The organism is Nocardia sputorum (assembly GCF_027924405.1).
In the GTDB taxonomy this organism is placed as follows: domain Bacteria; phylum Actinomycetota; class Actinomycetes; order Mycobacteriales; family Mycobacteriaceae; genus Nocardia; species Nocardia sputorum.
Window position 1 is genome coordinate 6974938 of sequence record NZ_AP026978.1, and the last position, 115343, is coordinate 7090280.

The 115343-nt window shown below is 67.7% G+C and carries 85 protein-coding genes and 4 tRNA genes (2 of these 89 only partly in view); 46 read left to right on the forward strand and 43 right to left on the reverse strand.

Annotated features, from left to right (window positions below; translation table 11 throughout):
- Positions 1-238: the 5' portion of a ribonuclease P protein component gene (gene rnpA / locus QMG86_RS31495; RefSeq protein WP_281876509.1), read on the reverse strand. 194 nt of this gene lie to the left of the window's left edge; 238 of the gene's 432 nt are visible here — the first part of the coding sequence; its start codon is at positions 236-238; its stop codon lies beyond the left edge, outside the window.
- A 21-nt stretch (positions 239-259) separates the two neighbouring features.
- Positions 260-403 (reverse strand): 50S ribosomal protein L34, encoded by a 144-nt coding sequence (gene rpmH / locus QMG86_RS31500; RefSeq protein WP_006550910.1) that lies wholly within the window; start codon positions 401-403, stop codon positions 260-262.
- A gap of 637 nt (positions 404-1040) precedes the next feature.
- Between rpmH and dnaA the strand changes: the two genes are divergently transcribed.
- The 9 genes from dnaA (at position 1041) to QMG86_RS31545 (ending at position 15061) form a co-directional block, all read left to right on the forward strand.
- On the forward strand, positions 1041-2978 hold the full coding sequence (gene dnaA, locus QMG86_RS31505) for a chromosomal replication initiator protein DnaA (protein ID WP_281876511.1): 1938 nt from the start codon (positions 1041-1043) through the stop codon (positions 2976-2978).
- An 875-nt stretch (positions 2979-3853) separates the two neighbouring features.
- Positions 3854-5029, forward strand: a complete 1176-nt coding sequence (gene dnaN / locus QMG86_RS31510) for a DNA polymerase III subunit beta (protein ID WP_281876512.1) — start codon at positions 3854-3856, stop codon at positions 5027-5029.
- A 243-nt stretch (positions 5030-5272) separates the two neighbouring features.
- Positions 5273-6553, forward strand: coding sequence for a DNA replication/repair protein RecF (gene recF, locus QMG86_RS31515; protein WP_281876513.1), 1281 nt, complete (start codon positions 5273-5275; stop codon positions 6551-6553).
- A gap of 358 nt (positions 6554-6911) precedes the next feature.
- Positions 6912-7472, forward strand: a complete 561-nt coding sequence (locus tag QMG86_RS31520) for a DUF721 family protein (protein ID WP_281876514.1) — start codon at positions 6912-6914, stop codon at positions 7470-7472.
- Positions 7473-7607: 135 nt separating this feature from the next.
- Positions 7608-8552: an alpha/beta fold hydrolase gene (locus QMG86_RS31525; protein WP_281876515.1), complete on the forward strand. Its 945-nt coding sequence runs from the start codon at positions 7608-7610 to the stop codon at positions 8550-8552.
- A gap of 272 nt (positions 8553-8824) precedes the next feature.
- Positions 8825-10870: a DNA topoisomerase (ATP-hydrolyzing) subunit B gene (gene gyrB / locus QMG86_RS31530; RefSeq protein ID WP_281876516.1), complete on the forward strand. Its 2046-nt coding sequence runs from the start codon at positions 8825-8827 to the stop codon at positions 10868-10870.
- Positions 10871-10944: 74 nt separating this feature from the next.
- Entirely contained in the window at positions 10945-13452 is a 2508-nt protein-coding gene (gyrA, locus tag QMG86_RS31535) for a DNA gyrase subunit A (RefSeq protein ID WP_281876517.1), read from the forward strand.
- 45 nt (positions 13453-13497) lie between these two features.
- A complete protein-coding gene (locus QMG86_RS31540; protein WP_281876518.1) occupies positions 13498-14763 on the forward strand; it encodes a DUF3566 domain-containing protein in 1266 nt (421 codons plus the stop codon).
- 221 nt (positions 14764-14984) lie between these two features.
- Positions 14985-15061: transfer RNA gene (locus tag QMG86_RS31545), tRNA-Ile, on the forward strand.
- Between the two features lie 789 nt (positions 15062-15850).
- On the opposite strand, the gene QMG86_RS31550 is transcribed toward QMG86_RS31545, so the two are convergent.
- Together QMG86_RS31550 and QMG86_RS31555 are read right to left on the reverse strand one after the other, a co-directional pair.
- Positions 15851-16423, reverse strand: a complete 573-nt coding sequence (locus QMG86_RS31550; protein ID WP_281876519.1) for a hypothetical protein — start codon at positions 16421-16423, stop codon at positions 15851-15853.
- 11 nt (positions 16424-16434) lie between these two features.
- On the reverse strand, positions 16435-17586 hold the full coding sequence (locus QMG86_RS31555) for a zinc-dependent alcohol dehydrogenase (RefSeq protein WP_281876521.1): 1152 nt from the start codon (positions 17584-17586) through the stop codon (positions 16435-16437).
- A 200-nt stretch (positions 17587-17786) separates the two neighbouring features.
- Between QMG86_RS31555 and QMG86_RS31560 the strand changes: the two genes are divergently transcribed.
- Both QMG86_RS31560 and QMG86_RS31565 read left to right on the forward strand, forming a co-directional pair.
- A complete protein-coding gene (locus QMG86_RS31560; protein ID WP_281876522.1) occupies positions 17787-18593 on the forward strand; it encodes an MBL fold metallo-hydrolase in 807 nt (268 codons plus the stop codon).
- Between the two features lie 112 nt (positions 18594-18705).
- A complete protein-coding gene (locus tag QMG86_RS31565; RefSeq protein ID WP_281876523.1) occupies positions 18706-19254 on the forward strand; it encodes a DUF2231 domain-containing protein in 549 nt (182 codons plus the stop codon).
- 168 nt (positions 19255-19422) lie between these two features.
- Here the strand turns inward: QMG86_RS31565 and QMG86_RS31570 are convergent, their stop codons facing one another.
- Together QMG86_RS31570 and QMG86_RS31575 are read right to left on the reverse strand one after the other, a co-directional pair.
- Positions 19423-20931: a PP2C family protein-serine/threonine phosphatase gene (locus QMG86_RS31570; protein WP_281876524.1), complete on the reverse strand. Its 1509-nt coding sequence runs from the start codon at positions 20929-20931 to the stop codon at positions 19423-19425.
- Between the two features lie 53 nt (positions 20932-20984).
- The gene (locus QMG86_RS31575; RefSeq protein WP_281876525.1) at positions 20985-21755 is read right to left on the reverse strand and encodes a GAF and ANTAR domain-containing protein; all 771 of its coding nucleotides are present in this window, start codon (positions 21753-21755) and stop codon (positions 20985-20987) included.
- A gap of 342 nt (positions 21756-22097) precedes the next feature.
- Between QMG86_RS31575 and istA the strand changes: the two genes are divergently transcribed.
- The 6 genes from istA to ctaD all read left to right on the forward strand — a co-directional run bounded on the left by istA (position 22098) and on the right by ctaD (position 29031).
- Complete coding sequence (istA, locus tag QMG86_RS31580; RefSeq protein ID WP_434086196.1) at positions 22098-23321, forward strand: IS21 family transposase; 1224 nt, start codon at positions 22098-22100, stop codon at positions 23319-23321.
- Entirely contained in the window at positions 23321-24109 is a 789-nt protein-coding gene (gene istB, locus QMG86_RS31585; RefSeq protein WP_281873984.1) for an IS21-like element helper ATPase IstB, read from the forward strand. The genes istA and istB overlap by 1 nt, the downstream gene beginning before the upstream one ends.
- A 257-nt stretch (positions 24110-24366) precedes the next feature.
- Positions 24367-25257: a manganese catalase family protein gene (locus QMG86_RS31590; RefSeq protein WP_281876526.1), complete on the forward strand. Its 891-nt coding sequence runs from the start codon at positions 24367-24369 to the stop codon at positions 25255-25257.
- 44 nt (positions 25258-25301) lie between these two features.
- Positions 25302-25886, forward strand: coding sequence for a hemerythrin domain-containing protein (locus QMG86_RS31595; RefSeq protein ID WP_281876527.1), 585 nt, complete (start codon positions 25302-25304; stop codon positions 25884-25886).
- 217 nt (positions 25887-26103) lie between these two features.
- Entirely contained in the window at positions 26104-26631 is a 528-nt protein-coding gene (locus tag QMG86_RS31600) for a DUF4142 domain-containing protein (RefSeq protein WP_281876528.1), read from the forward strand.
- 645 nt (positions 26632-27276) lie between these two features.
- A complete protein-coding gene (ctaD, locus tag QMG86_RS31605) occupies positions 27277-29031 on the forward strand; it encodes an aa3-type cytochrome oxidase subunit I (RefSeq protein WP_281876529.1) in 1755 nt (584 codons plus the stop codon).
- Positions 29032-29381: 350 nt separating this feature from the next.
- Here the strand turns inward: ctaD and QMG86_RS31610 are convergent, their stop codons facing one another.
- Positions 29382-29633: a WGxxGxxG family protein gene (locus QMG86_RS31610; RefSeq protein ID WP_281876531.1), complete on the reverse strand. Its 252-nt coding sequence runs from the start codon at positions 29631-29633 to the stop codon at positions 29382-29384.
- On the opposite strand from QMG86_RS31610, the gene QMG86_RS31615 reads away from it, so the two are divergent.
- A complete protein-coding gene (locus QMG86_RS31615; protein ID WP_281876532.1) occupies positions 29620-30051 on the forward strand; it encodes a hypothetical protein in 432 nt (143 codons plus the stop codon). The genes QMG86_RS31610 and QMG86_RS31615 overlap by 14 nt on opposite strands.
- A 364-nt stretch (positions 30052-30415) precedes the next feature.
- Here QMG86_RS31615 and QMG86_RS31620 read toward each other — a convergent pair.
- Both QMG86_RS31620 and QMG86_RS31625 read right to left on the reverse strand, forming a co-directional pair.
- Positions 30416-30488, reverse strand: a tRNA-Ala gene (locus QMG86_RS31620).
- A 129-nt stretch (positions 30489-30617) separates the two neighbouring features.
- The gene (locus tag QMG86_RS31625; RefSeq protein ID WP_281876533.1) at positions 30618-31283 is read right to left on the reverse strand and encodes a TetR/AcrR family transcriptional regulator; all 666 of its coding nucleotides are present in this window, start codon (positions 31281-31283) and stop codon (positions 30618-30620) included.
- Positions 31284-31417: 134 nt separating this feature from the next.
- Between QMG86_RS31625 and QMG86_RS31630 the strand changes: the two genes are divergently transcribed.
- The 8 genes from QMG86_RS31630 (at position 31418) to QMG86_RS31665 (ending at position 39983) form a co-directional block, all read left to right on the forward strand.
- On the forward strand, positions 31418-32551 hold the full coding sequence (locus QMG86_RS31630; RefSeq protein WP_281876534.1) for a VOC family protein: 1134 nt from the start codon (positions 31418-31420) through the stop codon (positions 32549-32551).
- Entirely contained in the window at positions 32548-33483 is a 936-nt protein-coding gene (locus QMG86_RS31635) for a fumarylacetoacetate hydrolase family protein (RefSeq protein ID WP_281876535.1), read from the forward strand. The genes QMG86_RS31630 and QMG86_RS31635 overlap by 4 nt, the downstream gene beginning before the upstream one ends.
- Positions 33480-35369, forward strand: a complete 1890-nt coding sequence (locus tag QMG86_RS31640; RefSeq protein ID WP_281876536.1) for an acyl-CoA synthetase — start codon at positions 33480-33482, stop codon at positions 35367-35369. The genes QMG86_RS31635 and QMG86_RS31640 overlap by 4 nt, the downstream gene beginning before the upstream one ends.
- Positions 35366-36949, forward strand: coding sequence for a bifunctional 3-(3-hydroxy-phenyl)propionate/3-hydroxycinnamic acid hydroxylase MhpA (gene mhpA / locus QMG86_RS31645; protein ID WP_281876537.1), 1584 nt, complete (start codon positions 35366-35368; stop codon positions 36947-36949). Before QMG86_RS31640 ends, mhpA begins: the two co-directional genes overlap by 4 nt.
- A 110-nt stretch (positions 36950-37059) precedes the next feature.
- A tRNA-Ala gene (locus QMG86_RS31650) sits at positions 37060-37132 on the forward strand.
- 159 nt (positions 37133-37291) lie between these two features.
- Positions 37292-38017, forward strand: coding sequence for a ParA family protein (locus QMG86_RS31655; protein ID WP_281876538.1), 726 nt, complete (start codon positions 37292-37294; stop codon positions 38015-38017).
- The gene (locus QMG86_RS31660; protein ID WP_281876539.1) at positions 38017-38808 is read left to right on the forward strand and encodes a hypothetical protein; all 792 of its coding nucleotides are present in this window, start codon (positions 38017-38019) and stop codon (positions 38806-38808) included. Before QMG86_RS31655 ends, QMG86_RS31660 begins: the two co-directional genes overlap by 1 nt.
- Positions 38809-39461: 653 nt before the next feature.
- Positions 39462-39983 (forward strand): C40 family peptidase, encoded by a 522-nt coding sequence (locus QMG86_RS31665; RefSeq protein WP_434085639.1) that lies wholly within the window; start codon positions 39462-39464, stop codon positions 39981-39983.
- A 34-nt stretch (positions 39984-40017) separates the two neighbouring features.
- On the opposite strand, the gene QMG86_RS31670 is transcribed toward QMG86_RS31665, so the two are convergent.
- Positions 40018-41193, reverse strand: a complete 1176-nt coding sequence (locus QMG86_RS31670; protein WP_281876540.1) for a DUF1444 domain-containing protein — start codon at positions 41191-41193, stop codon at positions 40018-40020.
- 44 nt (positions 41194-41237) lie between these two features.
- Entirely contained in the window at positions 41238-41942 is a 705-nt protein-coding gene (locus tag QMG86_RS31675) for a YoaK family protein (protein ID WP_281876541.1), read from the reverse strand.
- A 242-nt stretch (positions 41943-42184) separates the two neighbouring features.
- Here QMG86_RS31675 and QMG86_RS31680 point away from each other — a divergent pair, with 242 nt between their 5' ends.
- The 3 genes from QMG86_RS31680 (at position 42185) to QMG86_RS31690 (ending at position 45789) form a co-directional block, all read left to right on the forward strand.
- Positions 42185-43114 carry an acyl-CoA dehydrogenase family protein gene (locus QMG86_RS31680; RefSeq protein WP_281876543.1) on the forward strand — a complete coding sequence of 310 codons (930 nt, stop codon included), beginning with the start codon at positions 42185-42187 and terminating at the stop codon, positions 43112-43114.
- Positions 43115-43939: 825 nt separating this feature from the next.
- Positions 43940-44944: an ATP-binding cassette domain-containing protein gene (locus tag QMG86_RS31685; protein ID WP_281876544.1), complete on the forward strand. Its 1005-nt coding sequence runs from the start codon at positions 43940-43942 to the stop codon at positions 44942-44944.
- Positions 44941-45789 carry an ABC transporter permease gene (locus QMG86_RS31690; RefSeq protein ID WP_159840942.1) on the forward strand — a complete coding sequence of 283 codons (849 nt, stop codon included), beginning with the start codon at positions 44941-44943 and terminating at the stop codon, positions 45787-45789. Before QMG86_RS31685 ends, QMG86_RS31690 begins: the two co-directional genes overlap by 4 nt.
- 15 nt (positions 45790-45804) lie before the next feature.
- Here QMG86_RS31690 and QMG86_RS31695 read toward each other — a convergent pair whose 3' ends face one another.
- Positions 45805-46011, reverse strand: coding sequence for a hypothetical protein (locus QMG86_RS31695; RefSeq protein ID WP_281876546.1), 207 nt, complete (start codon positions 46009-46011; stop codon positions 45805-45807).
- Positions 46012-46117: 106 nt separating this feature from the next.
- Here QMG86_RS31695 and QMG86_RS31700 point away from each other — a divergent pair, with 106 nt between their 5' ends.
- On the forward strand, positions 46118-46645 hold the full coding sequence (locus tag QMG86_RS31700) for a peptidylprolyl isomerase (protein WP_281876547.1): 528 nt from the start codon (positions 46118-46120) through the stop codon (positions 46643-46645).
- 4 nt (positions 46646-46649) lie between these two features.
- Positions 46650-47519, forward strand: coding sequence for a rhomboid family intramembrane serine protease (locus tag QMG86_RS31705; protein WP_281876548.1), 870 nt, complete (start codon positions 46650-46652; stop codon positions 47517-47519).
- Positions 47520-47573: 54 nt separating this feature from the next.
- On the opposite strand, the gene QMG86_RS31710 is transcribed toward QMG86_RS31705, so the two are convergent.
- A complete protein-coding gene (locus QMG86_RS31710) occupies positions 47574-48059 on the reverse strand; it encodes a PH domain-containing protein (protein WP_281876549.1) in 486 nt (161 codons plus the stop codon).
- 91 nt (positions 48060-48150) lie between these two features.
- Entirely contained in the window at positions 48151-48414 is a 264-nt protein-coding gene (gene crgA / locus QMG86_RS31715; RefSeq protein WP_040871406.1) for a cell division protein CrgA, read from the reverse strand.
- 96 nt (positions 48415-48510) lie between these two features.
- On the opposite strand from crgA, the gene QMG86_RS31720 reads away from it, so the two are divergent.
- Together QMG86_RS31720 and QMG86_RS31725 are read left to right on the forward strand one after the other, a co-directional pair.
- Entirely contained in the window at positions 48511-49155 is a 645-nt protein-coding gene (locus QMG86_RS31720) for an aminodeoxychorismate/anthranilate synthase component II (RefSeq protein WP_281876551.1), read from the forward strand.
- A complete protein-coding gene (locus QMG86_RS31725) occupies positions 49152-49832 on the forward strand; it encodes a RibD family protein (RefSeq protein WP_281876553.1) in 681 nt (226 codons plus the stop codon). Before QMG86_RS31720 ends, QMG86_RS31725 begins: the two co-directional genes overlap by 4 nt.
- A gap of 171 nt (positions 49833-50003) precedes the next feature.
- Here the strand turns inward: QMG86_RS31725 and QMG86_RS31730 are convergent, their stop codons facing one another.
- The 8 genes from QMG86_RS31730 to QMG86_RS31765 form a co-directional block, all read right to left on the reverse strand.
- Entirely contained in the window at positions 50004-50423 is a 420-nt protein-coding gene (locus tag QMG86_RS31730; protein ID WP_195085121.1) for a CBS domain-containing protein, read from the reverse strand.
- Positions 50424-50529: 106 nt separating this feature from the next.
- Entirely contained in the window at positions 50530-52431 is a 1902-nt protein-coding gene (gene pknB / locus QMG86_RS31735) for a Stk1 family PASTA domain-containing Ser/Thr kinase (protein ID WP_281876555.1), read from the reverse strand.
- The gene (locus QMG86_RS31740) at positions 52428-53948 is read right to left on the reverse strand and encodes a protein kinase domain-containing protein (RefSeq protein WP_281876556.1); all 1521 of its coding nucleotides are present in this window, start codon (positions 53946-53948) and stop codon (positions 52428-52430) included. Before QMG86_RS31740 ends, pknB begins: the two co-directional genes overlap by 4 nt.
- Before the next feature lie 37 nt (positions 53949-53985).
- Entirely contained in the window at positions 53986-55452 is a 1467-nt protein-coding gene (locus QMG86_RS31745) for a peptidoglycan D,D-transpeptidase FtsI family protein (RefSeq protein ID WP_159840922.1), read from the reverse strand.
- Positions 55449-56933, reverse strand: coding sequence for an FtsW/RodA/SpoVE family cell cycle protein (locus QMG86_RS31750; RefSeq protein WP_159840920.1), 1485 nt, complete (start codon positions 56931-56933; stop codon positions 55449-55451). The genes QMG86_RS31745 and QMG86_RS31750 overlap by 4 nt, the downstream gene beginning before the upstream one ends.
- Entirely contained in the window at positions 56933-58426 is a 1494-nt protein-coding gene (locus QMG86_RS31755; RefSeq protein ID WP_281876557.1) for a PP2C family protein-serine/threonine phosphatase, read from the reverse strand. The genes QMG86_RS31750 and QMG86_RS31755 overlap by 1 nt, the downstream gene beginning before the upstream one ends.
- Entirely contained in the window at positions 58423-58890 is a 468-nt protein-coding gene (locus tag QMG86_RS31760; RefSeq protein ID WP_063017079.1) for an FHA domain-containing protein FhaB/FipA, read from the reverse strand. The genes QMG86_RS31755 and QMG86_RS31760 overlap by 4 nt, the downstream gene beginning before the upstream one ends.
- Positions 58891-59095: 205 nt before the next feature.
- Positions 59096-60490, reverse strand: a complete 1395-nt coding sequence (locus QMG86_RS31765; protein ID WP_281876560.1) for an FHA domain-containing protein — start codon at positions 60488-60490, stop codon at positions 59096-59098.
- Between the two features lie 225 nt (positions 60491-60715).
- On the opposite strand from QMG86_RS31765, the gene QMG86_RS31770 reads away from it, so the two are divergent.
- Positions 60716-60798, forward strand: a tRNA-Leu gene (locus tag QMG86_RS31770).
- Positions 60799-60888: 90 nt separating this feature from the next.
- Here the strand turns inward: QMG86_RS31770 and QMG86_RS31775 are convergent.
- The 6 genes from QMG86_RS31775 to QMG86_RS31800 all read right to left on the reverse strand — a co-directional run bounded on the left by QMG86_RS31775 (position 60889) and on the right by QMG86_RS31800 (position 80687).
- Positions 60889-61317: an ester cyclase gene (locus QMG86_RS31775; RefSeq protein WP_281876561.1), complete on the reverse strand. Its 429-nt coding sequence runs from the start codon at positions 61315-61317 to the stop codon at positions 60889-60891.
- A gap of 121 nt (positions 61318-61438) precedes the next feature.
- The gene (locus QMG86_RS31780) at positions 61439-62830 is read right to left on the reverse strand and encodes a hypothetical protein (protein WP_281876563.1); all 1392 of its coding nucleotides are present in this window, start codon (positions 62828-62830) and stop codon (positions 61439-61441) included.
- A 74-nt stretch (positions 62831-62904) separates the two neighbouring features.
- Positions 62905-77589 (reverse strand): LuxR C-terminal-related transcriptional regulator, encoded by a 14685-nt coding sequence (locus QMG86_RS31785; protein WP_281876565.1) that lies wholly within the window; start codon positions 77587-77589, stop codon positions 62905-62907.
- Positions 77589-79310 (reverse strand): hypothetical protein, encoded by a 1722-nt coding sequence (locus QMG86_RS31790; RefSeq protein WP_281876566.1) that lies wholly within the window; start codon positions 79308-79310, stop codon positions 77589-77591. Before QMG86_RS31790 ends, QMG86_RS31785 begins: the two co-directional genes overlap by 1 nt.
- A gap of 191 nt (positions 79311-79501) precedes the next feature.
- Positions 79502-80110, reverse strand: a complete 609-nt coding sequence (locus tag QMG86_RS31795) for a hypothetical protein (RefSeq protein WP_281876567.1) — start codon at positions 80108-80110, stop codon at positions 79502-79504.
- A 247-nt stretch (positions 80111-80357) separates the two neighbouring features.
- The gene (locus tag QMG86_RS31800; protein WP_281876568.1) at positions 80358-80687 is read right to left on the reverse strand and encodes a hypothetical protein; all 330 of its coding nucleotides are present in this window, start codon (positions 80685-80687) and stop codon (positions 80358-80360) included.
- Between the two features lie 642 nt (positions 80688-81329).
- Between QMG86_RS31800 and QMG86_RS31805 the strand changes: the two genes are divergently transcribed.
- From QMG86_RS31805 to QMG86_RS31820, 4 genes are read left to right on the forward strand one after another with little or no spacing between them, the layout of a single operon-like run.
- On the forward strand, positions 81330-82379 hold the full coding sequence (locus tag QMG86_RS31805; RefSeq protein WP_281876569.1) for a helix-turn-helix transcriptional regulator: 1050 nt from the start codon (positions 81330-81332) through the stop codon (positions 82377-82379).
- A complete protein-coding gene (locus QMG86_RS31810; RefSeq protein ID WP_281876570.1) occupies positions 82376-83815 on the forward strand; it encodes a pyridoxal phosphate-dependent aminotransferase in 1440 nt (479 codons plus the stop codon). The genes QMG86_RS31805 and QMG86_RS31810 overlap by 4 nt, the downstream gene beginning before the upstream one ends.
- 41 nt (positions 83816-83856) lie before the next feature.
- Entirely contained in the window at positions 83857-84807 is a 951-nt protein-coding gene (locus tag QMG86_RS31815; protein ID WP_281876572.1) for a Rossmann-fold NAD(P)-binding domain-containing protein, read from the forward strand.
- Positions 84808-84815: 8 nt separating this feature from the next.
- On the forward strand, positions 84816-85583 hold the full coding sequence (locus QMG86_RS31820) for an SDR family NAD(P)-dependent oxidoreductase (protein ID WP_281876573.1): 768 nt from the start codon (positions 84816-84818) through the stop codon (positions 85581-85583).
- Here the strand turns inward: QMG86_RS31820 and QMG86_RS31825 are convergent, their stop codons facing one another.
- Positions 85584-86222, reverse strand: a complete 639-nt coding sequence (locus tag QMG86_RS31825) for a class I SAM-dependent methyltransferase (protein WP_281876574.1) — start codon at positions 86220-86222, stop codon at positions 85584-85586.
- A 109-nt stretch (positions 86223-86331) separates the two neighbouring features.
- Here QMG86_RS31825 and QMG86_RS31830 point away from each other — a divergent pair, with 109 nt between their 5' ends.
- Positions 86332-87747: a hypothetical protein gene (locus QMG86_RS31830; RefSeq protein ID WP_281876575.1), complete on the forward strand. Its 1416-nt coding sequence runs from the start codon at positions 86332-86334 to the stop codon at positions 87745-87747.
- A gap of 797 nt (positions 87748-88544) precedes the next feature.
- Here QMG86_RS31830 and QMG86_RS31835 read toward each other — a convergent pair.
- Complete coding sequence (locus QMG86_RS31835) at positions 88545-89570, reverse strand: stage II sporulation protein M (protein ID WP_281876576.1); 1026 nt, start codon at positions 89568-89570, stop codon at positions 88545-88547.
- A gap of 43 nt (positions 89571-89613) precedes the next feature.
- On the opposite strand from QMG86_RS31835, the gene QMG86_RS31840 reads away from it, so the two are divergent.
- Complete coding sequence (locus QMG86_RS31840) at positions 89614-90414, forward strand: RDD family protein (RefSeq protein ID WP_281876577.1); 801 nt, start codon at positions 89614-89616, stop codon at positions 90412-90414.
- Here the strand turns inward: QMG86_RS31840 and add are convergent.
- From add to QMG86_RS31870, 6 genes are all read right to left on the reverse strand, one after another.
- Complete coding sequence (add, locus tag QMG86_RS31845; protein WP_281876579.1) at positions 90393-91412, reverse strand: adenosine deaminase; 1020 nt, start codon at positions 91410-91412, stop codon at positions 90393-90395. The two genes, QMG86_RS31840 and add, sit on opposite strands and share 22 nt — an antisense overlap.
- Before the next feature lie 62 nt (positions 91413-91474).
- The gene (locus QMG86_RS31850; RefSeq protein WP_281876580.1) at positions 91475-92770 is read right to left on the reverse strand and encodes a DUF58 domain-containing protein; all 1296 of its coding nucleotides are present in this window, start codon (positions 92768-92770) and stop codon (positions 91475-91477) included.
- Between the two features lie 3 nt (positions 92771-92773).
- On the reverse strand, positions 92774-93751 hold the full coding sequence (locus QMG86_RS31855) for an AAA family ATPase (protein ID WP_281876581.1): 978 nt from the start codon (positions 93749-93751) through the stop codon (positions 92774-92776).
- Positions 93752-93818: 67 nt separating this feature from the next.
- Positions 93819-94910: a DUF4129 domain-containing protein gene (locus tag QMG86_RS31860; RefSeq protein ID WP_281876582.1), complete on the reverse strand. Its 1092-nt coding sequence runs from the start codon at positions 94908-94910 to the stop codon at positions 93819-93821.
- Positions 94907-95704 carry a hypothetical protein gene (locus QMG86_RS31865; protein ID WP_281876583.1) on the reverse strand — a complete coding sequence of 266 codons (798 nt, stop codon included), beginning with the start codon at positions 95702-95704 and terminating at the stop codon, positions 94907-94909. Before QMG86_RS31865 ends, QMG86_RS31860 begins: the two co-directional genes overlap by 4 nt.
- Positions 95705-95795: 91 nt before the next feature.
- Positions 95796-96335: a TetR/AcrR family transcriptional regulator gene (locus tag QMG86_RS31870; RefSeq protein ID WP_281876584.1), complete on the reverse strand. Its 540-nt coding sequence runs from the start codon at positions 96333-96335 to the stop codon at positions 95796-95798.
- An 82-nt stretch (positions 96336-96417) separates the two neighbouring features.
- Between QMG86_RS31870 and QMG86_RS31875 the strand changes: the two genes are divergently transcribed.
- Positions 96418-97944, forward strand: coding sequence for an MFS transporter (locus tag QMG86_RS31875; protein ID WP_281876585.1), 1527 nt, complete (start codon positions 96418-96420; stop codon positions 97942-97944).
- Between the two features lie 499 nt (positions 97945-98443).
- Here QMG86_RS31875 and QMG86_RS31880 read toward each other — a convergent pair whose 3' ends face one another.
- Together QMG86_RS31880 and QMG86_RS31885 are read right to left on the reverse strand one after the other, a co-directional pair.
- On the reverse strand, positions 98444-99994 hold the full coding sequence (locus QMG86_RS31880; protein WP_281876587.1) for an adenylate/guanylate cyclase domain-containing protein: 1551 nt from the start codon (positions 99992-99994) through the stop codon (positions 98444-98446).
- Between the two features lie 511 nt (positions 99995-100505).
- Positions 100506-102203, reverse strand: a complete 1698-nt coding sequence (locus tag QMG86_RS31885; protein ID WP_281876588.1) for a DUF4407 domain-containing protein — start codon at positions 102201-102203, stop codon at positions 100506-100508.
- 225 nt (positions 102204-102428) lie between these two features.
- On the opposite strand from QMG86_RS31885, the gene QMG86_RS31890 reads away from it, so the two are divergent.
- The 4 genes from QMG86_RS31890 (at position 102429) to QMG86_RS31905 (ending at position 111099) form a co-directional block, all read left to right on the forward strand.
- Positions 102429-103004, forward strand: coding sequence for a chorismate mutase (locus QMG86_RS31890; protein ID WP_281876589.1), 576 nt, complete (start codon positions 102429-102431; stop codon positions 103002-103004).
- Between the two features lie 741 nt (positions 103005-103745).
- Positions 103746-108398 (forward strand): glutamate synthase large subunit, encoded by a 4653-nt coding sequence (gene gltB, locus QMG86_RS31895; RefSeq protein ID WP_281876590.1) that lies wholly within the window; start codon positions 103746-103748, stop codon positions 108396-108398.
- Positions 108391-109860: a glutamate synthase subunit beta gene (locus QMG86_RS31900; protein WP_281876591.1), complete on the forward strand. Its 1470-nt coding sequence runs from the start codon at positions 108391-108393 to the stop codon at positions 109858-109860. Before gltB ends, QMG86_RS31900 begins: the two co-directional genes overlap by 8 nt.
- Before the next feature lie 339 nt (positions 109861-110199).
- Positions 110200-111099, forward strand: a complete 900-nt coding sequence (locus QMG86_RS31905; RefSeq protein WP_281881226.1) for a cutinase family protein — start codon at positions 110200-110202, stop codon at positions 111097-111099.
- Between the two features lie 66 nt (positions 111100-111165).
- Here the strand turns inward: QMG86_RS31905 and QMG86_RS31910 are convergent, their stop codons facing one another.
- The 3 genes from QMG86_RS31910 to QMG86_RS31920 all read right to left on the reverse strand — a co-directional run bounded on the left by QMG86_RS31910 (position 111166) and on the right by QMG86_RS31920 (position 112826).
- Entirely contained in the window at positions 111166-111489 is a 324-nt protein-coding gene (locus tag QMG86_RS31910) for a hypothetical protein (RefSeq protein ID WP_281876593.1), read from the reverse strand.
- Between the two features lie 249 nt (positions 111490-111738).
- Positions 111739-112098, reverse strand: coding sequence for a hypothetical protein (locus QMG86_RS31915; protein ID WP_281876594.1), 360 nt, complete (start codon positions 112096-112098; stop codon positions 111739-111741).
- A gap of 113 nt (positions 112099-112211) precedes the next feature.
- Positions 112212-112826 (reverse strand): histidine phosphatase family protein, encoded by a 615-nt coding sequence (locus QMG86_RS31920; protein WP_281876595.1) that lies wholly within the window; start codon positions 112824-112826, stop codon positions 112212-112214.
- 91 nt (positions 112827-112917) lie between these two features.
- On the opposite strand from QMG86_RS31920, the gene QMG86_RS31925 reads away from it, so the two are divergent.
- Positions 112918-113496: a Uma2 family endonuclease gene (locus QMG86_RS31925; protein WP_281876596.1), complete on the forward strand. Its 579-nt coding sequence runs from the start codon at positions 112918-112920 to the stop codon at positions 113494-113496.
- A 172-nt stretch (positions 113497-113668) separates the two neighbouring features.
- Here the strand turns inward: QMG86_RS31925 and QMG86_RS31930 are convergent, their stop codons facing one another.
- A complete protein-coding gene (locus tag QMG86_RS31930) occupies positions 113669-113881 on the reverse strand; it encodes a hypothetical protein (RefSeq protein WP_062967019.1) in 213 nt (70 codons plus the stop codon).
- A gap of 99 nt (positions 113882-113980) precedes the next feature.
- On the reverse strand, positions 113981-115343 hold the 3' portion of the coding sequence (gene lysX, locus QMG86_RS31935) for a bifunctional lysylphosphatidylglycerol synthetase/lysine--tRNA ligase LysX (protein WP_434086134.1). It continues 1961 nt past the right edge of the window; only the last 1363 of its 3324 coding nucleotides appear in the window; the start codon falls outside the window, past its right edge — the gene reads right to left on this strand; its stop codon occupies positions 113981-113983.

The following is a 115343-nucleotide window of genomic DNA, read 5'->3' on the forward strand; positions in this document are numbered from 1 at the left end:
GATGTCGAATCACCGCGTTGCCCACCGCCTTGCTGACGATCAACCCGAAGCGGGGTCCGCCTACCCGGACCAGCGCATCGTCGGGGATCTGATCGTGTCGTCCATTCGCGCCCACGCTTCCGTCATACCCGTGTGCGAGCGCATGCACGACCAGATCACGCCTCCCGATTCGCTGGCCGCGGCGCACCGTCCGGGAGAAGTCGGCACGATGATGCAACCGATACGGCTCAGGCAACACCCGAGCGTCCGAGAGCGAGGGTCAGGCAGTGAGGGAAGCGCGGCCCTTACGGCGACGCGCCGAGACGATGGCGCGACCCGCACGGGTGCGCATCCGGAGGCGGAAGCCGTGAACCCGCGCCCGACGACGGTTGTTCGGCTGGAACGTCCGCTTGCCCTTGGCCACGGTCAACACTCCTCGAGTAGGCGGGCACCAGGTAGTGCCCGAAGCTTGTCGGTGATACGTGTATTGCGCGAATGAATCGCAGGTCTGGTCATCATCGGCGCGCGTCGGTCCTGGCGCACAGTCGGTCGATCACGACCTAAACGCGGTCAGCACAAGACCGCCACCGCACCAAGGGGTGACTGTACGAGGGTACTGATCGTCCAGGGACGGGTCAAACTCGCCCCCCTGTACGCCCCGGGCGCGGCGACCAGGCAGAATCGGCTTCCTCGAGTCAGTCGTTCTGGCAATGACCGTGAGTTCGTCCACACCCCTAGCCAGCACCCGTCCCGGGCCGCTAGGGTACGTAGCCAGTCGATTGCTGCAGAACCGCAGGTCGCAGCCTCGCCCTTCCCGCGCGTGCGCGCGTTCCACAGCTCCCCAGGGTTCTCCACATCTGTGGATAATTGTGTGGAAAGACCCCTGGAGTGGCATATTCGTAGGGCCGACGGTGCCACGCCGCTGTCCAGATGGGGGACCCGGACAGCGTCCGAACCGGTTACGGACGTACGCAGCGGATCACGGGCCCACCCCCGAGCAGCACACTCCACGCGTGCCCCGGCCGTCTGCTCCTATCGACCTACTCCGGGGAGGAAGCTGCATGGACGACGAGCAGAACGTGCTGGCCACAGTGTGGCCCGAGGTTGTCACCGAGCTCACCACCGGGTCACCGGACGGCGCTATCCCTCCGGTCACCCGAGCACAGCAGGCCTGGCTGAAGCTGGTCAAGCCGCTGACGGTCGCACAGGGGTTCGCCCTGCTCTCCGTACCTTCGTCGCTGGCACAGGAGGCCATCGAACGCGACCTGCGCGAACCCATCCTCCGGTCCCTCGGCCGCAGGCTCGGTCCCCAAGTGGAAGGACTCGGCGTCCGCATCGCCGCCCCGACCACCCCGACCGTCGACCGGCAGAGCAATACCCCCCGGCACGCGCGTATGACGAGCAGGCCAGAGCGGACCCGAGAGGGCCGGGCTCCCGCGGCATACCCCGGCTCGGAGTTCCCCGGCCGCGACGCCTACCCCGGACCGCGTTATGCACAGCCGGCCGAATTCCCGGCAGCGTCTCCGTACAACGACGGCTCCGACTACCCGGGGGCGGAATACGGGCAGGACTTCGCCCCGCCGGAGGAGTACCGCCAACCGGAGTACGCCCACGCCGACTATCCACCGCGCGGCGAGTATTCCGCGACGGGCGAACTGCCCATGGTGCCCGGGGCGGACGTCGCACCCCGTCGCGAACCCGGGCTTCCGCCCCGCAGGGAACCGGCCATCCCGCCGGGGCAGGAGTCCCTGTTCAATCCGGAACCGTCGCCGGGCGGCGTGCGCGGCCCGCTCCGTGCTCCGCTGCGCGAGACCGCCGACGACGACACCGGCCTGGCGCACGATCCGGTCCGGGAACCGGTCGGCGAGCACCCGCGCGGCGACCACGACGACGAGCCCGTGGTGAACGTCCGCAACTCCTGGCCCACCTACTTCGCCAAGTCGCAGGAATCGCCCGCGCCGGCGACGTCCTCGGCCAGCCTGAACGCGAAGTACACCTTCGAAACGTTCGTCATCGGCGCGTCCAACCGCTTCGCGCACGCCGCGGCGGTCGCCATCGCCGAAGCCCCGGCTCGTGCCTACAACCCGTTGTTCGTCTGGGGAGCTTCCGGCTTGGGCAAGACCCACCTGCTGCACGCGGCGGGTCATTACGCACAGCGTCTCTTCCCGGGCATGCGGGTCAAGTACGTGTCGACCGAAGAGTTCACCAACGACTTCATCAACAGCCTGCGCGACGACCGCAAGGTCGCGTTCAAGCGCCGCTACCGCGAGACCGACATCTTGCTGGTCGACGACATCCAGTTCATCGAGGGCAAGGAAGGCATCCAGGAGGAGTTCTTCCACACCTTCAACACCCTGCACAACGCGAACAAACAGATCGTCGTCTCCTCGGATCGCCCGCCCAAGCAACTGGCCACGCTGGAGGAGCGGCTGCGCACCCGATTCGAATGGGGTCTGATCACCGACGTGCAGCCGCCGGAGCTGGAGACGCGCATCGCCATCCTGCGCAAAAAGGCGCGGATGGACCGGCTCGACGTGCCCCACGATGTGCTGGAGCTGATCGCCAGCCGGGTGGAGCGCAACATCCGGGAGCTGGAGGGCGCGCTGATCCGCGTGACCGCTTTCGCGTCGCTGAACGGCCAGCCGCTGGATCTTCCGCTGGCCGAGGTGGTGCTGCGAGATCTGATGCCGGACACCACGGCGCTGGAGATCAACGCGGCCACGATCATGGCCGTCACGGCGGAGTACTTCAACACCACGCTGGAAGAACTCACCGGTCCCGGCAAAGCGCGACCGTTGGCTCAGGCCAGGCAGATCGCCATGTATCTGTGCCGTGAGCTGACCGACCTGTCCCTGCCGAAGATCGGGCAGGCGTTCGGCCGCGACCACACCACGGTGATGTACGCGGAGAAGAAGGTACGCAAAGAGATGACCGAGCGACGCCGCGTCTACGACCAGGTGCAGGAACTCACAGCCCGGATCAAGCAACGCTCGCGCTGAGCGGCATCCACACCCGAGCACCGCCCCTGACCTGGGGCGGTGCTTTTTTGTGGGCTGTGGATTCCTCGAGGAATCCTTGTGGAGTCCTCGAGGAATCCCCCGGTTTGTCCACCGATCTGTGCACAGGTCGGGGTAGCAGCCTCCGCGAGTTCCCTCACAGGGCGAATTACACAGTTTCCCCAGGCAGGTTTGCGCACAGCCGTTGACCAGGGCAGTGTCCGGATCAGGCCTTGTGGAATCCTCGAGGAGTCCGTGTGGAGTCCTCGAGGATTCCTCGAGCTGTCCACGATTTCGTGCACATGTGTGAACAACCGGGTGAATCCGGTGGAACAACTCGAGGAGCGCTCGAGGATGAATCGGGGACAACCTGAGAACCTCCACAGCCGCCGGATGTTCATCCTCGAGACACCCCCTGGCCATCCCCACGGCACCACGCCCCCTGAACAGCGGATTCGGCCGCAGTCCACAGAATCCACAGCGCCTACTACTACTTCAGTTCTTCTCATTAGAGATCTCTCTTCAAAACAGGGTGTGTGGAAAGTCGGCACGGCAGCGTCTCCTGCGCAGCCCCTCCCGGTTCACAGCAAGGACGACAGAGGGATCCCGGTCCCCCTCTCGAATCGGCGTAAGCAGTCCGCGCCCGCGGTACGCCCCGGCTCATCCCGCACCGCCGGCCCCATCCGTGCTCCCTTCCGAGGGGCGGTCGTCTGCGGTGCCGGAGGGTCGGGCTAGGTGCATGTCCCCTCCGCGGGTACGGTTCTATGTCGGTCGCCTGTGCCAGACTGCGAAGGCGGCCGATTCGGCAGGACCCTTTCGAGCACCGACACTGACGAGCCGACAACAGATCACGGAACCGGGAGAGGACAGATCGGGCGATGGAGCTTGCAAGCATGAAGTTTCGGGTCGCCCGCGAGGATTTCGCCGAGTCCGTCGCCTGGGTGGCGCGCAGTCTTCCCTCCCGGCCGCCGGTACCGGTGCTCGGCGGCGTGCTGCTGGTCGCCGACGAGGACGGGCTGACCGTCTCCGGCTTCGACTACGAGGTCTCCGCGCAGGTGCGGGTCGCGGCCGAGGTCGCGGGGCCCGGCCAGGTGCTCGTCTCCGGTCGTCTGCTGGCCGATATCACCAAGGCGCTGTCCAACAAGCCGGTCGACGTCTCGGTGGACGGCACGCGCGTGTTGATCACCTGCGGCAGCGCGAAGTTCTCCCTGCCGACCATGCCGGTCGAGGACTATCCCCAGCTGCCCGAGGTGCCGCAGCAGACCGGTGAACTGAGTGTGGATGTCTTCGCGGAGGCCGTCGGCCAGGTCGCCGTCGCGGCGGGCCGCGACGACACGCTGCCCATGCTCACCGGTATCCGGGTGGAGATCGAGGGATCCCAGGTCGTGCTCGCGGCGACCGACCGGTTCCGCCTTGCCGTGCGGCACATCGAATGGCAGCCCGCGCGCGCCGATATCGAGACTTCGGTGCTCATCCCGGCCAGGACGCTGTCGGAGGCCGCCAAGACGCTCGGCCCCTCCGACGCGCCCGTGCAGCTGTCCCTGGGCTCCGGTGCCGGATCGGACGGCCTGCTCGGCATCGTGAACGCTGGTCGCCGGACCACCACTCGCCTGCTCGACGCGGAATTCCCCAAGTTCCGTCAATTGCTCCCCAAGGAGCACACCTCGATCGCCACCCTCGCCGTCGCCGCGCTGACCGACGCCATCAAGCGCGTCGCGCTGGTCGCCGAACGTGGCGCGCAGGTGCGGCTGGAGTTCTCCGCGGACGGCCTGCTGCTGTCCGCGGGCGGCGACGACGCGGGCCGCGCCGAGGAGTGGCTGGAGGCCGATTTCCGCGGCGAATCGCTCACCATCGCGTTCAACCCCGGATATCTCATCGACGGCTTGTCCGCCCTGCACGCCGACCGGGTCACTTTCGGCTTCACCACACCGAGCAGGCCCGCCGTGCTGCTGCCTGCGTCCGCGGAGGAGCCCGAAGTGCTGGACTCCGGGACGTTCGCCGCACTGTCGAGCCCGTACATCTATCTGCTGATGCCGGTCCGGCTCCCGGGCTGATCGCCTGTGCATGACCTGATGTCGAACGGATCCGCGCCGCGGGATCCAGCGCGGCCGAGCGGTGCCGCTGCTGGAAACTCCCCAGCGACGTCGGAGAAACCGGTGCTCCCGCAGCCAGAGCACCGGTTTATCCACAGGTCTTCCACAGGAGTGCGGCGCACTGCACGAGGTCCGTTCGCCGCGGCCATGAGTTGCCGATCGGCGGGAATGTCGGCTTCGGCCCAGGCAGGGGCACGATAGCGGATGTTCGTCCGTGCTCTGTCGCTGCGCGACTTCCGCTCGTGGGAGCATGCGGAAGTCGAATTATCCCCAGGTCGCACCGTTTTCTTGGGATCGAACGGCAACGGCAAGACAAACCTGCTGGAAGCGATCGGCTACTTGGCCACGCTCGGGTCGCATCGGGTCGCCACGGACGCTCCGTTGATCCGGACCGGTACCGAGCGCGCCCGGATCGGCGCCACCGTGGTCAACACCGGGCGCGAGTTGCGCATCGATGTCGAGCTGAATCAGGGCAGCGCGAATCGCGCCCAGATCAACCGCTCACCGGTCCGACGACCCCGGGAGATCCTCGGGATCCTGCAGACGGTGTTGTTCGCCCCGGAGGATCTCGCGCTGGTGCGCGGCGATCCCGGGGAGCGCCGCCGCTTCATGGACGAGTTGTGCACAACTCGCCTCCCCAGACTGGCCGCCGTCCGCAGCGACTATGACCGGGTGCTGCGCCAGCGCTCGGCGCTGCTGAAAACCGCCGGGCGGCAAGGCAGGTCGAAGGCCGACCTGAGCACCCTCGACGTGTGGGACGGACACCTCGCCGCGCACGCGTCCGTCCTGCTCGCCCAGCGGCTGCGTTTGGTGCACGATCTCGCGCCGTATCTGGCGCGGTCCTACGCGTCGATCGCCCCGGAATCGCGGCCCGCGTCGATCGTCTATCGCAGCTCCGCGCTGCCCCTGGAGTTCCTGGATCCGGCCAGACCGCCGCGCCCGGAGGACGCGGCGGAACTGGAGGCGATCTTGCTGACCGAACTCGCTGCCGCCCGGCCGAAGGAACTCGAGCGCGGCGTGTGCCTGGTCGGTCCGCACCGCGACGAACTGGACCTCGTGCTGGGAGATTCGCCCGCCAAGGGCTTCGCCAGCCACGGCGAGTCGTGGTCGTTCGCATTGGCTTTGCGGTTGGGTGCGTTCGAACTGCTGCGCACCACCGGCGCCGAACCGGTGCTGCTGCTCGACGACGTGTTCGCCGAACTCGACCGTCGCCGCCGCGCCGCGCTGGCGGCCGTCGCCGCGGACGCGGAGCAAGTGCTGATCACCGCGGCCGTGCCGGAGGACGTGCCCGCCGAACTCGCCGCCGTGCCGCTGCGAGTGGAAACCGCGGGCGGCCCCGACGGCCGCGTTTCCCGGATCGCCGCCGAGGATCGGTCCGACAGTGGCAGTTTCGGCGGTGAACGGCTGAACGACGACGCCACCCACTCGGCGCCCGAGGGTGAACGTGACCCGGTCGCCGGTTCGACGGAGTCGCGGACGCCCTAGCCATCCACAGGTGGAGTGGACCGGAGATCCGGCCTCGCCATCAGCCGCCCCGGTCCACTACAGTGACCAGTCGTCGGGAACGCCGATCGAGTCCTCAACAGCCGGAACCGATTCCCTAACACCTGTGGAAAACTCGCTCGGACATCGGTGACCGCTTCCGCGAAACGCGCAACAGCAACAGTCGAGCAAGCGGCCACCCTGCCTGACAATCCGGCGTTTTGGGCGGGGAACAGCGTGTTCTATCGGCCGCCTGGGTGTGCGGCATGCGCGATTCCTGGCGCTGGCAACCGTGGGCGGAGGCTGGGGACAACTTGATCGAAACTGGGGACAGACCACGGGACGCGGAGGGAGAAGGGCGATGAGCGATCGGCCCACCGAGCCCGAATCCGCAGGAGCGGAACCCGAATTGCGAGGGATAGATCTGGCCCGGCGAGCCTTGGAGGAAGCGCGCGCCGCGGCACGTGCGAGCGGCAAGTCCGTCGGTCAGGGGCGTTCCTCGCCCCAGCGCAGGCTGCGGACCGGAGGGCGCAGGCGCACCGGATGGTCGGGCGCGGGCCCGGACGATCGCGATCCACAGCTGTTGTCGAAGTTGGCCGGCTCCCTCGCCAAGAGCCGCGGGTGGTCGGGCAAGGTGGCCGAGGGCATGGTCTTCGGCCGTTGGGCGGGAGTGGTCGGCGAGGACATCGCCGCGCACGCCACGCCGGTCACCTTGAAGGACGGCGTGCTGAGCATCTCCGCGGAGTCGACCGCCTGGGCTACCCAGTTGCGGATGCTGCAAGGCCAGATCCTCGCGAAGATCAATGCCGCGGTCGGCCAGGGGGTGGTGACCTCGCTGAAGATTTCCGGACCTGCCGCACCGAGCTGGCGCAAGGGCGAGCGGCATATCAAAGGTCGCGGACCGCGCGACACGTACGGATGACCGCGCCGGGCAGTATGTGATACTTGGTGTTACGTTTACCCTGAAGCGGCGTTTCACGTGGAACGCCCCGGTTCGACGTCCGCACCGGAAGCCCTGCGACGTCGGATCGGAACCGTCTGGGCAGAAGGAACCTCGATGACGATCACCACGGCCGTGGGTCCGTTTCCGGCGACCGCGACCCGGACGGTTCGCCGGGACGGCGTCGAACTCGCGGTCTACGAATGCGGCAACCCCGAGGGCGTGCCGGTGCTGCTCATCCACGGGTGGCCCGATACCCATCTGCTGTGGAGCCGGGTGGCGGCCCTGCTCGGCGGCCGCCATCGTGTGATCGCCTTCGACAACCGGGGGGCGGGCAGCAGTTCCGCGCCGGCCGCAGTCGAGGCCTATCGGATCGAGGAGCTCGCGGCCGACGTCCGCGCGGTCATCGCCGCGGTCTCGCCCGGCGAACGGGTGCACGTCCTCGGGCACGACTGGGGGTCGGTAATCGGATGGGAGGCCGTCGCGGCCGAGGACGCCGCATCGGTGATCGCGTCCTTCACGTCGGTGTCCGGCCCGAACTTGGACTTCCTCGGCGCCTATCTGCGTGGGCCGCTCACCCCGGCGAGGCTGCGGGGTGCGCTGGCCCAGGGCGTCGCCTCGGCCTATACCGTCGCCTTCCAGATCCCCAAGTTGCCGAATCCGGTGTTGCGGATTCTCTCCGGCCGGTGGCCGCGATTCCTCGCCTTCTTCGACGGACTCGACCCCGCATTGGTGGAGACGGCGCCGACACTGCGCACCGATATGCTGAACAACCTGAAGCTCTACCGCGCGAACATTCGCACCCACCTGCGTCATCCGCGGCCCCGTCCGATCGAGGTGCCCGTTCAGCTGATCGTCGCCACGCGGGACCGCGCCGTGCGGCCTGTGGTGAACGCCGAGGCAGATCGGTGGGTGCCGCGCTTGACCCGGGTGGAGATCCCGGCGCGGCACTGGTCGCCGATCTCACACCCGGCGGAGCTGGCGCGTCATACCGCCGCCTTCGTCGCCCGGATCGATGCCGCTGCCGAAGCGTGCGAGCGCGATCCGGCGACGCATCTCTGAGCCCACTTCTGCTGGATCAAAACCGCCGCAAGGCGCAACGGAGTCGGCGGTATTCGATTTCTCGCATCCACGGCGCTGTGAGGGGTGTCGGAGGTGGGTTGTAAGTTGGGTGTACCAGTAGGATGGTTACGTAACTAGCGGCGATACCTTCGGCGCGTTCCACACAGTCCACGCCCGGACCCGGATTCTCGAGCCAGACATGAACCAGGGCCTCACGTGTGCTGTCCGATCGCTCTATGCCGGGATCAGCAAGTAAGGAGAGCTACCGACCAGTGGCTGCCAAAGACTCCAACGCATCGGGTTCGACCAAGGCGACCGGGAAGCAGGACTACGGTGCCTCCTCCATCACGGTTCTCGAGGGACTCGAGGCGGTTCGCAAGCGTCCGGGCATGTACATCGGCTCCACCGGTGAGCGCGGTCTGCACCACCTGATCTGGGAGGTCGTCGACAACTCCGTCGATGAGGCGATGGCCGGATACGCGACGAAGGTCGAGGTCACCCTGCTGGGCGACGGCGGCGTCGAAGTAATCGACGACGGTCGGGGCATCCCGGTGGAGATGCACGCGCAGGGCATCCCGACCATCGAGGTCGTCATGACCCAGTTGCACGCGGGCGGCAAGTTCGACTCCGAGTCCTATGCGGTGTCCGGTGGTCTGCACGGCGTCGGCATCTCCGTGGTCAACGCGCTGTCGACGCGGCTGGAGGCCGAGATCGACACCGGCGGCCATCACTGGACCCAGGAGTACAAGGACGCGAAGCCCGGCAAGCTCATCCAGGGCGACCCGACGAAGCGGACGGGTACCACCATCCGGTTCTGGCCGGATCCGGATATCTTCGAGACCACAACCTTCAACTTCGAGACCGTCGCGCGCCGGTTGCAGGAGATGGCGTTCCTGAACAAGGGCCTCACCATCGTCCTCAACGACGAGCGCGTCAGCGACACCGAGATCACCGACGAGGTGGTCAGCGAGACTGCCGAGGCGCCCAAGCACGCCGAAGAGGGCGCCGCGCAGGCCGAGCACAAGGTGAAGTCGCGGACCTACCACTACCCCGGTGGCCTGGAAGATTTCGTCCGCCACATCAACCGGACCAAGCAGCCGATCCACAACTCGGTCGTCGCGTTCACGGGCAAGGGCACCGGCCACGAACTAGAGGTCGCGATGCAGTGGAACTCCGGCTACTCGGAGTCGGTGCACACCTTCGCCAACACCATCAACACCCATGAGGGCGGCACCCACGAAGAGGGCTTCCGCGCGGCGCTGACCACGGTGGTCAACAAGTACGCGAAGGATAAGAAGCTCATCAAGGAGAAGGACGGCAACCTCACCGGTGACGACATCCGGGAGGGCTTGGCCGCCATCGTGAGCGTCAAGGTCGGCGAGCCGCAGTTCGAGGGCCAGACCAAGACCAAGCTCGGCAACACCGAGGTGAAGTCGTTCGTGCAGCGCACCTGCAACGAGCACCTCACCCACTGGTTCGAGGCCAACCCGGCCGACGCGAAGACCATCGTCAACAAGGCGGTCTCCTCGGCGCAGGCCCGTGTCGCCGCGCGCAAGGCCCGCGAGCTGGTACGGCGCAAGTCCGCCACCGACCTGGGCGGCCTGCCGGGCAAGCTCGCCGACTGCCGATCCAAGGATCCGAGCAAGTCCGAGATCTACATCGTCGAGGGCGACTCCGCCGGCGGCTCCGCCAAGTCCGGGCGGGACTCGATGTACCAGGCGATCCTTCCGCTGCGCGGCAAGATCATCAACGTCGAGAAGGCGCGCATCGACAAGGTCCTCAAGAACAACGAGGTCCAGTCGATCATCACCGCGTTCGGCACCGGCATCCACGACGAGTTCGACATCAGCAAGCTGCGCTACCACAAGATCGTGCTGATGGCCGACGCCGACGTCGACGGCCAGCACATCTCCACGCTGCTGCTGACCTTGCTGTTCCGGTTCATGCGCCCGCTGGTCGAGCACGGGCACGTCTACCTGGCGCAGCCGCCGCTGTACAAGCTGAAGTGGCAGCGCAGCGAGCCGGAGTTCGCCTACTCCGATCGGGAACGCGACGGCCTGCTCGAGCGTGGCCTGGCCGCGGGCAAGAAGATCAACAAGGACGACGGCATCCAGCGCTACAAGGGTCTGGGCGAGATGAATCCCAAGGAACTGTGGGAGACCACGATGGATCCCAGCGTCCGGGTGCTTCGTCAAGTGACGCTGGACGACGCGGCCGCGGCCGACGAGTTGTTCAGCGTGCTGATGGGCGAGGACGTGGAGGCCCGCCGCAGCTTCATCACCCGCAACGCCAAGGACGTCCGCTTCCTCGACGTGTGATCCGCCCGCGGCGCCGCCGGTTCGCGGTGGCGCCCGGCAGTCTGCGCACGTCAGCCCGTTAAGGAGACTTCTTCATGACCGACATCACCCTGCCGCCGGACGGTGCGGGCGACCGCGTCGAACCGGTCGACATCCAGCTGGAGATGCAGAACAGCTACATCGATTACGCCATGAGCGTGATCGTCGGCCGCGCGCTGCCCGAAGTGCGCGACGGCCTCAAGCCGGTGCATCGCCGCATCCTCTACGCCATGTACGACAACGGGTACCGGCCCGATCGCGGCTATGTGAAGTCCGCGCGCCCGGTGTCGGACACGATGGGCAACTACCACCCGCACGGCGACTCGGCGATCTACGACACGTTGGTGCGCATGGCCCAGCCGTGGGCGATGCGCTACCCGCTGGTAGACGGCCAGGGCAACTTCGGCAGCCGCGGTAACGACGGCGCCGCGGCCATGCGCTACACCGAGTGCCGCCTCACGCCGCTGGCGATGGAGATGCTGCGCGAGATCGACCACGAGACGGTCGATTTCATCCCCAACTACGACGGCAAGACGCAGGAACCGGTGGTCCTGCCGAGCCGCGTGCCGAACATGCTGATGAACGGCAGCAACGGCATCGCGGTCGGGATGGCGACCAACATCCCGCCGCACAACCTGACCGAGCTGGCGAACGCGATCTACTGGGCGCTGGACAACCACGACGCCGACGAGGAGACCACCCTCGCCGCGTGCATGGAGCGGATCAAGGGCCCGGACTTCCCGACCGCGGGTCTGATCGTCGGCACCCAGGGCATCCACGACGCGTACACCACCGGCCGCGGGTCCATCAAGATGCGCGGCGTCGTCGAGATCGAAGAGGACAATCGCGGCCGCACCACGATCGTCATCACCGAGCTGCCCTACCAGGTCAACACCGACAACTTCATCAACGCGATCGCCGAGCAGGTCAAGGACGGCAAGATCGCGGGCATCGCCGACATCCACGACGAGTCCTCCGACCGCGTCGGCCTGCGCATCGTCGTGACGGTCAAGCGGGACGCCGTGGCCAAGGTCGTGCTGAACAACCTGTACAAGCACACCCAGCTGCAGACCAGCTTCGGCGCCAACATGCTGTCCATCGTCGACGGCGTGCCGCGCACGCTGCGGCTGGACCAGATGATCCGGTTCTACGTCAACCACCAGTTGGACGTGATCATCCGGCGCACCAGGTACCTGCTGCGCAAGGCCGAGGAGCGGGCCCACATCCTGCGCGGCCTGGTCAAGGCGCTCGACGCGCTCGACGAGGTCATCGCGCTGATCCGCCGCTCGGCCAACACCGACACCGCGCGCACCGGCCTGATGCAGTTGCTCGACATCGACGAGATCCAGGCGACCGCGATCCTGGACATGCAGCTGCGCCGGCTCTCGGCGCTGGAGCGACAGAAGATCATCGACGATCTGGCCAAGATCGAAGCCGAGATCGCCGACTACAAGGACATTCTCGACAAGCCGGAGCGTCAGCGCGCGATCGTGCGCGACGAGCTGGCCGAGATCGTGGACAAGTACGGCGACGACCGGCGCACCCAGATCATCTCCGCCGACGGCGACGTGGCCGACGAGGATCTGATCGCCCGCGAGGACGTGGTCGTCACGATCACCGAGACCGGCTACGCCAAGCGCACCAAGACCGACCTCTACCGCAGCCAGAAGCGCGGCGGCAAGGGCGTGCAGGGCGCGGGTCTCAAGCAGGACGACATCGTCAAGCACTTCTTCATCACCTCGACGCACGACTGGCTGCTGTTCTTCACGAACAAGGGCCGGGTCTACCGGGCCAAGGCCTACGAGCTGCCCGAGGCCAACCGCACCGCGCGCGGCCAGCACGTGGCGAACCTGCTGGCCTTCCAGCCGGACGAGAAGATCGCCCAGATCATCCAGATCAAGTCCTACGACGACGCGCCGTACCTGGTGCTCGCCACCAAGAACGGCCTGGTGAAGAAGTCGAAACTGACCGATTTCGACTCCAACCGCAGCGGCGGCATCGTCGCGGTGAATCTGCGCGACGAGGACGAATTGGTCGGCGCCGTGCTCTGCTCGGCCGACGACGACCTGCTGTTGGTCTCCGCGCTCGGCCAGTCGATTCGCTTCTCGGCCACCGACGAGGCGCTGCGTCCGATGGGGCGCGCCACCTCCGGCGTGCAGGGCATGCGGTTCAACGACAGCGATGAACTGCTGTCCCTCAATGTGGTTCGCGCCGGCACATATCTGCTGGTCGCCACGTCCGGCGGCTACGCCAAGCGCACCGCGATCGAGGAGTACACCCCGCAGGGCCGCGGGGGTAAAGGCGTATTGACCATCCAGTTCGACGCGAAACGTGGCACCCTGGTCGGGGCGCTCATCGTCGACGACGACGACGAGTTGTACGCGATCACCTCCGGTGGCGGCGTCATCCGGACGGCGGCGAAGCAGGTTCGCAAGGCCGGCCGACAGACCAAGGGTGTGCGATTGATGAACCTCGCGGAGGGCGATACTTTGCTTGCGATCGCGCGCAACGCCGACGAGCCCGATCCCGATCAGGTCTCCGGTGGCGGCGACACCGGCTCCTAGCAGTAATCCAACAGCGGCGGCAACGAACGGACCCAAGGATTCCCATTGACCACTCCGAATCAGCCGAATGACGAGCGGCACCAGACGAACGGCGTGACCGAGCGGATCGCACCGTCACCGATCCCGCCGCGGCCGATCCCACGGCCGGTCGCCTCGGCCGAGAACGGTCAGCCCGGCGGCGGCCAGCAAAGCGGCGGTCAGCCGGGCGGTCACCCTGGCGGCGGTCACCCTGGTGGCGCGCAGCCGGGTGGTCACCAGGGCCAGCCGAACGGGCCGCAGTCCGGCGGACATCCGAACGGGCCGCAGTCCGGCGGACATCCGAACGGGCCGCAATCCGGCGGACATCCGGGTGGGCCGCAGGCCAACCCGCCCGGCGGCAACCAGCCGAATGCTCAGCCGCACGAGATCCGCGACCAGCAGGGCGATTTCGCTCCGCAGCAGGGCGCGCCGGATCAAGCGCCCGGCGGCGACGGCCAGGACCGTTTCGATCAGAAGACGACGCGGATCAACAACCAGGCCCCGCAGTCCGCGCCCGAGAGCGAGGACAAGCAACCGGTCGGGGCCGCCGCCAACGGCGGTCCGCAGTCGCCGTACCAGGACGGGTGGGCGCAGCTGCCGCAGCGGGAGCCGCAGTCCAACCTGTACCGCCCCGGGCAGGCGCCGGTCACCGGACGCCCGTCCTCGGGCGGTGGCGGCGGTCTCGGCGGCGGCACGTCCAACGCCCGTACCACCGCCGACCTGGCGGCCAAGGCGGCGCGTAAGGAAGCCGCCATGGTGAAGTCGGTCGGCATCGACGGGCCCACCCGCAGTATCGCGCGGCCGGAGCTGATCAAGGACATGCCCGACCTGTCCGAGATCCGGCATCCGCTGCCGGCCACCGAAGCCGCCGCCCCGCAGTCCGGGCCGGTGTCGCCCGCGGTCCCGGTCGCGGTAGCGGCGGTGGCCTCCGGAGAGCCGCTGCGGGCCACCGTGCAGATCCGTCGCATCGATCCGTGGTCGACGCTGAAGATCTCGCTGGTGATCAGCGTGGCGATGTTCTTCGTGTGGATGCTCGCGGTCGGTCTGCTGTACATCGTGCTCGAGGGCATGGGTGTGTGGGAGCGGTTGAACAACACGTTCACCGACATGGTGTCGCAGGACAGCGGCTCGGTGGGCTTGATCGACGCGGGCACCGTGTTCGGCTACGCGGGCGTGATCGGCCTGATCAACGTCGTGCTGTTCACCGCGCTCGGCACGGTCGGCACGTTCATCTACAACCAGTGCTGCGACCTCGTCGGTGGCATCCAGGTCACCCTGGCCGACCCCGACTAGTCATCCAGCGTTCCGAACGGCCGGTACTCGCCACCGCAGGGTGGGGGGTACCGGCCGTTTGCGTTGGTGCTACCGGGATTGGAGGGCGGGTCACGCTGTCGGTACGGATGTCGCTCTCGTCGTGAAAGAGGCTCCGTAGCGCCTCTACCAGCCGTTTTGGTTCAGTAGATGAGTGTTGTGTAGTCTCTACACGTTGTTGTTACCGCGAACAACACGACTACGGGCCTATAGCTCAGGCGGTTAGAGCGCTTCGCTGATAACGAAGAGGTCGGAGGTTCAAGTCCTCCTAGGCCCACCATTCCAGTCTGCTATAACACCAGGTGAGAGGCTGTTTTCGCCTATTTGATGTCCCTTTAGTCCGCTTTTGGTGATGACACAGTCATCGCTAATTGATGACATGAGGGCGCTTGCCACTCCACGTACCGGCGCTGGCCTCGGCTTTTATTGTGTGCGCTATGAGGATTCGATCCTCCGACCCCCGGTTACGGCAGCGCATCCGCACTCGGATTAGCGGGGTACGGACCCTCAGCGCATCGGAATCGCTTCGATCCGGAGACCCAGTGCGCCGCCGCCTGTTGTGCCGTTACTCCACCGCTGACGGCGAGGTCGCCTTGATGGCCAGCCCCTTCTTCGCGGGCCCATTCGCCACTGCGCTGGTGTGGGTGGCTTAAACAAGGCTCGGCCGCGATCGCGGCGGGCCACCAACGCCGCTGCGGTGCTGGCCACCCGTAATCCCGCCGATGCCGCCCGCCTGGCCGGCCAAGACGACACCATGAACGAACTGCACCGCACCCTGCCGGCCGCCGTGCTCGAAGAAACCGGCGGTAATCCATCGCAACCGCGGTGGAGCTTGTCCTGGCGGGCCGCTACTACAAACGTTTGGGCCGACACACCGTGCACATCGCCCAGCGCACCCAAGTCTGACCACCGGCCGACATCCAGCCTCGGCATCACCCTCGTCGAGCGAGCAGGCCGACCGGTGAACCCACTCGTCCTAAGGGGCATGTGCAGGCGATCGCGATGAGCCCCTCGGGTTGGTTAGCATGAGTACCCAGTGGTAAGCCGCACGCCCCGGCGCGCGGCGCGTCTACCGAGTTCGGCGGCGCTGCAGCGCCCTCCATGCCGCGGCACCGGCTATTCCCGACGCTATCCAGGGGGCGGCGACGAGGAGCGGGTCCATCCACATGTGGGTGCGATCGACGCGGCTGCCGGTGATGCGGCTTCGCAGTCCGTGGTGGGTGAATTCGGCTTTGATACCGGTTTCGGTGATCAGGTTGTCCGGCTTTCCGGCCAGTAGTGACCGGACGCGGTTCTCTGCTACATCGACCCGGTCGCCGACGATCAACAGCAACCAGTGGGCGGTGCGGGCTTCGCTGTATTTTTTGTAGGCGAAGCGGCGGATCACTCCGGACAGACCTTGCAGCGGCGTCGACGTACCGAACACCGGCGTCAGGAACTTGTGCTCGATCGAGCGTTCGCGCGGCACGTTCTCCAGTTGCCGGTCCGGAAACTCCCAGTGAGCGCCGGTGGCACCGGGATCGTAGACGAGTTTGGGAACCGACGGCCGATCCTTCGGATCCAGATCGACACCCCATCCGGGGATCCGGGCTCGCAGCTCGTCGGCAGCGGGAACCGGCGGGTGTTGTTTGGTGTAAGGCATCCGAACTCCTGTCACGCGTTCTGAGGAAGGACGATCACCGGCTTGATGCACTCGTCGAGTTTGCCGGAGAAGATGTGATAGCCCTCGGCGATGTGCTCCAACGGAATACGATGGGTGACAATGTCACTCGGCTTCAGATAGCCGTTCTCGATATGCGACAGCAGGCGCGGCCATTGGCGTTTCACGGGGCACTGATTCATGTTGAGTGTCAGGCCCTTGTTCATCGCGTCGCCGAATTTCACCGCGCTGAACAAGGGTCCGTAGGCGCCGACGACCGACACCGTGCCCCCTTTCCGGACGGAGTCGATAGCCCAGTTGAGCGCGATCGGTGAGCCGCCTTGGAGTTTGAACTTGGCCGCGGTGACGTGCTGGATCAGGTTGCCGTCGGCCTCGGCGCCGACCGCATCGATGGCGACGTCGGCGCCGAGGTAGTCGGTGGCTCGTTTCATTTCGACGACGATGTCGGCGCAGTCGGCCATGTTGATCGTTTCGGCGTGGGCGAAGCTGCGGGCCTTCTCCAGCCGGTACTCCAGATGGTCGATCACGATGACTCGCGCCGCCCCCATCAGCCACGCCGACTTCGCGGCGAACAGACCAACCGGCCCCGCGCCGAACACGACGACCACATCACCCTCGGTGATGTCACCCAATTGCGCACCGAAATACCCGGTGGCCAGGGCATCGGTGCACATCAGCGCGTCTTCGTCATCGAGCCCGTCCGGGATCTTGGCGGGACCCACGTCGGCGAACGGCACTCGAACGTACTCGGCTTGGCCTCCGTCGTAGCCACCGCAGGTGTGTGAGTAGCCGTAGATGCCGCCCACAGCGGTGGCGTTCGGGTTCACGTTGTGACAGTTGGAATAAAGTCCGCGAGCGCAGAAGTAGCACGAGCCGCAGTAGATATTGAACGGCACCATGACCCGGTCACCCAGCCGCAGGTTCTCTACGGATCCGCCGACCTGCTCCACCACGCCGACGAACTCGTGCCCGAACGTCATTCCCACCCGGGTGTCGGGCATGAGCCCGTGATAGAGATGCAGATCCGAACCACAGATCGCCGCGCGCTGAACCCGGACGATGGCGTCATTCGGATGCTCGATCGAAGGGATGTCCTTTTCTTCGACGCGCACTTTGTACGGCCCGCGATAGACCATCGCTCGCATACCGTCTCCTCTCTCCGGGTCCTGTCGTCCTACCCCCACTCGAGCGGGCAAAACGAAACCACCCCGTCCACGACCGGCGCCTGAGCTCACCCGGATAGCGGACGTCGACCACACCACAAGGGGCGGTAGTGGTCGATTGCATACCCTGCGGCAGGTGGGGCAGTCCGAGGAGGACCGTCCGGTCCGGAACGGAGGCAGGAATGGATCTGTCCGTCACATTCATCGGGAACGCGACGACACTGATCGGCTTCGGTGAGCTGATGCTGATGACCGATCCGAACTTCCTGCACCGAGGCCAGCACGCGTACCTCGGATACGGCCTGGTCTCCAAGCGCCTGCGCGAACCGGCCCTGCGCATCGATGAATTGCCAGCCCTGGACGCCATCGTGCTCTCGCACATGCACGGCGATCACTGGGACCGCACCGCGCAACGCGACCTCGATCACGCCCTGCCGATCCTCACCACACCGCACGCCGCCACGCGTCTGCACCGGCGCGGTTTTTCCGCGGCCACACCACTGCGCACCTGGGAGGATAAGGAGATCGTCAAAGGCTCCGCGAAGGTACGCGTGACCTCGCTGCCTGGCCGGCACGCACCAGCGTTCACCTGGCGCTTCCTGCCGCCTGTCATGGGCACCATGCTGGAATTCGGGCCTGCCGACGGCCCGCCGCAGCGGCGGCTCTACGTCTCCGGCGACACATTGCTCGTGCAGGAACTGCATCAGATCCCGGCACGATTCGACACGATCGACGCAGGCATACTGCACCTCGGCGGCACCAGACTGCCGGCGGGCCCGCGACTTCCTTTCGGGCTGACTGTCACCATGGACGGCCGGCAAGGCACCGGGCTGGTCGACCTACTCGACCTGCCCCGCGCGATTCCGGTGCACTACGACGACTACACCGTCTTCGCCTCGCCGCTCAGCGAGTTCCACGCCCACATGCGGCGGCGCGGCTGGGGCGACCGCGTCGTCGAGCTTCCCCGCGGTCACACCGTGGTGCTGTAGCGCGAGCGGCTGTGACGGCGGCCGGTGAGGCTTTATCGCGCTTGGTCGGTCCGCCCACCCGATCACCGCGGATGCCGGGTTCACCCCACAGCGCGGCGGGTATCGCGACGTCATGAATATTCCTCGGATGCTGCGGACGGTCGAGGCGGCCGACCGGCTCGACCAACCCGCCGAGAGGCTCGCCACGTCGATACGCCGGGTTTTCGGACAAGGCCGTGTCGCCGACTGGGTACGCGGCTCCCAGCTGGGCCACCCTGTTCACCCGATCCTGGTCACCCTGCCGATCGGCGCTTGGTCCAGCGCCGCCGCGCTGCGCATCGCCGGACAGAACGACGCGGCGCGCAGACTCGTGTTGATCGGCCTGCTGGCCACCCCTGCGACAGTCGCCGCCGGACTGGCGGACTTCCGCGACCTCGACATCTACCAGCGGCGCGTCGGCCTCGTGCATGCTGCGGCGAATGGTGTTGCGGCCCTGTTGTTCTCCGCCGCCTATTTGACCAGGGGCGAGTTCACGGCCACTGTCTTCGGCGCGGCGGGCCTGGCGGCGATGGGTGCCGGTGGTGCGCTCGGCGGTCACCTGTCCTACGCGCTCGGTGCCGGGGTCCACCGATGGCAGGATGAGCCCGCACCGCTCGAAGTCTCCCCGGCCTCCGTTTCCTGACCAGACATCAGACGTGCCGAGTCAGGGCGATCAGCTCGACAGGATGCGCTTCCGTGCTCGCCCGATGCTGTATCCGATGTGATCGCATAAGGGGTCGCGCCGGTGCACGTGCTCGACACCGAAGCCGGAGCCGTCACTGGGCGTCAGACACGCGTCGATGCCGGATCCTCACGGGGTGAGCTTGCCGGGGCTGGTCCAGCGGGCGAGGAGGACGGTGGCGTCGTCCTGCAGGGTTCCGTGTTGATGGGTGAGGACGGCGTTGATCAGTCGGCGTGCGGTCTCGGGTGGTGGGTAACCGGCTGCGGCTTCGCGGTGCAGGAAGTCGGTGAGGCGTTCTTCGCCGAAGAACGCGCCTTCGGAGTCGCGGGCCTCGGTGATGCCGTCGGTGTAGAGGATGAGCCAGTCCTCTGGTTGCAGTACTTCTTCGGCGACGGTGAGCTCACCGTCGCCGAGGCCCAGCGGTAGTCGGTGTCCGCCGGTGAGGGGTTTGACGATTCTGCCGCCGCGCATGATCATCGGTTCGGGGTGGCCGGCGTTGATGTAGCGCAGTCGGCCGGTGGGCATGTGCAGTTCGGCAAGGACCGCGGTGGCGAACTTCCCGTGTCCGAATTGGTCGGCGATGGTCTGGTCGATGACGCGGGCTTGTTCGAACAATCCGTGGCCGGCGTGGCGCGCGCTGCGGTAGGCGGCCAGCGCCGTCGCCGCGATGAGGCCGCTGGCCGGGTCGTGGCCGACCGCGTCGAGAACGATGAGTTGCGCGGTGGTGTCGGACAGCGCGTAGTCGAAGGCGTCGCCGTTGAGGTCGTGACGTGGCTCCACGACGCCGCTGATCACGAAGTTGTCCACGCCGCCGGTCAACGGAGGCAGCATCGACCAGATCAACTCGGCGTTGGGCGTGCGGGGCGTGGTCAACCGGACTCGGTCCAGAGCGTCCCCGAACCCGGTCATCGCCGTGACCAAGTGACCGAGCAGCCGTGACATCCAGCGGCATTGCACCCGAAGTCCGGGGTCATACAGGTCCTCGGGGTCATCGACCTGGACGTCGAGGACGCCGAGGCGTTCGCTTCCATCGAGCAACGGCACCCACAATCGGGGCCGGTCGGCTACGTGCGAAGGTAGTGTCTGCACGAGGCGGAATGCGCGGCCCGGCAGAGTCGTATCGACATCCAGGGCCTCGTCCGGGGCTGCGTGCTCCCACACACGGGACGGCGAACGGATGGGATGCAGATAACTCTCCTCGTAGTCGACCAGGTACATGGCGATACGCACGCCGAGGGCGTCGCCGGCGGCTGCCGCGATGGCAGGTAGCCGCTCGGGCGCCGCATTGTGGGCGCCGTCGAGAAGGGCCACCAGTCCCGCCAAGGGAGCGCTGCTGGCTTCGGTGTCCCGGATGGTGCGGCTGTAGGTGGCGCGTTTGGTCCAGGCGAGTTGGTCGAGGCGTTCGTTGACGGCATGGGCGAGGATGTCGCGGTCGCGTGTGGGAAGTTCGCCGAGCCCGTGCACATAGGCGTCGATCTCGAGGCAGCCGGCGTCTCCGCCCATGGTGAAGTAGCTCATCCACAGTTCTTCGAGGTTCAGCTCGGCGCCCTTCAAGGCGAGGACCAGGCTGCGCTGCTGTTCGTGGGAGCGGTCACTGCCGTGTTCTGTGCCTTGTTGGGTGGCGGACTCGTCGTTCATAGCGACCACCATGTCTGGGAGACGGTGTCAGCTGTCGGCACAGCGGTTGCCGATCAGCGCCGATGACGGACGGTGGACATGGCCAGGCGTTCGGCGACGCGCCGCACGGTGCTGCCTTGCCGACGAGCGGTGTGCGCGAGGATCAGGAACGCCGCCCGCTCATCGACCCCGTCACGGGCCATGATGATGCCCTTGGCCAGCGTAGTCACCTCACGGCCACGCAGGCTGTCCGCGATCCGCCCGGTGACCCGCTCCGCGTCCTCCGCGGCTCGCATTCCGGCCAGCAGCATCGCCGCCTGGGACGAGAACATCGAGAGCAGATGCTCCTCCCGCTCGGTATAGGCGCCGGGTTGCGCGGCGTAAACCTTGATCGCGCCCAGCGCCCTCGTGCCCGCGACCAGAGGCGCACTCAACGACGAGAGCAACCCCAACTCCGTCGCTGGCCCCGACCACATGGGCCAACGCTCGTCGGACGCCAGATCGTCGACGCGCACCACCACTCGATCCGCCCACGCGGTCAGACAAGGTCCCGCGCCCAGCTGGTACTGGATATCGTCGGCCCGCTCGACCACCGCGTCGGTAGCCGCCGTGGTGGTGCGATGACCTTCGCTGTTCAACAAGGTGATCCCGGCACCCACGGTATGGGGAACCATCTCCACCGACAGAGAAGTAACCATCTCCAGTGCCGTGCTCACCGTCTCCGCAGACAAGAACAGACCCGACATACGCGCGAACGCTGCAACGATCCGATCCGCGGCGACATCCGGGTCCACAACGTCCTCGACGGACGAGGCATCAGCAGACGAGGGAACATCAGACGACATTCGTCGACACCTCCTACCCCTCCGCATCAGCCCCAGCGCGCCGCACCGCTTCGACATCACTGGATCACGCGATGATTCGACGTGCGGCAACCGTTGTCGCTGTTTCGAGTCAGCCTCACCATTGCGGCAACCTGAGTCCGATCCGAAGGCACTGCAACGTGTGCGACAACTAGTCGACCATCATCGACTGATGGTGACCAGGTCCGAATTGTCGCCAGCACAGCATCTATGACAACGCTTCGATCGCCACCGGCGCTCGTGTTTGTCAGCGCTCTTCGAAAATCCGGCCACCGGCGCTCTTTGAAAATCGGCCACCCATCCACGATCGGAAGGGTGATCTCAGTGCAGGAATGGGCGCAGATCAGGTATCTCCATGCGAGTGAGGGCCTGTCGATGCGGGCGATCGCGTCCCGGTTGGGCATCTCGCGGGACACGGTGTCGAGGGCGATTGCCTCGGAGTCGCCGCCGCGATACCAGCGGGTGTCGGGTCCCTCGGCGTTCGACGAGTTCGAGCCGCTGGTGCGGGAGCTGCTGGCGCAGTTCCCGGCGATGCCGGCGTCGGTGATCGCCGAGCGGGTGGGCTGGGCGGGGTCACCGTCGTGGTTCCGTAAGAAAGTCGCGGCCCTGCGGCCGCAGTACGCACCGAAGGATCCGGCGGACCGGCTGGAGTATCGGCCCGGGGATCAGGCGCAGTGCGATCTGTGGTTCCCACCGACACCGATCCCGTTGGGCGCCGGGCAGGTCGGGACACCCCCGGTGCTGGTGATGGTGGCTTCGTTCTCGAGGTTCATCACTGCGATGATGATTCCGACCCGGACCACCGCGGATCTGCTGGCCGGGATGTGGTCGCTGCTGTCGGGGCAGTTGGGGAAAGTCCCGCGCAGGCTGTTGTGGGACAACGAATCAGGGATCGGCAAGGGCGGACACCTGGCCGTTGGGGTGGTGGCGTTCACCGGGATGCTGGCCACCCGCATCGTCCAGTGCAAGCCGTTCGACCCGGAGTCCAAGGGCATCGTCGAACGCGTGAACGGCTATCTCGAGACCTCGTTCCTGCCCGGCCGGTCGTTCAGTTCACCAGGAGATTTCAACACCCAGCTCGCCGAGTGGCTGCCGATCGCCAACGCTCGACACGTCCGGCGCATCGCGGGTTCCCCAGCGGAGCTGGTCGGCATCGACCGGGCCGCGATGACGACACTGCCGCCGATCGCCCCGGCGGTCGGGTTCACCAGCCGCGCGAGGCTGCCGCGTGACTACTACCTGCGTGTCTTGGGCAACGACTACTCGATCGACCCGACGGTGATCGGACGGTTTATCGACATTCGTGCCGATCTGGATACCGTCACCGCCCGCTGCGACGGGCTGCTGGTGGCCACCCACCGCAGAGCCTGGTCGAAAGCGGTCACCATCACCGACCCCACCCATGTCCACACCGCTGCGCAATTGCGGGAAGCATTCGGACACAAACAATCTCGGACCGTCAGCGTCGATGACGGCGGGTTGGTGCGTAACCTCGCGGACTACGACACCTGTTTCGGCGTCGACTTCGGCGGCGAGGGTGTCGCGTGATGGCCGCACCCGCCGATACCGCCAAGCAGATCGAGTACTACGCCAACGCGTTGAAGGCCCCCCGCATCCGCGACAGCGCCGCCCGCCTGGCCGACCAAGCCCGCGACGCCGGCTGGACGCATGAGGAATACCTCGCCGCGGTCCTGTCCCGCGAAGTGGCATCCCGAGAGTCCTCCGGCGCCGAAATCCGGATCCGCGCAGCAGGATTCCCCGCCCGCAAAGCGATCGAGGAATTCAACTTCGACCACCAGCCCGCCCTCAAGCGCGACACCATCGCACATCTGGGCACCGGCCAGTTCATCACCAAAGCCCAGAACGTGGTGCTACTCGGGCCACCGGGAACCGGCAAAACCCACCTGTCGATCGGGCTGGGTATCGCCGCCGCCCACCACGGCCACCGCGTCCTGTTCGCCACCGCCGTCGAATGGGTCACCCGCCTACAAACCGCCCACCAGCACGGCCGCCTCGCCGCCGAACTGGCCAAACTCCGCCGCTACGGACTACTGATCGTCGACGAGGTCGGATACATCCCCTTCGAACAAGACGCAGCGAACCTGTTCTTCCAACTGGTCTCCAGCCGCTACGAACACGCCTCGCTGATCCTGACCTCGAACCTGCCGTTCTCCCGCTGGGGCGACGTGTTCTCCGACCACGTCGTTGCCGCGGCGATGATCGACCGAATCGTCCACCACGCCGACGTCCTGACCTTGAAAGGAAACAGCTACCGACTCCGCAACACCGAAATCGACACACTCCCGTCCATGCGGACAGACAACACGGCAGACTAAACAACCACCAAGTGGCCGATCTTCAACGAGCGCCACCGGCCTACATTTCGAAGAGCGTCGACAGTGTTCATGCCGATCGGTCTCCTATCCGGCATCTCGATCATAGTGCACCTATCGGAATTTGCCGTGTGTTCGCCGGGAGGCTGGGGTGCTGTCGCAGCACCGGCAGGGCGCGCGTTCTCTCAGTGATGTTTCCAGTCGATGAACCCGGGTAGCCGCCACCAATCGGAGTGCGACGACGACCATCGAGGAGTGGGATGTTCATTCACAACAAGGACCTGCAGTTCGAGGTACGGGTGGACCGGCCGGATCCGCGGTTCGCGACCCTGCTGCAAGAGCAGTTCGGCGGAGCCAACGGCGAGCTCAAGGCCGCGATGCAGTACTTCACTCAGGCGTTCGTGCTGCGCCGCAAGAATCCGAAGATGTACGACTTGTTCATGGACATCGCCACCGAGGAGCTCAGTCACCTCGAGATCGTCGGCTCCATGATCACGATGCTGCTGGACGGGCTCAACGACGATCTGAAGCAGGCCAACCAGCGGTGTGACTGGATGCCGCTGGTCGGCAACTCGGCCGGCCGCGAGCAAGTCATCCACCAAGTCGCGGTGAACCCGTTGTATTTCGCCCTGACCGGCGGCGGCCCGGACGTCAAGGATTCGGCGGGCGTGCCGTGGCAGGGCTCGTTCGTCAATGCCAACGGTGAGCCCTCGGTGGATCTGCGCAGTAATCTCGCGGCGGAGTCGCGAGCGAAGATCGTCTACGAATACCTCAAGCAGTTCACCGACGACCCGGGCGTGCAGGACACACTGTCGTTCTTGATGACTCGCGAGGTCGCGCATTTCCAGCAGTTCACCGCGGCGCTCAACGAGCTGCCGGTCAACTTCCCGCCCGGAACGCTGCCCGGTGACGATCGGTTCCAGAACGTCGCGTTCAACATGTCCAATGGTGCGGCCAGCGCCCGCGGCCCCTGGAACGAAGGGCAAGGGCCTTGGCCGGAGGGCATGCAGTGGCGTTATGTCGACAACCCGGTCACCGATTGGCTCGGCTCCGACGAGCGAGCCAACCACGGCGCCGAGGAGAATCCGCAGGGCGAACCCGCGGTGCAGGGCACCAAGCCGTTCACCCACGAACAGCACATGCCCGGCTGACCATCGCCGGTGTCTTCCAGGCAACTCACACCGGAGGTGTACCGATGGATGCCTTGACCTTGCTGCGCAACGATCACGAGAGCGTGCTGGGAATGATCGAACAGTTCGAACGCGGGCGCGGTGATGGTGCGGCCGAGACTCGGGCGCGTTCGGATCTCGCGACGAGCCTGGTGATCGCCGCATCGCAGCACGAAGCGGTGGAAGAGCAATTCTTCTGGCCGGCGGTGCGGCAGGCGCTTCCCGACGGTGACGAGCTGGCCGATCGGGCTCTACAGCAGGAAGACCGCGCCAAGCGTCTGCTACAGCAGATCGAGGCTTCCGAAGCCGGATCAAGCGAGTTCGAGCAGGCACTCAGCGAGTTCATCGTCGTGGTCCGCGAGCACATCGAGTTCGAGCAGGATCAGGTGTGGCCCCTGTTCCGGCAGGCGTCCGACCGGGACACGATGGAGGAACTCGGGCAGAAGATGGCCACGGCGAAGAAGGTGGCCCCGACCCGACCACATCCGGATACGCCGTCGACTCCAGGTGCGCAAAAGACCGGCGGCTTGGTAGCAGCACTGACCGACAAAGCGCGTGACCTGCTCACCGGCAGGAGGTCACATCAGCCACCGGACCCACCGCCCACCTGAGCGCACACGTCGCTACATCGCTCGAGTGGCACACGCGGCGGACGGGAACTATTCCGGCGGTGGCGGGCCGTATCAGCTGCTCGCCACCGCCTTACGTGAAGGCGGCTGCCGTCGTGGTCATCGTGTGCGCACCTTCGACCGATCGCACCTGGGTGGCGTACTGCGTGCGCGATTGGGCACCCGGGCGGTGAATGACCACCGACCGTAGGAGACGGAAATGCGATCACTACGACGTCTGCTGGTGTCTGCGGCTTTGGCTACCGGGTTGGGATTGTGCGGTGCTCCCGGGAGCGGATATGCGGCGCCGGTCGCGCTGGCCGGACAGGACAGCACATATCTGATGGTGTCGCATCAGTCGCATATGGCGGAAATCCTCTCCGCTGCGCGCGCTGCACCGATGGGGGTATGTCCCCAGGTGCGGGAGATCGGCGCGATGCTGGTGTCCGATCACACGCGGCTGGACGCGATGGGGGCGGCGATCGCCCTGCCGAACGGGGTGATGCTGCCGCTGACCCCGGATCCTGATCAAACCCAGCAGCTGCTGAGCACCGGAATGAAAATGGGCCGAGACTTCGACCTCGCCTGGCTGACCATGCAGGAGAACTTCCACATCCAGGCACTGCAGGCCGGCGCACTGCAACAAGCGGCCGGTAGCTCCGAACAGGTGACGACCCTGGCTCGCGACGCCGAGCCGATCATCGAACACCACCTGATGATGGTCCGCGACGCCCTCACCCGATGCTGACCGCCCGAGCAATCCGGACGCGAACAACCGGTGCAGCCTGAGCGCGCACCGACGGTGTTCCGACCGGCTGCTCGTCCATCCAGAAGGGAGCCGATCGCCATGGCGTATCGCATCGAACCACCGGCAGCGGTGGAGGTTACCGACCGCAGTCCCGCCCGGCTCTCGCCTGGCGTTGGCTTGGCGCGCGCCCACGGTGTGTTCAATGTCGTCGGCGGGTTGTGGCCCTTGTTGCATCGACGGAGTTTCGAGGCAGTCTTCGGGCCCAAGAACGATCATTGGCTGCAATACACCGTCGCGGGGCTGCTTGCCGGTAACGGCGTCGCGCAGATTCTGGCCACATTTTCCCCCGCAGGTGTCGTCCACGCGCGCCGCGTTGGAATCATTACCGCGGCATGGCTGCTGGCGATCGATCTGAAGTATGTACCGGAGGGCGACATACCGAAGACCTACCTGCTCGACGCCGCGATGGAAGTAGGCTGGCTAATGGCGTGGACCGTCCGAACCTGCGAGCTCGTATGCCGGGTTGAGCCTCCATTCCCGGCCTATCGGGCACTGTCGGATAACCCGTCATCATTCGGTTTCGGCTCTCACTGCTCGGGTGCTGCGGGGACGTTCGGACGAGGAAGAAGGTGCACGATGGCTGCGATGGCGCGTGAAATTCCACCTGTCGAGGCGACGCGGCCGTATCCAGCGCGAGTCGGGCCGAAAGGCTCGTTCCTGTGGAAAATGGTCACCACCACCGACCCCAAAGTGCTCGGGATCCTCTATTTGACCTCCGCGACGGGATTCTTCCTCATCGGCGGCCTGATGGCATTGCTGATGCGCGGTGAGCTCGCCAGGCCGGGTCTGCAGTTCCTTTCGCCGGAGCAGTACAACCAGTTGTTCACCATGCACGGCACCATCATGCTGCTGTTCTACGCGACGCCCGTGGTATTCGGTTTCGCCAACGCGATACTGCCGTTGCAGATCGGAGCGCCGGACGTCGCCTTTCCTCGGCTCAACGCCTTCAGTTACTGGCTGTATCTGTTCGGGGCCACCATCGCCACCGCCGGGTTCCTCACTCCGGGCGGGGCCGCCGATTTCGGTTGGACCGGCTACACCCCGCTCAGTCTGGCCGAGCACTCGCCCGGCCCCGGCCCCGACCTATGGATCATGGGCTTGGCCGTCTCCGGTCTCGGCACCATCCTGGGCGCGGTCAACATGACGACCACGGTGATCTGCTTGCGTGCGCCGGGGATGACGATGTTCCGGATGCCCATTTTCACCTGGAACATCCTGGTCACCAGCATCCTGGTGCTGCTGGCCTTCCCGATCCTCACCGCGGCGTTGATGGCGCTGGCCTATGACCGGCATCTGGGTGGCCACATCTACGACCCGGCTACCGGCGGCACGATCCTGTGGCAGCACCTGTTCTGGTTCTTCGGCCATCCCGAGGTGTACATCATCGCGTTGCCGTTCTTCGGCATCGTCACCGAGGTGATCCCGGTGTTCAGCCGCAAACCTATCTTCGGCTATACCGCCCTGGTCTACGCCACCCTGGCCATCGGCGCTTTGTCGGTGGCGGTGTGGGCGCACCACATGTACGCCACCGGCGCGGTCCTGTTGCCGTACTTCTCGCTGATGACCTTCTTGATCGCCGTACCAACCGGGGTGAAATTCTTCAACTGGATCGGCACCATGTGGCGGGGCCAGTTGACCTTCGAGACACCGATGCTGTTCTCGGTCGGGTTCATCGTGACATTCCTGCTCGGCGGCCTGTCCGGCGTCATCCTGGCCAGCCCGCCACTGGACTTCCACGTACACGACACCTATTTCGTCGTCGCCCACTTCCACTACGTGCTGTTCGGCACCATCGTGTTCGCCACCTTCGCGGGCATCTACTTCTGGTTCCCCAAACTCACCGGCCGCTTCCTCGACGAGAGGCTCGGCAAGATCCACTTCTGGACCACCCTGATCGGATTCCACCTCACGTTCCTGATCCAGCACTGGCTCGGCAACATGGGAATGCCCCGCCGCTACGCCGACTATCTGCCGACCGACAATTTCACGCTGCTGAACACGATCTCGACGATCGGGTCCTTCCTGCTCGGCGTCTCCATGCTCACCTTCGTATGGAACGTGTTCAAAAGCTGGCGATACGGCGAGGTCGTGACCGTCGACGACCCATGGGGCCAAGGCAACTCCCTGGAATGGGCGACCACCTCACCACCACCGCGGCACAACTTCTACGAACTGCCCCGCATCCGCTCGGAGCGGCCCGCGTTCGAACTGCACTACCCGCACATGTCCGAACGCATGCGCACCGAAGCCCACGCAGGCCGCACCACCCACGTCGCCCACGCTCTGGTCGCAGCAGATGACCAAGCCGCCGCTGACCCGGAACCAACCTCCGGCGAATGATCGATCTCCGGTGGGCTGCTCCATGCGGCCGAGTCGCTATTGTCGGTCGGCGAGTGCGCGTGTCCTTTGGCAGTCCCTGCGTCGCCTCCCGCGCCCACGAGCGCACGGCCATCACCCGCATAGGGCAAACGGGCGCGACGCAGTCGTGTGCACGGTTCCGGCCCCACAAGGTCTCCTAAGAGCAGCGCTGCCCAGGGCGTGTAACCGAATGGGTCATGAAGCGTAGGTGGGAGCGTGCATCCGTGCGGAGCCGCAGAGACGGACTCGAAAGTCCGCTGGCTCATTGCGCTAGCAGGTGATCCGGCCAAGGACCCCTATCGCGTGACAGGGGCCCTTGGCTGCTTATTGCCTCAGGGCTGGCGGGGGCGGGTTGCGGTGGTGGGGCTTGTGCGGTTATCTCTGCGGCGAGCGAGTCCAGCGAGGCCGGCGAGGCCGAGGAGGCCGAGGAGGCCCCACAGGCCGGTCTTGTCACTGTGGTCGTCGTCGACGCGGGTTTCTTGGGCTGTCTGTGTGGTCGCAGCAGCAGGGGTCGCTTCGACTGTTCCGACTCCGCCGAATGTGAGGATCAGGGCTGTCAAGGGGATCGCGATGGTCTTGCGCATAGTGCATCACTCCCTTTCGCTCGATGACCCCACGGCGGTACCCGGCGGGAAAGATCGGAAACACGACACGATCGTTTGCGGGGCAGGCATGGAAAACAAGCGGACAAGTTGGCGGGTGGAACTCCTTATGCCCGAGCACGTCATCAAGCGCGAGCTGACCGCGACAGCGCTCGAGCCCGCTCGACTGATCGATCCAAAAGCGGTCTGGCACCTGATCGCGCGGCAGCTGGGGGTAGTGCCATCCGTGAGTGGGGACCATGTCATCGGAGACCAGGGGCATATATCGAGTGTCTCCACGGGGCGGACATCGGTGATGACGCCGTCATCGCCGGGGGTCTATCCCGCGCTGATTTTGGTGATGACCGCGTCATCACCAAAGCTGGTATGGTCTGTCGTGAAATGTAGTGACGCGTCGTGAAACGGCAGTTGAGCGGCAGTGTTGCGCAAGGGGCAGCTCGCTGACCTGGTAAAACGACGGGTGTGCGGACGAGTCCTCCTAGGCCCACTCTCTTCACCTCATTCGGTCGCCGACCATTCGAATCCCTGGCACTGCTGATCCAGCGGTCGCGGTTGTTCTCGGCGGAAAGCGGAACTCTCGGTCGTTGCGGGACGTTCGCTGTGCGAACATTGACCTCGTGGAGCTGCCGCGGCACCTACCGGGCAATGCCCACCCAACTCCGAGCACGAGGTCCGGGGCGAAGCCCGCCGGGCGGGTTCGCATGCCACAGAACCCGCGAAACGACAAAGGCTCATGCTCCCTATGAGCATGAGCCTCCGAGGAGTGGAGCCTAGGGGAATCGAACCCCTAACCCCTGCCTTGCAAAGGCAGTGCTCTGCCAATTGAGCTAAGGCCCCGTCGTGCGCGTACAGACGCCTGGAAAACGGTACCTTCTCGCCGTTGACACGGTCAAAACGGCAGGTTGTCGTCGAGAAATCCGAGCGCCGTCGGCAGCGCGAGCGGGTGACGCCCTCGGACCGGCGCGATCAGGCGGCGTCGCCGCGCTCGAGCACGTCGTCGAGGGACGGCAGGGGGCGCGAGCAGATGTCGCGCGCCTCGTCGGCGGGAAGTCCGAACATCCGCAGCAGATCCTCGGTGATCTGATCGGTGGCGGCCGCGTCGTCGCGGTCGGGGTGATCGTGCAGCAGCTGGCCCAGGCACAGGGCGGCGCCGGCCACGATGGTCATGGAGAGTTCCGCATCGCTCGTCCGGAACCGGCCCGCGCGAGCGGCGGCCTCGATATCGCGACGAGCGCGCGGGGCGAGTCCTTTCTCGGATCCGGTCAAGATCAGCCCGTTGTTCAGCAGCACCTTGCTGGAGGTGGGGATTCTCCGGTGCAGACGGCCGGTCAATCGGAAACTCTGCGCGAAGACTTCGGCGGGGTCCTCGATGCCTTCGGACAAGGTGTCGAGCACGGCGCCGTGCATCTCGAGCGCTTCTTCCACTGCCGCCCGGAGTAGGTCCTCCCGGCTCTGGAAGTGGTTGTAGAACGACCCCATGCCCACGTCGGCGGCCTGGGTGATCTCCAGGATCGGTGCGTTCGATCTGCCGGTCGCGATGAACGCCTGGGCCGCGGTTATCAGGGCGGCGCGGGTACGGGCCTTGCGGCGCTCCAAGCGGTTGGGCTCCGCCGTCCCGGTTCGATCGGTCATGCCCGCTCCTCTCTGTCGGGTGCATCGACCATCGTAGCCGCCAGCGCTCAGTTATGACGAATTCATCAGGAGAAGTCTTGACTGAATATTGCGTCGTATGTGACGATATCGTCAGCAAATGGAGGGAGTGGCCGATGTCCGACCAGCACGACCCGCACACCGGACTGCACAGCGAGTACGGCGCGCAGGCGGGCGAGCATCCGGGACGGGCGCGCGATCCGATCGTGAAGGTGCACGATCTGGCGTGGCTGGAGTTCGAGAAGCCGGACCTCGAGCGCGCCGAGGTCTTCGCGCACGCTTTCGGCTTCGCCACCGCGTTGCGCACGGCCGACGAGCTGCACTTGCGGGGCACCGACCCGCAGTCGCCCTGCGTGCTGATCCGTCGAGGCATGCGTTCGCGATTCGCCGGACCGGCCTTCCGCGCGGCGGACACTGCGGACTTGCTCCGGCTGGCCGACGCCGCAGGAAGCACGGTGGCTGCCCTGCCCGACACTTTGGGCGGATCCACCGTCGATCTGACCGACCCCAGTGGATTACGGGTGCGGGTGGTAGCCGACACCGACCAACTCCCGGCTCTGCCGGCGCAGCCGCCGCACACGCTCAACTTCGGGCACGAAGTCGCGCGCGTGAACCGGACGCAGCGGCCGCCTCGCTCGCCTGCGCTGGTTCAGCGGCTGGGGCATGTGGTGGTGCAGACCACCAAGTACCGTCGCACGCTCGATTGGTATCTCCGGAACTTGGGGCTGATCGTCAGCGACTTCCTCTACTACCCGGGGCAACGCGAACGCGGTCCGGTGATGAGCTTCATCCGCTGTGATCGCGGCCGGACACCCGCCGACCATCACACACTGGCGCTGGTGCTCGGCCCGGCCAACCGCTACGTGCACTCTGCCTACCAAGTCGCCGACCTGGATGCCCTGGCCGCGGGCGGAGAGTACCTGCGCGATCACGGTTATCACCGGTCGTGGGGGATCGGCAGGCATGTCCAGGGCAGCCAGATCTTCGACTACTGGCGCGACCCGGACGGATTCCTCGTCGAACACTTCAGCGACGGCGACATGTTCGACTGCACGCTCGAACCCGGCTGGGCGCCGTTCACCGCCTCCGGGCTGGCGCAGTGGGGGCCGCCTGCCAGCAAAGACTTCCTCGGCCTCAAACCGGGCCGGGAATCCCTCCGCGAGCTGCGCGCGATGGCCGACGCGCTGCGCGAGGACAACGAATTCGATCTCCGTCGCCTGCGCGGCCTGTTGAAAGTAGCTGCTTCATGAGTGTTTCCGTGCTCCGTACCGCCGACGCTTGGTGGGTGATCACACCCGCGGGCGCGGCCAGAGTCGATACCGCCGCGACCACCACCGGGCAATTGCTGGGGGATCGGCAGGCCATCCGCGCGGCGTCGGCGAGCAGTGCAGTCGTGCCGGTCGAGAGCCTGTCGCCGGTCTCCCCGGTGACCGCGCCGTGCCGGGTGGTCGCCCAGATGACGAACTTCGCCTCGCACGTGAAGGATTCCGGCGGTGATCCGGCGACGGTGCCGCTGACGTTCTTCCGCAAGGCATCGGGGTCGATCAGCGGCCCGCACGACGACGTCGTCCGGCCCCCGCACGTGCGGTTGCTGGATTACGAGGTGGAGATCGGCCTGGTGTTCGGTCGCGATATGCCGGTCGGATCGGAGATCACGAGCGACAACCTCGCCGACTACATCGCCGGTCTGGTCGCCACCAACGACATCTCCGCCCGCGACATCCAATTGCCGAAAACTCAGTTCTACGAAGCGAAGTCCTATCCGACCTTCACCCCGGTCGGGCCCGTGCTGGTGCTGCTGGAGGACGACGAGCTGAAACGGTTCACCGACCTGCGGCTGCGGTTGTGGGTCAACGGCGAACCGCGCCAGGACATGACCGTCGCGGACATGATCTACCAGCCGGCGGAGACCCTGCGTGCATTGACCGGTTTCCAGCGCATGGACGCCGGTGACCTGCTGCTCACCGGAACTCCGGTCGGCACCGCGATCAGCGCCCCGCCCAAGCCGGTCGAGATCATCGGCTCGCTGCTCCCGCCCGCGGTGAAGTGGAAACTGTTCTTCAAAGGCCAGGCCAAGAACCCGAAGTACCTGCGCGACGGTGACGTCGTCGAGGCGGCGGTCGCCACCGACGACGGCGCCATCGACCTGGGCCGCCAGCGCACCACGGTGAGGTACCGGTGACCGAGGACCTGCTCTGGCCGCGCTACGCGGACCCGGCCGATCTACTCGACATCGAATCCGTGCCACTGGCCGAGCGTGGCCTGCCGGAATCGACCTACGCCCTGCTGACGCGGGCGGCGCGATCGTGGCCGGAACGCACCGCGGTGACCGTGCTGCCGGAAGCGGCGCGTTGGCGGGAACCGTTGCGGCGCAACAGCAGTGAGCTGCTCGCGGACGTACACCGCTACGCGAACCTGCTGTACGACATCGGCGTGCGCCGGGACGACGCGGTGGCGTTGCTCGCCCCCAACTGCGCCGAGCTCATCCCGGTGACCATGGCCGCCCAGCTCGCCGGGGTCGCCGCCCCGATCAACGGCGGGTTGTCCGAGCGGCACATCGCCGAACTGCTGCGGCGCACCGGAGCACGCGTGCTCGTCACGGCCGGACCCGAGTTGTCAGCGGCCATCTGGGAATCCACCCGGGCATTGGCCGCCGACGGCATGGTGGACGCGGTGCTCGTGCTGCGGCCGACCGCCGCGGCGGGCGAGCCGGCGCCGCTGCCGCCCATCGACGGCGTGCGCGTCGATTACCTCGACCAGGCGGCCGCAGCGCACGACGCGGGCGCCTTCGCGGGCGTGCCGCCGAACGCGGAGGACCTCGCCGCGTTGTTCCACACCGGTGGCACCACCGGCGTGCCGAAACTGGCGGCGCACACCCATGCCAACGAGGTCGCGAACGCGTGGATGATCGCCGCGAACTCGCTGCTCACCGACGACGCCGTGGTCTTCGCGGCCTTGCCGTTGTTCCATGTCAACGCGCTGGTCGTGACGCTGCTCGCGCCCTTGTTCAAGGGACAGCCGGTGGTGTGGGCCGGACCGCTCGGTTACCGGGACCTCGCGATCTACGGCGAGTTCTGGAAGATAGTCGAGCACTATCGGATCGCCGCGATGAGCGCCGTACCGACCGTGTACGCGGTACTCGCGCAGTGCCCGGTCGACGCCGACATCAGCAGTCTGCGCTACGCGATGGTCGGCGCGTCGCCGTTGCCTCCCGTGGTGCGGGAGAATTTCGAGAAGCACACCGGCATCACCTTGGTCGAGGGCTACGGACTCACCGAGGCGACTTGCGCCAGCGCACGCAGCTTCCCGGAGCGGCCGCGACCGGGCGCGGTCGGGCAGCGCATGCCCTATCAGCGGGTGCGGGTGGTGCGCATCGGCGCCGACGGTACGTGGACGGAACTGCCCGCCGGGGAGACCGGCGTGCTGAGCATCGGCGGTCCCACGGTCTTCGCCGGGTACGTGACCACCCGCGATGCGCACGGGTTCGCGCTCGACGGCATGGGCAAACTGGCCGACGGCTGGCTCGACACCGGCGACCTCGCCCACCTCGACGCCGACGGTTTCATCCATCTGCACGGTCGCGCCAAGGATTTGATCATTCGCGGCGGGCACAACATCGACCCCGCGCTCATCGAGGACGCGCTGCTGGCACACCCGCAGGTGACGGCGGCGGGCGCGGTCGGCCGCCCCGACGTCCATGCGGGCGAGGTGCCGGTCGCCTACGTCACCCTCGCGCCCGGCGCCGACGTCGGCACGGCCGCACTGCTCGAATGGGCGGGCAGCCGGGTTCCCGAGCGAGCCGCCGTCCCGAAGACGGTCACCGTGCTCGACGCGCTGCCGGTCACCGACGTGGGCAAGCCGTACAAACTCGGGCTGCGCGCCGACGCCACACGTCGCGAACTGCTCGACGCGCTCGCCGGGACCGAGGGAGTGCGCGATATCGCCGCCGCTGTCCAGGACGGTGCGATCGTGGCCACCGTCGAACTCGACCACACCGGTGACGAGAGCGTGGTCGCGGCGATCCTGGGCCGGTACGCGATCGAATGGAAGATCGAGGCGCGCCGATGAATGCCCCGGTGGTGATCGTCGGCGCGGGTCCGACCGGTCTCACCGCGGCGTTGCTGCTGGCCCGCTACGGTGTCCAGTCGCTGGTCCTGGAGCGATGGGAAGGCGTCTACCCGCAACCGCGCGCGGTGCACATGGACGGTGAGATCCGCCGGATCGTGGCGAGGCTGGGCATCGGCGACGAATTCGACGCCATCTCCCGCCCCGCGCTCGGCCTGCGCTTGCTCGACCGGGATCTGCGGACACTCGCCGAATTCCAGCGCGACCCGGCGGGCGGCCGCAACGGGCACCCGGACGCGAATATGTTCGACCAGCCGGAGTTGGAAGGGATCCTGCGTGCCGCGGTGCGACGCCAGGCGCGAGTGACGCTGCGCGGGGACGCCGAAGTCACCGCGGTGGTCCAGGAAGCCGGTGGCGCCAGGGTCGACTTCACCGATCGGACCTCCGGCGCCACCGAGTCGGTCCGTGCGCCGTACGTGCTCGGCTGCGACGGCGCGAACAGCGTGGTTCGCACCGCCATCGGCGCCAGGATGCGTGAGCTGAACTTCGAGCAGCGTTGGCTGGTCGTCGACGTGGATACGACGGCGGAACTAGGGGAGTGGGAGGGCGTGCATCAGGTTTGCGACCCCGTCCGCGCCGCGACCTACATGCGCATCGGGAAATCACGGCACCGATGGGAATTCCGGCTCGATCCCGGTGAGGCAGCAGCCGACTACGACGACATCAGCCGGGTGTATCGACTGATCAGCCCGTGGACCGGCGACGTCGCGGTCGAGGACATCCGGTTGCTGCGGGTGGCCGAATACACTTTCCGCGCCCAGCTCGCCGACCGCTGGCGGGCGGGCCGGGTCTTCCTGCTGGGCGACGCGGCGCATCTCACGCCGCCGTTCATCGGTCAGGGTATGGGCGCCGGCCTGCGCGATGCGGCCAACCTCACCTGGAAGCTGGCCGGCGTGCTCGCCGGAGACCTGCCCGAGCGGGTCCTGGACTCCTACGAGGTCGAGCGAAAGCCACACGCGCGGACCATGATTCGGCTGGCGAAGCTCACCGGGATGGCGATGACCGAGGGCGGTGAGCTTGGCGATCTGTTGCGCGGCCGGCTCGCTCCCCACCTGGGTCGGCTGCCCGGCTTCCACGCGCTGGTCACCAGTGGCGAGACACCGCCCTTGCGTCGGTCCGAGCTGGTCATGCGGTCGCGCCTCGGTGGCGGTCGCGCGGGTCGTCTGGTTCCCAACGTCCTCCTGGACGAGGGCCGTCGTTACGACGACGTCGTCGCGGGCCGGTACGCCATCGTCACCACGATCGAGCCCGCCGCCGCGGAGCACACCCGGATCCGCGAGCGCGGGGCAGTGCTCGTGACGGCAGCTCCCGGGAGCGAACTGCGGCGCTGGCTGGTCCGGCGCGGCGCCCGCGCCGCCCTGGTCCGGCCCGATGGCGTCGTCCAGTGCACCGCGCGGGACCTGCCGCGGCTGTGCGCGGCGATGCCCCGGTTCCTGGCCGGTCAGGAGGCAGGTCATGCCGGTTCACCGGACTCGGGTAGTCCTGGGCGGCGTCCCGGCGGCGCAGTAGGGTGGAAGCCATGAAACTCCTCTGCACCGCCGGTGTCGTCGTCCTGGTTCTCTTCGGCATCTCCAAGCTGCGCCGGCGCAGCGAGTCGGACATGTGGCACGAGGTCACCAGCCGCTGATCTCCGGGGGCCTTAGCTCAATTGGCAGAGCACTGCCTTTGCAAGGCAGGGGTTAGGGGTTCGATTCCCCTAGGCTCCACAAAATAAGCACCTCGTACACCGTCGTGCTGTGTCCAATTGGACACAGCGGCGGTAGCGGCACAGCCGGAACCAGGCGTCGCAATCAGACGGTATTCGCGCGTACTGTGCCAGACTGGCCACGCACAGTAATGCACTCCTCATCCTCGGAGGACCGTCTATGACGAATTCTGTTGCGCCACTCGAATTGCCCGAACCTCTGGTCATCACGCTGGGGAATCTCAAGGGCGGTGTCGGCAAGACGACATCGGCGTTCTTCTTGGCGAGCTACTTCGCTTCGGTTCACGAACTGCGGGTGCTGGTGATCGACGCCGACCCGCTCAGCCAGACCGGATACTCCTGGTACCGGCGGCTGGTCAAGGGGGGCATCGACGTGCCGTTCGAGCTGGTCGCTTTCCCGTCGCGGCATGTCGGTGACTGCATCACCGACAATTCCGCCGATTTCGACGTCATCATCGTGGACGCCGGGGGCGAGTCGGCCGACATCTTCAAGGCCGCTGTTCCCGAGAGCGACGAGCTCCTGCTGTTGACCAGTGTGAGTCCGTCGGAAGTCAAGCGCGTGCCGAGTACCTTCAAAGCCGCCGAGGAGGCGGCGGCCGACACCGACCGGGAAATCCGGGTGCGGGTGCTGATGACCAAAGTGCCGGTGATCATGAAGAAAGGCGTGAACATCTCGACCGAATACCGTGCGCAGCGCGGCCATTTGGAAAGCGCGGGCTACGACGTATTCGATTCCTATCTGAGTGCCTGGAAATGGTACCGAGAGGCGGCCGACGGGGAGGTCGGGGAGGGCGCCGAGAACCCGATCGAGGATTTGGGGGAGTACCGCCGGGTAGGCGACGAACTGGTGAACTCGTACCGGGCCCTGATGGAGGTGCCCGCCTGATGCCTCCGCAACGCAGGAAGGGTTCCATCGGTGGCGGCAATCCGCTATCCGACGGCGCCGAACACACACCGCCGGTGTCACCGCTGCGCGATGCCGAGTGGCGGCGGCCGAAGCCGGCCGTGAGCCCGAATGTCTTGACCATGCCGGTGCCGGATGCCGGCGACGGCCCGCTGAGCGATCGGGAGCGGGCGCAGTTGACCGCGTGCGAGTCATCGATCGACACGCTGCGCATCGCGTTCTGGGCGGCCGGGCGCGCCCTGCAGATCGTCCGGGACGGCCGGCTCTACCGCGACAGCCATGAGACCTTCGACGAGTACGTGGAGCAGCGGTGGGACATGCAACGGTCCTACGCGCACAAGCTCATTCGGGCGTGGCCGCTCGCCGCGCGGCTGCACCCGATGGCCCCCGCGATCAACGAGGGCCAGGTGCGTGAACTGCTGCCGGTGGTGGCCGAATACGGCGAAGACGCCGCGATCACGGTGTACACCACCGTGGCGGCGGGCGCGGGAGTGAAGGTGACCGCGGGGAAACTCCGGCAAGCGGTGGCGCTGCTGCCCGAACGCTATGACGAGGAAGTGGTGGTCGAGCGTCTGCAGGCGTGGCTGCGCGGAGAACTGCCGGACGACCCGAACGATCGCGCCGCCGACATCTTCACCGCCATGGAGTCCCGGCTCGCCGCGCTGACGAAACGCGTGGTCAAGGGTTCGAACGACGACCCGCGCGCGGCCCGCGAATTCGCGGCGAAGCTCCGGACGATCGCGAAACAGATCGAAGAACAGATCACCGCGTGAAGCAAGGCCCCGGCATTGCGCCCCGCAGCGGAAACTTTTCCCTGCGGGGTGCTTTGTGTCCTGGCAGATTGCATTTCGTGGCGCGAAATACACATTGCCGCCCCCAGCACAGAACGAGTTATTGTTTTGTTACGTAAATAAACGCGTGTTGTGCTTTACCTCGTGCACGCTATGCCGAAAGGTGAACGCTCGGATCGGATCCGCTGGACTGACGAAGCACCGTGATGGTTTTCGAATCAATTCGAGGTCTCAGGTGAGGTCCCTCGCGCCATGAACTACGGCGGATGGCCCACCGAAGGCCGGCGATATGAGCATCGGAGGACCGCATCATGGCATCATCGACCGACGTCCGATATATCCGCTACCTGCGACGTGCGCTGCTGTGGGCGTTCGCCGCCGGAGCGGCCGCCCTCCTGGGCATGTGGTGCAACGCCGGGGAGGCATCGGCCCAGCCGGTGACCATCCCGGGCGTGGGAACGTTCGAGATCTCCGACGATATTCCGCTTCCCGACTCGCCGGAGAAGCTTTTCCGGAACAACGCCATACTTCCCGTCACCGAGACACCCGTCGCCGGTGAATTCGCGGAAATCGAGGACATCGCGGGAGCCTCGGTGCCGCAAATCGAAATCGCGCCGGCCACGCTCGGCCCGGCGATCGAGTTCCCGATTTCGGTGGCCGTCCCCGTGATCGAGCTGCCGGTGCCGACGATCGTTCCGGCCATCGACATCCCGCTGCTCGGCCTGCTTCCCGAGATCGAGCTCCCCTTCCTCGGCGACATCCCGCAGATCATGCCGCGGGCGCCCACCCCGCCCGCGGCGGTGATACCGCAGAAGACCGCAGGCGAAATGGCGGTCGACGCGGCCCGGACCAAGATCGGATCCGATTACAGCTACGGCGCGGTCGGCCCCGACACCTTCGATTGCTCCGGACTGGTGCAGTGGTCCTACGAGCAGGCCGGCATCGAACTGCCGCGCACCAGCTACGACCAGCTCGCCGCCGGAACGCCGATACCGCTCGACGATCTGCGCCCAGGCGACATGGTGTCGTTCTACGGCGGAAGTCACTCCGCCCTCTACGCGGGCGATGGCAAAGTCATCCATGCCTCGACATACGGCACGGGAGTCACCACGTCCCCGCTCTCTTCGATGCCGGTGACCGGCGCCCGCCGCTTCTGACTCCCGCCGCGAAATCCGCGCCGACCGTTTCCGGTCAGAGCGCGACCGCCGCCGCTTCCAACCTCGCCAGCGTCTCGGTATCCGGCCAGTGGCGAATCTCGTAGCGGCGAGGTGCGAGATCAGCGACCGGGTCGATGCCGGTCAGCGCGACGACAGCCTCGAACGGAACCTCGAACAGACGCTCCAGCTCACCTCGGTCGTCACGGCAGAAGGCGACGTAGTCGGCCTCCGGCAAGAGATAGTCGACACCCTCGCCCCAGACGGTGATCGTGTAGGGACCGTTGTCGCCATGGCCGTACATGACCGAACCGACGTAGGCGGGCTCGATGGCGTAGGGCGTGAACTCCATATCGCTCTCGACGATCTCGTTGAGAATCTGCGCCTGCGCCTCGTATTCGGTGACCGCCAGACCACATCGGGCGCGCTGCACGGCGGGCAGGTGGCGGTGCGCGGGCGAACGATCGAGCGGTATCACCGCTCCGCTGTCGTCCACGAGGTAACCCTGCGGCGAGATCGGGCGAGGCGCGTCACGGTACTGCTCTTCCACGGCCTCGAAAATGGGGTCGAGATCGGTGACGCCGGAGGCGACGATCAGTGTGTCGACGTCGGGCATGAACGCGACGGATGATGTCCCGGAACCGGCGAGCCGGCCGGGGAGCAGCGGCCAGGAGGAGCAGTAGCCGTTGCCGTCGTCGACGAAATGCAGGATTCCGTCTTCTTCGATACCGGTGAAACCCATGATCTCGCCGAGATTCTCGCGCGCGACGGCGAAGACGTCGTCCGCGCTCACGCCCCACTCCCGCAACGACGCGTAGGTGACGATCGATCGGGTATGGGGCATGTCGATGGCGACCATCTCGTCCACGAACGGAAAGGCGGGGCGCGCGACCGGTCGCGACTCGGGTTCGATGCCTACGCCGAAGCTGTTGGGACGCAACACAGGTCGCAGCATCGACCGAACCGACGGCCAATCCGGGGCCGGAGCACGTAGCTCGCGCAGGGCATCGCAGTGTTGTGCCACGCGGTCCTCGCGTTCCGCCGGATCGAGGTTACGGGTTTCGTGAAAGATGTTGTGCAGGTCGATAATCAGATCCCCCGTGCGTATCGCGAACTCGTCGGGCTGGTATTCGACGTCGGTCTCGCCCAGCGTGGACAGCTGTCGCATCACGAGCGCGGCGAACGCGGTGGCTTCGTCTTCGATGTTCTGCACGCGGCCACCGTAGTCGTGATCCCCGACCGACGTCCGGCGGCGGCTTACTCGCTCAGGGGACCGTGCCGGTCCAGGTGTAGGTAGGTGAATCCGGTGACGAGCAGGCACACCACGGTCGCGGTGATCAGCATCGCCCAGCCCGCGACCAGCAGACTCAGCAGTCCGCCGAGCAGCGCGCCGAGCCCGAAACCGGCGTAGAGCAGGAAATATCCGAGCCAGTCCGCGTAATCGCCGCCGCTGAGATGGCGCTCGATGCCCTGACCCATCTTGACCAGCGTCCCGGTGACGTAGCTGAGCGGCACCGACACCTCGCCGTTCTGCACGAACGACGTGTTCAACGCGCCGACGCCGAAGGCGACGAACATGATCGGCAGCAGGCCGATCGGCTCGTCGGAGGCTTGGTACTCGAGGACGTCGACGGCCGAGGCCACGGCCAGGCAGACGGTGGTGAGCAGGGTGGGTCCGTGCGGATGTCCGGACCAGTAGCGCCTGCGGCACCACGAGGCCACGACCACCCCCGACAGGAACGACGCGAGCAATCCGGCGGCGGCCAAACCCATGTCCGGCTCGTCGTGGAAGTAACCGAGGACGGCTCGTTCGGTATTGCCCGTCATGAATGTGACGAAATAGCCGGCCGTATGCATGAACGCCGCCGCGCCGATAAGCCCGGCGAGCGCGGCCAGCACCCAGGACAATCTGGCCTCGCTGTCGAAAAGCGCCTTCTTGCGACTTTCTTCCAGCTCCGGCACTGACCGAACTCCTTCCGGTACGAGGCGACACCCCAGTGAAGCAGGCTTCTCAGTGGATTTCGCCCACGCAGCACCGACGATTGCCATTAGATCGCCAGCGCTGCAAGGAGCGCCTGGTTCCTGCGCTTGGATCGGTGGCGCTTCCAGGGGACCCGAGGCATGGATTCGCGTCGTCGGAACCGGCAGGCCCCCGCAGGGCGTAGCGAGCCGTCCGCGAGTCGCCGCTCGGTTACCGTGCTGAGGTGGATACTCTGCTCGACTTCCTGCTGACCGAACCGGTGGCGGCCGCGCCGCTGGACGATGTCGCCGCGGCGTGGACGCGACACCGGGTGGCGGCGAACCGATTCGACCAACCGGTCGAGATCGCGATCGCAGGCGGCTTCGGCGCCGACCGGCTGGGGTTCGCCTTCCTGTCCGGTTATCAGGAGGCGCTGCGGACGCTGATTCCGGATCTGCCGGACGACGAGTTGGTCGCGATGTGCGCCACCGAGGAGGGCGGCGGTCACCCCTCCGCGATCCGCACCGGGCTCACCGAACGAGAGGGGGTCTGGCGGGTCGACGGTGTCAAGTCGTTCGCGACCATGGGCTCCTTCGCGCGGCAACTGGTCGTGATCGCCAGCGCAGGCACGGCCGCGGACGGACGGAATCGACTGCGCGCCTGCCTGGTCGAGGCCGGCGATGCCGGGGTCCGCCTGACCGATCATCCCCCGCTCGTGTTCGCGCCCGAGGTTCCACACGCCTCGGTTGTGCTGACCGATGTGCCCGCGCTGGTGCTCCCGGGTGACGGATATCTGGACTACCTGAAGCCGTTCCGGACGATCGAGGACATTCACGTGCTGGCCGCCACGCTCGGCTGGCTGGTGCGGGTGGCGCGGGCGTCGGCCTGGCCGCGCGAGAGCCTGCAACGGCTGCTGACCTTGGTGGCGGCCGTGCGCGGCCTGGACATCGATGCGCCGACTTCTCCGGGCGTGCACGTCGCCCTCGGCGGCGTCTTCGCGTCCTTCGCCGCGTTGGCGACCGAGCTGGAGCCATTGTGGCAGACCGCGGACCCGGCGACCCGGCAGCGGTGGGAGCGGGACCGTCCGTTGCTCGCCACCGCCGGGCGGGTGCGCGAGCAGCGGCTCGTCGCGGCGTGGCGAGCGGTGGAAGCAGGAGAGGACCGGGCGGAATAGGCGCTCGACCTGTCCCGGAAATGGGGAGCGGGCCTCGGCGAAGGGGGGGAGTTAGCCGAGGCCCGCGTAGGGTCGGCCCGGGGGGGAGGGGCCGACGAGAACGATGCTACTCGATGATCTGCGATTGTGTGTGCGTGGGGACCGCCACGTTCCAAGTTTTTTCGGGTTGGCTTACTTATGGCCGACCCCCGACGGTCGCGGTGAGCCGATCGGTGGTCCGCGCTGCGGCGGACCGTTGGCCTGTTGTTAGCCAAAAGTCTTGTCGAACAAGCTCTTCCGTGTAGCACTGTCGCTTTGACCTGCCGAAGTGCGGGGCGGTGTGGAACATGCCGACCAGTCGCCGCGCCACGAATCGGCAATGCGTCCGGGCGTGTCGGCACGCCGGTCACGGTTGCACCACGTGTCGCCCGTCTCCGGGCGACGCCCGAACTGTGTCGTACCCCGATGCGAACATGCGTTCGTGTCCACCGACTCGATCGTCCGCACGAAGCGCATCCGCGCGTCGCGAGAGCCCGCGTTCGAATCGTCGCGATCCGAGTACGGGCTCTGCTCGATTCAGGTAGTGCGCTACCCGCGCTCCGATGCCCGGCCCACGAGATCATCGAACCGGTCGCATTCCGATCCGGTACCCCCGAGCACCACTGGATCGGAATGCGGCCTTCTCGCGTGGCTCGGGCCGCCCGGTCGTGGCGGAGACAATTCGGATGAATTTGTCGGCGACCCGGACAATACTGACTCGGTATCGGCCGGTCACCCGATCCAGCGCATCGATCGGCGCTCGGCGGCGCACGGAAGCGCATCGAACTCAACAACCTCAGGAGAATCATGCCCGACGCAATAGTCGCCGAGGGGCTGGTCAAAAGATACGGCCAGCTGGTGGCCCTCGACGGACTCGACCTGCGAGTCCCGGAAGGCACCGTCACCGCCCTGCTCGGACCCAACGGCGCAGGTAAGACCACCACCGTCCGGGTGCTCACGACCCTGCTCGTGCCGGATGCCGGGCACGCGACGGTCGCGGGAATCGACGTGCTGCGCGATCCGCAGACACTGCGGTCCCGCATCGGGGCGTCGGGGCAATATGCCGCGGTCGACGAATATCTCACCGGTTTCGAGAATTTGGAAATGGTGGGACGTCTTTATCACATGGGCGTGCAGCGGAGTAAGGAACGCGCGCGCGAATTGCTCGACCGATTCCGGCTCACCGAAGCCGCGGACCGGCCGGTCAAGGGCTACTCCGGCGGTATGCGCCGTCGCCTCGACCTGGCGGGTGCGCTGGTCGCCAATCCACCCGTCCTGTTCCTCGACGAGCCGACCACCGGGCTGGATCCCCGTGCCCGCCTCGACCTCTGGGACGTCATCGAGGAACTGGTCGCGAGCGGGACCACGTTGCTGCTGACCACGCAGTACATGGAGGAGGCGGATCGGCTCGCCGATTCGATCGCGGTGATCGACCGCGGCAAGGTGATCGCCAAGGGCACCGCGGACGAACTCAAGACCATGGTCGGCGGTGATCGCATCGAGTTGACCGTCGACCGCGCCGACAATCTCGCGACGGCCGAAGCCGCCCTGAAGAGCCTGGCCGATGGCGAGATCCACCTCGAACCGGGGTTGCGCCGGATCATCGTTCCGGTCGCCGACGGATCGCAGGCATTGGTGGAGGCGGTCGGGCGGCTGGCCGAGCACAGCGTGCAGATCCACGATGTCGGTCTGCGCCGCCCGTCCCTGGACGATGTCTTCCTCACCCTCACCGGCCACGAGGCGGAGACGATCGCCGACGGCGGCACGACGACGCACGCCCAGTTGGAAGCTACGGAAGGAACGACCCGATGACCGCGACGGCTTCGGTCCCGGCACGGCCCTCGCTGGGCGCGCGACTGTCCATAGTGGTCAGCGACAGCGTGACCATCGCGAAACGCAACGTCATCAAGATCAAACGGGTGCCCGACGTGCTGATCTTCTCCACGTTGTCGCCGATCATGTTCGTGTTGCTGTTCGCCTACGTCTTCGGCGCGGCCATCGATGTGCCCGGTCTGTCCGGTGGTTACCGCGAGTTCCTCATCGCGGGCATCTTCGCGCAGACCGTGGTGTTCGGCGCGACCTTCACCGGTGCGGGGCTGGCCGAGGACATGCAGAAGGGCATCATCGACCGATTCCGCTCCCTGCCGATGGCCTCCTCGGCGGTATTGGTCGGTCGCACGGTCAGCGATGTGGTGATCAACGTGGTCAGCCTGACGGTCATGTCGCTGACCGGTCTGCTCGTCGGCTGGCGGATTCGCGGCTCGTTCCTGGACGCGGTGCTGGCCTACATCCTGTTGCTGCTGTTCGCCTACGCGGTGTCCTGGATCATGGCCGTGGTGGGCTTGCTGGTGCGGGCGCCGGAGGTGTTCAACAACGCGAGCTTCATGGTGATCTTCCCGCTCACCTTCATCGCCAACACCTTCGTCCCCAGTGACAAGCTGCCCACCGCTCTGCGCGTGATCGCGGAATGGAACCCCGTCTCCGCGCTCACTCAGGCGACGCGTGACCTGTTCGGCAACACCAGTCCGCTCGCGCCGACGTCGGACGCCTGGTCGCTGCGGCATCCGGTGATCACCTCCCTGGCCTGGGTGGTGGTGATCCTGGTGGTATTCGTGCCGCTGGCCCTGCGTCAGTACAAGAAGACCGTCAGTCGCTGACCCGCGGCGCGCGTGTCAGTGCTCCGCGCCGGCTCCCGCCACCGGGGTCGGTGCGGAGCCGTTGCGGGAGTATCCGATGCGCGGCGGCGCGGGTGCGGGTTCCGGCTGCTGCGGCCGCCGGGTGCGAACCAGATAGGCCACGCCACCCGCCAGCGCGACGGCGGCCGCGAGGATGAGCCGGTTACGTGAACGCGAAGAGACATGCAGGCGCCCCGAGGTCATGGGACCACTGTATGCACACCCCGGCGATTCGCGCAGGAGGCCCAGCTCACAAGCCGGTCCGGCCCAGTTCCGCGGCCTTGTCGCCGACCGTGGCACGATGGGCGGCGTGACCTCACCGAATCAGACATCCGTGGCAACGCTGCACACGAATCACGGCGATATCAAGCTTTCGCTCTTCGGTAACCACGCGCCCAAGACGGTCCGCAATTTCCTAGGTCTCGCCGACGGTTCGGCGCCGTACACCACCGCGAACGCGAGTGGAGGCAGCACCGGCCCGTTCTACGACGGCGCCCTGTTCCATCGCGTGATGGCCGGCTTCATGATCCAGGGCGGCGATCCCACCGGCACCGGGCGCGGCGGCCCCGGCTATGAATTCGGCGACGAGTTCCACCCCGAGCTGCGGTTCGATCGGGGCTACCTGCTGGCGATGGCGAACGCGGGGCCGGGCACCAACGGCTCGCAGTTCTTCATCACCGTCGGCCCGCAGCCCCATCTCAACCGCAAGCACACGATCTTCGGCGAAGTGGTGGACCCGGATTCCCGGAAGGTCGTCGACACGATCGCGGCCACCAGGACCGATCGCAACGACCGGCCGCTGGAGCCCGTCGTCATCACCAAGATCACGATCGAATGAGACTATGAACCCCCAGCCGCCCGCACCCACGTGCGTCCGCCATCCGAATCGCCCTACCGGCCTGGCCTGCACCCGGTGCGGGCGGCCGTCCTGTGCGGAGTGCCTGCGCCCAGCAGCCGTCGGCCAGCACTGTGTCGACTGTCTGCGCGCGGATCAGCGTAGCGCCGCGCCGGTGCGGACGGTCTCGGGCGCAGCGGCTCGAACGTCCGCTCCCTATGTGACCTACGCGCTGATCGCGATCAACGTCGTGATCTACGCGATCACCGCCGCCCAGGCCAAGAGCTTGATGGACAACCAGCTGGGCTCCGCGCTGTTCATCGACTGGGTCTTGTACGCACCGGCGGTCGCGGACGGCGAATGGTGGCGGGTGCTCGGTTCGGGTTTCCTGCACTACGGCCCGATCCATCTGCTGCTCAACATGTTCGCCCTGTACGTGGTGGGCCGGGATGCCGAGCTGGTGCTCGGCCGGTCGCGCTATCTGGCGGTGTACCTGGTCTCGCTGCTCGGCGGGTCCGCCGGGGTCATGCTGTTCGCGCAGCACAGCCTCACAGCGGGTGCGTCCGGAGCGGTGTACGGCATGTTCGGTGCGATCACGGTCATCCTGATCCGGCTGCGGCAGAATCCGAATCAGATGCTCATCATCATCGGCATCAATGTGTTCATCAGCCTGTCGCTGCCCGGCATCTCGCTCTGGGGTCATCTGGGCGGACTGGCCGCGGGCACGCTCGCGACCCTCGGCATCCTGTTCCTGCCCGGCTGGCTGCGCGTGCGGACTCCGCAAGCGGCGCGGACTGTCGGCTGGGTGGCAGTGGCTCTGGTCGCATTCGCGGCTCTGGCCGCGGTGACTGTGAGCGCGGTCACTTCTGCTGTCTGACAGCGGGATTCGCTTCACGTGAAACATTTCGTCGGCAGCGGGACGAATGTCTCGTCAGCGGGTCTTGTCCTCGGTGAGCCGCAGCGCTCCCACCAGGTCTTGGTAGACGAACTCCGGGTTGGCGCCCAGATCCCAGCGGCCGAAGATCAGCAGCCGCTCCGCGCCATCGTGCAGGACGTCGAGTTCCAGCATCGGCATCTTGCGCCCGAGACGCCGATAGCTCACCACCCGGGCGCGAACGATCTGGTCCGGGGCGTACTCGTCCGGTCCCGTCAGCGTGCGGACCACCATGCGTGGTCGCTCGCCGGTTACCACGGACAGCCGGGGGCGTTGCCGGAATCCGAGCCCGGCGAGCCCGAGCAGGCCGACGGCTGCGAGCCCGACGAGCAGGCGGCTCGCCGCCTCGGTGGTCACCACCGCGGCGACGGCCAAGGCGATGCCGCCGACGGCGACCGCGACGAGCGCGGGCGTCGGCGTGCTCCAGGTCAGGTTCGGCTCGTCACGGTCCGGTGGGCCGGGGACGGAGCGCTCCGGACTCACGACACTCCCCAATCGCTCCTCGAGTTGTCCACAGGCTCATCCACAGGTGTGCATGAATGACACGTCTGTAATCCGGGCCGATGTCGCCGACTCAGCGCCAGCGCATCGTCATGATCAAGCCCACCACCATCAGGCCGAAGCCGATCAGGAAGTTCCAGGCGTTGAGGTCGTTCATCCAGCTGATCTGCTCGGCCGCCAAGTAGTAGACGAGCAGCCACACCAGCCCGGCGAGCATGAACCCGAGCATGATGGCGACATACCAGACCGGAGAGGGGCCGGCCTTCACCTTCACCGGGGTCCGGCTGGCGGGGTTGATCGTGTAGTCGGTCTTCTTACGGACCTTCGACTTGGGCATGACGTCCTCGTATTCGGCGGCAGGTCGTGGTCTCTAGGCTATCCCAACAGGTAATGGATGCGACGCGGTGCCGTGCGGGGACGTAATCTCGATGCCATGCGTGTTCTGGTCGTCGACAACTACGACAGCTTCGTCTTCAACCTGGTGCAATACCTCGGCCAGCTCGGTGTCGACGCTGTCGTGTGGCGTAACGACGATCCGAATCTGGCCGACGTCGGCGCGGTCGTCCGCGACTTCGACGGCATTCTGATCAGCCCCGGCCCCGGCACCCCGGACCGTGCGGGCGCCAGCATCCCGCTCGTGCGCGCCTGCGCGGAGCAGAGCGTCCCCCTGCTCGGCGTGTGCCTCGGGCACCAGGCGATCGGCGAGGCGTTCGGCGCCACCGTCACCAGGGCTCCCGAGTTGTTGCACGGGAAGACCAGCGAGGTCTTCCACATCGGCGCAGGCGTGCTGGCCGGTCTGCCCGACCCGTTCACCGCCACCCGGTACCACTCGCTCACCGTGCTCGAGGAGACCCTTCCGGAGGAGGTCGAGGTGCTCGGACGCACCGAGAGCGGGATCGTGATGGCCATGCGTCATCGGACCCTGCCTATCCACGGTGTGCAGTTCCATCCGGAGTCGGTGCTGACCCAGGGTGGGCATCGGATGCTGGCGAACTGGCTCGGTGTGTGTGGGAAACGTCCCGCGGAGGGCTTGGTGCAGGCGCTGGAGGCGGAGGTCGCCGCGCTGGTATTGCAGTGACGCGTCCGCATGTGCTGCTGTCGGTCGCGGTGAGCGTCGACGGGTATATCGATGACGCGAGCCCCGAGCGGCTGCGCCTGTCCGGCGCCGCGGACTTCGACCGGGTCGACCAGGTCCGCGCGGACTCCGACGCCATCCTGGTCGGCGCGCAGACCTTGCGCAGCGACAATCCGCGGTTGCTCGTCGACAGCGCCGACCGCAGGGCGGCACGCGTCGCGGCGGGCAAATCGGAGTACCCGTTGAAGGTCACGCTCTCGGCGAGCGGCGAACTGGATCCCGGTCTGCGATTCTGGCACCACGGCGGCGACAAGCTCGTCTACACCACCACGGCGGGCGCGCCGAAACTCACCGCCCGGCTGGCGGGACTGGCCGAGGTCGTGGATCTGGGTGCCGACCTCGACTTCGGTGCGCTGTTGGACGACCTCGGCCGACGCGGTGTCGACCGCCTCATGGTGGAGGGCGGAACCCGCATCCACACCGCGTTTCTCGCTGCCGACTTGGCCGACGAACTGCACCTGGCGATCGCCCCCATTCTGGTCGGCGACGCCGCCGCGCCGCGTTTCGTCGATCCAGCCGACTTTCCCGGGGCGCCACACCGAAGGATGCGCTTGGCGGGCGTGACGCAAGTCGGCGATGTCGCCGTCTTGCGTTATCTACCGAAGGCCGAGCCGATCTGACGCCGCTGCCGCGCGTCGATCTTCGTACGCCACGCGGGCGCGTGAAACCGCGGACGACGGGCAGGCCGTCCGCGGTTCGCGCCTGAATCGCCATTCGACCGACCGCCGGATCCCGGGACCGAGCGGAATTCAGCCCCAAGGCGGCACGGCAACTCGGTGCGCTTCCGGGGCCTAGGGACGCCCGTAGACGGCGGTTACGAACTCGCCGAGCTGGTTGTCGTCCAGGTGCCTGGCCAGATCCGCCTCGCTGATCATGCCGACCAGCCGCTTGTTCTCGATCACCGGCATGCGCTTGACCCGGTTGCTCTCCATCTCATCGAGAACCTCCTCGATGTCGGCGTTGGCGTCGACCCACCGCGGCGTCGCTTCGCACAGTTCGTCGACGCGGCAATCCGCCGGTGCCTTGCCCTGGGCGATGCACTTCACCACGATGTCGCGGTCGGTCACGATGCCGCACATCCGCTCGTTCTCGTCCGAGATGATCAAGGACCCGACGTTGAGCTCGGCCATGGTGCGCGCGGCCTGCTGGATGGTCGTGTCCTTCGAAATCCACTGAACGCCCGGTTTCATGATGTCCCTGGCAGTGGTCATGAGCTACCTCCTCGTGCTCAGCTGCGCTGATTGGGATGGAGCAGCATCATTCTCCCGCAATTCACACCGGATGGTCTCGTTTTCTGGATACCAGCGGCGACGCCGATCACGGCGGGCCGAGCACCCCCACACCGACCAGGATGGCGCTGTTCTTCTGGATGGAACTGCCCGCCGACGGTTGCTGGCTGAGGATGCGCCCGACGTTGCCCGCGTCGAAGGTGCCCTGCGGCGACTGGCTGATCTGGCTGGTGCTGCCCGACCAGCCTTCCGCGCGCAGCTTCTCCACCGCCTGCGAGACGGTGAGGCCGATCAGTGACGGCATCCTGAGGTCACCCGCGGACACCTGGACGGTGACCGTGGAACCCTTCTCCGCGTTGCTGCCGCCGGCCGGACTGGAGGCGACCACCTCGCCCTTGGGCTTGGACGACTGCACCTCTTGGACGACGACCTTGAAGCCGTTGCCCTCGATGTTCGGCTGGGCCACGTCGATCGACTGGCCGACGACATAGGGCACCCGCACGGATTCCGGACCGGTGCCGACCGTGACGACGACTTCCCAGTCGACGTCCACCTTCGAACCCGGCGACGGGTTCTGCTCGATCACCTGGTCCTTCTCGGCGGTGCTCGACGGTTTGCGCTCGATGTTCGGGTTGATCCGCAGCCCCTTGGAGTTCAGCACCTGCTCGGCCTGCTCCTGGGTCAGCCCCGTCAGCTTCGGCACCTGGACCTGCGCGGGACCGGAGGACACCTGGACGGTGACCGTGCTGCCCTCGTCGATCCGCGAGCCGCCGAGGGGCTGGGTCGCGATGACGTTGCCCGTCGCGACTTTGCTGTCGGGCTTCTGCTGGACCGCCACCGAGAAGCCGAGCTTCTGCAACGCGTCCTGCGCTTGCTGGGAGGACTTGTTCGACAGATCGGGAACGGCTACTTGATCCGGGCGGCTACCCGGGCCGAGCAGCACCCAGAACAGCGCGAACGCCACGGCGACAGCCGCGGCGACGCCGAGCGCGATATAGGTGCTCCGACGCCGGCCATTCGGCTCGGCCGGATCCTGTTCGGCGGTGTCGTCGTGCCGCTCGACCGTGCGGTAGGTGCGCGGCGCGGGCTCGTCCTGGCCCATGATGGTGGTGCGATCCTCGTCGGTCATCACCATGGGAGCGCTGGGCTTCTGGCCGCCGAGCACCCGGATCAGGTCGGCGCGCATCTCGGCGGCGGTCTGGTACCGGTTGGCCGGGTTCTTGCTCATCGCCTTGAGCACGACCGAGTCCAGCTCGCGCGGGACGCCCGAGTACACGTGCGAGGGTAGCCGCGGATCCTCCCGGACGTGCTGGTAGGCGACCGCGACCGGTGAGTCACCCGTGAAAGGCGGCTCGCCGGTGAGGATCTCGAACAGCACACAGCCGACGGAGTAGACGTCCGAGCGCGCGTCCACCGTTTCGCCGCGGGCCTGTTCCGGCGAGAGGTACTGCGCGGTGCCGATCACCGCCGCGGTCTGGGTCATCGGGTTGGAGCTGTCGGCGATCGCGCGCGCGATGCCGAAGTCCATCACCTTCACCGCGCCGGCTCGGTTGATCATGATGTTCGCGGGTTTCATGTCGCGGTGCACGATCCCGGCCTTGTGGCTGAAATCCAAGGCGGCGCAGACGTCCGCGATGATCTCCATCGCGCGGCGCGGCGGGAGCGGTCCTTTGCCGCGCACGATGTCGCGCAGCGTGTCGCCGTCGACGTACTCCATCACGATGTAGGGCAGCGGGCCGCCGTCCACCTCGGCCTCGCCGGTGTCGTAGACCGCCACGATGGCCGGATGGTTGAGCGCGGCGGCGTTCTGCGCTTCGCGCTTGAACCGCAGGTAGAACGTGGGGTCGCGGGCCAGGTCCGCCCGCAGCACCTTGATCGCCACGTCCCGGCTCAGCCGGACGTCGCGCGCCTTGTGCACCTCGGACATACCGCCGAACCCGATGATCTCGCCCAGCTCGTAGCGAGACGAGAGATTCTTCGGGGTCGTCATGGCAGTCCTTGCGGAGGAGTAGCGGTTCCGTTACGGGTGGCCGATGGCCCCCGGGCACCGGGAATCTCGGGGAATGGTAGGTCGAGGGTGGGGACGCGCGGCCGGGTGATCGTGGTGGTCGGCGCGGTGGTGGTCGGCTTGGTGGTGCTCGGTGCCGTGGTGGTGGTCGGCGGGGTGGTCGTCGTCGGCTCCGGTGTCGTGGTCTTCGGCTCGGTGGTGGTCGGCTCGTAGGTCTCGGTGTCCACCGGCGCGGGCGCGGGCTTGGGGGTGGTCGTGGTGGCCACCGGCGGCGCGGGCTTGGGGTTCGGCGCGAACGTGGTGGTGGGCGACGGTGTGGAATCCGGGTTGGTGTCGCCGCCGAACAGCAAGAAGGTCGTGAGCGCGCCGAGCAGCACGGCGCCGATGCCCAGACCCGCCAACCATTTCTGGGTCGAGGTGAACCGCTTGTCGTCGCCGGGCGGCGGACCGCCCGCCGCGCCACGGCTGAGCACGGTGGCCGGGGCGGCGACCGTGCCCGCGCGATTCGCCGCGTTCACCGCGCCTGCCGCGGGCGTCGAGTAGCGCACCGTCGCACCGTCGAAGTCGGCGGGGCTGGAGGGGATCACGGCGGTCGGGCCGGGCGGGAGAACTCGCGTGGCGCCGGTCAGGGGAGCGGCCGGGTGGGCGCCGCTCGGCGGCGGCGGACGTCGGCCCGCGCGCACCGCGGCGACCGCGTCGGCGAACTCACCGCCACTGGCGTAGCGGCGCCCCGGATCCTTCTCCATCGTGATCTCGATCAGCTCGCGCACGTTGCCGGGCAGATCGGCCGGCATCGGCGGCGGCGTCTCGCGCACGTGCTTCATCGCGACGGTGAGCGCGCCGTCGCCGGTGAACGGCCGCTGTCCGGACAGCGCCTCGTAGCCGACCACGGCGAGCGAATACACGTCGCTGGCCGCGGAGGCGTCCTCGCCGACCGCCTGTTCCGGTGCGATGTACTGCGCGGTGCCCATCACCATGCCGGTCTTGGTCACCGGGGACGCGTCCACCGCCTTGGCGATGCCGAAGTCGGTGATCTTCGCCTGTCCGGTCGGGGTGACCAGGATGTTGCCCGGCTTCACGTCGCGATGCACCACGCCCGCGCGGTGCGCCACCTCCAGCGCGCGTCCGGTTTGCTCGAGCAGGTCGAGGCCCTGGGCGACCGACAGCCTGCCCAGGCGGTTGAGCACCGTGTTCAGTGGTTCGCCCTGGACGAATTCCATGACCAGGTAGGCGATCTCGCTGCCCTGCGGGTCGATCGTCTCGCCGTAGTCGTAGATTCCCGCGATACCGGGGTGATTCAGCTGGGCGGTGGTCTTCGCCTCGGTGCGGAATCGATGCCGGAACGTCGGGTCGGCCGAGAACTCCGATTTCAGCACCTTGACCGCGACCCTGCGGTCCAACCTGGTGTCCAGCGCTTCCCAGACCTGACCCATGCCGCCGGTCGCGATCAGTCGCTGCAGCCGGTACCGGTCGGCGATCATCGCACCGTTGTTCAGCATCGAGGTCCCCGTACCTTCACTCGCACATCCATATCGTTCAGCCCCCTCGAAGACCGGCGTCGAGAACCGCGCGAGCCACCGGCGCGGCGACCGACCCACCGGTCGCGGCAAGCGCCCGGTCCCCACCGTTCTCCACGATCACCGCGATGGCGATCTTCGGGTTCTGCGCGGGGGCGAACGCGATGTACCAAGCATGCGGCGGCGTGTTGCGCGGGTTGGTCCCGTGCTCCGCGGTGCCGGTCTTGGACGCGATCTGATAAGGGGTCTGGTTACCTCCAGCCGTGTTGCCCTCCGACGCGATCATCAGGTTGGTCACGGTCGACGCTACATCGGCGCTGACGGCTTGGCCGACCGAGACCGGCTTGGTCTTCGACAGCTCGCTCAGATCCGGGCCCTGCAGCTGATCGACCAGGTAGGGCTCCATCCGGACACCGCCGTTGGCGATGGTCGCCGCGACGACGGCGTTCTGCAGCGGGGTCAAGGCCACGTCGCGCTGCCCGATGCTGCTCTGGGCCAGGGCGGCGTCGTCGGAGATCGGGCCGACGGTGCTCTCCGCCACCGGCATCGGGATACCCCGGTGCGGGCCGACACCGAACGCGGCCGCTTCGTCCTTGAGGGTCGAAGCGCCCACCTTGATGCCGAGTTCGGCGAAAGCCGTGTTGCACGAGCGCCGGAACGCCTCGAGCAGCGAAGCGGTCGGGTTCGGACCGCACGTGGTGCCGTTGTAGTTCTCCATCGGGGTGCTGGTGCCGGGCGGGGTGAAGGTCGGCGCGGCGGTGAACTGGTCGTCGGGAGTCGCGACGCCGTTGGCCAGCGCAGCGGCGGTGACCACGACCTTGAATGTGGACCCGGGCGGATAGGTCTGCGAGATGGCGCGATTCAACATGGGATGGTTCGGATCCGCGCTCAGCGTTTCCCACGCCTGGGTGCCGCGCGCGCCGTCGTGCCCGGACAGCAGGTTCGGGTCGTAGCTCGGCGTGGACACCATGGTGAGGATCTTGCCGGTGCTCGGCTCGATCGCCACCACCGAGCCGGTGTAGCCCTTGCGGGTCATCTGGTCGTAGGCGACCTGCTGCATCAGCGGATTGAGCGTGGTGAGCACGTTGCCGCCGCGCGGGTCCCGGCCGGAGATGAGGTCGACGAGGCGGCTGCCGAACAGCTGACTGTCGGAGCCGTTGAGTACCGAGTCCTCGGATCGTTCCAATCCGGTGCTGCCGTACTGCATCGAGTAGAAACCGGTGGCGGGGGCATACGCCTCCGGCTCGGTCGGGTAGGCGCGCAGGTACTTGTAGCGGTCGTCGGTGGCGATGGAACTGGCCAGCACGGTGCCGCCCGCCGAGATCTGCCCGCGCTGGCGGGCGTACTCGTCCAGCAGCACCCGGGAGTTGCGCGGATCGGAGCGCAGGTCGTCGGCCTTGATCACCTGTACGTAGGTGGCGTTGGCCAGCAGCGCGACGACCATCACCATCACCGCGATCGCGACTCGGCGTAGTGGAGTGTTCATGTCAGCTGCCCCGCCTCCGGTCGTCCGCCGTCGCGCCGCAGCAGCTCCGTCTGCGCGTCGGCGATCGGCGCCGGTTCTTTCTTGCGTACCGGGGCGGGTGCGCGGGCGGCATCGGAGACCTTGATCAGCAACGCCAGCAATGCGTAATTGGCCAGCAGCGAAGAGCCGCCGTAGGACATGAAGGGGGTGGTGAGACCGGTCAGCGGAATCAGCTTGGTCACACCCCCGACCACGACGAACAGCTGAACCGCGATGGTGAACGCGAGTCCGGCGGCGAGCAGCTTGCCGAAGCTGTCGCGCACCGCGAGGGCGGTGCGCAGGCCGCGCACCACGAAGACGAGGAACAGCACCAGTACCGCGGCGAGCCCGATCAACCCGAGCTCCTCGCCGATGGTGGTGACGATGAAGTCGGTCTTGGCGAAGGGCACCTGGCTGGGTCTGCCGCTGCCCAAGCCGGTTCCGGCGAGTCCGCCGGTGGCCAGACCGAACAGCGACTGGGAGATCTGGTAGCCGGTGTTGTTGTAATCGTCGAACGGGTGCAGCCAGGTCTCCACCCGGACCCGCACGTGGCCGAACAGCTGGTAGGCGAAAACGAAACCGAGGGCAAGCAGCCCGCCGCCGATGACCAGCCAGCCGACCCGCTCGGTGGCGATGTAGAGCATGACGAGCACCGTGCTGAAGATCAGCAACGAGGTGCCGAGGTCCTTCTCGAACACCAGCACGCCGATGCAGACGATCCAGACGGCCAGGATCGGACCGAGGTCGCGGCCGCGCGGGAACTCCATGCCCAGCACGTGGCGCCCGGCGGCGGTGAAGAGTTCGCGCTTGGCGACCAGCACCGAGGCGAAGAAGATGATCAGCAGGATCTTCGCGAACTCGCCCGGCTGGACGCTGAACCCGGGCAGCCGGATCCAGATCTTCGCGCCGTTGGTCTCGGAGAACTTGCTGGGCAGCAGTGCCGGGATGGCGAGGGCGACCAGACCGACCAGGCCCAGCGTGTAGCTGTAGCGCGCCAGGGTGCGGTAGTCGCGCAGCGCGATCAGGAGGGTGATGAACACGAGCGTGCCCAGCGCGGTCCACAGGATCTGCTGCGTGGCGTCGGGTGACGGGGTCGCCCACGAGTTGTATGCGGCGGTCTGCTGGTCGGCCAGATCGAGCCGATGGATCAGCACGAGACCGAGTCCGTTGAGCAACGCGACGATCGGCAGCAGCAGCGGATCGGCGAAGGGAGCGAACCGCCGCACCGCCAGGTGCGCGACCGCGAACAGCGCCAGGTAGGCCAGGCCGTACTTGGCGATATCCCAGGTGAGCGACTGTTCTTGACTGGCCTCGACCAGGAAGAGGGACACAGTGGTGATCACCGCCGCCGCCGCGAGCAGCAACAGTTCGACGTTTCGTCTGGTGCTCGGCGGTGGCGCGGGAGCGAAGCCGCCCGGGGGACTGGGAAAAGCTCCAGCCGACGGCGGTGCCGGCGCGGACATCAGTCCGTCACCCGGCAGTTCTCCCCCGCGGTCTGGGGATTGGGTGACGTGCTCGACGGCGCGGCCGGAGCCTCCGACTTCGTCGGTGTCTTGATTTCGGTGCCCCTGGCGTCACCCTGTTCCGGCGCCGGGGCCGGCGCGGCGGTGGCAGGTGCGGGCGGAGCGCCGTTCGGTGCGGGCGGTGCGGTCTCGACCGGCGGGACGACTCCCGGCTGCGGCGCCGCTTCCTTGACCGGGCACGGCGGCAGCAGTTCTCGCTGGGCGAGGTAGGTCATCGAGTCCCTGGCCTTGTCCAGCGAACCCGGCGGCAATCCCTTGTCCACCTGATCGCGGCCGGTCTGCTTCAGATCGCTGACCTTCAGCGGCTTGCACGCGGAAGGGACGTCCGCGCCGGGCTCGGTCAGGGTGAGCTCGCCGTTGCGGGTGACGCACCCGACCAGGTTCACGTCGTGGATCGAGTAGCCGAGGATCGACCCCGGCAGCCCGCGCAGGATCACCACCGAGCCGTCGTCGGCGCCCACGTAGTAGTTGCTGCGGATCATCTTGTAGCCGACCACGAGCCCCACGCAGACGGCGACGACGAGCGCCAGCGCGAGCACGATCCAGCGCAGCCGGTGCGACTTCTTCGCGGGCGGCTCGGGCGCGGCGGCGGCCCGGCGCGGAGCGGCGCGCGGCGGGCGCAAGGCGGAGGCCCGGCCCGCGGCGGTGTTCGGCGGAGGAGTGTCCTCGTCGACGCCGGACGCGGCGCCCGCCACGATCGGGTGGCTCTGGCCGTAGTCCAGATCGATGACGTCGGCCACGACGACGGTGACGTTGTCCGGGCCTCCGCTGCGCAACGCCAGCTCGATGAGCCGGTCGGCGCACTCGTCGGTGCTGCCCTCGCGCATCGTGTTCGCGATGGTCTCGTCGCTGACCACGTCGGAGAGGCCGTCGGAACACAGCAGGTAGCGGTCACCGGCACGCGATTCGCGCATGATCAGCGTCGGCTCGATCTCGTTGCCGGTGAGCGCGCGCATGATCAGCGAACGCTGCGGGTGTGTGTGCGCCTGCTCCGGCGTGATCCTGCCCTCGTCGACCAGCGACTGCACGAACGTGTCGTCGCGGGTGATCTGGGTGAGCTCGCCGCCGCGCAACAGGTAGGCGCGCGAGTCGCCGATGTGCACGAGGCCGAGTTTCCTGCCCGCGAAGAGGATTGCGGTGAGCGTGGTGCCCATGCCGTCGAGCTCGGGCTCCTCCTCGACCTGATCGGCGATGGCCGCGTTACCTTCCCGGGTCGCCGCGTCGAGCTTGCCGAGCAGATCGTCGCCGGGTTCGTCGTCATCGAGATGGGCGAGCGCGGCGATCATCAACTGGGACGCGACTTCTCCCGCGGCATGGCCGCCCATGCCGTCGGCGAGTGCGAGCAGCCGGGCGCCCGCGTACACGGAGTCTTCGTTGTTGCCTCGGACGAGACCGCGGTCGCTGCGCGCTGCGTAGCGGAGAACAAGTGTCACGATCGCAGCTCGATCACTGTCTTGCCGACACGGACGGGCGTGCCGAGTGGAACACGGACGGCGGTGGTGACTTTCGCGCGATCGAGGTAGGTGCCGTTCGTCGAGCCGAGGTCTTCCACGTACCAGTCGTCACCACGCGGAGACAGTCGCGCATGCCTGGTCGAGGCGTAATCATCGGTGAGCACCAGCGTGGAATCGTCCGCACGCCCGATCAGCACCGGTTGGGTGCCGAGCGAGATGCGGGTGCCGGCGAGTGAACCCTGAGTCACCACAAGAAATTTGGCGCCCTTCTGGCCCCGGCTGAAAGACGGCAGCACCGCGGCACCGCGTGGGGCCTTGGGCTGGATCCGAATGCCGGATGCCGCGTAGATGTCGCTGCGCAACGTGCGCAGCACAGCCCACACGAACAACCACAACAGCAGCAGGAACCCCGCACGGGTCAGTTGCAGGATCAGTCCCTGCACGGCGCTCCACCTCCTGTTCGACCGTGTACGTCGGTGCCGTAGGTGCGGTTCGACCACCCCCACCAGCCTGCTGGTCTTGCCGGCCCCGGTGTCGGCGCCGCGCGTGTGTTGGCAGCATCATAGGGCCGTCGGTCGATTTCGATCACGATACGACCGACGAATCCCTCGAGAGCCATCTCGTGACCTGCACCGCGAGCTTACGGGATCAGACGATGCGGATCAGGATCTCGGAGTGCCCGGCACGGATGACGTCGCCGTCGGCGAGCTGCCAATCCTGCACGGGGGAACCGTTCACCAGGGTGCCGTTGGTGGAGCCGAGGTCGGACAACATCGCGGTCTGGCCGTCCCAGCGCACCTCGATGTGCCTGCGCGAGACGCCCGTGTCGGGCAGGCGGAAGTGCGCGTCCTGGCCGCGGCCGATGATGTTGCTGCCTTCCCGCAGCTGGTAAGTCCGGCCGCTGCCGTCGTCCAGCTGGAGGGTCGCCGAATAGCCCGAACCTGCCTGCGGCGCGGCGCCGTAGCCTGCTCCGCCCGCGTAGCCCTGCGGCGCGCCGTACCCCGGTTGCTGGGAGTATGCCTGGCCGTAGCCGCCCTGCTCTTCCTGGCCGTAGCCGCCCTGGTCGGCGTAGTTCTGATCGCCGTAGCCCGGGTCGGTGTATCCGGACTGGCCGTACCCGGGCTGACCGTAGCCCTGCTGGCCGTAACCCTGGTCGGCGTAGCCCTGCTGGCCGTAGCCGGATTCGCTGTAGCCCGGCTGGCCGTAGCCTTGGTCGGCATAGCCCTGCTGGCCGTAACCCGGCTCGCCGTAGCCTGGCTGGCCGTAACCCGGCTCGCCGTAGCCTTGCTGGCCGTAGCCGCGGTCGGTGTAGCCGCCCTGCTGGCCGTAGCCGGACTCGCCGTAGCCGCCCTGCTGGCCGTATCCCTGGCCACCCTGCGGGTAGTCGTAGCCGTTCTGGTAGTCGCCGTAACCCTGCTGCGCGTCCGGAGCCTGGTAATCCGCCCCGTACGCGCCGCCGCGGCCGTAGTCGTCGCGGTACGCGCCGTTCTGCGGACCGCCGCGACCGGCAGGCGGTGGAGCGTACCCGCGGTTGCGTGGATCGGACTCCGCGGGCTCACGGCTCGGGTCGTAGCCTGAGTTCTGCGTCATGGGGCCAGCTCCTGGTTGCGGGTTTGCAGGTCGTTGTGGCGGTGATTCGGGGCCGCGAGCCGCGCTGGCTCTGTGTCCGACGTCGGGATCGACGCGGCCACTCGCCCTGAACTGTCCGGTGTGCAGCGTAGGTGATGCCTCGAACGCCACGTGTACTTCGCCGTAGGTCTGCCAGCCTTGGTCGCGGATGTAGTCCTGGAGGTGTTTGGCGAACGCGCGGGTGGTGAGGTCGTGGTCGGCATCCAACTGCTGGTGATCGGAGGAGTTGATCGTGATCACATAGCTGTTGGGCGCAAGCAGATGCCCGCCGCCCAGGTCCTGGACGTGGTCGGCGGCCTCGCGTTGCAGCGCCGCCTCCACCTCCTGGGGTACGACACTGCCGCCGAACACTCGGGCGAACACGTCACCGACGGCGCCTTGCAGGCGACGCTCGAATCGCGAAACGATGCCCATCTCGGCCTCCCTTCGGTGCGCGTCTCTTCCTGATTCGTAACAACGACACGCGTGTATGGCGTGTCGCTAATCGACCACGTTCATTGCATGATATCCACGATCGTCCACACCTGTAACTCTTGGCGACGGCCCCAGGTTCCCGGGCCCGTTCAGCCCCCCAGTCAGGCCTCTGAAATGGCGATTTCGTATCCGGCGCGGGGCCGTGATACTGTCTCCCAGTCGCTCGGGCGAGTGGCGGAATGGCAGACGCGCTGGCTTCAGGTGCCAGTGTCCTTCGGGACGTGGGGGTTCAAGTCCCCCTTCGCCCACAGACGGGAAGCCGTGTTTCAGGTTCATTCTGATACGCGGCTTTCCCTATTTCTGTGTTTCGAATCGCTGGTGACCCATGTCCGGGCGCGTCAGTGTCCTCCCACAGCGGGCAGTACGCCCAGTTGCTGCAAAAATCCGAGCACGTCCTTGTCGGACCACTTCTCCGCGATCTTGCCGTCCGCGATCCGGTGGATCGCCGTGCCGGTCATCGTCAATTCGTTCCCGGTCGCCGGTATCCCCGGCAGGTCGCCGGTGTGCCGGCCGTACGCGGTGAGCCGGGTGACGACCCGGTCGCCTTCCGCGAGCTGATCCTCGATCACGTGCCGTCCTGGAGTGGCGTCCCAGAACATGCGGAACGCCTGTTTGAGGCCCTCCCGACCCGGGGCGAGGCCGGGAAAGGGCGGCGGCGAGTGATCGATGTAATCCTCCGCGACGATTTCGTCCATGGCGTCGACGTTCCCCGCGTCGATTTCCTGATAGAACCGGCGGACCAGCGCCTTGTTGGCTTCCAGCGACATGATCGACCTTCCTCCTCGGGGTGCCGGGCGGCGAGCGGCCATTCACCCGAGTGTCGCACCGCGCGTGCGGCAACCTCCGACAACACTGCTCAGAAATCGGATACAGCTTGGTAGCGAACCATCAGTTCACCGGGCCGTGGCGGTCGAGGAAGCGCTGTTCGAACGCGGCGATGAAGCGCGCCTGATCGACGGCCGAGGACGAGTGCGCGAACTCGCCGTCGTCGGCGATATAGAAGATCGCCCGGTCCGACCGCGGGTTCTCGCGCGCGGGCACGTGCACCATCCAGCCGAAGCGGAAGCGCTCGGCGGTCAGCCGCGACAGCGGATACCCGGTGGTGTCCAGCTGCCGTCCGGTGACGTAGTCCCGGACCCGGCTGATCGCCGCTTCGGCGGGCATCGGCTCGGGCACCGTGGACTGCAGCCCGGCCACCGAGAACTGATAGAGCGCGCCATCGATGTCGAAGCGGCCGTCGTCGCCGAAGACGGCGGCCAGCGTGGCTCGTGTCACCCTTCCCATCTCGGCGGCGGACAACAACGCTCCTATCGCCTCCATCGCGTCCGCGCCCGGACGGTCCCCGAGCACCCCGGCCACGACCTTCATCGCCGTTTCGCGCGTCCAGACGCCCGGCACCGCGGGCGCGCACTCCTGGGCCGACGGCGACTGCCCGCGGTACCACCGCCCGGCTTCCCACCAGTAGCAGAATGACAGCAGGCCGGAAGCGGCCCGCGGATTCAAGACGGGGTCGGCCACCCAGTCCGGCGCGCCGCCGTACAGCTCGGGCATCGGTGCGCCGGCGTTGTACACAGCGTCGAGTGTCGGCGCGTTCCAGACGCCACCGGACAACACGGCGCGTCCGGCCGGAAGCGCGTGCAACGTGGAGCCGCCGCGCGCAGTGCCTTCGAACACCCCGACCCAGGGCAGCATGCGCGGACCCCATTCCGACTTCGCCGCCACAAAAGCCGCTGCGATCGTGGTCCATCGGGCCCACATCTGCGGGAATGGGGGGAACTCGTTCTCCGCGAGTACCGCCCACACCTGCTGCGCCCGGTCGGCACGGGCCTGGGCGGCGGCCTGCTGTGGAGTGCGCCGCTGCCGGTCGCCATGCCCGATGTAGGCGGCCAGCCACACCGGCACCTTTTCGCGCGGATACGCCTCGAGATCGGCGCGATACGCCTCGGGCACGAACAGCTGACCGTCCGGGAAGGGTTCGTCGCCGTAGTCGTAGGCGACCTCGATCCGGCCGGAACTCGTCATCGCGATCATCATCCGCCACCACGGGTCCGCCCCGGAGCAGGCCGCGATCGCACGGTGCTCCCGGACGATGGCGAGCACCGGCTCCGGCGGGTCTACCGACACCGCCTGCCGGCCGACGGAATACACGAGTTGGGCGATCTCACCCACCACCGTGACCGCGAACACCGCGTCCACCCGCTCCCACCCGGTCGGCGCGTGCGTCGCCAGCGCACGAGCGAGTGGGTGTTCTCTGGTCAGCCCACCGGGGGCGTCTACCACGTCGTCCTCCGTATCGATATCCAGTCACTGATCTCGCCGCACACCGCGGAGTGAGCAGTGCCGGCTGCGGTCTTTCACGGTCGCCATGACCGGAGAATTTCGAGTTCCGCCCGTGGCGGCAGCAGATCGGTGTGACCGGATAGCTGACGCACCTGGATCACGGCCTCGCTGAATTCGGTGTCGATGAATTCGATCAGTTGCGGGGTGAGTTGTCCGGCGGCAGCCAGCGGCGCCAGTTTGACGGTGTCGTTCATGACCCGCTTGAACTTCTCGAGCCGGGCGAATTTGACCATGTCGGGGCCGCCGAGTTCACGAGGCACCTCGATCCCTGGAATGAGATGGCCCAGCCGGGCCCAGTCGTAGGCGCTCGGACCGTTGACGGCGAGTTCCCAGTCGAGCAGGGTCACGCGTAGCTCGTTACTGATGAGGAAGTTTCCCTCGTTCGGGTCGGCATGCAGGATGTGGTGGCGGGACTCCCGCATCGATCGAGCCTCATCGATCAGCGGTTCGAAAGGATTGCCGTGGAGCAGGCCGAACTCCTCGAACAGGTGACCGAAGCGATCGAGGTGCCGCCGATAGAAATTCTCGGTGTACCAATCGATATGATTCAGGTACCACCCGCCGGTGTCGCCCTTGGCGACGCCTGGTGGGGTCAGTTGATCCAGCAGCGGATGGTCCTCCGGCATCGCGCGCAGCTGCTCGTGGATGCTCGCGAAGGTCCGCAGTATCAGACCCTGATGGGACCGGATCGTTCGCCGGTCGGCTCGCCGGAATGTCTCGGCGAGATTCTGTCCCCGCGCGAGCCTTTCGATCAGAATCGGCGCCGATTCGTCGATGACGCGCCCGTCCGGCATGCGGCCGGTGAGAACTTTCAGTAGTTGAGGTGCGTTCCGCACGTATCGGGAGATGACCGGGAGGGTTCTGTGCTCAGGTCCGAAACGTGGATCGTAGCTGTCGGTATCAGGTCGACCGATGCGCAGGACTAAACCGAGGTCTTCGAGGAGGACGGTCGTGTTGTAGGTTCCCGTCAGGGCGTCCTGGAGCAGTGGTTGTGCTGCTCGGTACACCGTCAGGCCCTCGTCGTGAGTCATGGCGTATCCCCGGCTGCCCTCGAGGGGGCGGTATTCGTGCGCGGAGAGCAGCTGAGCGAGATCGCGGACGGTCGTGGGCGTCTCGATCAGCGGAGCGGCTGAGCGGCTTTCGGCGTCGGGTGCGGATTCGATATCGGCGCCGCGTCCGACCATGATCAGCCCGATGGTGTTCGGATCGCCGTTCCGGTCGCGGTGGGGATTGAGCGTGTACACATGCTCGGTGCCGATATCGAGCTGACTGGCGGTGGGTAGCCGGTCGTCGGCCGAACCAGGAGCGAGAACGATCTGGTCCACAGCTCGATCGAGCCACAAGGTATTAGCGGCCGCGCGCAGCACACCGATACCGTCGCCGTGCCCGATCGCGGTGGATAGCCGTACCATTCGCGACCAACTCTCGTCGCGGCTGTCGAGGGCCAATTCGCGGGTTGCGTCGTAGGTCATGAGTTCTCTCGCCACGATCTCCCCGGCTACGTCTCGGGCTTCGATGACGTTGTCCATCGGCATGGTGTCCGGCCCTGCGGCGTGCGTAGGTGCACCGCTCCCACCCGGTAAGCCGACGGTGAACATGATCGCTACGCGGGCGTCGGGGGGCGCATGCCGCTGCGCTTCCTCGTACTGCCGGCAGGCGATATCCGACCAGTTCGACGGACCGGTGATGAGCGTGTCGGTTCCGGTGACGTTGAACGCCATGAAGGATGCGCTGTCGGCTTCGCCGATCGAGATGACAGCTCTGCCGGTGCCGCCTTCGGCGATGGGATCGTAGGAGGTCAGCAGCACTGGTGCCGGACCGGAGCCGGGGCTGCGGAGCCCGAAGGCGCGGTGTCTGACCTCTGCCAGTTGCTCGCGCAGCGCGGCGAGCTGATGCCGGATTTCGGGGGCGAGCCCGGGGGATTCGAGATCGCGGGCGAGCGATAGCCGATTCGCCAGATCCCGCGCCCGGTATTCGATGCCTGCGGCGGCTCCGATGATGTGGGGATACTGTCTCAGCACCGCCAACTGCATCTGCGACACCGAGAAGTCCGTGGCTCCCGCCAGCAGGGAACCGATCGTTGTGTGCCCGCCGGTCCATCTTCCCAGCTTCATCCACCAACGCATGTTCTTCGAGACGCTGTCGAAGGTGTCCTCGAACAGATCCGGGGAATCGCTGTGGCGTAGCAATGACGAGATGCCGACCTCCGGTCCCCAGAGGCTGTGCAGCAAGTCCGCTGCGGTTGCGACGAGGGCACGCTCGTCATCGGTGATATCCCAGTCCCACGGCAGGACGGGGTCCAGCCGGTGCTCCCGAGTCGCGTATTCGATCCCCGGATGCTGACTACCCAGTCCCCACAGCGCCCGCACTGCCCAATGAAATGTCCGGTGTAGGTGCGGCTCCGATCCGATGCCGAAGAAGTCCGATAGCGCGTCGTGAATGCGCCGCGCCCGCACCTCGTGCGATCGGCGGGAGTCCGCGGCGATGATTTCTTCGTAGAGCCTGTGTATGTCGTCGGCGGCTTCCTGGAGCGAGTAGATGGCAATGTGGTTCGCGAAGCGAGTGGTGGCCTCGTTCAGCAGGTCGTCGATCTGACGCAGGTAGTCCAGTCCCAAGGCGGAGTTGCTGGTGGGGAGCAGGTAGAACGCCGCATCGAGCAGATGCGGCAGAGCAGTCGCTGCCGTCGCTGCGAACAGCCGGTCGGAGCCGGTTCGCGCCCGATCGAGCGCAAGGGCGTGGATGGGCAGCGACTCGAAGATCGTGGCGTACCTCGGCGAGAAGTCCTCGCTGGATCGCAACCGTAGCAGCGTGTCCATGACATCGGCCCACCGCGCGACCATCTGAGCCATCGTCGGGGTGCGCACGTCGTCCAGCACGACGGACTGCACAAGCCGCACATGTTCCGCATCGAGGGCGCCATCCGGCGGGAATGCATCCTCCTCAGACCAGATGCGGTGCCGCCCGGCTTCTTCGATATGGCGTGCTACCTCCTGGACATGCGCCGGGACCGTGTGATGCATGGCATCCACCGACCAGCGGTGCCCTGCGGCCGTACGGCTTACCGCGAACGCGGCGTCGAGCACGGCGGTCATGCCGGCGTGCAGGTCGGCGACGGTGCTTCGGTTCGCCCGCAGCCAGGACCCGAGCGCGAGCAAATCCCGGTAGGTGGTCGGCGTGTTGGTAGGAACGCTGTCGCCGAAGCGGCGGGCCGCTTCCGCCACGATCGCGCCCAGTAAGCGTGCCGGGTTGGTCACGCGGTCGGTCACCGATGGCGGTTTGCCGCGATGAATGGCCGACAGCTGTCCGGCGACCCGGTCGGTGAAGCCGGTCAGCAGGTGGTGGAGGGAGTCATCGGAGAGGCGTGCGGCCCAATTCCACAGGTTGTCGAATGTGGCCTCGACCCGAAAGGTCGACAGCGCAGCGCTGGCGATTCGCTCGGCTTCTCTTCGTCCACCGCCGAGGGCGCCGTGCGTGTCGTCCGCATTCGCGGCATGGGCCACCACGCCCTCGGGCAATCCCCGCGGCACGCCGCCGAGGTGATTCGCCACCGCCTGCGGCGGATCGAAGCCGAGTCCATCGAGACCACGGGCACGGTGCGGCGGAACATCCAGCGCGACAGCCGGATCGAACGCGGCCTGCGGATAGGCGCCCGGACGGACTGCTTGCGCTCGCCCGACGGTGCTCGGGCCGTGCACCCCATCTCGCGGATCGACCGTGGGCGCGGGACGGCTACCGCCCCGGAGTACGCCCTCGGGTGGTCGTGCGGGAGTGCCGCCGCGCCTGGCGTCACCGTCACCGACCTCGTCGTCTCGAGCCGCGCGCTCGTCGAGTTGCTGCGCGGGGGCGGCTTGGGCGTGGTCCGCTGACGTCCCAGCCCGTGGTGCGGGCGTGCGGGCGCCAGTCGTAGGAGCGGTCTGCGCTGGTGCGGTAGGGGGGAACCGAGTGGCGCCGTCTCCGGCGGGGCCCGGCGGAACGAGCAGCTTGCGGCCGCCCAGGCTGCTGTCCACTGCGGGAAGAGTCGCAGCGGAGTTCCGGCAGGCCGCACAGTTGTCCAGGTGCTCCTCGACCTCGGCCCCTACCTTTCGGCCCAGGCCTCTGAGTGCCCACACCCCGAGCTGCTCCATCGTGGAGCGGCATGAATTCGGCAGGTGATGGGATAGTTCGTGGAGCAATACCCGGCCGGCTGCGACACCCTGACGGCGCAAGTACGGACGGACGACATCATCCAAGTACTGGACCTCGAGCGGCTTGGAGGCGATCTTGTCGAAGATGGCAACCGTCAGGTAGCGCGTGAGCAGGAAGTCGGGCGATTGCGGTTCCAGCTCTCGGCAGCCGGGATAGTGCACGGTCCACAGTGCGTCGTGGCTGAACATCAGCCACAACGCGTACTCCTCGGGAGTGAGGACGGGATCACGTCCCGCCACCATGAGGTGGTAGCCCTCGGCATAACGACCCGCCACCATGAGGTTGTGCCCCTCTGCGCGGAGCAGACGACCTCCGACGTAGGCCATTTCTCCCCGGCGAATCTGCTTGGTCTGGGGCAGCTCGTCCCCGGACACTTTCCTCCAGAACTTCTCGAAGGCCGTCATCTCCTCGACGTCGGCGCGATTCGCCTCGCGTACCTTCGCGTCGGGGTGCATCGTCCGCTTCTTCTCGGCATCTGTTTCCCCACGACCCGGAATCACCCGTCGTTGCTGGATCGTCGCGGGTCCAGGAGTCGCATTGGGCGCCTTCAGCAGTCTCTCGGCTCCGAGAGTCAACCGTACGGCCGCGTCGACCCCCGCATAGAGCGGGGTCCGTCGAATCGCCCGCCTCCTCATCCAAGCTTTTCGCTCGCTGCTTTCGATCCATTCGCGGCCGGACGGCTCACCTTCCCGGGGCAGCGGGAATTCCCAGAAGTAGGAAAAGATCTCCTTCCACGGGCGCAGCCGCTCCATGAGTTCTTCCAGAGAGGGATCGGCGGGCAGCACATGCGCGGCAGGCACGATCAAGCGGTTGGTCGGGTCGGCGGGCACGATCAGGCCGGCGGGAGTTATGCGAATGCCGCCGCCGGTGCTCTCGCGGGCACTTGGCTGTCCGGGGCGCGGAGCCGGTTCGTGTTCACCCCACTCCTGGCCGTTTTCGGGGTTGTGGTGGAACGCGAGATGGGCGTCCTTGGGAATGATCCCAGACCTGCGCACCCCTGCGACGTGCCGGAAGCGCTCGGGGGCGAGACCGGCTGCTACAGCGGGGTCGACGTGCGGGTCGAGATGACCACTTTCGACCTCGACCGCGTAGGTGTGCGGCGCGGAGCGGCCAACTGGGCTGAGGGGACCCGGGATCGGCGCGCCGGTCTCATCGAAGAACATCGCCTGCGCGCCGAGCGGTGCCGGCGATCGCGTGGACCGGACGTGATTGGCACGCAGCACGCCCTCGACCGGGTTTCGCAGCTCGATCCGCGTGGTCCCGTCCGAGGAGAGGCGGCGCACCAGCAGGTAGGGATCTCCTTCCGGCGGGACGACCAGTGCCGAGACACCGTCGCCTCGATTGTCCGGCGACTCGTCCCACGCCCGTAACCGTGCCTCGATCTCACCGGCATGGGCGAAGTGCTGCGGCTGCCCGCCGGTCGCGGCCGCCAGGACATCGACTGTCGTATCCCCCGGACGGGGACTGGACGGTATCGCGATGTCATTGCGGCCGGTGACGTCACAGAAGTCCTGCACGAGCAGCGATATATCCGGATCGCCGGATGCTTGTCGCTGTGCCCATCGCGCCAAGAACTCCGCCGGCGACGATCCGTCACGTGTCACTGTCAGCCAATGCAGCACTCGCGCCGGATCGGTCAACGGCAAGCATGACTCGACCGCGCCGGCCCTCGCCCCTTCCGCCACACCCTCGATCGGGTCGAAGGTATCCGTCACGGGGTGCGAGAACGACAGCAGCGAGTAGTGGGGGAGCAGCGCAAGCCACTCGGTGTACCCGACATCGGCCGGTATCAGATCGAGTTGTCGGTAGAGCTCATGGGCCGCTCGCAACATCGCCGGCGCGAGGTCGTGGAGCGCCCAATTACCCTCGTCCGCTACGACGTGGATGAACTCATGGTGTGTCACCTGGTAGATCATGTCCTCGGCCGACTGCGCCCAGCGGTGGTCGGCGACCTGATCCGCCCACGCCTGTGCGAACTCCGGATCGGTGAAGATCTTCTTGTTGAGCGTGACAGTTACGTAGTAATCCTTGGTGTCGGGAGTCGTGGTACCGAAACTCTGGGTCAGGCCGAAGCCCTCGATCTCGTCGTCGAACACGAAGTACCGCAGAGCGAAGCGGCTGCCGTGTTCCGCGATCCGATCGCGCAGCGCACGGTCGACGGATTCGACGGCTTGCACTGTGACAACCGGATCCTCCCAGCCCGAGAAACGGATGCGGTGATCGTCGAACAGTTTCCGAACGATACGAGCCTTCGTGTCGAGATCTCCTCGGGGCGGCGGCTCGATGAAGCTGTCGCCGCTCGATTCCGGTCGCGGCTCGTCGAATCGGGCCCAGACCTCGCCCCACTGCTCGACACCCGACACGGTGGCAGAGTCGAGCAGCCCCCGCACCTCGGCTCCCACCTCCGCATGGCTGAACAGCGGCGCGTGCCACGTGAACATTCGGATGTCGGGAGATCGCTCAGGACGGTATTGGTCCACGTCGAACGACACGCAGAGCGATCGGGCATCGGCCTGCGTGGACATCCGCAGCATGAGCCGAGCCTTCATGTCCTGCACGGCCGTCTGTTCCTCGTACCATTCGACGCCAGACCGTTGCAGTGCGCGGGTGTACCGCTCCATGTACGTCATGGCGTTGCGCCCCGCACCGCGCACCAACTCGGATGCGGCTTCGATCTGATCCCGATCGCGCCAGCCGCACTCGCGCATCATGTCAGCGACCGCCGTCGCGACCGCCTCCAAGTCCTCCTCGGTGCGCAGACCGTCGGATGCGTAGAGCGGAAAGAATTCCAGCGTCAGATCCGGATTCGAATGTCCCGCAGTCGCAGGCAGCTCTCGTACCGCGGCAACGGCAGCCTCGTCCGGATCGAGTCCGCGCTGTTGCCATCCCCCGGAGACCCAACCACCACCATCGATGTGGAGTTCACCGAGTTCCTGTCGCCGCCCGCGCATCTGTTGCCGTTTCGCGAGGTCCGAGGGGCCACCGTCCGCGAGTGCGCCGGCGCCGTCGATGTCGTCCCAGGAAGGGACGCTTGCCTGCCCGATCAGGCCGACGTGCTTCGTAGCGCGTTGTGTTCCAGGCCGCTCGGGTGAGTCGGTCGGCTCGTGCTCGGACATCGGAGTCCGGCTCTGGTGGTTCTCAGAAGCCGGTGGGTTGGTCGTGCCCGGAGGTTCTGTAGTCGTGCGCGGGATCGGCGGCGCGACGGCCGACGGTTCGTCGACGTCGTCGTCGGGCGGTAGCGCACCGGCATCGATGGGTCGTAGGGCCCGCCCGCGGGTCATATCCGGATCACCGGGAACGATGTCTTCGCCCAGTTGCCACTGTCGAGACGCCAACGTGCTGCGACCACCCCGGCGGGTCAACCTCAGCGCATGGGTGGTTTGCGCTGTGAAGGGGGGATTCTCCGGATCGAACACCGCCTTCGGCTCCACTGCCTGCCGATCGTGTATCCAGATCTGTTCACCGTCGTTGTACAGCAGGAAGAGATGCCCGATCGTCGCACCGACCGGGCGGGCATTCACCAGCATCCCTGCCCCGGGCCCCAGATCGGCCAGGAAGTGCGCGACTTCACCGAGACCGCCATCGAACCGCTCGTGGTGCGCTCCGGCCAGCCAGGACACCGCCGCCGCCGGAACCGGTCCATCCGCGTCCACCGGCTGCTGCACGTCGAACCCGAGTTCCTCGGCATCCGCGAATGCTCCTACCACACAGGGTGGATTCACAAACTCCTCGGAGAGTGCTTCGGTCCGGGCTGCTTCGGATCCCACGAACGCAGGAGCCGGGGACTCAACGGTCGTCGGCGTGCCGGTTGTCGATGCCTGTGCCGCTCCCGCGAGCCCCGGATCGGCGGACGCAGAATCGCGGGCGTGGTCTCTGGCACAGCGCAGTCGTGCGACCACGCCAGGATGCCATTCGGGGAACTGGTACTCCTCGAACAGCGGGAGCAGCCCCTCGACGGCGCGCAGATATCTGTCGATCTGCGACCGGCTGCGGTTGTGGGGCAACCACACGTACGGGTCTTCGGAGTTCTCAGCGACCACATCGCTGACGTAGGGCTGTGAGAAGGGGCTCGAGCTGGGATCCACCGGCGCGCGAAACGCGAACGCATGGTCATAGCCGTACAAGCGATTCCGGTCGCGCATCCAGTTCATCTGCCGGTCCCAGTTGTTGATCGCCACATCGAGGAGACCCAGCTGATCTGCGTCCGGATGGCCGAGCAGGGCTTCCATAGCGGAGATGGCCCCGGGGTCATCCATCGTTCCCCGCACGGTGATACCGGGCAGCCACGGCATCCGTACGGCGCTGTCGTCGCCATCGACCGGAAGCACCGGCGGGACCGGCGCCTCCATCGCATGTCCGACCGCGGAAGCCAGGATTTCTGCGGCGCGGGCGCTTCGCGTCAGCGCGCTCTTCTCGACCACAAGGAAACCGTCGGGGTAGGTGAGCAGTTCGGTCACGCTGTTCTGCGTGAACATGTGCGCGGGCGCGGTGCGAACAGGTGGACCGGAACGTTCGGCCTCGGCCAGTCGTGCGGCGAATTCCGAGGCGGACATCATGCGACGAGGCACATTGTCATCGACGGCAAGATCCGGAGCGTTCGCCGTGGTGCTCGGAGTGCCCAGACGGCGAAGCTCTCGCAAGGTCTGGTCGAGCGATCGGGGGAATCCAGTCGGCTCGGCGAGCCAGATCAGCGCGTAACTACGCATCATGCGCGCGTATTCGTGAATCGGCAGCTCCGGATGGGCAGCGGTGACGGTTTCGTACAGCAATGTCATCGTTCGGGCGGCGTGCTGCGCCGGTTGCCAGTGGGGCAGACGCTCAGCGACGCGGGTGAAGGCGCGACGGGCCTGGTGAAGCAGATCGAAGGCCAGTCCGGTATCGCGGGATCGAGTCAGATAATGGGTCGTCACTGCGGTCAGATCGGACAGATAGGGTGCCGCGGCGACGGCGAACTCCTGCTCCGAGCCGGTTTGCGCACTAGCGAAGGCTTCCGCTTCCTCCGTCAGGGATGCCATGGCGCGGGCGAGTTCGGAATCGAATCCGAGCTCGGACCTCGAGGTCAGATACTCGTCGACGAACTCCGACCAGTCCGTTCCGCTGGTCTCCCGTACCGTTTCGAAATGCAGCCGCAAACCTTGCACCTGCTGAACCGCGGCGGCGGTGAGTCCGCGGTGTTCCGGATCCGCCGCGCTCCGTGGCGAAAGTGACGACTCCGCCGACCACGGGACGGAACCGAAGGATCGTTCGATCTTGTCCACCGAGCGGCCGAGATGTTCTGGCACGCTGTGCATGACGTTGAAATCGTTGGCCATGATGGACCCGCGCGCGCCAGCCGAGCCGGGCGTGTCGAGCGCCAACGCTCCGGCCACGGTGAACACGGTGTCGGCCGCCGCGTACAACTTTCGGACAGTCGGGAGCTGAGCGGCCAGCTGTCGGCTGACGGCGAACAGGGTCGCGTAATCGTGGATCGGGCCGGCGTGCGTTTCCGTGCCGAGCCGGTGGCTCTGCTCCCACATGACGACGCTCAAGGCCCGAGCGGTTGCCACCACTTCCGTTCCCGGCGGAGGTGCGCCGCGCTCGAGCGCGTCCAGGTGGGCGGTTGCATCGGCATGCAGACGGTCGAGCAGGTGGCGCGCGTCCTCGTCGGAAAGTCCGGCGGCCCAGGCGCGCAGATCGGCGTAGTCGGCGTTGCGGAAGTCGGGAGCCGAGGACGGTTTCGGAGTCGAGGTCTCGTTCTCGGCCGATTCATGATTCGGCGTCTCGGGCTTGCCGGGCGGCTCGTGGTCGTCGGGCTGTCCCCGCTCCCCGCCTCTCCCGGCGTCTTTCGCATCGGGTTGTTTGCCGCGGGCGAACCCGCCCTCGGTTGACTCGCTCTCTCCAGCACGATTCCACGGTGTGGTTCGCGCGGCCTCGGTGGTCGGCGGCGTAGTCGCCGCGTCGGGATGACCGCTCCATGGAGTGGTCGGACGCGGCTGTGCCGCCGACTCCGTATGGTCGGCCGACGCGTTCGACCGATCGGTAGGCGGCTTCCGCGCTGATGAATTGTCCGGATCCGGTCGAGAATGCACCGCAGAACCTCGGTGGGCGTCGCTCGGGGACTGCCTGGGGCCGCTCTGGTCCGAGGCGTCGCCCCATTCCTCGCCGGTGTGGGGGTTGCGGTTGAAGCCCATCGCCCAGAGCGGCACATCGCGGGGTACGTGCGCCGCGATCGGGCCTGGATGATCTCTGGGAGAGAGCCCGAGTGCGGCCGCCGGATCGGCGTCGTAGTAGCTGTCGACTGCGCCGTGCGGTCGGGTCGACTGTCGTCCACCCTGGGCACCGCCACCCGCTGACAGCTCGGCACGGGTGACCGGGGCGGGATCCGCCAGCGGGAGATTGCCTGTGCGCAGTGCGAAAGCCACCATCCCCGCGCGGTGATGGGTACCGAACTTCTGGTTGATGTTGGAGACGTACGTCTTCGCGCTCTGTCGGGTCAGGCCCACAGCGGCGGCTATCTCGTTGTCGTTCGCGCCTTTCGCGACCAGCTCGAGCACTTCTCTTTCACGAGGCGTCAGCTCGGGCCGGGCGGTGCCGCCTGCCGCACGCGCTTCGATCGGAGGAATGACGCCGGTGCGGATGGCGATTGCCACCGAGCCGGCTCTGGTGCCGACGCCTAGTTTTCGGTTGATCCTGGAGGCATAGGACTCCACAGTCTGCGGTGTCAGTCCGAGGTCGTCGGCTATCTCGGCGCTGGTCTTCCCTTCGGCGACGAGAGAGAGTACGTCGATCTCGCGTGGAGTCAGTTCAGGAAGATCCCGGCCGGAATCAGCTTCTTGTGTGCTGCGAGAGAGGACGTCCGTACTGACGGCCACGGCAACCATTCCGGCCCGGGTGGCGGAGCCGAGCATTTCACCGGCGCGCTCCACGAGAGAATTCACCGCGGCCACCGAGATGTCGAGCTGCGCCGCGATCTCAGGGCTCGATCTGCCGTCCGCGACCAGAGCGAGAGCCTGGATCTCGCGCTGGGTCAGCCCGGGAAGGGGCGAACGGGCGCGAGCCGCGCCGTCCTCGAGCGTTCGCGGCAAGATGCCGCTGCGGATCGCCGCCACCACCGCTGTCACTCGATCCTCGGCGCCGAGCTTGCGTTCGATGCGCACCAGGTGGGCCCGGACCGTAGTCTCCTTCAACCCGATCAATACGCCGATCTCACGGAGTGATTTGTCCTCCGCGACCAATCGGAGCTCGGTGAACTCGATATCGGTCAGCGTCCCGGTGCTATCGAGCGGCTCCATCGGCAACAGCCGGATGAATGCCTTGACCGCGTCACTCTGCAAGGGCGAGAGTTCCTGACCGTTCTCCACGGCGGATACGACGTCGATGATGCGTCTGCGCACCAGCGGGCTCAGCTCGCTGAGAAGGACAAGATCGAGCGGTCCCATCCGCGCCAGCGCCTGGCTCACCGGGTGAAGCTCCCCTGCACCCTCGGTTTGCCGATAGGCGGTGGTGATCCCGTCCTTTATCCTGGTGAAATCGTTTGCTGGACCGACACTCTCGCGGCCCTTGGCCTGTGCCGGCCGGCCCAGCTTCTGTGTGTGACCGGAACGATCAGCGGAATTCTGCACATCGGACCGCACGTCCGGCGGCGGCGTCGGGACAGGTCTCTCGGCCGCCTCTACCGGCGGTGGCGGTGGCGGTGGCGGTTGTTTTTTGCGGCGTTCGGGTTTGTCGTCCGGCTCGCCACCCATTCGGGCGACCAGGCGCTTTCCGTCCCTCTTCTTCGATTGCGGGGCGGGTGAGAGGCTCGGTACTACGCCTATAGCGGGCAGACGGCTGGGGTCCTCGTTGTATTCGAGCGAATACGGGTTCAGTCGTGGGGTAGCCGGTTTCTGCGGAGCACCCGGTGTTTCGGCGTTCGGTTCGGTCGCGTACCGGGACGCCATCGCCGGCGAGTCGGGTGTTTCGCCCAGCCCGGCGTCCAGATCAGTTTCCGGCGCGGCGAGATGGCGATCCGACAGGGGGTTGGCGATGTCCGGCTGGCGTGGCGATGTGGGGTCCGGGGTGCCCTCGGGGTCGTCCGGGTTCTCGAAGGCGCGGCCCAAGCCGACGGAATCGTTGGGTAGGGGAGTCGAAGCGCGTGGGCGCGGGATGACGGGGATGGCGTCGGCGGGTGGTTCTTCCTCCAGTGGGTAGGAGACGCCGGGGACGGTGACGTAGTCCGAAGCCGGTTTCTTTTGGACGCTGTGGTCGCGCGGGTCTTGCTGGACGCTGTGCTCGCGGGGGTCTTTTTGAACGTTGTGCTCGCGGGGGTGGTCTACGACGGTTCCCGGGGGTGTGGGGAATTCTTCTGGGCTGGTGTCGGGTTCGTCGCCCGGTCGGCCGGTTGCGGCGGTGGGGGCCGATGGTGTGGTGAAGACCTGGGAGGCGGGCGAAGCCGATGTTGCCTGCGCACTCGTGGGGGTGATAGGGCCGTGGGCATTCGGTGTGGGGCCCGCGAGCGGGCCGGTGTTTTGCGAACCGCTGGGCGGGGTGGGGCCGGTGGGTGGTTTCGGTCCGCTGGTGTGCGAGGTGCCGCTTGTCGCCGCCGGGGTGGCCGTGGCCGCCGGCGGTGCCGTGGCGACCGCCGGGGTTGCCGTGGCCGCTGCGGGTGTTGCCGTTGCCGGGCCGGCCGAGTTCACTGCGTTCGATGCGACGACGGGGCTGTGCGCTTCGGGTGTGGTGGCGGTGTGCCCCGTCGGCGCGGAGTCGGCTTTCGGTATCGCCGCACCGGCCTGTGCGCTGAGGTCGGGCGTATCGGTCCCGGCAGACACTGCGGGCGGGGTATCCGGAGCCGACTGTACGTCCCCTAGGACGTTGTCCGTTCCGATGTGAGCCGAAGGCGATGCTGTGGCGTTTCCGGTGGTCTGCTCCGGTGTCACCAAGTACATCTCGCCGGCCGGTCCGTACTCGATCATCAAAGGATCGGTGTAAGTACTGCTGCCATCGAGGACCTCAGCGCCGAAGGTGGGGATGTCCGGCTGTGTGATGGTCCCTTCGGTGAGCACATCGGTGCCCTGCTGGTCCGGACGCACCTGAGGATCGCTGAAATGGAACTGACGGGCCGGAATCGTTGTGGCCGGACCGGATTCGGGAGGCGCGGCCACCGCGACCGAGCTGCCCGCGCGCGCGGCCGGTGTGTTGCCCCAGGCAGGCCATGAGCCGCCGCGGCCAGGAGAAGACGGTGCCGAGGGGTGCGATGGTCCTCCCGATGGGTGGTCGGGCGCATTCCCGGATGATGTGATTCCGCCGCTTCCGTCCGGCAGCTGCCCCGGGCCGTCACCTCTCAGGAACGCGACGAGGGCGTCGCGCTCCGGCCCCTCCGGAAGATCGTTGAAAAGGTCGCGGAGGATCTGATCGCCCTCCGCCCTGATCGCGTCCGGCATGTCCCAATCCGCGGAACCGTCGCCGAAGCCGCCTGCGGAACGTCTCGATCCCGGCGCGTCCACCTGACTGGTGGTGGAAACAGGTTCGGTAGTCGCTGCCTGCGTCTGGGGCGGCCGACCGTCCCCGGGCGCGGAAACCCTGGCCGGTGGCGCGGCGTCGGGCGGTCGACCCGGATCCGCGGACGACACCGGTTCGGGTGCACCGGTGTACGCCCCGGCCCGCACGGCTCGCACCGATGCCCCGACCGACCCGACCAGACCGGAGCCGAATCCCGTCCACACCATGGTGGCCAGGTCTTTGCCGCGCAGTTCGCCGCCCGTCAAACCGAACGCGGTCAGCCCACCCGCCAGGCCACCGGCCATACCGCCCACACCGCCCGCGGCCACGGTGCCGAGCACCCGCCCACCCGCCCGGATCGCCCCGGGTGCGACGCGCCGCCCGACCTCGACACCGATAAGACCGCCGACAGCGCCTGCCGCCGCTCCGATCCCGACCTGCTGCCAATCCACCTTCTCCCGGTGGCCTTGCGCGATCTGCACACGCTGCGCGACATACGGGACACCGCCGCCGATCGCGGTGCCGAAGAACACGCCCTTCGTGGCCAGCATCAGTCGTGGGTGCTCCGCGACGAACCGCGCCGCCTTGCCCAGCATGGACAGCACCAAGTCGCGCTTGGCCAGTTCCATCCCCGCCCTGGCCTCGGCGCGGTCGGCGACGGCCTTCACGATGCTGCCGGGCGGGGGCATCGCCATGTCGATGATCACCTGAGCCAGCAGCGCTCCGGCGATGCCGATGATGACGTACTGCTGGTACTCGATGGCCGTCGCGTTGTCGTACAACTGCCGGGCCATGGCGTTGTTGAAATCGATCTGCGCCTGGATCTGGTCGATGATCTTGCGGTACTGCTCCCGCATCGCCGTACCGGTCTCGCCCTCGACCGCCTTGTCCAACTGCTCCAACGCCGCTTCGAGCCGATGCAGTACCGGCACGAGCGCGTTCGCCGCGTCCGACCACGCGTCGGCGGTGCGTCGCATCGCCTCCGGATCCCCCTCCGGAAAGTGCCCCAGCACCATGGTGGTCAGCCAGTCGGGGAAATAGTCCGGAATGGCCACCATCAGGCGCTCGACCGCCCGCGGGCATGCTCGACGACCAGGCGATGCAGTACTTTCGCGGGCCCGCAGGCTCCCTCACCACGCAATTCGACTTCGGCGAAAGCTTCTGCCACCGCCGCCCGAGGGTCGAACCGGTCGCCTCGGAAGCAGGCGCGGATCAGCTGGGCACGCCACTTCCGGTAGCCGCGGACGATCGTGGCGAGCGTGACCTCGCGGTCCCACGGCCCGCTGATGCGCTGGTACTCCATCAGCAGCGAGCGGTGCGCCGACTGCCGGACACCAGGAGCGGTTCCCGCTGCGAGTATCCGGCCGAGGTCGCGCACGATGGTCGAATACATCGGCTGTTCCGCCGATCCGGCTACCCGCTCGCCCGATCGAACCGCCGTCTCGACCTTTTCGGCCAGCAGCGCCGGATTCGCCAGCGTCATTCGGTCGAGCAGGATCCATCCGCCGGTGATCTCTTCGTTTTCCTCGTCGTCCGCGCGATCCAGCACCACGCGAGACACCCCGCCGTCCCGCAGATCGGTGATCTCGATCCCGGCCAGCTCGATGAAAGGATATTTGCCGAGGATGCCGTCGATGGCCGCCGCGATCTGGTCGACAGTTGGCCGCCGCACGCCGGAGGTGTCGAATCCGGTGATCCGGAGACCGTGGCGGGCGGCGAGTTCCTGTGCGGCGGCGACTGCGCTCGGGTCGGTGCGTACCCAGGAGCGCTTCGCCTCCGTCGGTATCGGCTTCTTGCGCGGTTTCGCGTCCTTGCCCGGCTTCCCCGATTTCGCCTCGCTCGGCTGGGGACCCTTGCGGCGCGGCGGAAAGGCCTGGCCCTGGGACGGACCACCGGCACCGCGCGACCACGGCGTGCCGGGAGCGTTTCGCATCCACGGTGACTCGGTAGGTGGCCTCGTCCACCGGGTTTCCGGTGTGCCCCGACTGGCCGAGGGCTGGGGCGCGCCGGGTTTGGGTGCCGCCGATGGGGCTGGATCGGCGGTCGAAGGGGTGGTAGGAGCGGGAGACGCCGGGGTTCGCGCGGCGGGCGCGGAGCCTCGCGCGATCGGCGTCGCCCGGTCCGGAACCGACGGCGTGGGGTTGGAGTTGGGGTACGGCTGCTGCCCGGTGGACCCGGGACCGTCGGTCGGACTGTAGTCGCCGGGATTCGTTCGACCGGGCGCGGCCGGGTTGGACGCGGGTTGGTAGCCGGTCTGCTCGCTTCCCAGCGCAGCCGCCGGGTCGTCCGCTGCGGCGGTGGGATTGTTCGCCGCACCGGCCGGGTCGTCCGCCGAGGTGGGCGAGGCTGCGTCCCGGGCAGGATCCGGATCGGCGGCATCCGGTGTGGAGACGGGTCGATACGGTGCCGCGCTCTGCCATCGCGGCTGGTCGAACGGGCCGCTGCCGACCGGATCGGAGCGGAACGGGTCCTGGTTACGGAGTTGGGAGCCGAGGTTCTGGTCTCGGTCCTGCAGGGCTTCGCCGCTGTCCGCGACGCTGCTGCTCATACCCCGCAGATTGTGAACCAGGTTCTCGAAGCCGGTGACTCCCTTCTCGGCCGCGGGCTCGTAGCTGTCACCGAAGACCCGGCCCGGTTCGTCGTCACCCCAGCATTCGCCCTCCGCGGCGAGCCTGTGCTTCAGGCGCGCGAGTTCCCCCTGCGCCGCGTCGGCGATGGCGGCCAGTTCCGGGGTCAGGGCTCGCAGCAGGTCCGTGTCCACCCGCAACACTCGACCCATATCCCGGCAAACCCTTCTCCCCGCGTCAACGACACCGAGAGAAGACATTGTCCTCTCGGCTCATCCCGAGGTCCGTTTCACTTCTTCTCGGTGTTGAGAATTATCGGAGGCGGGATGAGCTCAGTTGTGTATGTAGTTGCCGCGAAGTATCTGGATACGCCATGCGACCGCAGGGCGCGCGGTCGCACCGCTCAACCTCGGGGCGAACTCAGCATCGGCTGGTGCAGGTCGAAGTAGGCGACGTCACCCATGAGCGCGTTCTCCTCCTCGAACAGCGACCGCAGATCGTCCGGTACCTCCATATTCTCGTGTTCGCGAGCCTCGGATTCGGAGGTGAAATACAACGTCTCCACGAATCCGTCGTCCCCGTAGGTCGCCAGCGTGCCGCCGAGGATTTCCGGGCGCAACTGGTGCACTCGATCGCCGGTCTGGGTCAGTAGCTCGCGCATCCGGCCCGCGTCTCGCGTGTGGCCCTCCATGACCTGCACGAAACCGGCGCGGTCGGAGCCGCCACCCATCCACTCGGTGACCTCGGCGCAGTCCATGAACGTGACCGGACCCTCGAAGCATTGCTCGGTCTCCCGCCACCATTCGCCCTGTTCCGGGCGCTCGCTGTTGCGGCGCGCCGCTTCCGCGGATTCGAATCGGGCCAGCGCGATGAACGTGCCGTCGTCGCACAGCCCGCTCGTAGTGCCGAGATAGCCGATGGCTCCCGGCTGCAGTTCCTCGTTCCACCGATCCATGCATCGCCGCAGCCGGGCCGGGTCGGCGGCCTTGCCCTGTATTACTTGGATGAACATCGGTTCCTCCTCGAACGGAGTGATCGCTCCGCTTGTCGCCGGGCCGTCACCTCGTGGTCCACCGAGCGCGGGACACCGCACGGCCCGCGAGCGCGGCCGGCGCAAGTCAATCGTTCGCCGACCGGTTGCGCCATGCAAGGCCGGACGCGGTCATATCGGGAGTCGAGCGATCAGTCGAGGAAAGCGCGGGACCGCGACGGTTGGGTGGCGCGTCCGGCGCCACTGTGGCGAGCCGGTCTACGCCGGGTCAGGCGGGCAGGGGCGTATGGGTGCAGCAGGCGGCTTCGTTGTCGCGTTCGGTGATGCGGACGTACAGCCGGATCAGCACGTCCCGCAGGGTGACGCCCAGTTCCGCCGCACGGATGGCGGCCAGTTCGAGGGCGAGATCGCTGGTGATGGTGCCCGGATCGCTGAGCATTTCGTCGAGCACCATCCCGCTCACCGCCTGCTCGCGGGTCAGGATGACGGTGGGTAGCCAACTGAGCTCCCATGCCGCGCCGGAGGAAGAAGGAAGCAGCCGTGCGGTTTCCGGGGTGATGTCGCTGGTGATGATCGAATCGGTGATGTCGAGTGCCATGATCCGCTCTCATTCACTCTGTTCTGGATGACGCGGACCCGCCGCCGGGTGCGATGACCGTGCTCGGTCACGGCCCGAACGCGGTGGAGTCGTCCGTGCCTGGATGGTTCGGTGCCCGAATCGTCGGGAGGTCGGGCGTGATGGCGTTGGGGTGGGATGGTCACACCCGGCCGCAGGCGTTGGGGCCCGGACCGCGCCATGACGAGGTATCCGTATCCGGCACCTCCTAGAGTTATCGGGCCACCGAGGTCGGAAAGGAGGAAACCCTTTGCGCCGACACCGAATTGCGGTGGCTTCGAGAACCAGGCTAGGTACGGCCACTACATGCTGTCAACGAAGCTTTAACGCTTTGTGATGATATACAGTGAGCCTCCATGCTCGAAAATAATCAGAGCGCCCAAAATTCATCGAAGTTTTGCACGACTATCCGTTCCCACCGCGGGATGGAACTCGCGAAGCCCGTTTCTGAGCCTATGTGGCAGTCTTTTCTTCGCAAGAGTGATCGAGCAGGCGGATCTCCGGTTCGCAACGAAATCGTGTGAACGCGATTCATCGCACGCCTCTTGACATTTGATGATTAGAATGGCGCATCGTGATACTCCGTGAGCATGAGTATGCACTGCGCAGGATGGGAGGCACGGGATGGCTGACTCGGGCTCGGATGAGCAGGTCGGCAACCTGGTCCGCAGGCTACGACTAGAACGCGGCTACACCCAGGCCGCGCTGGCAACCAGGGCGGGCTGCTCCCGCAGTCTGATTCAGCAGATCGAGAACGGCAGCCGGATTCCGCCGCTCGCGCTACGGGAACGCCTGAGCCTGGCCCTCGGCGCGGAACTGCCCACCGACGGCAGCGCCGACCCCGCGACCGACCCGACCAGCAGCGCCTACTACGACCTGCGGATGCGATTCAACGTCCTGCTGGGCAAGGACCCCGAATTGGTCTCGCGCGCATTGGGTATCGCGCAGAGCCTGATCGACGCCTCCGGCGCGCGAGCGGAAATCGAGCCGCTGCGCCTGGTCGCCGATCGGCAATTGGAGCGCGCCGAGGAGATCCTCGCGCAGATTCCGTCGCGCAGCGCCACGGTATGGGAATGGAACACCGTCACCGACTGGCTGACGATCCTGGAACAGGCCACCACGTCGGTGCGCGCGATCCATACCGCCGACCTGGGCACGATCGGCGGCGACGTCGGCGACGACTATCACGCGGCGATTCTGCGCCTGGCCGACAAGACTCATCCGCCGAAGATCGATGTGCGGCGGATGTATGTGCTGGACGACATCTCGGATGTCTGGCCCTATGACGACAAACTGTGGAAACAGGCCCGCTCGGGCGTGGAGAGCGTGCTGGTCAAGCGCGAATACGCGCGCAACGCGCAGAGCATGCTCGTGGTCGACGACCGCTACGTCGCGGTGGGCGAGTACGACTACTCACGCCAGGCGCGGGTCGCGACGCGCTTCTCCGTGTTGAAGCACGATGTCGCGTTCGCGGTCCGGCGGTTCGAGAAACTCTACGATCTTCGACGCGCCGGAACGGCCATCGTGGTCGACCAGATCGTCGCCGAGCCGCCCCTGGCGGAGTTCGAACGACTCACCGAGGCCAACTGCCGCAGCCTGTTCCGCGCCGCACTGCAGGAGAAATGGAACACCATGCCCGCACCGGGAGACTCTTCAGAAGGCGAGGTTCCGTGACTCAGAGCCAGGTGCTCACCCTTCCGCTCGCCGACCTGGCGACGCTGACCAACCGCTCCGAGGCCAGGAAACGGGAAGTACGCGGGCGGGTTTCGCGGGACGCGTGGTTCGCCGGGACCGGCGGCCGCCGCTACTCGGGCGTCATCGACGCCTACCACGGGGAAACCGGCCGGGCCCCGGACGCACACGCCGTCGCGGCGCTGGATCGCGCGTGGCGGGAGAGTCTGCACATCGCGCCCTCCGCGGAGTACCTCGACGGCCGGCTCTACGACAAGCGGCAGCCGCTGATCCTGCGCGAGCTGGCAGCACGCAAGCTGTTCGAGCGCCTGTCGCATCCGGTGGAAGGGGTGCCCGGCGTCCGGGTGCGCGCGGAGGAGGTGATCGTCTGCCCGTACTCGAGCACGATGCTGCTCGAGGAGGCCGTGGCCACGCTGGCCAGGCCGGGCGGGGTGATCGTCTGCCCGGAGGGCTTCTACAAGAGTTCCAGCATTCATGTGGAGAAATTCGGTCTGCGGATCGTGTCGTGCCCGGTGGGCTCGGACGACGCGTTCAAGATCGATCCCGCCCGGCTGGCCCGCTGCCTCGACGGGCTGCGTGCGACCGGCGAACTGTGCGGCGTGCTGCTCACGCTGCCGGGTAATCCGGTGGTGGCGGACTACACCGCGACCGAGCTCGCGGAGATCGGGCGGGTGCTGCTCGACTGCGGTGTTCCCGTCATCTGCGACATGGCCTTCGACCGGCTGGTGGCCTCACACATCCCGATCGCCGCGCTGCACGTGGAGACCGAGCGCGGCATCCGGCGGCTGTACGACGTGATGCTGACCGTCACAGGTAACTCCAAGGGCTACAACGCCTTCGGTCCCTGCAAGATGGGTGCGGCGTGCACCGGCGACAGCGCGTGGCTGGAGCGGATCCGGGAACGGCTCACCATCTCGTTCCAGCGCGAGACCACCCATCTGGCTCGCGCGATCCTCGAGCACACCCCCGACGACTACTTCGATCGCAACCACGCGCTGATGCGCGCGCAGATCGAGCGGGCTTGTGCGCATATCGCCGCGATCAACACCCGGCTCGGGGCCGACGTGCTGCGACCGTTGGGCAACCCCGAAGGGATGTTCGTCTCCGTGGTGTTCGATCGCGCGCTGCTCGACGGGGCGGGAGTCCGCACGAGTGCGCAGGTGGAGGACCTGTTGCTCGCCGTGGCCGGCGTCGACAGCGTCGCGCTGGACCGGACCGGTTCGCTGCGTCCCGGCGTCCGTCTGAACGTCCTCGCTCCGCGCAAAGCTCCCCGCCAGGAATCGCCCGCTTTGATCGAGGAACTCTTCGACCGGCTCGAGCAATTGATCCGCGACATCGTCGGCGGACTGACCTATCGCGACGCGCTCGCCGATCGCGGCCTGACCGCTCTGGTGGCCGAGCGCAGGGCCACGCGGTGATCGTCGGGGTGCTGCGCGAAACCGCGCCGCGGGAGACTCGTGTGGCACTCACTCCCGACGACGTGCGCACACTTTCGACGGAGGGACTTCGAGTCCTGGTGGACGAAGGCGCCGGGCGCGGTGCGGGTTACGCCGATGCCGCGTACAGCGCTTCCGGGGCGGTCGTCGTCGCAGACCGGGCGACGGTCTTCGAGCGCGCGGACATCGTCGTCTGGGTGAAACCGCCTGCCTTCGAGCTGGATTCGATGCCGCTGCGCGCGGGAACGACGCTGCTCGGCTTCCAGGATCCGCACTACCGTCGCGAGGAGATCGACCGGTTGCGCCGCCGGGGCGTCGAATCGGTCGCCTTCGACGAGGTGCCGCGTGACGACACGACAACCGAGATCGATGCGCTGTCGACCATGAGCCGGATCGCGGGCGCGGAGGGTTACGCCGAAGGTAGGCGACTGCTGGCTTCCGAGCGACGCACGCGCCCGGTCCGTGCTCTCGTGCTGGGGTGCGGCGCGGCCGGGCTCGCCGCGATCTCGGCCGCTCGTGCGTTCGGCGACGAGCAGCCGGTGGCGATCGGCAACCGCCTCGAACAGCGGGCGGCCGCGGTCGCGGCGGGCGCCGGGCGATTCGTGCCGAATCAGGACGACAACGCGGCGGTGCTGGAGACGCTCGCCGCCACGCCGCCCGACCTCGTCGTCTGCACCGCCGTGCATCGCGGATCGCCCGCGCCCCGCCTGCTCGGGCAGGCGGAGCTGGACCTGCTGGGCCCGGGAACCGTGATCGTGGACTTGGTGGGGAAGGCGGGCGGCAATTGCGTCGCGACCGTGCCGGACCGGACCGTCACGCTACCGAACGGCGTCGTCGTCACGCATCGCTCCAACTACCCGGCGGGTCGTCCGGCGTCGGCCAGCCGGGCGTACGGCGCGGCGGCGGCGGCCATGGTGCTGCGGATCGCCGGGAAGCGGCGAAGTCCTTTGACGCTCGATGAGAACGTGTTCTAATTTTTGGCATGCGCAGATTTGACGGCCGCCGTGTGGTGGTGACAGGAGCGGGATCCGGCATCGGTCAGGGCATCGCCCTGCGGCTGCTGGACGAAGGGGCACAGCTGGTCGCCGCCGACATCGACGTGGCGGGCCTGGCGGCCACCGCGGAAAAGGCGGGCGACGGCGCCGAACGACTGCGAACGGTCGAGGTCGACATCGCCGATCCGGAATCGGTGCGCACCGCGATCGCGACGGCGCTCGAATTCCTCGGCGGGCTGGACGTGCTGGTCAACGCGGCGGGCATCCTGCGGCCCGCGCGCACCCACGAGATGCCGCTCGAGGTGTGGGACCGGGTGATCCGGGTGAATCTCACCGGCACCTTCCTGATGACCCAGGCCGCGCTGCCCGCCTTGCTGGATACCGGGCGCGGGGTGGTGGTCAACCTCTCCTCCACCGCGGCCTTCAGCGCGGCGCCCTACCTCGCCTCCTACGCGGCGTCCAAAGGCGGCGTGAACGCCTTCACGCACGCCATCGCGCTGGAGTACGCCAAGCAGGGTCTGCGCGCGGTGAACATCGTCCCGGCCGGCATCACCAGCGGCATCACGACGAAATCCATCCTGGACCAGCCCGAGGGCTTCGACCCGCAGCTGTTCTCCCGGATGACCGGCTGGCTCAACAAAGGCGCGCTCGGTTCTCCCGAGGACATCGCCGGGGTGGTCGCCATGGTCGCCTCCGATGACGGCAAGTACATGACCGGCACCGAGATCAGGGTCGACGGCGGCGCGCTGATGTAGTCAGCGCGGCGTGGCCACCAGCAGATGGTGCGGGATCGGCGTGCCGGCCGGCCGCCGATGCTCGACCGCGCAGCCCGCCCGCTCCAGCGCCGCGATCACGTCCGGCACCGGGCGCAGGGTGAAGCCGTACGAGGTGAACGGAAGCTTCGCCATCGCGTCGGGATCACCGATGCCGATCACCAGGCGGCCGCCCGGCCGGACCACCCGCGCGAGTTCCGCGCAGGCAGCCGCCAGGTCCGGCACGAAGTAGACGGTGTTGACGGTGATCGCGGCGTCGAGGCCGTCGTCCGGCAACGGCAGCGCGGTGAGCGACCCCTCGAGCAGCCGGAGTCTTCCGGCATCGATGGCGCCGCGGTGACTCGCGCGGGCGCGCGCCAGCATGTCGGCGGAAATCTCCACGCCGTGCACGACCCCGCCCGCACCCACGCGCTCGAGCAGCAGAGACAGCCCCGCTCCACCACCGAAGCCGACGTCGGCCGCGGTGCCGCCCGGCGCGAGGCCGGCCGCCTCCACCGCCCCGGCGATGGCGGCCTTGTTGCCGCGATTGAGCACGAAGGCGACGCCTTTGCCGAGCATGCCGTGCGGATTTCCGAGCTGACCGGCGAGAGTGGACAACAGGCGGGCTCGGACGGAGTTCATGGGCGTCATCGTATCGAGCCTGGCCTTCCGGGTGGGGCGGCGATTGTCCGAATACTGTTTCCCCGGTGTCCGTTCGGATACCGCGTTGTCTAGCGAAGGACCATCCGCGATGCGCCGACCGATGACTCTCCTCGCCGCCTGCGCGCTGGCATTGCTGCCCGCTCTGCCCGCCTCGGCAGCCGGGCCGTGGGGGCCCCTCGGGTCGCCGAATCCCTTCCTCGGACCGACCGGCACCGCCACCATGCACGGCGACGCGGGGTCGTCGGACGTGACGCCGCTCGCCGGGCCGGGCGCCGGTGCCGCGGCGGTCGCCGCGTACCCGCTGGCTTCGGCGTGCCCGACCCTGCTGGAAGGATCGGACCGTCTCGTGGTCGCGTTGTGCACCGCGATCGCGGGGCAGACGCCGACGGTGCATCTGCTCGATCCGGCGGCGCCGGGTCCGTTGGCGCGATCGCTCGCCGCCTTGCCGTTGACCAAAGGCAGTTTGCTCGGTGGCGTCTACGCCTACCTCGACCAGGACGACCGTCTGGTGGTCGTCGACGGTTCGGACCGCTTGCTCCGAGTGCGGCACGAGCGTGGCGCGGCGGGAACCTGGCGGCTGATCAGCGAAGAGGCCGCCGATCTGAGGCCCGTGATCCCGACCGGGGACAACGTGACGGGACTCGTGCCGGACTGGTCGGGCAATGTGTGGTTCGCGACCGGCCGGGGAGTGGTCGGGTTCGTCACCGCTGCCGGACGGGTGGCCGAGTCGACGTTGCCTCCGGGGGAGCAGGTGGCGAACAGCATCTCGTCGGCCCCGGGCGGACAGGTCGCGGTGGCGACGACGCATGCGCTGTACGAACTGCGCGTCGGCGCGTCCGGTGTCCCGGAGATCGCGTGGCGCGCGGCCTACGACCGGGGATCAGCCCGTAAGCCCGGCCAGCTCAGCTGGGGTACGGGCTCGACACCGACCTACTTCGGCCCGGCGACCGGCGCGGACTATGTGACTATCGTCGACAACGCCGACGAACAGGTGCACGCCCTGGTGTACCGGACGGGCACAGGAGAATTGATGTGCGCGGTTCCGGTGCTCGGCGAAGGCGGATCAGGAAGCGAGAATTCGCCGGTCGGCATCGGCCGCTCGGTCTTCGTGGCGAGCACCTACGGCTACCCGTATCCGGCGCTACCCGAGGGGGCGGGACCGGCGGTGCCGCCGAGCGCGCCGTTCACCGGCGGGATGACGCGCGTCGATGTCGCCGACGACGGATGTCATGTGGTGTGGGAGAACAGGGTTCGCAGCGCGGCCGTACCACGTCTGTCCACCGCCGACGGCGCGCTCTACACGGTCGCGCGAGTCGGTCTCGACCAGACCACCCCCCTGGACGGGTACGCCTTCACCGTCATCGATCCAGAAACCGGTATGGTCACCGCCTCCCACCCCCTCCCCGGCACCATCATCGACGACCCTTTGCAAACCGCGCCGCTGATCACCCAGGACAGTCGTCTGCTACAAGGCACGGTCACCGGGATATTGCGCGTCGGTTGAGCGCTCTTGTCACCTCGAAGATCACCGAGGTCTACCCGGCATAGGCCCCGAACTGCCGGGGCCCATCGAGCGATCTCCTCAGCCGTTGCGCAGCGCCCTCGTATGTGACGTGTGTCTCTCCAAGTGGCATGTGGCGGCGCCGTTTTCGCGCGGCTCCGGGGCACGGTAACGGCAGGTGAGGCGAAGATCACATGCCTCGTTATGGTTGCGGCCCAGGTGCTGAATCGAGTGGTCCGAGCAGGTGAACCGGAGGCTTTTCGCTCCCCGGTTAATGCGGAGCCTGTCGGGGAACTGGCCGGTCTTCCTCGCGTGCCGCTATGTCTTTACCCGGTTTATTACCGCGTAAACAAACTTGTGGTCTCTTTCTATCGGTGGGTGGTCAGCAACTGATCTTTTGTGCAAATGAACGTGCAGGTGGGAGGCGGTCTCAGCAAACCATGGAGGGGTCTATGCAATAGCTCGGCTAACGCCTCCGGAGCGTTCCGATCCATTGCCGGAGGAGGCTCCGGGAGAGTATTCCGGCGGCATCACCGGAGTACTGCCGGGTTCCCGAAACTCCGGTCGCGCGAGTCGCATGCGGTTAGCTGGATGTGGGTGCCCGGAGGGTGCCGTAGGGGTTTGCTGGCCCGCTGCTTTATACGCTTGACCTCGGCGGGGAGGGTTGCGTAGGGATAACGATTGTGTAGAGTTGACGGTAACGCTGGCCGCAGCTAGAGCAGCGACTCGCTGCGGCCAGCGGAACTCAAATGGGGGAGTTCCGAACCGATCTGGCGCCGCTTAGCTGTCGATTATCCCGATCACGCCGCTCGACGTGTGCTGAATGTTGTCTGAGTCACACCGTCCGGCTGATAGCTCGCCGCCTCAGCACCCGAGTCGACCCGCTCCGTGACCGCGCGGCGGCCCACGACGAACACGTAGACCAGGAACAACGTCTCGGCAGTGAACCCGATCGCGAGGCGAATCGGGGTGGGCAGCGGGCTCGGCGTCACGAATCCTTCGATGAAGCCACACACCAGCAACACTCCGACCAGCCCGAGGGCGACCGTCGCGGTCGCTCGCCCTTGCCTGGCCACGGCCTCCACCCGGCTGAGCCGTCCCGGATCGATCAGCGTCCACCCGAGTTTCAGGCCGACGCCGCCCGCCACGAACACCGCCGTCAGCTCCAGCGTGCCGTGCGGAAGGATGAAGCCGAAAAACGAATCCAGCCGCCCCGCCTCGGACATCAGCCCCGCCGTGACACCCAGATTGAGTGCGTTCATGAACAGCAGGTAGGCCGCTGGCAGGATCAATACGCCGGTGAACAGGGCGATCGCGGTGACCCACGCGTTGTTCGTCCACACCTGCGCGGCGAAGGCCCCTTGCGGATGCTCCGAGTAGTACGTCTCGAACGCACCGCCCGGTGCGGTGAGACTCCTGGTGTCCGCCGGGATTCCGAGAACGTCGCGGGCCGAGTCGAACCGCTCCACCCAGACGGCCAAGCCGGCCGATACGCACAGGAACACCGCGGCGACGCCGACCCACCACGGCCACGACCGGTAGAGCGCCGCCGGGAAGCGGTGGCTGAAGAACCGGCCGATCTCCTGCCAGGTGTCGGCGCGCGTCCCGAGCACCCGGCCGCGCGCACGCGCCAGCAGCGCGCTCAGTCCGGCGATCAGTTCCGGGTCCGGGCTGTGCGCCTGCAGCCGTGCCAGCTGCTGGGAGGTGCGGCGGTAGAGCAGGACCAGTTCGTCGACCTCCGCGCCGGTCAGCTTGCTCCGCTTGGACAAGTAGTCGAGCCGGTCCCACGCCCTGCGGTGCGCCAGGCTGTATGCGTCCACGTCCATTCGGTTGCCTCCCACTCCCGCCGGTCGCAAGAATGCTATCGACATGGCTGAGTTCACCACCGGCGAAGCAGTGGCCCTGGAACTGCCGATCGCCCGGATCCCCACGAGGGCCACCGCGTTCCTGATCGACGTGCTGGCGCAGTGCACGCTCGGGTTCGTGCTGCTGTTCGCCGTCGTCACGCTGCTGCTGCCCGCGGGCGTGGACTCGGCGTGGCTCGACGTGGTGATGCTGGTCACCATCGTGACCGTGCTGGTCGGCTATCCGGTGACCTGTGAGACCGCCTGGCGCGGACGCACCCTGGGCAAGCTGATGCTCGGGCTGCGCGTGGTGCGCGCGGACGGCGGGCCGATCGACTTCCGGCACGCGCTCACCCGCGGCCTGGCGGGCGCGATCGTCGATTTCTGGATGCTCGGCGGGTTCGGGGCCATCGCGGTGCTCACCTCGATGTGCTCGCCGCATGCGCGGCGGATCGGTGACGTGCTCGCGGGCACCGTGGTCGTGCACGCGCAACGCTCCCTGCCGCCGCCCGCGCTCGCGCTCGCGCCGCCGTGGCTGACCGGTTGGAGCGCGCAGCTCGATCTGTCCGGACTGCCGGAGGATCTCGCGCTGTCCGTGCGGCAGTACCTGACGCGCTTGCGCACCCTGACTCCCGCCGCGCAACACCAGCTGGGCGCCGAGCTCGTGGCGGAGGTGTGCGGGCGGCTGCGCGTCGCGCCGCCGGCCGGTTACCCCCCGCCGCAGATTCTCGGTGCGGTGATCGCCGAACGACAGCGCCGGGTGCTGCCGCAGCCGGTGTTCCCGCCGATGCCGCTGCGCCCCGGTCAGCCGTTCGCCGCGACGTAGTCGTCCACCTCGCGGAGGAAGGCATCCTGCCGGGCCGGCGTCAGCCAAGAAGCGCGGAACGAGTTGCGGGCCAGCTCGGCCAGTCGATCGATGCCGAGCCCCGCCTGCTCGGCGAGGGCGAGGTAGTTGTCCGCCACGTATGCCCCGAAGTAGGCGGGATCGTCACTGTTGACGGTCACCGTCAGCCCGCGGTCGAGCAAGCCGACGATCTCCGCGGACTTCATCTCGGCGGTGACGAACGAGTTCGACACCGGACAGCAGGTGAGCGCGATGCCCTTTGACTTGGCCAGCTCGACCAGACGGTCGTCCGCCACGATGTTCGTCCCGTGGTCGAGGCGGTCCACGGCGATGTCCTCCAGCGCCTGGCGGATGTGCTCGACCGAATCCGGCTGGTCGATGTCGCAGTGCATGGTCAGCAGGAATCCTTCCGCGCGGGCGCGCTCGAAGACGGCGGCGAACTTGCTGGGCGGGTTGCCGCGCTCGTCGGAATCCAGGCCGACGCCGAGAATCCAGCTCTTGTACGGCAACGCTTCCAGCAACGTCGCCATGGCGTACTCCGCGGAATGATCGCGCAGGAAGCACAGGATCAGCTCGGCGGATATCCCCAGCTCCCGCCGCGCCCGCGCGATCGCCGAGCGGTATCCGCTGATCACCGTGGTGAACGGGACCCCGCGCCCGGTGTGCGCCTGCGGATCGAAGAACAGCTCGACATGACGCACGCCTTGGCCGTGCGCGCGGCGCAGATAGTCGTAGGCGAGGTCGTGGAAGTCCTCCGGACGCCGCAGCACGCGCATCGCGGGGTAATACACCTGCAGGAACGACGTCAGGTCGTGGAAGCGATAGGTCTGCTTGACCTCGTCCACGCTTTTCTCCGGCAGCTCGATGCCGTTGCGCCGCGCGAGGCGGAACTTCAGCTCCGGCTCCAGCGTCCCTTCCAGATGCAGGTGCAGCTCGGCTTTGGGCAGTCCACGGACAAAGGCGGCGAGATCTGAGGCCATGGGGTCATGATCCTCCTCGGCGGCCCCGCGAGGACGTCCTTCGACCAGACCACGGCCGGAACTCAGAGGGCCCCGGACTGTTTCAGCTCCAGGTACTCGTCCGCGAGCGCCTCGGGCAACCGTTCCGGGGACGCGGCGACGACCGCGATACCGGTGCGGCGCAGCGACTCCTGGACCAGCGCGCGCTCGGCGAGCACGGATTCGGCCGCCGCCGCGGCGTAGAGGTCGGGGAGGCGGTCGCGCCGGGTGGCGGCCGCGGCGATCTCGGGGTCGGTCACCGAGACGATCAGCACCCGGTGCCGCTGCGCCAGCACCGGCAGCACGGGCAGCAGATTCTCCTCGACCGCGGCGCCGTCGAGGCTGGTGAACCAGACGACCAGGCTGCGGCGGCGGGTGCGCTGTACGGCCGCCCGCACGAGTCCGGCGCTGTCGGTGTCGACGAGAGCGGGGGTGATGCCCGCCATCGCGTGCATCAGCTTCAGCTGCAATCCTTTTCCACCGACCCCGCGGACCTCGGCGCGCGGTCGGCGGTCGAAGGCGAGCAGATCGACGGTGTCCCCCGCGGCGGCGGCCAGACCGCCGAGCAGCAGGGCCGCCTCGATGCTCGCGTCCAGGCGCGTACCGTCACCCACCCGGCCCGCGCTGATCCGGCCGGTGTCCAGCAACATCAGCATGTGCCGGTTGCGCTCCGGACGCCAGGTGCGGACCAGGACATCGGTGGCGCGGGCGGTGGCGCGCCAATCGATGGCGCGCACGTCGTCTCCGGCGACGTACTCGCGGAACGAATCGAATTCGGTGCCCGGTCCGCGCAGATCGGCCACGTTGCTGCCCTCCAGGTGTTGCAGCCTCTTCACTTTGGAGCGCAACAGCCGTTCGGCGCGGAACGCGGGCAGCGCGCGGATTCGGGCGGGCACGTCGCGCCTGGTCTGGCGCCCAGCCAGTCCGAGCGGGCCGAGCAGCCGCACCGTGACCTGGCCCGCGACCCGATCGCCACGGTAGGTGGGCGTGAGCGTGGTGCGGAAACGGACCTTGGTGCCCGGGGCGAGGTCGAGCCGGTGCGTGCGGTGTTCGGGACGCGCACTGTCGGGCCAGTCGTCCCAGACCGTGCCGCGCAGCACCCGGGCTCCGGTGTTGACCGCGACGAGTTCCACCTCGGCCGAGCGCCCGAGTCGCACCGTGGTGAGCGCCTCGCGGGACAGCGTGAGATCGCGTGCCCGACCCACCGCGCCCAGGTCGACGAGCAGCCCCGCCGCCAGGACACAGGTCACCACCACCACGCCGGCCACGGAAGGCAGGACCAGGGTGACGAACAGGGCCGCCACGCCTGCCGCGGCGGCCAGCCGACCGGTGACGACCATGCGCTACACCGGGACCGGAACCGACAGCAACAGCGACGACAGCACACTCTCGGTGGTCACGCCGTCCAGCTCGGCCTCCGGGCGCAGATGCAGGCGGTGCCGCAGCACCGCGACGGCGACGGCCTTCACGTCGTCCGGCGTGACGAACCCGCGCCCGTTGAGCCAGGCGTACGCGCGGGCGGCAGCCATCAGCGCCGTCGCGCCGCGGGTCGAGGCGCCGTGCTGCACGGCGGGCGAGGTGCGGGTGGCCCGGCACACGTCGACGGTGTAGGCGAGCACCTCGGGCGTGATCGTCGTCCGGGCGATCGCGGCGCGGGCGGCGGTGATGTGCGCCGCGCCCGCGACGGGACGCAGGCCCGCTGCGGCCAGGTCGCGCGGATCGAAGCCCGCGGCGTGGCGTTGCAGGATGCGGAACTCGTCGTCGCGGCCGGGCAGGTGGATGTCCACCTTGAACAGGAACCGGTCCAGCTGCGCCTCCGGCAGCGGGTAGGTGCCCTCCTGCTCGATCGGGTTCTGGGTGGCGACGACGACGAACGGATCGGGCAGCGGCTGCGGTTTCCCGTCCACCGAGACCTGCCGCTCCTCCATCGATTCCAGCAGCGCCGACTGAGTTTTCGGCGGCGTGCGGTTGATCTCGTCGGCGAGCAGCAGGTTGGTGAACACCGGACCCTGCCGGAAGGTGAACTCCGCGGAGTGCGGGTCGTAGATCTGCGAGCCGGTGACGTCACCGGGCATCAGGTCCGGCGTGAACTGCACCCGGGCGTGGTCGAGGTCGAGCGCCGTGGCCAGCGCCCGTACGAGCAGCGTCTTCGCGACGCCCGGCACGCCTTCGAGCAGCACGTGGCCGCGGCACAGCAGCGCGAGCACCAAGTACATGACCGCGTTGTCGTTGCCGACCACCGCCTTGCCGATCTCGGCGCGCAGGGCGTGGAACGCGGCGCCCGCCTGCTCGGCCGTCGGGGTGGTCTCGGTGCTGGTCATTCGATCTCCTGTGGTTCGCGGGTGTTCCCGCATGCCGTGGGCCGGGGGAGGATTGGGCAAAGGCGTCTCATCCGACCTCCGATTCGATCCATTCGAGTTGGGCGGCCACCACCTGCAGCGTCCACGGATCGGGCACGGGACCGAACAAGGCCGCGCCGATCTGGGCGGTGTCGGCTCCGATGCGCGCGGCGAGCACGGCGACGATGCGGTCCGGCGGGGTGTCGGCCGTGATGCCGAGCGGGGTGCGAATGCGGCGCAGCGTGGCCGCCCGCAGTTTCCCGGCGACGTGATCGTGATCTTTCGAGCGGCGGTACAGGGCGGCCTGCCCGGCGAGCAGTTCGTTCGCCGCCACCTCGACGGGCCGGGGCTCGCGCACCAGCGCGCCCCGCCTGCGGGCACGCCACCACACCACCAGTGCGGCGGCGATCAGGAACTGCACGCCGCCGTAGAAGACCGGCGCGGGCAGCCGGTCCCAGATCGGGTCGTCCCCCGCTCCGAAGCCGGGGGCGTCCGGCGGCGGGACGTCGGGTAGATCCGGAGGCGTTTGCGGCGGCGGCGCCGGAGGAGCGGTCGGCGCGCCGCAGGATTGCAGGGCGCCGTAGACCAGCAGCAGCAACGTGGCCGCGGCGGCGAGCGCCGCCCAGAAGCGGGGGTTGCGCAGCAGACTCGGCAGCGGTGGCAGCCTGCGCTTGCTGCGCGGCGCCTTCTCCACCGCCTCTATCTCCACCGGTTCCGGAGCCGGCGGCGGCGCGGAAGCGGAGAACCGGTCGGCGTATTCCAGCCTGCGGTATTCGTCCTCGGTGGCGCGGCGTCCGCCGTAGACCACCTCGTCGAAACTGAGTGCGGCGGGCTGGATCTCGGTGGCGGTCTCGAGCGGTAAGGCGGTGGTCACGTCGTCGGCGGTTTCCCGCGCGGTTCGTGAGCGCCGCACCTCGAGCACACCACCCTGTTCCAGACCACGCAGCACGGCACGGAAGCGTTCGCGCAGGGCGCGATCGAAATCCCGGTGCTGGGCGGCCGTTTCGGCGGCGGCGCGATGATCGGCGGCCGCGCCGAGCCGTGGTGTGCCGGGCGCCGTGTCGTCGGTCGCGCCTTTGGTCAGCGTGACCTCGCCCGACTGCTGCGCCGACGGGCTTTCCGGCGGAACGGGACCGCTCACCGCGCCTCCTGCCTGCGGATGCGGATGTCCAATCCCTCCCTGCGGCAACGGCGGTCGACGTAGCACACCACCCGCGAGGAACCCTCGACCACTTCGCCGAACGCTGTCAGCAGCAGCACCGCCGACGTGGTCAGCACGATCACCGGCCACCGGTGGGTGCCGGAGAAGTCGGAGACGAACAGCGGAATGGCCAGCACCGGGACCGCCAGCAGCGCGAACAGGGCGCGCTGGACGATCCACAGCCCGGTGGTCGGCCACTCCGCGCCCTCCGCGAGCAGCTTGGCCCGCGCGATACCGTCCCGGTGCGAGGTGCGCTCGACGAACAGCACCGGCACCGCGACCCAGCGGCCGGCGCGCAGCCGGCCCAGCCAGATCGCCGCGAGCGGCAACGTCACGATCAGCACACTGCCCACCGTCAGCACGGCGACGCCCACCACGGTGAACAACAGCTGGAACACCAGCAACGGGCCGAGCGTCGCACCGAATCGGCGGAGCGCGGCCCGGCGGTCGATCGGCGCGCCGCCGACGGTCGCGAGCCCCAGGGCCACCGTGGTGCCGCGCAACACGAAGCGCAGCAACCACGCGCAAGCCGCGGTGGACAGGATCGCCGCCCAGGCGGTGCCCGGGTCGGAGCCGTCGGTCAGCTCGGAGACGCCCGCGGTCACCGCGACGACCACGGCCTCGGCGAGGACCAGGCCCGTCACGCTCAGCCCGGCCAAGGCGCGCACGTTCGCCTGGATCAGAGCGAACGGCACATCGAGCAGTTCGCGAAAACTCAGCGGTCGGATCGGCACCGTCGTTCCAGGAGACCCCGGTACCGGATCTGTTCCCGCCCCGACGGCGCCGGCCGGTTCGGCGGCTGGCAGCACGGGCCGAGTCTAGCCGTCAGCGCTGTAGTAAGCGGTCCACCACGTGCCGGTAGCGAACCGGATCGATGGGTGGGAGGCCGAGCAGCGCGCGCAGGTACACACCGTCACCGACCAACCGGATGAGGTCGGCCTGAACCGGATCGGCGACCTCCTCGTCCAAACCGTCCGACCAGGAGTTCATCATCTCGGCGAGCGCGCGCTGCACCTCGTCGGGTTCCGGGGTGGCGTCTATGGTGCGCATGGTCGCGAGCATGGACCGGTAGAGCTCGAGTTCGACCGCTTCCGCCGCGTTGTCCGGGTTCGGCGTCTGCAGATACCACTCGGCTACCGAACCGCCCTTGGCGACGGCCGTGTCCAATTGCCTGCCCGCACGGTCGGCCAGCCTGCGGACCAAGCCCGCGAGCAGCGCGTCCTTGCTCTTGAAGTGATAGAGCAAGCCGCCCTTGGAGACGCCCGCGGTGGCCGCGACGTTTTCCAGGGTCACGTGCGACATGCCTTTCTCCAGCAGCAAGGTCTCGAGCGCGTCCAGGAGGCGGTCGCGGGTGTCAGCCGTCACCCGGTCGACTATACCGTCCGGACGGTTATGTGAGTACTATACCGTCTGGACGGTAAAACTAACGACGGAAGTCGAGAAAGTCATGACCCCCCAGCCCATCGGACGAGCGGCCACCACCCACCGCGCCGGAGCGCGCGAGTGGGCGGGGTTGTCGGTGCTCGCGCTCGCTCTGCTACTGCTCGCCGTCGACGCGACGGTGCTGGATCTGGCCGTGCCCGCGATCAGCGCCGATCTCGCGCCCACCACGCCGCAATTGCTGTGGATCATCGACGTCTACTCGTTCGTGCTGGCCGGGTTGCTCGTCGTCATGGGCAACCTGGGCGACCGGATCGGGCGACGCAGGCTGCTGCTGCTCGGCGCGGCCGGATTCGGTGTCGCATCCGTGCTGGCGGCCTGGTCCGTGACGCCGGAAATGCTCATCGCGGCCCGCGTGCTGCAAGGTGTCGCCGGCGCGACGCTGATGCCCGCGACGCTCGCGCTGATCAGGTCGATGTTCCTCGATCCTCGGCAGCGCACCGTCGCGATCGCGGTATGGAGCGCGATGGCGGGCGGTGGCGCCGCGGCGGGACCGCTGCTGGGCGGCTGGCTGCTCGAGCACTACTGGTGGGGTTCGGTGTTCCTGGTGAACCTGCCGGTCATGCTGGTGCTGCTCGGGCTGGGTCCGGTGCTGATCCCGGAATCGCGTGATCCGAAGCCCGGTCGCTTCGACCTGCCCAGTGCGTTGCTGTCGATGCTCGCGCTGGTACCCGTCGTGTACGCGGTGAAGGAGTTCGCGGCACACGGTCCCGCTCTGCGACCGGTCCTGGTCGGCGCGCTCGGCGTGCTGGCGGGCGTGGGGTTCGTGCACAGGCAGGGACGGCTCGCGCAGCCGATGCTGGATCTGGCGCTGTTCGCGCTGCCCAAGTTCCGTACGGCGGTGGTGACCAACCTGCTCGCGGTGTTCGCGCTGGCCGGCGTGCTGTTCTTCGGCTCGCAGTACCTTCAGTTGGTGCTCGGCCGCTCGCCGATGCAGGCGGGCTTGCTGCTCCTGCCGGGTCTGCTGACCGGCATGGTCGCCTCGCTCGCCGCGGCCTGGTTGGTGCGGCGGTTGCGGCCGGGCACGGTGCTGGGCGGTGCGCTGAGCACGGCGGCGGTGGGCGCTGCGCTGTTCGGCAGTCTGGGCCCGGACGCGGCCACCAGCACGACGCCGTTCGTGCTCGGCTTCCTTTTCGTGGGGGCAGGCGTCGGCATCGCGCTGACCGTGTCGTCGGACCTGGTGGTCGGTTCGGCGCCGCCGGAGCGCGCGGGTGCGGCCGCCGCGGTGTCGGAGACCGCGTACGAGACCGGGATCGCGCTGGGCGTCGCGGTACTCGGCAGCGTGGTCATGGCGATCTTCCGCAACGGTCTCGACCTGAGCCACGTGCCGTCCGATCAGGTGGACGCCGCCTCGGAATCCCTTGGCGCGGCCACGGCGTTCGCCGGTGAGCTGCCGGAGGCCGCCGGAAGCGCGTTCCTCGCCTCCGTGCACGAATCGTTCGTCTCCGGCATCCACTTCGCGGCGATCGGCACCACCTCGATCCTGTTGATGGCCGCGCTGGTGGCGTTCCGGTTGCGCGGTGCCCGTGCGTGATCGCCGGTTCCGAAAGCCTCCGCACCAGGTAGTAGTTGCGACGGCGCGGGCAGGGACCGTCCGCCTGGCTGGGCGACCATGCCGTTCCGCGCCGGTGCCCCGATGGTCGGTGAGGGCACTCGCGGCTGCCGGTCGCCCCGTTCTCGCGGCCTAGCGGACCGGACCCGAGTCCCCTGCCGGGCGCGCCGCTCGTGCGCCCGGCACAGAATGGGCCGACCTCTCATTCATCCGGTGCCATGCGATCGGTGGCGGTGCTCGCGACTGCCGTGATTCTCGGTCGCCCGTTCTCGGCGCGCCGGAACCACCTCGCACTCGGTGGCGGCATGGTCACGGGCAGTGGTCGTCGCCGTGGAGGCGAGACATGTGGGCGCGTTCGGGCTGGCTGCGGTCGCCGAGGCAGCCACCGCTCCCGCCGGTCAGCCGCGGCGGCGGCAGCGCGAGCGCGGGCGACGGTAGCGGGCGTTGCGCGTACTGCATCGCGACACCGCCGGGACAAGTTCTATGTGGGACGGGCCAGCCGGGTCGGTGTGAGGCGGCCGCGGAGGGTGACGGATTCGCCGAGCCGCCAATGTCGCACCTCGGTATCGGCAGCCGCTGCGACGGTGGCGCCGGACGCGAGCAACAGACCCTCCTGCTTGGCCAGCTCGCACAGGCGGGCGGCCTCGTTGACCGCGTCGCCGATGACGGTGAACTCGTAGCGTTGATGCGCCCCGACATTGCCCGCGACCACCCGGCCCGCGGCCACGCCGATGGCCGCGACGAAATCGGTCGCGGTGGCGTCGAGCCTGACCCGGATCGCGCGCGCCGTGGCCAGCGCCGCGCCCGCGGCGTCGCCCAGCGGAGCGGGTGTGCCGAAAACGGCGAGGGCGGCGTCGCCCTCGAACTTGTTGACCAGCCCGCCGTGGCGCTCCACCTCGTCCACCACGATCCCGAAGAACCGGTTGAGCAGGGCGACCATCTCCGGCGCCGGGATGGTCGCGGCCATCGTCGTCGAGCCGACGATGTCGATGAACAGGGCCGCGGCGTCGGTCTCCACGCCGCCGAGCGTCGGATCACCCGCCAGAGCCGCGGCGGCTACCTCGCGCCCGACATGTCTGCCGAACAGATCCCGGATCTGCTCCCGCTCGCGCAGTCCCTCGACCATGTGGTTGAAACCGCTCTGCAGCTCACCCAATTCGGTGCCGTCGTACACGGCCAGCGCCACATCGAGATCACCGTCCTCGACCTGACGCATCGCGCGGCGCACGCCGAGGATCGGGGCGACCGTAGCGGCCAGGGTCTGCGTCATCAGCAGCAGACCGAAGATCAACGTGGCCCCACCGAGGGACAGCACGCAGACCGCCAGCCGAGCCTTGGTGACGTCGTCCATGGCGAGCGCCGACACCGCGAGCACCATCATCCCGGCCACCGGAACGCCCGATCCGACCAACCAGACCACCAGCGAGCGCCCGAAGACGCCGATGCCGCGACGTCGACCGGAAGCCGCGGCTTCCAGCACCCGCGCGGTGACGGGTCGCAGCGCGAACTCGATGATCAGGTAGCTGTTCGCGCACACCACGATGGCGCTGAGCGCGATGCCGAAGGCCACCTTCGGAATCAGCCGCGGTTCGGCCAGGCCGTACAGCGTGGTCAGCACGACGAGTCCGCCGAACCACAGCAGCGCTTGGTTGCGCACCAGCCTGCGCGGTGTCGCGATGGCCGCGGCCTGCTCCTCCTCGGTGGGCACGTGCAGCGGGTCGGTGGCCCACCGCAGCGCCCGCAGCCCGCGAGTCGTGCCCCACCACAGCCCCAGCAGCAGCGCACAGGTCGCGTACAGCGGTGCGGCGAGCACGTCGAGCAGCAAGAGATCCCGGGTGAAGACCGACGGCCCCGGCAAGACGAAGCCCACCAGCGCGATCGACACCACCATGCCCGTCAGGTTGCCCAGCAGGGTGGGCACAGTGAGCAACAGCTGGATGCGGATGCGTCGCAGCCCCGACGACTCCTCGGCGGACCCGAGCAATCGTGATCCCCACGGCGCCGCGGCGAGCGTCACCTCCCTGTGTTGCATGGGTGCAGCGTAAGCGGAGGCGAGTCGCACCGTGAGCCCGAACCACGGGCTCCGAGCCGAGCAAGTGAGTTCGGCGGCAGCGCTCCGACCCGGACGATGCTCCGCACGTCTCGCTGGTTCACGGGTCGAGTCGTGCTGGGCAGGCGGTGGCGACGCATCGGTGCGCGGTCGACGTGCGGTCGGGGCCGGATGTGATCCCGGGAGTACGTCGCCGCCGCAGTCCGTGCGCCCGCGCCGGACGGTTCGTGCTCGGCGGGTGATCGAGTGCTCGGAAAACAGCGGTGACTGGGCTGCCGACGGTGACCGCCGTCGGCAGCCCGCATGCGGGGCGCGCCGTCGGAACCAGAACTCGCTGCCGGTGGTGCTCCGTCGCGGCTCGGCCGGGTGACCGTGCCGGGCGCTCGGCGCTGCGCGACGATCCTCGGGACAGCCGCCCGCATCGGGGCAAGTGTGCGAAATTGCCGCTGCGGCCGCTCCCGGTGTAGCTGAATCGCTTGCCTCAGTGGGGTGGTCAGCGACCCGGCGGGAGCTCGCGGCGGCTGGACTCGGGAAGTTCGGGGCGGTGGTGGCCCGGCAGCTCGTCCCGGCGGGCTCCGGTGGGAAGGCCGTAGCCGGCGGCGCCGGTGGGGGGAAGCGAGGAGTAACGGGGGGCGTGCGGCGCCGAGTAGTCGGCGTCCACGACGGTGGAGGCAATGTGCTGGGCGTGTGCGATGTCGGGCGTGCCCGGCTGCAGCTGGTAGCCGACGGCCTGCGGATGCGAGATCTGGCCGTCGACGGTGACCTTGCGGGTGCGCCGCAGCGTGAAGGTGATCTCCTCGACCTCTTCGAACGCCTGTCGCGCGGTGCGCAACGGATGCGTCGCCGTGTCGATCGCGTTGGCGACGAACGACGGAACCAGCGGCCGGAGGAAACGCGCGGCGGTGTCGGTGAACGGGACCGTGCCGATCAATGGCAGCTCGAGGCCGCCGCCGCTCGGCGCCGTCGGTGCGGGTGCGACGGCCGGCACCGGCGGATGCACGGCAGCGGGAGCGGGTAGGTTCGTCGCCTCGTCGGGCACGGCGCTGTCCTTTCGGTCGTCCGCCGCGACGGCGGGAAGTTCAGGGCGGCGCGGCGGCTCGGTGATGCCGATCTCGATGCCGCCGATGGCCGCGATGATGCGGGTGCGCTGGCGCTCCCGGTCGATGGCCGTGTCCGCCTCGACGGCGAGGCGGGCGGCGGTGAGTTCCCGCTCGGCGCGCAGGGTTTCCGCCTCGGCGCGCACTTCGGCCTGCTTGACCGCGATCACCGCGTCGGCTTCCCGCTCGGCGCGGTCGTGCACCGTGCGGGCCGCGTTGTGCCGGTCGAACGATGTCTCGCCACGCCACCAGCGCAGGACCAGCGGCAGCAGGGCCAGCGCGACGAACGCCACGATGGTGAGCACGCGCAGCGGCAGCGCGTCGCGCACCGTGTAGTCGTTCATCGCCTGCCAGCGCGCGCCGAGCCCGCGGTCGGCGTCGTCGAAGGCGGCGGTCCGTGCGGTCGACAGGGCGGCCTGGCCCGCGTCGATCCGGCGGTCCGCGGCATCGACCCGGCCTTGCGCGGTGGCGAGCTGCTTGCGGGCGTCGTCGAGCATGTCGTTGGCCGTCTGCGCCTCCGGCCCGCGGCCTGGCACGCCGGTGATCCTGGTGCGCGGACACTCCGGAGCCGGGTTGAGCTCGCAGCGGGCGATCACCAAGGCGTGATCGATATCGTTCTGCGCCATGCCGATCGCCTGTTCGAGCGCGGCCCGGTCGGCTTTCGCCCGGTCGAGTTCCGCCTGCGCGGCGACGACCCGCGGCGCCGAATCGAGCGACCGCTGCGCCTTCTCGTCCAGCAGCCGGCCGACGGATCCGCTGAACAGAACGATCGCGGCGAGCTCGGCGAGCAATCCGCCCACCAGCACCGCGACCACGAGACGCGCGATCATGCCGAGCCGATCGGGCCCGCCACCGGGCCGGGCCGTAGCCAGCGCCCGGGCGAGCGCGCCGGTCAGCGCGGCGATCACGACGCCCGCCGCCGACGCCGCCCACCATGGCCACGCGGAGCCCGCGGCCAGCGCGGCGACCACACCGGAGATCGTCCCGAACAACAGCACGACCGCCCCTGTGACGGCGTATCCCGCACGCTCATGACGATCGGTGATCGCGCTGTTGCCCCCGCCGAGCCAGGTGAACAAGCTGGTGACGGTCATCGGAAGGCACATCCTCTACGTCCCAGGCGCTGACACGGGCGCGACGAAACTGTCACGGATTCGTTGTGACAGCGTGACAGGCTCCCGGGGCGCGCAGCGAGCAGGGAAGGCCGGATGTGGCCAGGCTCACAGGTCGTTCGAACGTCGTATGCGGCTGCGGGGGCGCGTGTGCCTACGCTGACGCGGTGATTCGTTTCCGTGCGAGGGATCCGAGGAGGTCGCGGCGTGCGCAGAATCGGGTTGACGCTGCTGGCCGTGGCGCTGCTGATGTGGCCGGCTAGCGCGGGCGCCGCACCGGACGACCGGTCGCTGGACCGGCTGGTCGCCCTGGTGCTCGAGCGGCTGGACACCGCGGACGCCGTCGCCGCGGCGAAGTGGGTGGCGGCGGGCGAACTCGGCACGGAGCCCGCCATCGACGATCCGGTGCGGGAAGCGAACGTCTACGACGCGATGGCCCGCCTGGGCAACGGCCGTGACCTGCCGGAGAACTGGGTGCGTCAGGTGTTCTTCGGGCAGATCGAGGCGAACAAGACGGTGCAGCGCGGACTGATGCTGCAGTGGCGCTTCGACCCGGCCGCGGCGCCCACCGCACCCGAGGGGCTCGCGTCCGTGCGCCCGGTCATCGACCGGGTGAACGTCGAGATCCTCGACCAGCTCGACCTGCGCCGAGCCGAGCTGACCGCGCCGGATTGCGCGGAACGGTTGGCACGCAGCGTCTTCGGCGTGTTCAGCGCCGGCCGCGGCGACGCCCTGCATCGAGCGGCGCTGGTGCGCGCCGCCGTATCCCTCTGCCCGGCCTAGGCAGTGCTCCCCGACCGCCCGGCGGACTGCGGCGGAACACTGTGTCCAACACCACTCCACGATATTTGCTGATTATGTGCTGAACGACACAGCGGGCAAAAGAGGCCGGACGGTCGGATCACATTCATGGCTTGTCACGCCCGTGTCGGAAATATCTCAACGGCCCGATCGCCGAGTTAGCCGCTGCCACTTGGTTTGCCGCGTGGCGAACCGGGGAAATCCACTTCGACGCAGGTGAGGGCGGTTTCCGGGCTTTGTGAGGAAAGTCTCGGGTGGGTGTCGCGCGCCGGTTTCCCCAGGTGGCACCGGGTGCCATGGGGATCGATCGCACGGTACTCGCTGCTTTACACTGGACAACGCGCACACGTGGAGGACCGAATGCAGAAGCCCAGCTAAACCTGGTTATTAGCACTACCTAAGTTGGTTGGGCCCTGGACCTGACTTATCGTTTGCTCTTACGCCGAACACAGAACGTTCGGCTACCTCGCCCGCTCGGGCAGCCCTAGCCAGGTGCTCAGCGTAGCGGGCGAGCACCCGCTCGGAGGTAAGGATCTTGTTAGGGATCCGTTACCGAAGGGCACCCACTACGTCACAGAAGCGGGTGGAGACAACTGCAGACCTGACTGCACGCCGAAGACCATCAGCGCGGCTGGCTTCGGAACGTACGGGCGCAGTCTTGTACGGAGGCGTTCGACGAAAGGCCGTTTTTCTTCGAAGGCCGACTTTCTTGAAGGCAGAGGCATGACGCAACTTCCTGGCCACCGGTCACCTGGACCCATCGGGCTCTACGACCCGGCGAATGAGCACGACGCCTGCGGCGTCGCATTCGTCGTCGACATGCACGGCCGACGCAGCCGCGACATCGTCGACAAGGCTATTACGGCTCTGTTGAACCTGGAGCACCGTGGCGCCGCGGGCGCCGAGCCGAACAGCGGTGACGGCGCGGGCATCCTGATCCAGGTCCCGGACCGCTTCTTCCGCGCCATCGTGGACTTCGAGTTGCCGCCGGAGGGCTCCTACGCCACCGGCATCGCCTTCCTGCCGCAGGCCCGCCGCGAAGCCGCGCGCGCCGCCTACGGCGTGGAGAAGATCGTCAAGGAAGAGGGCCTCGAGGTCCTCGGCTGGCGCGAGGTGCCGATCGACGAGTCGTCGCTGGGTGCGCTGGCGCGCGACGCCATGCCGAGCTTCCGGCAGATCTTCATCGCCTCGCCGAAGAACGCTTCCGATCCGCTGTCGGAGATGGATCTGGAGCGTCGCGCCTACGTGGTGCGCAAGCGGGTCGAGCGCGAGCTGGGGTCGGCCGGTGCGGGTGAGGGCGCGGTCGGCAGGGAGTCGGTCTACTTCCCGAGCCTGTCCGGGCAGACCTTCGTCTACAAGGGCATGTTCACCACGCCGCAGCTGCGCGCGTTCTACCTGGACCTGCAGGACTCCCGCGTGGAGAGCGCCCTGGGCATCGTGCACTCCCGGTTCTCCACCAACACCTTCCCGTCCTGGCCGCTGGCGCACCCGTTCCGCCGGGTGGCGCACAACGGTGAGATCAACACCGTCACCGGCAACGAGAACTGGATGCGCGCCCGCGAGGCGCTGCTGCGCAGCGACGTCTTCGGCGTCGACTCCGCGGGCAAGAACCGGCTGGAGAAGATCTTCCCCGTCTGTACCCCGGGGGCGAGCGACACCGCCCGGTTCGACGAGGTGCTGGAACTGTTGCACCTCGGCGGCCGCAGCTTGCCCCACGCCGTGCTGATGATGATTCCCGAGGCATGGGAACGCAACGAGACCATGGACCCGCAGCGGCGGGCCTTCTACGAGTACCACTCGATGCTGATGGAGCCGTGGGACGGCCCCGCGTCGGTGTGCTTCACCGACGGCACCGTCGTCGGCGCCGTGCTCGACCGCAACGGCCTGCGGCCGAGCCGTATCTGGGTGACCGACGACGGCCTGGTCGTGATGGCCTCCGAGGTCGGCGTGCTGGACATCGACCCGTCCAAGGTGGTCCAGAAGGCGCGTCTGCAGCCGGGCCGCATGTTCCTGGTCGACACCGCCCAGGGCCGCATCGTCGGCGACGAGGAGATCAAGTCCCAGCTCGCCGCGGAGCACCCGTACCAGCAGTGGCTGGACGCGGGCGTCTCCCGCCTGGCCGACCTGCCCGACCGCCCGCACGTGCACATGTCGCACGACCGCGTGCTGATCCGCCAGCAGATCTTCGGATACACCACCGAGGAGCTCAACCTGCTGATCTCGCCGATGGCCAAGACCGGCGGCGAAGCGCTCGGCTCGATGGGCACCGACACTCCGATCGCGGTGCTTTCGGCCCGCCCGCGCCTGCTGTTCGACTACTTCTCCCAGCTGTTCGCGCAGGTCACCAACCCGCCGCTGGACGCGATCCGGGAAGAGGTGGTCACCAGCCTCAAGCGCAACATCGGCCCGGAGGCCGACCTGCTGCACCCGGGACCGGAGTCCTGCAACATGATCGCGCTGGAGCAGCCGATCCTGGACAACGACGAGCTGGCCAAGCTCGTGCACATCAACGACGACGGATCGCACCCCGAGTTGCGCTCGGTGGTGGTGCGCGGCCTGTACCCGGTGAAGAAGGGCGGCAAGGGCCTGCGCAAGGCGCTGGAGGCGATCAACACCCAGGTGTCGGCCGCCATCGACGGCGGAGCGCGGATCATCGTGCTGTCCGACCGCGAGTCCAACGAGAAGCTGGCGCCGATCCCGTCGCTGCTGCTGACCTCCTCGGTGCACCACCACCTGGTGCGTGAGCGCACCCGCACCATGGTCGGCCTGGTCGTGGAGGCCGGTGACGCCCGCGAGGTGCACCACATGGCCACCCTGGTCGGTTTCGGCGCCGCCGCGATCAACCCTTACATGGCCTTCGAGACCATCGAGGACATGCTCGAGCGCGGCGCGCTGGAGATGCCGGGCAGCACCGGCGACCTGGCCGCCGACTACCGCAAGGCGGTCGCCAACTACAACAAGGCCGCGGGCAAGGGCGTGCTCAAGGTGATGTCCAAGATGGGCATCTCCACGCTGGCCTCCTACAACGGCGCCCAGCTGTTCCAGGTGATCGGCCTGTCGCAGGAGCTGGTGAACGAGTACTTCACCGGCCTGCGCTCGCACCTGGACGGCATCGGCCTGGACGAGATCGCCGAGGATGTCGCGCAGCGGCACCGGGTCGCGTTCCTGGAGAACCGCAACGAGCGCGCGCACCGCGAACTCGAGGTCGGCGGTGAGTACCAGTGGCGGCGCGAGGGCGAATACCACCTGTTCAACCCGGACACGGTGTTCAAGCTGCAGCATGCCACCCGCTCCGGCCAGTACTCGATCTTCAAGGAGTACACCAAGCTGGTCGACGACCAGTCCGAGCGGCTGGCGTCGCTGCGCGGTCTGTTCAAGTTCAAGCACAAGGCGCGCAACCCGATTCCGATCGAGGAGGTCGAGCCGGCCTCGGCGATCGTGAAGCGGTTCTCCACCGGCGCGATGAGCTACGGCTCCATTTCGGCCGAGGCGCACGAGACCCTGGCGATCGCGATGAACCGCCTCGGCGGCCGGTCGAACTCGGGCGAGGGCGGCGAGTCGCCGTCGCGCTTCGAGCCGGAGGAGAACGGTGACTGGCGGCGCAGCGCCATCAAGCAGGTGGCCTCCGGCCGCTTCGGCGTGACCGCGCACTACCTGACCAACTGCACCGACATCCAGATCAAGATGGCGCAGGGCGCCAAGCCCGGTGAGGGCGGCCAGCTTCCGGCGCACAAGGTGTACCCGTGGGTCGCCGAGGTGCGGCACTCGACGCCGGGCGTCGGCCTCATCTCGCCGCCGCCGCACCACGACATCTACTCGATCGAGGATCTGGCGCAGCTGATCCACGACCTGAAGAACGCCAACCCGCAGGCGCGCATCCACGTGAAGCTGGTCGCGGAGCCCGGCGTCGGCACCGTCGCGGCGGGCGTCTCCAAGGCGCACGCCGACGTCGTGCTGATCTCCGGTCACGACGGCGGCACCGGCGCCTCGCCGCTCACCTCGCTCAAGCACGCGGGCGGTCCCTGGGAGCTCGGCCTGGCCGAGACCCAGCAGACGCTGCTGCTCAACGGCTTGCGCGACCGCATCGTCGTGCAGGTCGACGGCCAGATGAAGACCGGCCGCGACGTGATGATCGCCGCGCTGCTCGGCGCCGAGGAGTACGGCTTCGCCACCGCGCCGCTGGTGGTCTCGGGCTGCATCATGATGCGGGTATGCCACCTGGACACCTGCCCGGTCGGCGTCGCGACGCAGAACCCGGTGCTGCGCGAGCGGTTCACCGGCAAGCCGGAATTCGTCGAGAACTTCTTCCTGTTCATCGCCGAGGAGGTCAGGGAGCTGCTGGCGCAGCTCGGCTTCCGCACGCTGGACGAGGCCATCGGCCGGGTCGACCTGCTCGACACCTCGCGGGCCAAGCAGCACTGGAAGGCCAGCAAGCTGGACCTGTCGCCGATCCTGGACGACGTCGAGACGGCGTTCATGTTCCAGGACCGCCGCTGCACCAAGTCCCAGGACCACGGCCTGGACAAGGCGCTGGACCAGCAGCTGATCGTGCAGAGCCGCGACGCGCTGGAACGGGGTCAGGCGGTGAAGTTCGAGACCAAGATCACGAACGTGAACCGCACCGTCGGCACCATGCTCGGCCACGAGGTGACCAAGCTCTACGGCGGCGCGGGCCTGCCCGACGACACCATCGACATCACCTTCACCGGGTCGGCGGGCAACAGCTTCGGCGCCTTCGTGCCCGCGGGCATCACGCTGCGCGTGCAGGGTGACGCGAACGACTATGTCGGCAAGGGCCTGTCCGGCGGCCGGCTGGTGGTGCGCCCATCGCTGAACGCGCCCGGCGAGTTCGTCCCGGAGCGCAACATCATCGCGGGCAACGTCATCCTGTTCGGCGCGACCAGCGGCCAGGTGTTCCTCAGCGGTGTGGTCGGCGAGCGGTTCGCCGTGCGCAACTCCGGCGCCACCGCGGTGGTCGAGGGCGTGGGCGACCACGGCTGCGAGTACATGACGGGTGGCCGGGTGGTCATCCTGGGCGAGACCGGCCGCAACTTCGGCGCCGGTATGTCCGGCGGCGTGGCGTTCGTCTTCGACCCGAACGGCACCTTCGCCGCTCGGCTCAACCCCGAGCAGGCCGACGCCGTCGAGCAGCTGGCCGGTGACGATTTCACCTGGCTGCACGACATCATCACCCAGCACCGTGACCAGACCGGTTCCGCTGTCGCCGAGCGCATCCTGAGCGATTGGTCGCAGCAGGTGAACCACTTCGTGAAGGTCATGCCGCGCGAATACAAGAAGGTTTTGCTCGCCATCTCCGAAGCTGAGAAGAGCGGCAAGGACGTGGACGAAGCGATTATGGAGGCCGCACGTGGCTGACCCCCAAGGGTTCCTGAAGCACACCGCACGCGAACTGCCCAAGCGGCGGCCGGTGCCGCTGCGCCTGATGGACTGGAAAGAGGTCTACGAGGAGAACTTCTCCCACCAGACCTTGCGGACCCAGGCCAGCCGCTGCATGGACTGCGGTATCCCGTTCTGCCACAACGGTTGTCCGCTGGGGAACCTGATCCCCGAGTGGAACGACCTGGTCTACAAGGACCGGTGGCGCGAAGGTATCGACCGGCTGCACGCGACGAACAACTTCCCGGAGTTCACCGGGCGGTTGTGCCCCGCGCCGTGTGAGGCGTCCTGCGTGCTCGGCATCAACCAGGATCCGGTCACGATCAAGCAGGTCGAGGTCGAGATCATCGAGAACGCCTTCGACGAGGGCTGGGTGACCCCGGTCTACCCGACCCGCCTCACCGGCAAGAAGGTCGCCGTCGTCGGTTCCGGTCCGGCCGGTCTGGCCGCTGCGCAGCAGCTGACCCGCGCCGGGCACACCGTGACCGTGTTCGAGCGGGCCGACCGCATCGGTGGTCTGCTGCGCTACGGCATCCCGGAATTCAAGATGGAGAAGCGCTTCATCGACCGCCGTCTCGCGCAGATGGAGGCCGAGGGCACCATCTTCAAGACCGGTGTGAACGTGGGCGTCGACATCACCGCCGAGCAGCTGCGCGAGAAGTTCGACGCGATCGTGCTGGCCGGTGGCGCCACCCTGGCGCGTGACCTGCCGATCCCCGGCCGCGATCTGGACGGCATCCACCAGGCCATGGAGTTCCTGCCGTGGGCCAACCGGGTCCAGCTCGGCGACGACGTCACCGACGACGAGGGCCTGCCGCCCATCCACGCGAAGGGCAAGAAGGTCGTCATCATCGGCGGTGGCGACACCGGCGCCGACTGCCTCGGCACCTCGCACCGCCAGGGCGCGGCCAGCGTGCACCAGTTCGAGATCATGCCGCGTCCGCCGGAGGAGCGGGCCGCGTCCACCCCGTGGCCGACCTACCCGCTGATGTACCGGGTCTCCTCGGCGCACGAGGAGGGCGGCGAGCGGGTGTTCTCGGTGAACACCGAGCGCTTCGTCGGCGCGGACGGCAAGGTGACCGGTCTGGACGCGCACGAGGTCAAGATGGTCAACGGCCGGTTCGAGAAGGTGGAGGGCACCGACTTCACCCTCGAGGCCGACTTGGTGCTGCTGGCCATGGGCTTCGTCGGTCCCGAGAAGCCGGGCCTGCTCACCGATCTGGGCGTCGGCTACGACCAGCGCGGCAACGTGCAGCGCGACAAGAACTGGGCGACCAACGTTCCCGGCGTCTTCGTCGCCGGTGACATGGGCCGCGGCCAGTCGCTCATCGTCTGGGCCATCGCCGAGGGCCGCGCCGCGGCCGCGGGCGTGGACCGGTACCTGGAAGGCGAGACCGCCCTCCCGGCGCCGATCACCCCCACCATGGTGGCTCAGCGCTAGGTCCCCTCTCTTACCGGAGCGGAAAAGAAGGCGCCTGTGGACAACTCGTCCACAGGCGCCTTTCCGCATGTCCGGGGCGTTCCGCCGCCTTGATCTCCGGGCTTCGAAGCGCACCGGGAACGGAAATCCGACACACTGCGGAGTTCGAATGGCATTGCGGCGTTCGTGGCTTTATTGTGATCTTCGGCGTGCTGCTGATCTTGGGATGCGGTTTTGGGTGCACGTCATCCGGTCGGGTGACTTGTGTTCACCCGGCGTGCACTGGAACGACATCCGGTGAGTTCAGCATTGACGCGGCAACTCGGCGGGAAGTTCGACGAGGGCGAGGTTTGGAGCGGTATGCAGTGGAAGAAGGTCGTCGCGGCTCTGGGCGCGTCCGCGACCGTGATGTCCGGCTTGGTTTTCGGTGGTGCGACGGCGAGCGCCGCGCCCGGTTGCCCGAGCCTGTACGTGGTGGCGATCCCGGGTACCTGGGAGACCGGACGGGACAAGACCCCGCAGCCCGGCATGCTGGCCGGCGTCACCCGCGGCCTCCCGTCCAACACGGAGGTCGACTATGTGACCTATGCCGCGACCGCCTTCCCCTGGGAGGGTGAGGTTTACGGCAACTCCAAGAAGGAGGCGGTCGACAACGCCCGGGGTCTGATCGCGAACATGGCGCAGCAGTGCGGCGCGACCAAGATCGCCCTAATCGGCTACAGCCAGGGCGCGGACGCCGCAGGCGATCTCGCCGCCGAGCTCGGCACCGGCCTCGGTGTCGTGCCTGCCGACCGCGTCGCCGGCGTCGGCCTGATCTCCGATCCGCGTCGTTCGCCCACCGACATCCAGGTCGGCCCGGTCGCTCCTGGTGCCGGCGCGGGCGGCCCCCGGGTCGGCGGCTTCGGCTGGGTCAGCGATCGCACCCGCACCATCTGCGCGCTCGACGACCTCTACTGCGCGACCGCGACCGAGGACTTCGTCACCCGGTTCGCCGGGTTCCTGGCCCAGGCGTCGGACGCCAACCCCGCCAACATGTGGCGCTACCAGATCGAGGCCGGCAACATCATCGGCGACCTGATGAGCTCGGGTGGCGTCCCGACTCTGCAGGCGCAGCTGACCGACTCGGCCAACCAGCAGCGGGCCAAGGACCTGGAGCGCTTCTACAAGTCGCAGGCGCACACCCTGTACGGCAGTTACCCGGTGGGTGGCGGTCAGACCGCCATCTCCTGGATGCACAACTGGATCGCGGGCATGGCCTGAGCCGCAGCGAAACCACGGGCCCACCTCCGGATTCGGAGGTGGGCCCTTTTCGATGTGGCCGGGCGGCTAGCTCGAGCCGGTCGGCGGCAGGAACTGCTGGAACTGGTGGAACTGGTGCGGCGGGCCCCCACGCCACGGGCCGTCACCCGGCCGGTCGTCCGGTCCACGGCGCGGACCGTCGTGCCGTTCATGGTGCTCGAAATGGCGGGGCCTGCCGTCGATGTCGGCGCCCTGCTGCGGTGCGTCCACCAGCTGTACCTGGCCCTGGGCGGCCGCGGTTTCGGCGGAAGCGTTCGCGGCGAGGGCGGCGAGCGGGACGGCGATCAGCGACCCGGCCACGGCGACCCGGGCCAGACGCCGCAGCGGCGTAGCGGTTTTGGAGAGCGACACGGAATTCCTTTCTCTCGAACCGTGAACCACTGTCGGAAGCGGCCCACCGGTCCTATCGAAGATTCCGTCACTGGGACACCGGTGCGACAGACCTGGCAATCGACTGTGAATGCTCAGCACGGAGCGATGGTGCGGGGCAACAACTCCCGGACGTGCCCGTTCTCATCGACGGTGGCCGGCACCGTCTCGTCGCACAACAGAGCCCGCCTCCGAATTCGGAGGCGGGCACTGTTCGATGTGGTCGACTGGCTAGCTCGACCCGGTCGGCGGCAGGAACTGCTGCTGCTGCGGGCCATCCTGCCGCGGGGCGTCGTTCGGGCCACGGCCCGGGCCGTTGTCCGGTCCCTGACCTGGTCCGTTGTCGGGTCCGTGGCCGGGGCCGTCGTCCGGTCCACGGCCCTGATCGTCATGCCGTCCGTCACGGTCGAACTGGCGATCGTGGTCCGCGATCTGCTGCGGTGTGTCCACCAGCTGTACAACGCTCTGGTCGGACGGGGTTTCTGCGGATGCGGTCGCCGAGAGGGCCGCCAGCGGGACGGCGATCAGCGCGCCGGCTAGGGCCACCTGGGCCAGACGCCGCAGCGGTGTAGCGGTTTTGGAGAGCGACACGAGAATCCTTTCGTTCGGATCGTGGGCCGCCGGTCGGAGCGGCTCACGTGTCCTATCTCAGCTCGCGTCACTGGCACATCGATGCGACCGGCCTGGCAATCGGCTGGGAAGGCTCAGCGCGGGAGGATATTGCGAGGCAACAGATCCCACACGTGGCCGTTCTCGTTCACGGTGGCGGCCGTGCGCCGCCCGGTGCGGGAGAACAGGATCCTGGTGATCGAGCAGTAGTCGATGGGGAAGGTCAGTGGTCTTTCCAGCCCGAGGACCTCTTGCAGCAGCACGTTGATCACTCCGCCGTGCGCGAACGCGACCACCGTGTCCGCCGGGTCGGCGGCCGCGACGATATCGGAGACGGCAGCGTGCACCCTGGCCTTGAACGCGGCACCGTCCACCTGCACCGGCAGGTGACCGGCCTTGATCCGGTCATAGGCGTCGCGGAATTCGACCTTGGCATCCTCGATGGGGATGTAGGCAGGCAGATCGCGATCGTATTCGGCGAGGTCGTCGACTATGTCGACGCCGAGACCCAGCTTCGCGGCGGTCGGCGCCGCCGTTTCCCTGGCCCGGCGCTGCGGGCTGCTCACCACCCGGGACACCCGATGATGGCCGAGCGCCGCAGGCACCCGCTCGGCCTGCTCCACTCCCACCGGGGCCAATTCCGGGTCGGCGGGCCCACCGGAGCTCAGCATCCGGACCGGCTGGGCATGGCGAACGAGAATCAACTGCACCCACCCCACTCTGCCGCATTCGCCTGCCCGGTCTCCTCTCGCCCCGGTGCGACCGCTGTGCATGGCCACCTGCGGTGAGATACTCGATGCCATGCCCGTCGAGCCGTTTCCCCAGTGGCTGCGTCCGCCGCCCGGCGGGTTCGTAGCCGAGGATCTCGATCGCCTGCCAGACCTTCCTCCACACACCGAGTTGATCGACGGGAGTCTCGTCTTCGTGAGTCCGCAGGCGAAGTTCCACATGCTGGCCATAACGTTGCTCGATTCCGTGCTTCGTCGGCTCGCCCCGGAACACCTGCGGGTACGCCGGGAGATGACCGTGACACTGGGACGGGACCAGCGCCCGGAGCCGGACCTGATAGTGATTCACGCCGATCGCGACGGTGGTCCCGAGCTGACCTCGTATCAGGCCGACGATGTCGTACTGGCAGTCGAGGTCGTATCCGCCGAATCGCGGACACGCGATCGAGAGCGCAAACCACAGCTGTATGCCCGGGCGGGCATTGCGCATTTCTGGCGGGTCGAGAACGTCGACGGCCGACCGGTGGCGTATGTCTACGAGCTGGATCCGGCGACGAAAGATTACGCGCTCACCGGTATTCATCACGATCGGCTGAAGCTGACCGTGCCGTTCGATATCGACGTCGACCTCACCGAGATCGACCGGATCTGAAGCCGGTCGCGCGGGCCTGGTCAGGTGAGGCCGGGTCAGGTGAGGCCGGGTCTCAGCGAGCACACGACCGCGCAGCTGCTTGCCGAGCCGACATCGGGTGCACGGTGCCGTGGACGACGAGAAACGACGGCCCGGGTCGCGTCGCGTCATTCGGGCCGTCGGATGTCTGCCGCTAGGTGTTCTTCTTGCGCTTGGTCAGCAGGTAGATGCCGCCGATGATCAGCGCGACCACCAGCAGGCAGCAGATCGCGCCGATGATCAGGCCGCCTCCGCCCCTGCTCTTCTTCTTTTTGGCGGCCAACTCGAGCGCGGAGTTCCACGTGTCGGGGCTGGCCCATACGGTGTGGTCCAGCAGACTCGCGTTCGTCAGCAGGTCAAGGTACATATTCGAACCCCTTTGGTGTAGCGGCCTCCTCCCGGAGCCGAATCTCCAAGGGTAGCGGCCCGATTCGCTCGATGAGAACTCTTCCGGACGAAGGGGCGGTCAGCGGGGTTTCACCAAAGGGAAAGGCAAGGTCTCGCGAATGCTGCGGCCGGTGATCAGCATGACGATCCGGTCCACGCCCATGCCCAGTCCGCCGGTGGGCGGCATCGCGTGCTCGAGCGCCTGCAGGAAGTCCTCGTCGAGTTCCATCGCCTCCGGGTCGCCGTTGGCCGCGAGCAGTGACTGCTCGGTGAGCCTGCGGCGCTGCTCCACCGGGTCGGTGAGTTCGCTGTAGGCGGTGCCCAGTTCGACGCCCCAGGCCACCAGGTCCCAGCGCTCGGTGACGCCGGGGATGCTGCGGTGCTGTCTGGTCAGCGGGGAGACCGAAGTCGGGAAGTCGATGTAGAACGTCGGCTCCTCGGTGCGGGATTCGACCAGGTGCTCGTACATCTCGAGCACCACCTGGCCGGCGTCCCACCCGTGCTGATAAGGCACGCCGGCCTTTTCGCACAGTTCGCGCAGCTCCGCGACACCGGTCTCGGGAGTGATCTGGCTGCCGATCGCCTCCGACACAGCGCCGTGCACTGTCTGCACCCGCCAGTCGCCGGAGATGTCCACCTCCTCGAAGCTGCCGTCGCCGTTGGGCCGCAGGGCCACCATGGCTCCGTTGGCCGCGATCGCGGCATTCTGGATCAGCCTCCGGCAGGTGTGCATCATGCGCTCGTAGTCGCTGTGCGCCTCGTAGGCCTCCAGGATGGTGAACTCGGGGTTGTGGCTGAAGTCGACGCCTTCGTTGCGGAACGTCCGCCCGATCTCGAACACCTTCTCCATGCCGCCGACGCACAGCCGCTTCAGATACAGCTCGGGCGCGATCCGCAGGTAGAGGTCGAGGTCGTAGGCGTTGATGTGGGTGATGAACGGCGTGGCGTTGGCGCCGCCGTGCACCTGCTGGAGGATCGGCGTCTCCACTTCCAGGAAACCGAGCGAGTTCAGCGAGTCCCGCAGCGAGCGCACCACCGCGCTGCGCTTGGCCAGCACCTCGCGGATCTCGGTGTTGATCGCCATGTCGACATAGCGCTGCCGCACCCTGGCCTCGGGATCGGCCAGCCCTTTCCACTTGTCCGGCAACGGGTGCAGGCACTTGCCCAGCATTCGCCAGTCGGCCGCGAGCAGCGAGAGCTCACCGCGCCTGCTCGCCCCGATCTGCCCGCTCACCTCGATCAGATCGCCGAGATCGAAGAACTCGCCGAACTCGGCGCTGCGCGCGGCGCCGACCCGGTCGCGGTCGATGACCAGCTGGATGTCGTCGGTCCAGTCGCGGACCACGGCGAAGATCACGCCGCCGTAGTCGCGGATGCGCAGCAGTCTGCCGCAGACCCGCACCGTGGTGCCCCGGGGCGAACGCCGCGCGTCGGCGACGGTG

Excerpts from the sequence above, each read along its gene's own strand:
- dnaA (WP_281876511.1), top strand. The coding sequence starts at position 1,041 with ATGGACGACGAGCAGAACGTGCTGGCCACAGTGTGGCCCGAGGTTGTC.
- dnaN (WP_281876512.1), top strand. The coding sequence starts at position 3,854 with ATGGAGCTTGCAAGCATGAAGTTTCGGGTCGCCCGCGAGGATTTCGCC.
- recF (WP_281876513.1), top strand. The coding sequence starts at position 5,273 with ATGTTCGTCCGTGCTCTGTCGCTGCGCGACTTCCGCTCGTGGGAGCAT.
- QMG86_RS31520 (WP_281876514.1), top strand. The coding sequence starts at position 6,912 with ATGAGCGATCGGCCCACCGAGCCCGAATCCGCAGGAGCGGAACCCGAA.
- QMG86_RS31525 (WP_281876515.1), top strand. The coding sequence starts at position 7,608 with ATGACGATCACCACGGCCGTGGGTCCGTTTCCGGCGACCGCGACCCGG.
- gyrA (WP_281876517.1), top strand. The coding sequence starts at position 10,945 with ATGACCGACATCACCCTGCCGCCGGACGGTGCGGGCGACCGCGTCGAA.
- QMG86_RS31550 (WP_281876519.1), bottom strand. The coding sequence starts at position 16,423 with ATGCCTTACACCAAACAACACCCGCCGGTTCCCGCTGCCGACGAGCTG.
- QMG86_RS31555 (WP_281876521.1), bottom strand. The coding sequence starts at position 17,586 with ATGCGAGCGATGGTCTATCGCGGGCCGTACAAAGTGCGCGTCGAAGAA.
- QMG86_RS31560 (WP_281876522.1), top strand. The coding sequence starts at position 17,787 with ATGGATCTGTCCGTCACATTCATCGGGAACGCGACGACACTGATCGGC.
- QMG86_RS31565 (WP_281876523.1), top strand. The coding sequence starts at position 18,706 with ATGAATATTCCTCGGATGCTGCGGACGGTCGAGGCGGCCGACCGGCTC.
- QMG86_RS31570 (WP_281876524.1), bottom strand. The coding sequence starts at position 20,931 with ATGAACGACGAGTCCGCCACCCAACAAGGCACAGAACACGGCAGTGAC.
- QMG86_RS31575 (WP_281876525.1), bottom strand. The coding sequence starts at position 21,755 with ATGTCGTCTGATGTTCCCTCGTCTGCTGATGCCTCGTCCGTCGAGGAC.
- istB (WP_281873984.1), top strand. The coding sequence starts at position 23,321 with ATGGCCGCACCCGCCGATACCGCCAAGCAGATCGAGTACTACGCCAAC.
- QMG86_RS31590 (WP_281876526.1), top strand. The coding sequence starts at position 24,367 with ATGTTCATTCACAACAAGGACCTGCAGTTCGAGGTACGGGTGGACCGG.
- QMG86_RS31595 (WP_281876527.1), top strand. The coding sequence starts at position 25,302 with ATGGATGCCTTGACCTTGCTGCGCAACGATCACGAGAGCGTGCTGGGA.
- QMG86_RS31600 (WP_281876528.1), top strand. The coding sequence starts at position 26,104 with ATGCGATCACTACGACGTCTGCTGGTGTCTGCGGCTTTGGCTACCGGG.
- ctaD (WP_281876529.1), top strand. The coding sequence starts at position 27,277 with ATGGCGCGTGAAATTCCACCTGTCGAGGCGACGCGGCCGTATCCAGCG.
- QMG86_RS31615 (WP_281876532.1), top strand. The coding sequence starts at position 29,620 with ATGGTCTTGCGCATAGTGCATCACTCCCTTTCGCTCGATGACCCCACG.
- QMG86_RS31610 (WP_281876531.1), bottom strand. The coding sequence starts at position 29,633 with ATGCGCAAGACCATCGCGATCCCCTTGACAGCCCTGATCCTCACATTC.
- QMG86_RS31625 (WP_281876533.1), bottom strand. The coding sequence starts at position 31,283 with ATGACCGATCGAACCGGGACGGCGGAGCCCAACCGCTTGGAGCGCCGC.
- QMG86_RS31630 (WP_281876534.1), top strand. The coding sequence starts at position 31,418 with ATGTCCGACCAGCACGACCCGCACACCGGACTGCACAGCGAGTACGGC.
- QMG86_RS31635 (WP_281876535.1), top strand. The coding sequence starts at position 32,548 with ATGAGTGTTTCCGTGCTCCGTACCGCCGACGCTTGGTGGGTGATCACA.
- mhpA (WP_281876537.1), top strand. The coding sequence starts at position 35,366 with ATGAATGCCCCGGTGGTGATCGTCGGCGCGGGTCCGACCGGTCTCACC.
- QMG86_RS31655 (WP_281876538.1), top strand. The coding sequence starts at position 37,292 with ATGACGAATTCTGTTGCGCCACTCGAATTGCCCGAACCTCTGGTCATC.
- QMG86_RS31660 (WP_281876539.1), top strand. The coding sequence starts at position 38,017 with ATGCCTCCGCAACGCAGGAAGGGTTCCATCGGTGGCGGCAATCCGCTA.
- QMG86_RS31685 (WP_281876544.1), top strand. The coding sequence starts at position 43,940 with ATGCCCGACGCAATAGTCGCCGAGGGGCTGGTCAAAAGATACGGCCAG.
- QMG86_RS31690 (WP_159840942.1), top strand. The coding sequence starts at position 44,941 with ATGACCGCGACGGCTTCGGTCCCGGCACGGCCCTCGCTGGGCGCGCGA.
- QMG86_RS31695 (WP_281876546.1), bottom strand. The coding sequence starts at position 46,011 with ATGACCTCGGGGCGCCTGCATGTCTCTTCGCGTTCACGTAACCGGCTC.
- QMG86_RS31705 (WP_281876548.1), top strand. The coding sequence starts at position 46,650 with ATGAACCCCCAGCCGCCCGCACCCACGTGCGTCCGCCATCCGAATCGC.
- crgA (WP_040871406.1), bottom strand. The coding sequence starts at position 48,414 with ATGCCCAAGTCGAAGGTCCGTAAGAAGACCGACTACACGATCAACCCC.
- QMG86_RS31720 (WP_281876551.1), top strand. The coding sequence starts at position 48,511 with ATGCGTGTTCTGGTCGTCGACAACTACGACAGCTTCGTCTTCAACCTG.
- QMG86_RS31730 (WP_195085121.1), bottom strand. The coding sequence starts at position 50,423 with ATGACCACTGCCAGGGACATCATGAAACCGGGCGTTCAGTGGATTTCG.
- pknB (WP_281876555.1), bottom strand. The coding sequence starts at position 52,431 with ATGACGACCCCGAAGAATCTCTCGTCTCGCTACGAGCTGGGCGAGATC.
- QMG86_RS31740 (WP_281876556.1), bottom strand. The coding sequence starts at position 53,948 with ATGCTGAACAACGGTGCGATGATCGCCGACCGGTACCGGCTGCAGCGA.
- QMG86_RS31745 (WP_159840922.1), bottom strand. The coding sequence starts at position 55,452 with ATGAACACTCCACTACGCCGAGTCGCGATCGCGGTGATGGTGATGGTC.
- QMG86_RS31750 (WP_159840920.1), bottom strand. The coding sequence starts at position 56,933 with ATGTCCGCGCCGGCACCGCCGTCGGCTGGAGCTTTTCCCAGTCCCCCG.
- QMG86_RS31765 (WP_281876560.1), bottom strand. The coding sequence starts at position 60,490 with ATGGGCATCGTTTCGCGATTCGAGCGTCGCCTGCAAGGCGCCGTCGGT.
- QMG86_RS31775 (WP_281876561.1), bottom strand. The coding sequence starts at position 61,317 with ATGTCGCTGGAAGCCAACAAGGCGCTGGTCCGCCGGTTCTATCAGGAA.
- QMG86_RS31785 (WP_281876565.1), bottom strand. The coding sequence starts at position 77,589 with ATGGTGGCCATTCCGGACTATTTCCCCGACTGGCTGACCACCATGGTG.
- QMG86_RS31790 (WP_281876566.1), bottom strand. The coding sequence starts at position 79,310 with ATGGGTCGAGTGTTGCGGGTGGACACGGACCTGCTGCGAGCCCTGACC.
- QMG86_RS31795 (WP_281876567.1), bottom strand. The coding sequence starts at position 80,110 with ATGTTCATCCAAGTAATACAGGGCAAGGCCGCCGACCCGGCCCGGCTG.
- QMG86_RS31800 (WP_281876568.1), bottom strand. The coding sequence starts at position 80,687 with ATGGCACTCGACATCACCGATTCGATCATCACCAGCGACATCACCCCG.
- QMG86_RS31805 (WP_281876569.1), top strand. The coding sequence starts at position 81,330 with ATGGCTGACTCGGGCTCGGATGAGCAGGTCGGCAACCTGGTCCGCAGG.
- QMG86_RS31820 (WP_281876573.1), top strand. The coding sequence starts at position 84,816 with ATGCGCAGATTTGACGGCCGCCGTGTGGTGGTGACAGGAGCGGGATCC.
- QMG86_RS31825 (WP_281876574.1), bottom strand. The coding sequence starts at position 86,222 with ATGAACTCCGTCCGAGCCCGCCTGTTGTCCACTCTCGCCGGTCAGCTC.
- QMG86_RS31830 (WP_281876575.1), top strand. The coding sequence starts at position 86,332 with ATGCGCCGACCGATGACTCTCCTCGCCGCCTGCGCGCTGGCATTGCTG.
- QMG86_RS31835 (WP_281876576.1), bottom strand. The coding sequence starts at position 89,570 with ATGGACGTGGACGCATACAGCCTGGCGCACCGCAGGGCGTGGGACCGG.
- QMG86_RS31840 (WP_281876577.1), top strand. The coding sequence starts at position 89,614 with ATGGCTGAGTTCACCACCGGCGAAGCAGTGGCCCTGGAACTGCCGATC.
- add (WP_281876579.1), bottom strand. The coding sequence starts at position 91,412 with ATGGCCTCAGATCTCGCCGCCTTTGTCCGTGGACTGCCCAAAGCCGAG.
- QMG86_RS31850 (WP_281876580.1), bottom strand. The coding sequence starts at position 92,770 with ATGGTCGTCACCGGTCGGCTGGCCGCCGCGGCAGGCGTGGCGGCCCTG.
- QMG86_RS31855 (WP_281876581.1), bottom strand. The coding sequence starts at position 93,751 with ATGACCAGCACCGAGACCACCCCGACGGCCGAGCAGGCGGGCGCCGCG.
- QMG86_RS31875 (WP_281876585.1), top strand. The coding sequence starts at position 96,418 with ATGACCCCCCAGCCCATCGGACGAGCGGCCACCACCCACCGCGCCGGA.
- QMG86_RS31880 (WP_281876587.1), bottom strand. The coding sequence starts at position 99,994 with ATGCAACACAGGGAGGTGACGCTCGCCGCGGCGCCGTGGGGATCACGA.
- QMG86_RS31885 (WP_281876588.1), bottom strand. The coding sequence starts at position 102,203 with ATGACCGTCACCAGCTTGTTCACCTGGCTCGGCGGGGGCAACAGCGCG.
- gltB (WP_281876590.1), top strand. The coding sequence starts at position 103,746 with ATGACGCAACTTCCTGGCCACCGGTCACCTGGACCCATCGGGCTCTAC.
- QMG86_RS31905 (WP_281881226.1), top strand. The coding sequence starts at position 110,200 with ATGCAGTGGAAGAAGGTCGTCGCGGCTCTGGGCGCGTCCGCGACCGTG.
- QMG86_RS31925 (WP_281876596.1), top strand. The coding sequence starts at position 112,918 with ATGCCCGTCGAGCCGTTTCCCCAGTGGCTGCGTCCGCCGCCCGGCGGG.
- QMG86_RS31930 (WP_062967019.1), bottom strand. The coding sequence starts at position 113,881 with ATGTACCTTGACCTGCTGACGAACGCGAGTCTGCTGGACCACACCGTA.